Genomic DNA, 115343 nt, shown 5'->3' on the forward strand with positions numbered 1-115343 from the left:
GCCGACGTCTTCACCGACCTCGTCGAGCTGCAGTCCAAGCTCGGTCGCGACCCGTCCGAACGCCCCGCCCCGCGTGATCGTGAAGCGCGTGGACACATGCCAAAATTCTTGCAGGAGCCGAAGGGAAACGACCCACACGACTAGACCCTGAAGGCGGCGCCCGCATTCCGCAAGTGCGGATGGGCCGGTGGCATTTGTCGCTTTGAGATATCTTCGCAATGGCTCGATATCGCCTGCGTGAAAGGGGCGGCATCCGGCATCATATTTTGCTGGCAAAGCGAACCTGCTGTGGCTCTGAAGAACCCCGACGCAATTGCCGTCATCGTGACCGCCCTCCGGCTTACTCACGGCGACGAAGCTGCGCGAGCCATGCTGATCGGCGGCATGAGCTTGGCCGCCTGACAGAGGCGACATTCTCCGCACCGGTCGAGCGACGCGATGCCGTTCGATTTGCCACCTCGAACGTCCGCCAGCCGCTCGAATTCTAATCCTCCGGCGCGTTCCTTCAGCTCAGAATTTCAACTCTCAGGCAGGGCATGCACCTGTAGGCATAGGCGGCGGCGGGCAGGTTTGCAATTGCCGGCAGCGACGCGAGAAACTCCATTGGACGCTGACATCTGTTGCAAATGAGGGTTGGTGCCTTGTCCGTGCCACCGCCTTGCGCCATTGCTGGTCCGCCAAAAGGTGAGAACGGTAATTCCAATGGCCGGCGTTTACACCTCCGGACGACTACCGGGAGGCCTTATCGAAAATAGGCCCCGCCAGCGTGAGCCGCTATTGCTGCTGAACCGAGACTCAGTTTTGATTTCCATCGTTGCGGCCAAATTGCCTGCGGGAGGCGATCGTGAACGGCGAAGCCGGATGCACCGTTTGTAGCCAAGCTCGACTGCTCAAAGCTGTTTTCCCCGTCACCAAAGGCTACGAACTGAAGCGTTATGAATGCGCTAGTTGCGGCAGCGATCTGTGGCTAGTTACGAGAGTGTCCCGATCATCAACGCCTAAGCAGCAAAGCGGAAGATCCCGACGAAGTACGCGGCTCAAGACCATCGAAGCGGCCTTGAAAGGCGCCGCTCGTGCCGCAGCTAATCAAAAACCGAAAGCCCCGCCAGCGTGACTGGTCCCCGCAGCTTTTCCATTTCTGTACGATCAGCCGCGGCGTTCCGATTGCCACTGGAGAATGAGATTTCCCGCTCACCCGCGGAGCGGCCGCGACAGGGCACCATTATGATACCGATCGCTCAGACCTCCCTTGGCGGTGTCAATTAACTCGCCGCCATGCCGACCTGCACCGGGGAACCGACCCCGACCTCGCACGAAGCCATTTCCCGGCCCCGCGAAATCTTGCTGAAACAGAGGGGGTCGAAAGTGGCGGCATCGAACACGGGGATGCCACATGCTAGTCCTGATGAACCTGATCTGGCGTCGCCTTGCCTACACCATGCTGACTGGTATGCGGTCTAAGCTTGTGCGCCAATGACGAGAAGGGCGGCCGCGTAAGAAGGCATCCGTGCCGCGTCATGGACGGTCCGCCAGCCCGCCCCGGAGCCTCCCCCTGGGCGCCAGGATTCAAGGAGCCGGCGGGCTCCCTACCAAAGGGTATCCGTTAGGCTGGTAGCATCGAAGCCGCGACATTCGGGGCGATGCCACCCACTTCCACAGGCGCGCATTTCAGTGTGTGACTTAGCTTTCGGTCAGTTTTGCCAAAAAGCGGCCCCAGGACGGGAAAGACCTGAAGCCGAATACGTTCCCTGGCCGCGCCGGGCCGATTGACGCTCGCCGCCACGACACTTGGATACCGGCATGCGGCATGCAGAAGGCACCTTCAGTGTGATGCGCGAGATGGGCCTACGCGAATGTCCTGGTCCACTGCCATTGCGGCCATCACGTTGCTCTAAGGGCCGATCGTTGGGCGGGACGACGTTCGCTTCTCTGAGGTCGAGCCGCGGTTTGTGTGCGCCGGATACGGCAACCGAGGGGCTGGGGTCAGACCGATTTCAGCAGCCGCAAGCCGCAGCCCCAAGCGCTCGCTAGGTAACCCGTATTTTTCCCAAAAACAAGGCGCCGCCAGCTTGCGCAATGCGCGTTTACGCACTCGCGGCCCGACGCGTCCTTGTCCGGTAAGACGCGCCGGGCCTAACCATTCCCTGCTTTCCCCGTAAGGTTTGGCTGAGCCAGCATAGAGCGATTCTACAGGCGACTTATACGTCTACGTCTCTGTGCAGCGCTCCTCTCGCTTCGGAGCAAAAATCCCATGTCTCGGGCCACACGTTTGACGGACGCGATATACCTTCCAAGCTCGGTTGCGATTTCACCCGCGGTCGAGCCAACGTTGACCATTTTGATCAGCATCTGTACCTCGCCCTTGGTCCACTGCTTAGGTTTGTGGTTTCGCACGCGCCAAGCTCCAGTTCGCTCGGAGCGGAGATTAGCAGAATTGTTCCACTTCTGGAACGAAATGCCCACTGCGTGGATTTCGGTTCCACCGAATTTGTATTTGCAAACGAGACGAAGCTGGGGCAGAATTTTGGCTTCATATTTCACTTGGTTCTTTTAACCCGGCTGCATTGACCACGCGGGGCCGCAGCGATTTAACCTCCCGCTGCGGCCTTCGCCGTATGGCCGCCAGCGTGACCGGCGGTGGCCGGCGGTGGGTCGTCCGAAGATAGCCGCTCGAAGCGACTGCTTAGCTTTGCTTCCCGTGCATGCAGGCGATCACGAACTCCCGCTTTGCGCGACCTTGTCCCTTTCCTCTTCCGCCCGCACTCGAAAACCCACGTTCGGTGGCGAGCTGCTGGCATTTTTCCAATTTTTGCGGGTTGCGAGGCGCGCCCTGCTGAGCCTGTACAGCGCCTGCGACCAAAGCCAGAGCAAAGGAAGCAAATAAGATCGGCCTAATCATTCTGCGAACTCCCTACCTGCAGTTGATCAAATCGCTATAAGAAAATAGTGGCCTGCCTCGGCATCAATCAAGCGAGCAGAAGACCATAAATCGTCCCTTGGATTGTAGCATGGCAATGCTGGCATGAGCCGGCGGGCTTTGGGGTATATTTTAAAAGCGAACTGAACCTTCACACCGCGCGCCTATACTGACGAGTATCCGGGATTTTGCTAATCCCTTCCCGGGGCTGGACGGATATCAAGCCGCCGGGACAAGGTATTGTCTGCCCGGCGGCTCTATTCTGCCGGCTCAGGGGAGCACCTGCCTGAACCCACTACGATAAGCGGTAGCTCGCCCGCGTTCCGAGCTAACTAGGAATCGACAATTTGCGAGATTCCTAAGATGCCAGCTTTGCTGGCGGCATCCCGCTCGTCGATATAATGGTCTGGCCATTATCCGCCCCGCAGCCGTGCGGAATGGCTGGCCGACATGTGACCTGCAGCATCCAATGCCTAAACGGCCATTGCGATCGCAGGGTCGACGTGCGGCTCGACACACTACTGCAAGCTCAGCCGTGGTCGCGAGTCGGCTTGCGTCTCGTCTGCTCAGCATGCGGCGCCGCAGGATCTGTGCATATCTCCCAAACTGGCATGACAGTCGCGGGCAAGTCAGGCCAAGCATGGGCCGCTTGAGGTTTTGATTCCAGCGATGAAGCACGTCACCGAGCGCCGTTTTGCCAATCCGGAAGCCGCCGCGCGTCAGCTCGTTCAGCTGGCTTCGAGAATCGAGGCGGTACAGGACGGCAGAATCCATATCGAGAAGATCAACTACCCATTCCTATACACGCTTAAGGCAAGCGGGGCAGAGTTCGGCGCCGGCATCAGGTGCGCTGTCGAGAAGGGCTGGCTGGAGCTGCACGAGAGCGGTACCTACGTGCGGCTGCTTAGGCCGAGCGAGGATTTGCTGGCGAAGGAATGACGTGGTCCGTTTGACGAGTCGATCGCGCTGCCAGACGGCTTCCTGAGCTTGCATCAGCAGCCTGCCAAGAAGAGAACACGCCGCGCCTGAATAGCGAGCCGCGATGGTGGCGGTAATCCTCATGGCAGGCGGCGGCCCGACGATGTGCGCTCGTATTGGCGTCATGCGCGCTGCACAATCTGCTCCGCTATCAAAAGCCCCGCGCTTAACTTGCGTGAAGGCACCCTTGCGGCGCGCGTTGTATCCACCCGAATGCCGGGGGACCGAATCAATGCTGAAGCGAGTGGCCAGAGCCGAGCAGCATCCACGCTGCGAGAACTGCGACGTGCCAACAATCCTGAGAACCTTCGTTCTCGACACCCAATCCGGTCGCGAAGTCGGGGTGTACCAATGCCCCAACTGCGCCAAGCTGCACTGGAAAGAGTGACGCAAATCAGGACGAAGCGCGCGACCCTAATTAGCTGGTGAGGTGAGGCGCTGCGATCAGCTCGGCTTCGCTCCACGTTCGAATTCAACCGTCAGATTTTTTAGCGAGACCTTGACGGCGAACCCAGCATCGAGCCAAGCGCGTGCTTGACTGTGACCCGCGCGGACGTTCTCGTTGCTCCACCACGAGGTGAACTTTCGAGCCGACGCCGGGAGCTTGCGTCCTAGGACGTCCTCGATTTCGGCGAACGTTAGCCGAACGATCGGTCCACGCTCATTCGACAGCCGAACATGCAGCGGGTGGTAAATGGAATTTCTAGGGTTCATGGCCTCAACACCGCAAATGTAAAGCCCTCATCATAGAACATCCGCGCGGCGCTGCACTGATCGCAGACCGCCTGGACCTCGCAATAGCGGCAGTGCCTGCGGCTGAGCAGGCGCCCGCCCAATCAAGGCGGCCTTACTCGTTCTCGGTTTGGGAAATTGCGCGTTCCAGTTCGGCTGCCAAGATCGTGTAGTGCGCGACGACCCTCGCGAAGGCTTCGCGCTTGATGACGGACTTTGCGGCGTCTCTCAATTGCTCGCACTTCACGATCTGCTCGCGGAGTGTCGCAAGATGTTCGAGCATGTCTTTCATCGCGTTCCCCAACGGGAACGCTAATGGCAAAGTCGGAAACCTGCAATCGGCCTCAGTGCTCGGGCCGGCCGAGCTTTCGACGCGACTGTGCCAGCTGCTTGTCGAGCTGCTCCTCGACGAACAACAGGACGAGGCGTCGAGTGTCCCTGTCGGTGATGTTCTGAAAGGCTTTGATCAGGCGCAGCATCTGCAGATCTTCAACTGGTTGGGTCATGGCAAAGACCTCATCGGAAAAGCGGCACATTAAATTATGTTTAAATATGCCGCTATTATTGCCGAAAAGGAACATGGAACTTGATTGAAAGTTAAACACCGCCGGCTCGCCGCCCAGAGCTGGCGGAGCGGCCCCGGCCACCCTCAAGGAGCCCCCCTGAAGCCGGGGCCGTGTCTCTTTAGATGGAGGGAGTAGTTAGCTTTGCTCGATGTTTCGTGCGGCCAATTCCTGGTCCAGCTGCTTCAAGCGAACGAGTAGATTTTCAACGATCTCCATGCAGTCAGAATGCCTCAACGAATGCACGCCACGCGCCTCGAGCTCGCGCTCCAATATTGTAGCCACTATGCTTTGGATGCTCACTAATCCCCCGCAGGAAAACATTTGCGCCGCCAGATACGGCTCAACAAAGAATTGGGTTCACTCAGGGGAAAGGCCGCAGCCTGGTTCCAGCCCCACTGCGGCCATCCCGGGCAACTGCAAATAGCTTGGTACTCAAATCTCGCCGGTGTTCCGACAGTAGAACACCCCGTTCCGAAAATGGACTCCGTACAACTACCGGTGGCACCTTGTCACATTAGAGCGAACATGGCACGGCTTGGCTTCCAGCCCCCAATGCTCCCGGCTGCCGATTCAAATGCGGATCAGAGCGCCGGAGCCTCGAAAATGAAGGTCGCAGGAACGGCTAAAGGGCTGCTCCTGCGACCGACGCCGCGACGTTCCGCACGGCTCCGGCGTGCTAGCATAGCGACCGACCAGCGTGAACCGGTGGGACCCGATTTGAGGACCCGCCAGCTTCAGCCAGCCCCGGCGGGTCACCCCACACCTTGACTGTTAAGCCTGTGCCGATTGTGAAATAGATCATATTGCGAGCCAGATATGCTGCGATACGATCATCGCACCGGGGCTGGCTGATATTTCACTTAGTCCTTTTCACCCGGACCTTTCGACCGCGCTGGCCGCAGCAGCAGTCCCGTGCTGCGGCCTTCGTGTTCACGGCGCTTAGCGCGATCAATCTGGCCGCCGTACTTGTACCAATGACTTCGGCGTCCTGTGCCATTGGAGAAGATTGTGTCCAAACAAAAAAATTGCCTGATCGTTCGTGCTGCAGGAAGACAACTGGACCTATTACGCGGCGAAGCCTCCCGCATCGCGAAAGGCAGTAACGTCGATTGGTGGATCGATCAGGCGGAGGTCGGCACTCGCTTCTGCTTCGAGGATACAAAAGCAAAGGAGTCATTCGCTCTGGCTTGTGACAACTTCGGTATTCCCTGCCAAGACGGCTAGCCCGCAGTCGATGCTGTGAGCCGGCGGCGGGACCGCGCACCATCATAGAAGTCCAGCGCTAATGCGGCCCCGTGCCCGAAGGGCCGGACCTGACCCCAAGCTGTGTTTCGGCATGGATGCCGCCAGGGGGTCCCCAGTCGAACGCCGATTGACACGGTAAGCCAGACCTGTCGACGAAAGCAGAAGAAAGAACCCTTTGAGATTTGAGCCCTTCAGTCTCTCTGGCCATCGTGAACACTGATTAGGAACTCCCGTGCCTTGCGACGATTGCCTGTCCAAGTATGGAAGGAAAGAGCATGGTCCGGACGTCGATAATCGTTGCAGTAGCCTCGTTAGTACTTTCCGCAGGCGCATTCGCTCAAGGTGGCGGTGGGGGCGGAGGTGGTGGCGGCGGCGCCGGTGGTGGCGCAGGCGGTGGCGGCTCTTCGGCCAGTTCCGGGGCTTCCAACGGCGGATCGTCTTCGAGCGCGACCGGTCAGACCGGAGCTGGCAACCAATCCCCTACAACTGGCGGAGCCGGCCAGACCACGACCGGAAGCGGCGTCAACCAATCGTCTGCAGGCAACAGCGCCTCAAGCACGACGAAAAGCACGGACCCCAACGCGCCAGGAGGCTTGCCTGCAAACGCACAAGCTAGGCGTAACGCAGGTGCGGGCACCGCCCCGAACGGGTTGCCAATAGGCTCGCCCGGATCAGGGATAGGCTCGCCTGAACACCCTATCGGTTCACGCCGTTGAGCTCGCACCATCGGATCATGGTGAACGCAGCCATGGCGCCTTCACGCCGGCGAACATCATGAGCGCAACGCGTCAACCGCGTGCGCTACTACGATCAGCACGCTTATGGCGATGAGGAGGATTAGTAGCCAAGTGATCACGTTCGTCTCCAGGCTATGGAGTTGAACGCCCACACTCTGCACAGTCAAAGATAACCGGCCGAATCTCCTAATTCGGCCCAAGGGTGATGATTCTCAGCAACGGATGCGTCAACAGTCGGCCCTATCGGAATGCCACGAAGATAAGAACCGCAACAACGCACACCGAGAGTGAGAGTAAGTAAATACCCACGGCAATCCCTCGACTCGATGGAACCAAGATCGAATTCGGAGCCTGATCTCCCCTTCTCGCGACGCCCCGCCCCAAACTGACATTGCTCTAAAAACAAGCCGCAGCGTGTACCTGCGGGTCTCAACTCAGTTTGCGGCGTTGCTCGTCAAGGGTTGCGCGCTGCTGATCGATTTCCTCTTGGACCAGTCGCCAAGTTTCCTCAGCGCGCGACGGTCTGGGCTTCGGCTTGGGAGGTTCGCTCTCGCTCATGGGTAATCTGTCCGACGCTACGGCGCCTGGCTAGTAGCCCACAATGACTGCGGTTCAGCATGGTTCGGCTAAGGCTGCCAACCGATATTGAGAAGAAAGAGGCGGGCAACTTCGGCGGCCGGACGTGCTGCTAGGAGCAAGGGGCTCCGGACATTTTTTGACGGGGAGTGCACGATGTCATCATCCTTTTCTTCCCGGCCGTGCTCTTGACAGGTGGGTTCGCTGCTGCTGGCGATTTTGTAGCACCGCTAACTGTTTGCGCCTTTGCTGCTGGTGAAAAGGCAATAGCGAGCGCAGCAATAGCTATGATTGAAAGTAAACGGTTCATCTAACGCTCCTTTGGTTGCAATCACGACATACAACCACGAGCACGGTTAAAGGTCGAGAACGCGGTACTAAATTCTTTCGATGCACAGTAGCTCAGCATCGCTCAAGAGAAAGGGGGCGCAGACAGCGTGGGCTGCTCAAACCACCAGCCAACATTGCGTCAGAAAACCTGACCAGTATTGTTCGATACAGGCGTAATACCTGTGGTCGGATAAAGTCGGGAGGACTTCAGCTGCACCCCGAAAGCCGCGTTGTAGGGGCAGAAACTCCAAAGGGTTCAGTGAGGCCCTGAAGACGCTTATATCGACATCATCGGCATCCAAAGCACCGAGCCGTCAACTGCCGAGCAGCCGCGCCTTGGCTTGATCAATTGCTTCTCGCAGCTGGTCGAGACCCTCCATGAGCGCCGCCGCGATATCACAGGCCGCTTAGGCCTGCTTGGCTGGCGGAAGGCGTGCAATAGCAGCCTTGGCTGCATCGACAGTGCTGACGATCCGGCCGTCAAGGTGGGCAAAGAATTCTTCATGGGGCCCACCATCGCAGTCATTATGCATCTTCGATCTCTCTTGCAAAACCGCAGCTTTTCTCGCGAGTGCGCTCCCCAGCCTCTCCCGCTGATTGAACAATTCCTTCTCGACGCAGCGACGCCCGCGAGATTGTGCTCCGCCAATCTTGCGGCAGCGCGCTCAGCTCAGCTAGGACAAGTCCAGCAAAATTCTTCGAGAACAGCCCAACCTGTCTGCATGTCGATTAACCGCCCCTCATCGTCCGCGATCTTGATCATGAGGTGACCGCTTTTCAACTCTCGGTATCGACTTTCGGCTCGGTGCGCACGGATCGGCGGGCCGGAGCCCCCACCCAGGCCAAATATGCAGCGCGGGCAACGTTGGCGTCGATTGAGCTGCTGCCGGTTTGATGGACGCCGGCGCGCTTTTCGTCAGCCGCCAGTCCGCCGTCTTGCCGGCGCAGACGTTCGACGCCGTCCGCGTATGTTTCGCCCTTTTGAAGGAGATGCAACAACCGTGGTCACCATGCCGCGTGCACGAATACATCAGCGCCGATCACTGGCGGGACGAAGTTCGCTTGTCCGATATCGAGCCGAGGTTGGTGTGCGCCGGATGGGACAACCGGGGGCTCAGGCCAGATCGGATTCAGCAGCGGCGAGCCTCCGCAATTCGCAACCTCGAACTCTTCGTTAGACTCCAAAGCCTGTTTGCGGGTTGCCTTGCAGGCCAGCCATGCCTACTCTCTGCCTAGGAAAAAGTGGCAATGGTCAACAGGTCTGACTAGGGTGGCAAAGGCATGAGGAAGGATAACCCTCAGCCTTTGGGAGAAGTGCGCCCAAGGCCCCAGTCCCAGCCAGCCCCGGACTGGGGCCGCTCTGTGCCACTCAGGATTCAACATTGGCCACAAAGGAGGTGTCGCTCATCGCAGACACCCAAGTCCACCCGAAGCTCTAAGGTAAAGTGAGCGCACAATTCCGCTGCCGGGGCTGGCTCCTTTTATAATTGTGAATTTAAACCCGGCTTTTTTGCAGCGCGGGCCGCAGCGATTTAACCTCCCGCTGCGGCCTTTGCAGCATCCCACCAGCTTGAGCCGGCCTTTCTGACCCACGACGAAGCCATTATCGCCAATCGGCGAAATCTCCCTGAAACAGGGAAGGTCGAACCTCCGCTCATTAACGAGGGGAGTTCAAAATGATTACGCTCAAAGCAATTGCGCTTGTTGTTGGTGGCGGGTTTATCTTCGCGACGTATTCGGGGGAGCTGGGCGCTGACGTGGTTCTCGCTATTGTAGCCTGCCTCTCATAACGAGAAGGCCCACCGACGTGAACCGGCGGGTATTGAACCTTCCAACCTTCCGTCCAATCAAGGAGGAGGCTGGCCATGAGTGCGGTTCAGGTGGGCGACATTATCGCTTTAGACGTAGCGCTCGGCTACGCTTTAGCCCGGTGGGGATATGGATCTTTAGACGGGCCTGTGTAGCGATCTCGCCACAGCTTTTGGTTAAACGTGATGCTCAATTCTCCGACTAGGCACAGGAGGGCTTAATGTCCATCGATCGCTCACAAACAATAGAGTGGAACGGTGAGGTTCTAACCGGGTGGATTATCGTGGACGGTCTTTCGAGAAAGGTCGCTGCGGACCGCAAAACGATTCACAACCATGCCCCGGGTTTTAGCGACGCTCTCAGTTGGGAAATCGACCGATTTTGCGGTGAGATCTTCGAGAAGATGATGCCGTATTTCCGGGCAACCGCCCTTGGGCGCTAAGGCAAGCCCGCCCGCGTGTACCGGCGGGGCTTTGTATTTTTTTATCGAGGACCTGAACCTTCACACTCCCTCCCTACACCCATGAGTATCCGGGGTTTTTTGCTAATCCCAATCTCAGGGCTGGACTGAAACAAACGTCGCCGGGCCGAAGGTATTGTGTGCCCGGCGGCGCATTTGTTTGGACTAGGCTCAGGCCGATGCAGCCGCTGACCCAGTTCAGAAGCAACGGCGGGCGAGCCGTAGCTGTGCCCGCATGGGCAGAAGCTGAATCAGGCGCATTCCAATTTCTCGTTAATCAGATCCAGGCGTGCGCTGATCAAGCACTACCTAGTGCATCCCATCGATGACGGTGTCCGCATCGGGCCCGGCGAGGACAATAGCAAGCAAGCTGGTGAGGTTCTTCGGTTCTTCAGTTCTTCGCTTCCCTTAGGAGATCTAGGGGTGCCCTGGGTCATGCCGTCACCCCTTGCTGCCAGTGCTGCGCGCCGATCTGCTCCAGCGGCCCGTCATGGTTACAATCCCGCTCTCGGCATAGTCCTGCTCCAGATCGCGCCGGCCACCGGAGGCCCACCGGGTTTGATCGCCGCCGCCGGATCACAGCTGCCGAGTGATGGCCCGTCTTCGAGGTCATTCTCTGCCGGGTCGTCGTCTCCGCCCGAGGCGTCGTCCTCCAGGTCGGCCGAAATGTCCTCCTCCAGCTCAGTCATGACGTAAGGGTCGGACTGGTCGAGGAAGGCGATCAGCCGGTGATCTCCGCTGCAGCCTCTTTTCTAAGCCTGGCGAGGTCGCTGAGAGCCCTTGCGCGCTCCTGCTTTGGATACCGAGGGCGGATAAAATCGCGCCGGTAGAGTCCGCTGGCAGTTCGCTGACGTTTTCCATGGTGGTGGGGCCATGACCGGCAGCCGGGGCTAGAAACCTGCCAGTCAGACAGGCGCGGCGCCTCTAAGGGAGAAACTTTGGGGGCAACTCCCTCTGGACATCACGACGGCCCCCCGGCCAAAGGCCGGACAGCACATGGCACACTCGAATCTGCCGCTAGGATAGCGGTTAAATTCAGCATGTGACACGGGCAGCACTGGTTTGGGTTTCTAGACCACCCCGAATCATGCATTTGATGCGTGTGATTTTCAAGGACTGCTTTTGAGCGAGGCTTCACATGGGAAGGCCTGCCGTGGTTCGGACTATTACAATCACAATTGATGGTGTTGCGCATCACGGGACATATTTCCTCCAGAACTGCGCCGTCTACGTGCAATCCGTCCTTGGAAGCAAGGCAACCCACGTCGGCGGGTCGCCCCCGGAAGCGGTGGCCAAGTTGCTCCTCTGCGAAATAATTCGTAGCCGTACTGAGGCGATGCACTAAGCGCAGAATTGCGCTTAGGTAGGGCGCGCCTGAGTCGTGGGGGAGAGTGGCACAGAGCACGGGAGTCTACTTGAGCGCGTTGGCGCTCTTTTTGGCGCGCTCCATGTGCGCCACGAGGGACCGCGTGCAGTGGCTGCGAAAAGTTGTCATCAACGCTGAGCGCATGCGGCTCGGGATCAAAGAAGAGGAACTTGCAAGCCGAGGAAACTTTCTGATCTCTGCGTCGGCACTCCTCTGCTTCACTTAAACGGATCCTGGATCGAAGGCGCCGACTGCCTGATGCGGCGCACGCTCACCGGCGTGCCGTCGGAGACGAACAGCAGCTCGTATCGGCGGCCTTCATTGTCGGTCGCTGCGCAGGTGACATCAGTCACCTTCTTCGCAGCGAAATTGCCAGTCTGGCGGCAGGTACCGGTTGATGGCTGCTCGGCCGGCACCGGCAGTCCGTCAACCTTGGGCCGATCCTTAGAATTGAGCAGCATGAGATCGATCGCCAGCTCGTAGGAATTGTCGTCGGCTCGCTTGCCGTTCGCGCCGGAGAACGATACCACGTGGTTCTCATCGTCGGGATCGTCGACGGCGACCGCGAAATTGACCCGCCCCTTGTCGCCGTGGGCATAGACCAGCGTCTTGCAAGCGAAGCTGCGCCCGGCGACCTTCAGCGTCTTGCACTTCCCCGACATCAACGCCAGGAAGCTGACAAACGCATTCGGTCCGGCGCTGGATGGAGAGGTTAAGGATTGTTCCTGAGCAAAGCATGGCCCGAAGGAAACTAGGAAAACAAGTGCTGCGGTAGTCGAATGATTTGGCATTTGGTCACTTGGAAAAGTTAAGCACGAGCCAGACCACATCAGCATGGAAAGCGCAACGGTCGCAAAGTGAGCCCCTGGAGAAATCTAAACACCAGGGGTCGCGCGCCAGCCGCCGTTTGCTGCACCGCGCAGCAGTCAAAACGCGCGTCGACAACTAGGCAGCTCTAAAGATCCTGGCTAGAGCATGGGTGCATGCGGGCTCGCGCGAAGGTGTCGATCAGAACCGGGGCGTCGAATCTCACCGGATGCCCTGAAGCACCTCCGCACCGCGCAGAGATCCCGGGCCTCGCTCCCTGAGCCAATCTTACCGCGCTGCTCGATGGTATGGCGGTTGGTGGTGATGTGAACGATCATAGCGCATGCGGAAGCCCGGCGATCAATGTTGCGGTGCAGTTCCTCGGCGCGCGCTCTCGCCGGCTCGTCAAGCGAAGGCCAGACTTGGCATCGGCTCGGACCTGATCGCGGATGCTCTCGTACATGTGCGTGATGTAGTGGTCTGAAAGTTTTTCGAACGGCATCCGCGTCACCATCCTTGCAAAGAAGGGTGGGCCGCCAGACCTAGGGCGTATCGCTGGCGGCCCGTGCCGGACAATTGAAATTGTGGTCTTGAGGATTCGATTTGGGGATAAGACCAGCCCTGTCCGGCCTTGCCATGAATGCGCAAGCGCGCAGCGGTCTCAAGTCAATGTTCGGATTAACCTCACTTCTCAAGGTTAAGTGCGCTGACTTGGTGCACGGCTTCCCTGCAATGCCGCCCTGAGGCTTACGAGGGCTGCTTTCAATAGATAATTGGAAGAAACGGAAATCGCGGAAAGACACCTTAACGGGAGGAGCCCACCAGGTCCGTACTTTGCCCGCATTGTTCGCCTGACGGGCGGGCGTTGTGGCGATCAATCGCGGCCTGTTCATGGGCTCAGGCGGGTGAGGTCTTGGGAGCCGCCGCAGATGACCGACGTCGGCCTGAACGGGCGTATGGTTATCACGCGTCTGAAGGCTTTGCGCCGATACTGGAGCGCGCTGGGTGCAAAAACGCCGCCCGCTTGAATGAGTCGCGGGCAGCGACTTCCAGCCCCGAGGGGGATGATGCAAAACCCCGGTATCGATTAGTCTGGATAGACTACATGACGATTCAAATAAAATTGGGCACGATAGCAATCGTAAGCCATGCCGGTCTGGGCGCTGAAATCGTGCACGGCTTTCAAAGGCTCAGTCCCCGCCAGCCCCGGGATTGAGTGTTTCTGCAAAAACCGCCCGCTTGAATCTTAATTCTCATCGCGGGCGGCATTTTTATTCTGGCCGCTCGAAAGGCAAAGACCCCAGATCCGGGTTGAGATCGGATCTGGGGTCCAAGCGTACCAAAGGAAGCGTTCGGGTGTGCGACGACCGAACAGGCGCACGCTACGCTCCGTGCCCTAATTTAAAGTTACCATTGTCCAAATTCAGTCCGGCGCGGCTTGGTCGGACATGCCGCCAGTTCGTCTAGGAAGTTTGCGGCCGGCAATGATGAGACCGCTGCCAAGCGACCCCATCGGCTCAGCCATCCGCCCACCCACCCTGACGGCCGCCCGCTCAAGATCACCTTCGGCAAGATGCGGGAGAAGGGCGTTTGGGGCGTCGTGGTCTGGTGCGCCAACTACCGTTGCAGCCATCGGGGCGCGGTCAGTGCGGACCCGTGGCCGGACCATACGCGGCTGGCCGCTGCCAGTACAAGAGCAGCTATGGTCAAGCCCTTGATCATCGGGAGAACGGTAGCCTTGCCGAGTAAAGTCTCGCTCAATGGTAGTGCAGGCTCGACTCGCTTTGCCCGACCAGCCCTAAGTAAACGATTTCTCTATTTGGCCCGCAAATTGTGCCGCGACTTTCCGCGACAGCTTTATCGATCTGTAAGAAGAGCTGGCTTAAAACCCGTCCCCATGGAAAAGCGAACCGCTCGCCGTCGACGTGTATTCAAGTCGGCACTCATCGAGTTTCCCGGAGGCTCCTTCAGTTGCGTCGTCCGAAACTTCTCCGATCTGGGCGCCAACCTGGACGTGCCCAGCGCATCCGGCATTCCGCACGAGTTCACACTGATCATTCCGAGCGCGCAGTCCCAGCTTTCCTGCCGAGCGGTGTGGCGGTCGGAAGGACGCATCGGCGTTGCGTTTTCCTGATCATCGCTCTGGTGCCGGCACTGGCCCGCGCGGGTTAGAAGGCACAGCTAGGGACGCCCATGATCCCGGCTTCGCGGTGCCTAGAGATCGTCTTGCCGGCTGGAACCGCAGATGTCGTCGGTAACCGGTTGACTTATCGCAAGCGCTAAATCACGGTCCTGCTCGCCGGCACGTGGGGAGCTAAGTGATGACCGACCAGAAGAACTACAATGAGCGCTATTTCCTGCGCTTGCTCCAACATGGCCCGTTTCAGCGGCGGCCGCGTGGAGGCTGGCGCTTCGGTGTCAAGGTAATCAGCGACGGCGTCGTTGAGCGGCTCCTCGCCGGTGGTCACACCGAGATTGCCGGCTCGCAATTGAGGCTGAAGCCGCTGGCCTCTAACCCGCCGAGCGGATCGAGCCGAGCGACGACCTCGCCATCATACTGCTGGCGGACTACCTGACGCGCGAGCGTGACGCGGCTACGCACGATCGACTGGCTGATCCGCATACTTGATGACGACCGGCTCCGCGATGCTGTCCCGAGGTCTGGTTGACGCGCGGCTGCATTCCATTGCGCCGCCTGCGAAGATACTGGCTGGGTATGCGAAGCCCACCCCGGCCGCTCTTGGGACGGTCCACACGCCTGCGGCTGCGGCGCAGCCGGCGATGCTTGCCCACGCTGCAATGCTTCGGAAGCCGACCGACCGCGACCGCCAGCGGGCTTTCGGTTCAGCTTCGGCCTATTGGCGGATTTGGCCCGCTTCTTCCGGAAGAGATAGGCGCCCAGTCCCGAGGTCACTTACGCCGGCAAGGGTGTGGTGAGCGTCTAGCTTCGCTCGCTATTCCGCGCGGCTAATTCCTGGTCCAGCTCCTTCAAGCGGACGAGTAGGTTTTCCACTATCTCCATGCAATCGGAATGCCGCAATGACCGCACGCCCCGCGCGGCCAGCTCTTGCTCCAATATAGTCGCCACGATGCCTTGGATGCTCACAATCGTCCCCCGGAAAACATTGCTCCGGCCAGATACGGCTCAACAAAGAATTTGGGTTCGCTCAGCGAAAAGCCGCAGCGTGGTTCCAGCCCCACTGCGGCATTCCCGACAACTTAAAATTGGGTCGTGCTTAAATCGCGCCGGTGTTCTCACAGTAGAACACCCCGTTCCGAAAATGGACTCCGGATAACTACCGAACTCGGGTTTCTAAGCATTGTTGCTTTCGGGAAAACATGGCAACGCTCGCTTTCCAGCCCCATGCTCCCGGCTGCCAATCCAATTGCGGATCAGAGCGCCGGAGCTCGAAAGTGAAGGTCGCAGGAACGGCTGAGAGGCTGCTCCTGCGACCGACGCCGCGTCTGAATCTCTGACGCATCAACCGAACGGTTGAGACCCGCCGAATTTCGACAGTCTCCCGTAATAGACCGGAGATGCGCCAGGCATTCCATAACCCTACGCTGCCCGCTTTTGGTTATTTGGATGACGCGGGACAATCCACCGATCCTTATTTGCAATGTGTGCAGGCGGCCCATGGCGTACCTAGCGAGACTTCCAGAGATTGCAGGTCTGCCCGCTGTGTACGCCTATCGCTGCCTACCTTGCCTGAGGGTCGATACCATTGTGCTGGACCCGCTCTAGGAACGCCGCTCCTGCGAAAACGTTGAATGACCGGTCTGTGGCGCGACGGTTTCGCGCCATCCACCCGGAACGGTCTGTCGTCTACCGCGCGTATGCCGTGTGTAAAACCTTTGCTCGAAAAACTGCCGCTGGACGAATTGCTGCGTCGAACGTGCCGTACGCGCTCGTCTAGGCTGCCGGTTTGCCCGCCAACACTTGGACTTGGTCAATATCCATTCCTTGGCTCCCTCTTCAGTCTCAAAATCCCGATATGAGAGTCGGGTCCGCAACCTGTCTTGACGGCCACAAACCAACGTCCGCCTCTCACGTTGCGGTTCAATTTTGGCACTAGCTGAGCCATTCCTATGCGTCCAGTCCGTCCAACCGCAGGAATAAACTCCGGATTTAATTTAAATGGAACCAATTTAGTCGACGCTGTATTATCTGTGGATTACAGCGGAGTTTAACTCCATGCATGATGAAGATCTGGCCCTTCAAGCCGTCAGCGATGCGCAAATCATTTTGGAAGAGTATTTGAAGCCGCAGCCGCGCAACAACGAGCGCGCCATTCTCGACCAACTGGTGGAAATTCTAGAGCGCCCCGACCTCATTGTGGCGGTTAATCGGATGCACCACCGCTAGAATTGCGCGCGAGCTTCAGCCATTCGTCAGCGAGCGGCCATCTTCCTCGTCTGCAGCCCATCGTACGCAGGTCGATGCGCTGGAAATTGAGGCGCTGTCAGTTCTGCTCGCGCAACCACATGAAACACGCGCGCTTGCAACGCGGGCCTATTTTGTCCGGGGCTCCGTAAAGTCAACGCAACCGCAACGGCTACGTTGAAGCCGATCCATATTGCGAAGATCGAAATGGTGGTCGACATGGGCAAGTCTCATCAGCGTTTTGCCGTAACTCGGGATGGTAGCAAATCTTAGTTTTGAGATGAGGGATTGCATATCCGGGCGATTACCTGCGACGATCGGAATTCGGCAAGTGTCAACCGTTCGGTTGAGATCCATATGCCGAACAGGTTGTCCCAGCGTTCTCCCTCGCGTGTCGATTACTGTCAGGTCGAGGCTGGATCGTTTCTGCTTCCCGATGCGAGGCAAGAGAGCGATACGCTTGAACTTGACTTCCAGCGCGGCCTTCGTCTTCTCACCCTTGTGGTTGCGCACATCCATGTAATGCGAGCCTTTGACGCTGGTCTCTTCCATCTCGGTTGCAATCGTATGGCCGTAGAGGAATTGCAGTTGTTGAGGCTGGTCAGGGACTTTGCCAAAGATCAGAAGAAGCGACAGGATTTCGTCGAGCAGATCGAGGCGATGGCCGAGAAAGAACAGCAGCCGGAGTTTAAGCCCGCGAGCTAATTGGGCCGGACTGTTCTGCGAAGACAGAACGACCCCTTTGTCTCATGGTGTTGGCCTGGTCATCGCCCGCACAGGTTTTGAATATCGTCAATCTCATCATGCTGTTTTCCTGCCTATTGAAATTCAGCCAGCCGAAGACGTGAATGCGCCAATGAGACAGAGGGTTTCCCACTGCACCGAGCCCCAATCCTGGGTGCAAACGTTCATTTGCGCTCCAAAAAGTAACCGCCCAGGAAAAGTTGGCAGAACGAACCCAATTTCCACGCAAATGACCCGCAAGGCACTGATACTAAATAAAAAAGCTTCGGAAGCACGACAGTCACATTGACAGGGCTTTCAGCTTGATTTGAGCTCGCCATAGATACCGATCTAGTGCTGCGAGCTTCTTGAGCTGCAGGACGACGGCGGCAGATGAGCTGGAAGCGATCGCCTTGCTGATGGAGATTGACAACTTCGCGCGTTCGCTCTCAACGAGACCGATCCGAGCTCGAATGTCTTCGAAGGAGCACGATTCGAGTTGATCCCAAGTCTCGTCGGAACCCGGCAGTTTGACTGCAAGGCCATGGCGGAGCGCATTCATCCGTGACCGCGCTTTGCCCTGTTGTGAACGCGGCCCGGTACTTCGGGCCGCGTTTTTCCTATTCGCCGCGATCTGCTTGCGGGTTACCATCTTCAGCAGCCTTTTGCGCGCGTTCGAGTTCTTCCTCTCGTGCAAGCTGCTTGTCGCGCTTGACCTCGAGATAGAAACGTCGGTCCGCAGCCGCGCTCAGTGGCATCTGCTGATCGGGACTGCGCATGTCGTAGGCGAGGTCCAACTGCTTGAGGGCTTCATCACGCTCTTTCTTGGCCGATTTCTTCAAGCGTTCGATTTCCTTCAGGGGCGGCAATGCTCGCAGGAATGCTTCGGAGGTTACCGCGTTCGCGGTAAAGCCTGCATCCTCGAGCGTTTTCTGGAACTTCTTTTTGTAATCGGGATCGAGAAAATACTCCATCGCGGCTTCCTTCGCCGACCAATCCAGCTTTTTGGCTTCCTCTTTCGAGGACGTCACAACGGCAGCGGCCTTCTTGTACAAGACCTCCACCGCTGCGCGTCGCTCGTTGGCCACGATCGCCGCCAACATCTTATCAAACAAGATCAAGTTCACGTGGGCCATCGCCGCCTGCCAAACCCACTGAAACTCGATATCACGCTTCGGGCGGTGCGGCGGGCGATAGTCCTCAGCATACGAATTGAATATCTCGCGAAAGTCGCACTGGTCAACGCCGGGGGGAAGCGGCGGATCCTCAAGCATCTGCTCTATGGAAAGCGGCATGTAACTCCGCGTCTCTTCGTTCTCTTGGCAGGATTCGTAATCGAAGACGTCGTCGTCCTCTTCCTCTTCCTCTTCCTCTTCCTCTTCCTCTTCCTCTTCCTCTTCCTCTTCCTCTTCCTCTTCCTCCTGATTTCCCACCTCTTGTTCGTCCGCCTTGTCTTCCACCGCGACGGCCTCGCCGGCAACAAGCTTGGAAGCGGCTTCCGCAGCAGCTTCTTCGGCGGCGGGCGGCTCACCGGCAACTGGTGATGGATGCCCCTCCGCGTTAGCTGGCGGGCTGTCTGCGTGGAAGTCGGTCAGCCCCTGATCACGGGGCGAACCGGGCTCCGTGAGCGCGTCCGGCATGCGGCTATGTTCATCGTCTAACAATTTAGGTTCCCTTCCTGTGAGGGCTCATCACGTGATGGCCGTTCTCTTTAGGATAGGTGCGAAAAGATAGGGGCCTGGCCTTGTGGGAATAATCGGGGGTGGCCGGCGGACGGCTGCGGCTGTCTCGTGAGTGCGACATTGCGGTGCGCACGATGGCTGCAATGGTTACCGGCGGCAGGCGATTCTCACGTAGAAAATCCTGAAGCGGCGGCAGGACAAGCTCGAGAAAATCTGAAAATGGCCCGCCTTCCTGGTAAGTTTGAAACTCTTCGCCGTGTTCGCGGCGCACCACCTTTTCCCGGCGCCTGAAGATCTGCTCCTTGCCGGCCCGGAAGATCGGACCAAGGCGCTCAGCCAGCTCACGGTGCGCCGGGTGCTCGGGGTGACCGGGAGTGCGGGCCTCCTGATTGCGGTCGCGCGCCCGCGCAGCCGCGCTCGCTAGGATTTCCTCAGTCGGCCGACCGAAAGTATACGCAACGCGGGTGTTTTCCGTAGCCCAGACATCCATGCTGAACGTTCCGGGCGCCTCAAGGGCGCGCTGAGTGTCCTGGGCCAGCTCCCATTGCACGGCAGCCGCCAGTTCATGCGTGTAAAACAGGTCGGGCGTCCTAGCGACCTGCGCCAACGTGGCGACAAGCGTACCTGATCTCATCGCTTGGCTTAGCACCCCCGCAACCGTTAAGGCCGCGACGATCGGTTCGAGTTCGGCTTGCTCATCCGTTAAAAGCGGGACGCCATTGGCAAGCGGTTCGAGCTCTCGTTCGGCATAATATTCGAGTATCGTCAGGATCGATCGTGCAGCAGGCTGTAGCCCAAGGTACATACGGTCCCGGACCTGGAGCCACGGCACGGCAGTCTCGAGTAATTGCGACTTGTAATGTGTCGGCATAGATCTCACGTATATTGGTTTAGGCCTTTACAGCCGCTTCCTTGGCCCTCCCCCGCTAGAGCTATAGTTACGCCCGCGTCTGTCATCAAAGCGATGAAAGGCGTCAAGCAAGCGAAGCACTCAGTTTAAGTGCCAGTTTCGGATACTTTCGTCCTGTGGAGTCGGGACGTCCAGTCCGACGTTTAGAATGTTAACATCAAAGATGAGCGATCCGACCAGAATTTTTCGGCCCGCATACGCCACGGGGACGCTTGCTTTAATTGTGCTGGTAGTTTCCGCGAAGCGACTTCGGCGGAATCCGCCGAGATCGCGCCTCCCGAACTTAGATCGACCAGTTAATAACATGTTTGTATAGGCGCCATAAATTCGCCGGTCGGCTGTAGTTTAGATTGTAAGGATTGCATGAAGCCGGAGCAGTTTGGGATAGCGGCTCAGTGGCCAAATTTGAGCAACGCGCTGCCAGCTCGCATGCAGTCACTTTACTTACTACCATGTTGAACTTGACGATCATTCGTTGATCTTCGCGGAGGATACTTCGGCCGAGACCTTCGTCCACAACGTCGACCGTCTGCATTTTGATAACTGGGCGGAGCACGAGGCGCACTATCCCGACGGCAAGGCCGTGGCGGAAATGGAACTTCCTCGAGCGAAATCCCATCGTCAGGTAGCTCGCCGGATCCGCGAGCACTTATTGGCTAGAGCGGCGTTAATAGTAGGCGCGCACCCAGGATGTCGTTTAGTCAATTGTATCTGCATGGCGTGCTTGGCGCCGCGCGAAATCAGACGCTCGCAACCCGGCCGGGCTCTTCGCATCAGTCGCGACACCGTGCAACGGGCAACATCGAAGCCTTCGCGCTTGAGCTGCCGCCGGACCTTGCGCACGCCGTAGACGGAGAAATTTCCATCGAACACGCGGCCGAACCTCGATCTTCAACCTGACATCCTGCATCGCGCGCGCCTTCAGCTTGGCGGGATCGCGCCGCTTCGCCACATGGGCGTGGTAGGTCGAGGGGCGACCGGCAAGACCTTGCAGATCGGCTCGACCCCATGCGCCCCACGATGATCCTCGATAAAGGCGATCATGGCTTGGACCGACGGTCGAGCTCCGCCATCGCAAAATAGGCGCTTGCTTTGCGCAAAATCTCATTGGCCTGCCGAAGCTCGCGGTTCTCTCGTTCGAGCGCCTTCAGCCTCTCGGCCGTGTCGGTCGGAACGCCGGCCCGCTGCCCGCTATCGACCTCGGCCTTCTTGACCCAGTCATGCAGCATCTGCGGTGTGCAGCCGATCTTGGCCGCGATCGACATCACTGCCGCCCAGCGTGACGGGTGCTCGCTCGCATGATCCAGAACCATCCGAACCGCTCGGGTCCGGACCTCGGGTGAAAACTTGTTTGTCGTCTTGCTCGTCATGGCTCCATCCTCTCAGGAGTTGGAGCCTCCGGCAAACTCGGGGCGGTTCATTTTTCAGATCAACGTCCCTGCGAGCCCATTCTTTAGGACCAAGAACCGGTAAGGAGGGCTGTCCAAAGGACCTCGAAGTGGACTTCGGCATATGCGCAAAAGGAAGCCCGAAGTATTGATCCAATCACTGGACTTCCGTGGTTTGCAAACACCCAGTCCCGCTTCTAAATAGCTATAAGCTTTTGCTCGGCGTCCGTCTGCAAGCCGCCCGTCGTTTATTGCGAACTACTGCCTGAGTGAGCACAGGTGGTCACGAGCAGCATGGCCCGGCTGCATTGCCAATCGGTTCCTAACATTGGTTCATAGACTCCACGAGGAGTACCGATAGCGATCGTAGTACCAGCCGCCATCAAAACAACGGCGGCCAGTTTGAGCATTCGATAGGTTGTCAGTTTCCACTTCATTGCGCTTCCCTCTAGTGGAGGTGCGCACGGTATGCTCGGTGATACCTGCCGCTCGTGAAGTACTTCACACAATGCGTATCACACCTGCGTGCATCAGCAATCATGTTTGACGGAATGTCCCGCAGCCTGACTAGCCAGTATTGCTATTCTGTTCGCATTTCGTAGTAATCACCGGCTGTTTCACTCTGCCAACTGCGTGCGGACGCTTGGTGGAGTCATGCTTTCCGAACGCAAAACCCAAACGTTTGAATTGTGTCGGGGTGAACCAGCGAAATTCGACTCTCGATCTAGCAGCATGTTTTACGCCGCTTGCGCTCGCCCGCGCCACGCAGCTTGGCAACCGGCATGGCCCTGTCGAACTGCGCAACGGCGCCGAGATTTGCTGAATGAGCGCAGCCGTGGGCGCGTCATCGACAAACTATCGGGCGAACGTGAAGCTGGCCCAGCGCTCCAGGATATCGTTGAACGCCTTATGGCCGCTGGATAGTATGGCGAGCTGCTTTAGTGAGCCTTCCTGACATTTCGGAGATGTCCCCTCGCAGATAATTGAGGTGAGACGACAGGATTAAGTCTGAGGTAACAAACTGCGGCAATGACCGCTCGTTACTTTATGCAGAAGGCGGTCATCCTGCATCGATTGATTTATGTTAACGACAAGCGAAAGTATGGATGTTCATAGTTGAGCTAATCATCCGATAGAAAAGATCGCGGGCACACCGTGTCATGGTCGACAAGCTGGAGGCTGCAATGAATCTCCAGGGGATAGCCGGAAGATTTTCCGAAGGTGACATACATTACGTGCTTGGTCGATTCCGGACTGTCCGTTTAGCCTACGGTGCTGCAAGACGGCTATTCCGGCGCGGCATTTTGGCGGAACAGAATGGAATTCCGACGCTCTTTCCCGATCGGAACGTCTCCGAAATCGTTAAGACCATTTCCGAAGAAGCAGTGTTTGTGGGGTTAAATCTCCCGGCGTATATAGTGAGCGAAATTGACGCCTTTGCTCGCTCCGAGCCGCTTCACGCCAGCTACGACCCGAATGGCCCCACGTTCCGATATTCGGAAGTGACCCGAGGTAAAGCACCCGACGGTAGATCCGTGCCAGTCGCCGGTATTCACAAGCCAACCCGCTGTCCTGCCGTGCAAGCCATTGTCGATGATCCCGTATTGCAAGCCATCGTGCGGACTTACCTTGGGCACGAGCCTCGCAAGGTGATGACCATCATCAACTGGAGCTTTGCGGCGGACTTTACCCAGGAGGAGCGCCGACGGCTGAAGCATCAGAACGTGCTTGACTATCATTATGACGTGGAGGGATACAACTTCGTATACGCCAACTTCTATATAACCGATAGCGACCGCAATTCCGGAGCGCATGTAATGATGAAGCGCTCACACAATCGCAAGCCGCTTCGTATGCTTCTTGGCTCGGCGTCGGCAAGCGAAGCAAGTGTGCGCAAGCAGTTTGGATTAGAAAACGAAGTCATCATCGAAGGCAAAGCAGGCACCGGCTTCGTTCAGGATACGTCATGTTACCACCGCGCTACTCCGCCGACCCAGCGCGACCGACTTATGCTTGCTGTTCGATTTATCAATTGAAAGCCGCTCGGCGTCGGAGTAGCTGAGCCGACGCAACCTTTCTCCTCACGTTGCATTCGCCGTAACATTAACCTTGCCTCATTGCTGTCTGACGAATTCCGATCTACGGACCCGTCCAGCAACAGAACGGGCATCGGGTGTGCTAGTAAGACAACGCAGTGCGGATTGCAGAGCAGCTTACGGTCGCCGAATTTTGTTTTCAGTTTCGAGAAATTCGTATAGAATTGAGGAGCTGCTTACGATTTTAATCGACTTCTATTTTTTGTGAGGCGCCAATGGATCTTTCCAACGAGCGTTTGCGACGCATTTCCGAGGAAAAGCAAAGACTGATCGATATTTTGCTGGAGGTAAAGCGGCTGCGGAAACTTGTTGCGGTAGCAGAGGCCGAAGCCCGAAACAGAGCTCGGCACGTGCGCAGGAAGAACATCAGGCTGGTCGCAGACGCGAACGTCACCGCTTCTCTTTAACCTCTTTCCCACTTGGCGCTCGCCGCTTGTGCCGCTGTATCGAGCTGGCTTGCGATCGCCCAGGCGTTTTGGGATCAAACGGACGAGATCTTACAAGCGAAGTGATCTCGAAAATCGACGGCCTCAGGCGGTCGATATACAGGCGCTGTCAGCGCGTTCTGATGGCGAATACGGTATCTACGGCGATACTCAAATAGCGGAGCCGCATCAGCTGGCGAACTTGGGAGCATCTTGGAAGCAGCGCTTTAAACGGCGGTGATCCGGCCACCATCTAACATCGGCCCTCTCGGCTCCTTGTCGGGCTTAATAGCCAGGTCCATGGCCCGCCGAACGATGCCCGGGTCGCGCTTCTCGGTGCCCTTGATCTGGCGAGCTTCGTGGATTTCCTTTGCAAGCCAAGTTCTAAGATGGGTCCTGATTTGGCGAGCTGCTATGGGGGACGCGGCAAGAACATGAGAACGACTTGTGCGGTCGCTGCACCGACGATGCCGCTTAGGATTTTCTGGGCAGCGCTGAAGAGGGCGGGATAACGATCAGGGCGAAGGATTTGCGACAGTTCGATTGCGAAAGCTCGCCGACAACGCGGATTTGGAACAAGGCATATTCAAGCGTTACGACTAAAACCGTCAGAGTTTTTGAGGCTGCCGATGTCCGATGAGGCGCTCCAACGGGAACTACAACATTGGAGCGAGACGTTTGTCGAAGGCGAACGGCGGCTTGCTTAAACGCCACTTCCTCAACGTAGCGCAAAACCAAACGGCGCGCGTCGCCGTTCTTGATTTTCTGAAAGCCATGATCAGGCGTAACATCTGGAGGTCTTCAATACTGCTTGTCACGGAATGATCTTTCGAAGAAAGCGACATTCTAGTAGGCTTCGGATTGCCCAGGCACCTGACCGTTCGTCAAATGGCTTATCGCCGTCTGCACCAGCCCCACCGATCCTCGCCCCGGCATCGCCGGGCCGGCGTCTTCTGACGGCGCCGTCACACGTGGGACAGCCGTCGCCCGATAGGCGTGGCCGCTCTCGCATCGTACGGCCGACTAAGGTTGGATGCTCTACGGGATTATCGTGGGACGAGTTAGATGAACAGGCTTCAACAATTCGTTGAGCAAGGCGCATCTGGCGAACGCACCGGCCGCACCGCCTACGCATTCAACCCTCGATTCTGCCTGAAGCGACCAAGGATCTAGATTGGCAGCCAGTGGCCGAGTTCAGCGCCGCGGACGAGATTTTAGGAGACCCCGACTTGAGGAAGGTCTTTGAGGCCGCGTTGAAGCACGGTTAGTCACGGGCAGGAGGCAGAGGGTAAGCCTGCTGACAGACGCTGTCGCCGCTCGGCCGGAGGGTCGTCGTCCAACGCCCCACCGGCCGTGCGATCGCCTCAGGCGCGAGGATTGACGACCGTATAACCTCGTAGAGAGCGCGCGTGGATTCTCGTCGCGCCTCCTCCCGAGTTGGCATCGTATGCCATCCATACGTCGCCGCTAACATGCTGCTCTAGGACAAACACGTGACCATGCCGCGCGGCAACCATTCCCGGAGCTGGCGTTGCGCGAGGAAATCGTAGCCAATTGGACGCGAGATTTAAGTCCGGCACGATGCGACCAAACACCTTGATGGATGCACCGCATCCGCAGAAGGCGCGAGGGCAGCCTGCCGGCCGGCTACCAACGACTTGCCCTCGGTCTACCGTGGCTTCAGCAAACGACATCCGAGCGCGTGCTAACCGAAGCGTCTGCGATCGTCGTGAATTGCTGAATTGATATGGTTGCGAAAACGAAAAGTCGCAGGGCATCGTGACGTTGCACTCAGGCGCTTTATCAAAATTTGGACGGCGCGCTTCTGAAGCGGTGGCCCCGACAATGACCAAGACAAACGCGACAAAAACTCGTCTTAACATATGCAGGACTCCTACGGGTTAATCCTGCCCCGAAGCTAAAAATGGCTTCGAGTTTGGCGGAAATTGGGCCTCAGACATCTAGCGTCGAGCGTCGATTTAAAACGAATTAAATCCTCATAAATGGAGCCGTCGCGCGTCCTCCAGCGTGGGAAGCAATTTGCCCGCAGGGGCCGCGCTGCTCCCTCGGTGTGCGACTGCACAATCAACGCCTAGTGCCTTGAGTCAAAGCGTTTCCTTCGTTCGCGCGCAACTCGGGGCCGGGTGCTGTTGGATGGTGCTGGGTCCAGGCGGAGCGAACGCTGCCCAATCGGCTGGTTTAAAAACTGGGAGACGTGGTTTAAATTTAGAGGATTTGAAGACGCGGATAAGCTGCAGTGCCCGCCGCTTGCAGGAGCCAATTGACGTCATGCGCCGCGACGAGAAGCTGGAACCGACCCATTCACGGATCACGTCTGCGCTTTGGCCAAACCGCGAAGCCTCTTTTCTGCTTTGCAAGCACCGCCCGCTCGTAGCGCTCGAGGCAGCGCAAGCTCTTTGCATCGACCTGTTCGAGCAAGGTCAATAGCGCAGTCAGCATGTCAAAGCGAATGTGATGGATCTTGGCGAGGCAATATCCGCGGTCGCCTTGATACCAAGAGCGGCGATGATCGACAAGCAGATGCGCTCAATTGACGAACCTTTGCTCGTCTCCCGTCGTGACAGTCCATGGCGCAGCGCGTTGGCCTGGAGCGGGCCTTACCGGACACCGATTGGGACCTGTGCTCCGTTTGGCATTTCTACGATGGGCTTCGATTTGTAAATTTGTGGCCATCTGTGCCTCACGCCCGCTTCAGCAGCTTTGCGAACAGTGCACGCCGCTTTAAGCGGTACTCTTTGCCTCTAGAAGGCGGGGTGACTAGGCACGATCATATTCCGAACATCGCGCACACTACACGGGCGCTACCGAACTTGCCGCCCTCACCTCGCAGCTTCATACTCATCCCTGGTATCGCGATGGTCTCGCCGCTGAGGCTACGCTTTTGGCGACTTAAAAGGAATGTCGCAAATTCTGCAAATCAACAACGGTTGTAAACGCTGCTGGACAAACAATCCTGTACCATACGCGCGCCGCTCTAACGGGCGCCTTTGAGCCTGCATGATGTCGAAGACGGCGTCATGACACCGTTCTCGCACTTAATGCACGCGTTGACGCATTGATCGAATTTCTTCTGATCAAACGTTGAATACAACTTGGCTGCGCACGCATTTGTCGCGCCTGTGACGTCGTCATCACCCGCACAAGCGGCGAGCGCTGTGGCACCCGCCAAGATCGCTTTCCGCACAGGATCCGTCTGCTCACAGGCGCAAAGCTTAGATATCCGCGACCGGCTTAAGAACTTGCAGCGCACGCAAGGCGACGGGCTTGATTGACTTGGCGCTGTCCCGCAAGAGGTCGCGGTTTTCGGGATGGCAGCAAATGCAACCGCAATTACGCCGTCCGACAGTGAATGCAAAACACGCAGTACGAGGAAAAGTCATCATGAAGCCGCTCCTTGCCAAAGGAGGCCCCCGCGAATCGTTCTAGCCGGTTCAGGCTCCCAAGTCGATCTCCGGGTAGTGACGCTTTCGGCGATGCCCCCACCATCCGGCGGGGACCCTCGTCTGTATTGTGCTCGTGGCCAACAACCAGCGTGGGTACGGCGTTAACTTCGAGGCCGCTTCAAGCGCCAACGTGGTTTTTGGGTTAACCAGTGGTGGCACCCTGTCACTCGGAGATGCCTTTCATTTCAACGGTACGATTTCAGGGTTCAACGATCTGGATGTTATCGAGTTGAACAACTTCGACGCCAATTCAGCCTCTATCAGTTACGTCCAAAATGCGACGACTGGCGGCACGTTAACAATCGAAAACGGAGCAGTCGTCCACCTGGCGACTACACCGCCGATTCTTTCAACCTTGTCTCCGATTTGCCGGGCCACGCGTTGATCGCGTACGCGCATCAAGGGATCATCTCATAAGCATTTTCATTACAAGATCTTTTCTGCACCGGGGAGGTAGCGATGAGGGACTATCAATCCATGTCGTTGGACGACCTTTTGCTTCATCATCACGAAATTAGCGAGACGATCCAACAACGAACCAATCTAAAATCTCACCTGACCAAGCCGCGGAAGGCATATCCACCTGTCCGTCCAAAATACCGAAACCCCAACAATCCGTCACAGACGTGGTGTGGACGCGGGAGTCAACCGCGATGGGTACACGACTTACTTGCGGCGGGAACAACACTCGAAGATATAAAACTCACATAGCCCACGATCCTGTCGGGCGTCGGTCTTCGATGCTGCCTTCTTCGAAGCTGCTGTTTGAGGCGGCTCATGATCGCGACTTGACTTGAGCACCAGCAGGTTCGGAGAGCTTCACGACCGCTTGCTGCTCGTACCCCCCTTTTGCCGGATCAGCAGGAGTTAGCTTTGCCAACCATATGCTCGCTACGACCGATGACGATCGACGGCAGAAGCGCCCGGATCTTGACAAGCACCTGAACTATCCTAGCCGAATCAAACGATCGAGTTCACGGTGCATAGCCTGACTCCAACCTGGTATCGACACACCAAAAGCTTGCCGGAGCCTTGACGTGTCCAGCCGCGAGTTGGCAGGCCTGATTGCCTTTGTTCGCGTCGTAAGCATGCGGCGTAGGCCGCCGGCTGGCCGGTTACCGGGCTAAACCTCGTCGGGCTTTTTCGGCCTTCGGCTTAACGATCGCCGCGAGCAACCGACCTCGACACCGTCACCACTGACCTGATGTCAGGCGAGTACAGCAACCCGGTCAGGGTCATCGCCTTCACCGCCGGGCGTTGGTCGAGGATGTCTCGGAAGACATCCTCGCGCTCTGCGGCAAGGAGTTGCGGCCGGTGCCGCTGAGCCTGCGCAAGACCAATCTGGCGCGTCTGCTGCGCGGCCGGCCGGACGGCATGTTCGTCGCGCCGTTCGAGGGCGCGGAGCTCGGGCCGGAGCTGTTCGGCGCTGCCTGCCGCATGGGCCCGGAGGGCCTAATCTCAAAACGACGCGACCGGCGCTATGGTGCCGGACGTTCGAAGGACTGGATCAAGGTAAAGACTCGGACGCACCCTGCGATGACGCGCGTGATGGACGCGCACAAATAAAAGCCCGATCCACTATCTCTGTGAGCGACCACCGCCCTCAGCGGTCGTGAAATCGTGGTTGGCCTGTTTCTCCTCGTATACCCGCTAATAGGCCTTTCGCGGCCGCCTGGAAGTTTCTGGGCGAGCGTGCGAACAAATACATCATCGCTTGGATGCATCCAAACAGACCCGCCAGCAACACGTATCGGGGCCAGTGCATCCGAACGAACGTTAGATTATTGCGGCTTTCGAGGTAAACTGAAAGGTAGGATCTTTCTGCTCGACGGCGGGCTGATCCGATGGTCGTCCCCCCTTTGTGCGGTACGATCGAATCAGGTGCATAACCAAGGCCGTGCTTCTTTGCTCGCTCTGACCAATCGGCGTCCTCGTAGAAGAGGAAGAACCGTTCATCCATGGGGCCGATGTCAAGGCAACGCCTCGTGACATACATCGATGCACCGGCGATGCAATCGAGATCAGCCTCTATCGACTTTAGGTCTACAGGAGCGTAGACGGGCTCGCCATGGCCAATCAACGCAAGATCAGCGAGAATCCTCCGCCATCGATGACCGCCGCGGCAATACACAGTCGCGCAGTGAACATCAGGCACGATAGTGCTGCCCACCATCCCCTTGTTGCCAGCCGAAGAGCGCTCAACCAGAGCCTTCAAAGCGGTCGGTTCGGGCTCTGAGTCCGGGTTGAGCACCCATATCCCGTCCCATTCCGGATTTGGCAACACGCGATGAATCCAGACGTTGGCGCCGCCGGCATAACCCAAATTTTGCGCTGCGCAGCCAACCCACACTCGTGTGTTGCGTCCCTTTAGCGCCAACGGGGCGATTTCGATCTGTCCCGAAGAAACGGCCGCCGGAGCGTCCGGGGGCGCATCCGCGCCTCTGGTGCATGGCCCTCCCGGCCCGATCAGTGTTTCGCACAGCAGAGCAAATGCCCCGTCTCCGCCGTTCTCGCAAATGAAAACGTCAAAGCGCGGTTCAACCGCTGAACGCGATAGTGCGGCGAGGCAAGCCCGTACGTCTTCAGGATTGCGGAAGCCGACGATGATGATCCCGATGCGGCATCGATCCAGGGCCATTTACCCCCACTCAAAAACTTAAACCAGAATTAACTGATGCAGTATGGCCGAATCCAAGGGGTGCAAAAAGAGCGTCTTTGCGTCTAGCTTCAGCCCCACCACACCGCCCACCGTCATCGGCCAGACAAAATGGCCACGGTCTGGCGAAGTCGCCGTCGAGAGTCTGAAACGCGGCGACATGGTGCTCTGCAGCGACGGGCAGATCATGCCTATCAGCTGGATTGGACGGCAGGCTGTGTCCACAGTATTCGGCGACAAGGAACGCGCTCTTCCGATCCGCGTCAAGGCCGGCGCTCTCGGTCCAAATATGCCGTGGCGTGACCTGCTCGTCTCACCAGATCACGCGTTACTTGTTGACGATGTTCTTATCCAAGCAGGCGCACTTGTGAATGGCCGCGTAAGCTGCTGCTCTCAGTGATATCCCGCAATCCGATTCATGTAAGCGCCGTCCTCAGGCCACCGCTTTGAAGTCGGGACGGCAATAGGACCACGCAAGCAGCTGATCGATGTCGCTGTTGGATGGCCGTTGACGATCCTGGTGCGGGGGCGGTCAGGTAGGCAGGCAGGCGGATCGACCTCATCCAGCTTACAGGTTTCGCCCAGAGAGGCGATGGTGGCCCGGTGTTCAGCGCCACGGAACCAGATCTAGGTAGCCGGCGGGCGTCAGCGCCCGCGGATGGATAGGGAGCAGCGCTACAGCCACTCGTGTTCGGCAGGTTCCGAAAACCTAAACCGGCGGGCGTTTAGCGCCCACCCGGGCGCCCGGCTGCCGTTGAGGAGCCGCGCCGGGCGGTCTGGGGCGTGTGAAAAGTGCCGCCCGGCGGGGCGTCGTCGACCCGCCCGGAGCGGGACTTGCCTGGAAGTTATATGAGTCGTCGAACTGAAGCACCGCTGTTGTCGTTCCTGCGTCTTTGTCCCCAATGTCCCATCGATGGTTCCCGGTCGCACCTTTGGCTCGCTCCATGCGTTCTGAAGAATCAAACTCAGCTAAGACTCCTCTTCGTGGATCTCATGTTACGGTCTCGGCCGCGCTTGGTCGGCAGTCTTTTTCCGGGCCCACTCTTTCGCGCTGGTGCTCGGCTAAGGGCCAGGGACTGCGGCAACGTGTGTGTTGCCGTGTTGCTTCGCAGTCAGTCGCCTCAGATAAAAGCCCTTGCCTTTGATCGATAGTGCAATCTCGACACTAACTTTTTTGATGCGCTTGTGACCCAGCTGGTCCAAGAACGGCATCAGCCAGCGTTCGAGTTCGTCTTCCCATCCTGACATGGTCACCCAAGTATCTCATTGGCCGCAAACAAGCTCGCAGCCCCGTGATGGAGCGGCCCCGCCACCATCGCTGAAAATAAGCTTCATCGTCTCCCCCCACTCCCTAAAGCGCAGAGAATCTGATTCGTGCCGGACGGGGAAGACTCGGCAGATGATGGCCGCGGCGCCGATCCTGCCTGCGACTTCTCGTCATTCTAGGAGCCGATTTGATAACGTCCTGCGCATCTTGAACGACATCGGATCAGACGAGATGTCAGCTACCCCTTGCTTTTTCTGACGTAGAGGTCCTGCCAGATTCCTTTGCCGCGCTTACTCTCTGCAAGCCAGTTGCAGCTCTATGAGCGCTATCCTTTGCAAGGCGGCGGCTTCGCGTTCACCTCCACTTGCGGTACGCAGGATAGATTCTGCAAGAAGATTGACATGAAGCGATTGCACAGGCTCCGGCAAGGTCGCTACTGCCGCCTTCAGAGCGGAGGTCATCACCTCAATCACATCGGGCGAAAAGGCCGCATTGGCAAAGTTCTGCATAAAATTGCTCTGCTCGCTCCAACCCGCTCTCTACAACGCCGGGAAAACCTGGCAGTTCCCTATGGGGCGTCACGCGAGTTGAAAGCACGGCATCGAGTATGTCCTCGCTTACGACATCGCAGAGCGGTGCCAGTCGAAGGTATGTGTTAGACACCAACGCGCCTTAACGCTCGGCGTAACGATGTTATCTTGACTTCTCGGGAACTTTGCAGTGTCACCAATCAAGTTTCTTGCTCTCCCACTTATCCTTCTGACTGTTCAAGAAGCATCCGCCGGCGATTGGGAGGTGTTTGGTCTTAAGGCACGCATGTCGGTAATGGATGCTGTTCCTATCATGGCCGGCGCTTGTGCCAGCAATATCGAAACACTCCAACCTCTGGCTCCTGTCGAAAATCTGGACAGGCGCATTTGTACGCGAGCAGACGGCTCATCGCTCGAAGTTTGGTTCCGATGCGGAAAGTTATTCGCAGCGTTCGTTCGTAAGAAGATCGAGGGCGGCAATGCCGCTACTGGAACCGTCTTGCAGGACTGCGGTAGGGAAACCAACATCGAAACTTTGGGTGAGCGTCGGATTAGTCTGAGCTGCGATGGAAATGGCTCGGTGACGATCGAATTTCCTCAGGTCGGGGAACGATTATCGCTGACTCGGAACTATTACGCTTTGTCGGGTCCTACTTGCCCTTGATGCAAGACATGCTATCCCACACCGCGCGCGGGTGGCGCACACTGGGCAATCGCTTGGTAGCAACTGTCCAGCAAGAGGGGCACGCTTAGATGACACAATACACTGAGTTTCCTGGTCCGCCGGGTTACAACGTCTTTCAACCGAACGGCATTAACGATTCAGGCGTGATCGTTGGCGTGGCCGGCAATCAAGGTCCCAGTCAGGGGTTTGTGTATCGCGATGGCATCTACACGCTGTTCAATGATCCATCGGCAGGAACTGGGGCTAATCAGTATACAGACCCGACAGCAATCAATGATCTCGGCGATATCACGGGGATCTATTTCGGCGGCGACGGTATTGGTCACGCATTTCTCTACAGCGGAAGCACGTTCGAAACACTGCCCAATCCTTCCGGTTACAGCGCCTTCCAACCGAATGGCATCAACAACGCAGGCGTCATTGTCGGCGTTGCAGGAAATCAAGCACCCAGCCAAGGTTTCATCTATAGCAACGGCGTATACACTGCGTTCAATGATCCTTCGGCGGGATCTGAACCCGGGCAATACACGCTACCTACCGCTGTCAACGACTCCGGCGATATCACGGGAATCTACACAGACGACAACGGCGTTGCTCACGCGTTCATCTACAGTGGGGGTGTCTTCACCACACTTTCCAATCCTCCGGGATTCGATGTCTTTCAGCCCAAGGGCATCAGCGATTCTGGCTTGATTGTAGGGGTGGCGGGCAATCAAGGACCCAGCCAAGGGTTTATATATAGTGATGGTGTCTACACGCCGTACAACGATCCGGCATCCGGTAGCGGTCCCGGTCAGTACACACTTCCCACTTCGGTTAGTGGTCGAGGAGAAATCTTAGAGACCTACACCGACGGCAACGGCATTACTCACCAGTCCGTTGCAACGCTGGAGTCTGAAATTCCTTGTTTCTGGCACGGCACGCTGATTTTGACTTCCGAGGGTGAGGTGCCGATCCAAAATCTTAAGGTCGGCGATGTGGTAGTCACGGTCGATGGGCGCGAATGCACCGTCAGATGGCTTGGCCGACGCACAGTATCCAAGCTGTTCGCCGAACCACTGCGAGCATTTCCTGTTCGGATCAAGGCCGGCGCGATTTCCGACAATGTCCCTTCCCGTGACCTTTTACTTTCGCCCGATCATGCCATTTTTATCAATGATGTGCTGTTACAGGCGGGCGCTCTTGTGAATGAAACATCCGTTTTGCGCGAAACGGACGTGCCGCACACGTTCACCTACTATCATATTGAGCTTGACGATCATTCTTTGATCTATGCTGAGAATACGCCGGCTGAGACGTTCATCGATAATGTGGGACGTCTCAGTTTCGATAACTGGATCGAACATAAAAATCTGCACCAACGTGCTGAACCAATTCTCGAAATGAAATATCCGAGGGCGAAAGCTCACCGCCAGGTGCCGCGTTCAATCCGAGATCAGTTGACTGAGCGCACTGCTGACTTTTCGGAAGGGGATGCTTCTACGGCTTAACGCTGCCCTGGGACGGCTGGGCAGGTTGATGTAGAAGTTGCATCATAGCATCGATCGGGCGACCGACTGAAACAATCCCGTCTGCCCTAGATAACGGACATTCAGCGGCACCGCGTCAACGGAAGTAATGGTCCGAAGCGCTATTAGCGCTGTCGGCGACTTACTTCCCGACGTTTTCGAGCCTGTGAATGTCCAATGGTTGCTTAGCGTCTGACGGCATGCACCAAGCTACTATTTTCACAGCATTAACATTGCTGGCTTTGAAAGTGTCCCAAATGCCCACACCAGCACTTTCACACGCCAACTTGTTGTCAAACTCCATGCTCGACGTGCTTTGCAACAAGAACGTCTTTCCATCGGGTGACACGAAGAATGCGAGAAGCAAAATGAACTTCATAGCGGGACCTAACGATTGAATTGAAGATTTCGTATCGTCTGCTCATTTTGCTGCCGATCCAGTCTTTCCTTAGCCTCCGGCGATACCCCTTGCGGCGCTGCAGGCGCCCCGGACGGAGTACGTCGCACGCGAGCTGGTGGCCTTATGCGGGGCTGCCCGTCTTCTCGGAATCTAATGAAGTTCTTTTCGGGAGATGCTTCCGAGACCTTCTGCTTTGTGAACGCTGGGAACTGGACGATGTTCGGAGCTGGCTTCGGGTCCTGCGTGAAGGTTATAGACAGCGTTTCATCGACTTCGTACCAACCACCGGCGTTTACAAAGTTTGTGCCTAGCGGGAAGTTGTACGTGAAATTGCCCGAGCCATCCAGGCGGACGACGATCTGTGCTGCAAAGGTTGGTTTATCGAAACTAACCGCTCCGGCCAACTCCGGCTGGTTTGTAGAATCAATGAGACGCTGCAGCCACTCCTGAATTCCAAAATCTTGGGCAAGCGCATGCGGAGTGGTCCTGGCATTATCACAATCGTAGTGGATCTTCTCGTTCAGAAGATCTCTGCCAGCCACGTAGTACGTAACCGCGCCGTTCTTCCAGGTCTTGATATCGATGCCTGCGCCGGGACTTGCGCCAACAGCAAACGTGTTGAAGTGATTGACCGCCGTGCCAGGAAATTTGGTGGTGCCGGTGAGACCGATGCGAGCGTTTAAATCCGTATCGACCTTCGGAGTCAGCTGGATCGACATGCTCCAATGCTGCGGAAAATCGGGCGGAAGTCGTGTGCCAGGGGGGACATGTTCGAAGGAATGCAGAGCGTCTCTTAGCTCACACGTTGCATGCAGAGTGATTGCCTTGATCGGCAGCGTAAGGTCAGGCGCCATCGCCGGCGTCGCTACGCAGCCAAACCCAAAAAGGCAGCTACCTAGAACGAAAACAGGTTTACCCCGCACCGGTTTTGCTCCCAAGACCCGCTGCTACCTTAAGGAGAGCATGAAAGCAGGTAAAGCTTTTTGTATTCGGGCCGATGACCGATGCTCTCGCAATTCGGAGATCAGCCCGGCAGCATTTTGCTGAAGAGCAGTCGTCCGCTGCGGGTAGTTCAACGGCGACCACCGAGAGCGGGAAAGTCCGATTAGTCACCTGAGCTGACATTGCCGTGCTTCCATCGCGCGATCTTTCACCACGAGAAAGGTTCGGATATTTCAAGCTGATAGCCGGGCTTCGGGTATTCGCTCCGGTATCACCGTTGCCCAGAGTGCAAGTTTAGAGGACGGCCGCTCCATTTATCACAATAGGACTCCATCATGGCACGCGCATCGATTAGTCTCGTTAATGTCACCAAGCCGACGGCCAATACTCCGGTCCTTCAGCGCCGCAACAAGTTTACGTCCAGCATCGATCAGCAGATTACCAAGATTGGGCTGTTCCGTGGAGGAAAGCTCCTCATTCGGCGCATCTGCGCCCGATAGAATGTCGAACGACAACCAATCACAAGAATTAAATGTGATTCTTCGGAATCAATCTGCCCGAAATTCGACGTCTAACCCGCGCGGTAGATACAGCCTGCTGTCCGGCCTCCTACTACTCTCGATGCCAGCATCTGCTCTCATAGCCGATCTGATATTTCGCTATCAGAGCTACGGCTGGGTCAATGCGATTGGTATGTTGATTGTCCCGCTCGCTATATTCTGCTGGATCTTCTCAACTATCAGAGCGATCCACCTGCTTGGGCGTAGCCCTTGACCGCGCAGTCGCCCTTGGTGGTGGCCGACGACACAGGCAATGCAGTCTGGCGCAAGTGCTTCACCAGAATAATCGCCAGATGTTCCGTAGCAGGGAACAATAGGCGGGTCACGGCGGTTCTCGCTCAGGAGCCTTCCATGAGCTTGAGACGGTCGATCGAGCGACTCGGACCTTATCCCTCGCTGTTTCTGCTGGCGCTTCCGACGGCGACGGTCGAACCTCTGAAGCTTGTCGCGGTGGCCGTGGCGGGAAAGGGCCACTGGATCGCCGGCACGGCGATGATCGTCGTCTGCTATGCGCTCAGCCTTCTGCTGGTCGAGCGGCTTTTCCAAATCGTCAAGCCGAAGCTTTTGATGATGCCGTGGTTCGCGAAACTCTGGGAGGCCTTTATTTCTGTACGGACGCGCGTATGGATGGCCCTAAGAGGGTGCGTTGGACTTTCGCCATGACCACCGATGCTATGGAAAGCAGCCAGGCCTGTCGGTGGGGAAGACTTGCCCGACCGCTACTGTGCAAAGGCTGGCCCACTTTGATGTCTGTTTCGTCAATCGGCCGGTCGATAGCATTTACTCGCCTAATGTTTGCTTCGTCTGTTCCTTTGAGGTTGCTGTGGACTGGTATTTGCCTCGGCATTCGACGAAGAGAGAGCATCTACCCGACCGCTGATCGAACCGAGCTGATCGGAGAGAAGTTTGCGTTCTCCTTGTTCTGCGGCAATCCGGCGTTGAAGCTGGCTCACTTGGTCGGCCAACGTCGTTTGACCGTTCTTAATGTCGTTCAAACTTTGTTGGAGGGCCGCTAGGGTGTGCTGCGTCTCGTCACCGTGCAGCACCTGATGGGGCGCATTCGCGGCTTCGAGCGCCTCAATCCTGTTGTTCATCCAAATAACGCTTGCGACGCCCGCGAACACCACGAGAGCAACGATCACCCACGGAAGTGCCGATTGACGCACGCGGGCCGGAGCTTGGGAGTCTTCCATTCTGACCTCGATTAGGAACGAGCGAACCTAACGCTTGGATCGAAGGTTTGTTGCCAGTCCCCTTTTGCTGCCAGCATAGGAATGTGCATCTGCAAGATCTGGCGGACTAGCGAGGCAGCACCGAGGGAGAGACCTCAATGACGCGCCCCTGAACTGAGGAAAACTTTCGGTTTTAAGGAACAACAGGGCCCATCCAGCATCGCCAAGCCGTTCCGAGCCGCCCCCTGGTCGGAGCAACAATGCGGCCCTCGCCTTCCCCCAGAGCGGGGGCCGTGCCACTGCAATTTAGGCAAGGCCGTCCCTAGAAAATAAGAGGGGACCGACCATCTCTTATGCCAGCTCACTAGCCACAATTCCACAAGAGCTGTTTTCGATTCGAGCATAACGATGCCAGGTTCAGCTCTCGATACTGATGAGACAATACTCGACTGCGCGAGGCAATACGCGTGCTTGGTCGCGGCATTCCCTTTCGCGCATCGCGAGTGCAAGCAAGGCTTCCTCGATCAGATGGATCACTTCCTCGCACGCGGCAGCGAATTTCATCGGGTGGTTAGAAGAAGAAGGCAGTGGCGACTCTCTGGTGACATTCTGAGTTCGGTCGTCGGTCGAGCCGAAATCAAGCGGACAATCAGCACGTCTGAGGCCGAAGCCATACAACACTATTACGCGACGCCATCCGTCTCTCATTTGGCTACGCTTTCAGGCGAAGAACTATCCGGATTAGCTGACCTCATGGAGGGATGGGCTCAGGATAAACGCCTCGATTGCCGCTCAACGATTGAGCTACTCGGTTGGTCCGATGGCATGCGGAGTTTGGTCGACGTGGTCGGCGACAACTATATGCCTCCGCCATTGCCCGCGGGCACGAAGCCTTCGCTGTTCAAGTTTCTTGCGAGCAAGATGCATAGACGATGACTCGAGCAGGGCTTCTGATCTCTGGCGAACTTCCTGCTCACGTTCCAAACCTGCTAGACCGAAGGTCTGGTTCAACTCAATCAGATTGAGTAGCGCATCTTCAATCGATCGGAGATGCGGGGAAGAGAAGCCAGGAAGCGAAGCCTCGCCTAAAGTAGCGGTCGGACGAAAGGCTCGGCTCTTTAGCCGTGGGCGAGCCGCCATGGTTTGCAACGTAGGTCTAGCTCCGGGGAGCGATTTCCCACAGTCTCCGGATGCCTATTTAATCGGCTTGCGCAGTCTTACGCCTGGGCCACCTCCATTCTCGTGGATAAACTCGACCCCCGCCAAGCTTAGCGCGCTTAGAATCTTGGAAGAAGTATCGGCGCGCCCCCCGAGAAAATGGTCTGAAGCTTCCAATCTCTTGATCGTCGGAATCGAAACACGCGCTGACGCCGCCAAATCTTCTTGAGACCAACCGAGCAAGGCGCGCGCGGCTTTCACCTGCCGAATCGATACTTTTAGTATTGACATTCCACCTCGATTGACTAGATACTTTTAGTATCAATTACGAATTGAGCTTTCAGGAGGATACAGAGATGCAATTTTTTGCCAACCCGCGGGACGATCGGCGCACTTTCATCGGGGGGTCAGACGCCCGGACCATCATGGGAGAGGATCAGGACAAGCTCGTCAGGCTTTGGCGCGAAAAGCGGGGCGAGATCGAGCCGCAAGACCTCAGCCAGGAGCTCATCGTCCAACTGGGGACCATCACCGAAGACCTCAACCGCACCTGGTACGAGCGCAACTCACAGCAAACCGTGCGTGACGTCCAGCGCCACGTGCGGCATTCCGTTCATAAGTGGGTGGGAGCCACCCTGGACGGACGCGTCGAGCAAACGGGAGCGGTATTTGAGGCCAAATTCATGCTGCCGTGGAATTTCTCCGAAGAGGCGGCAGCCGAAAAGCATATGGCACAACTGCAGCACAACATGTGGGTCGTGGCGGCGCGCTCCGCGGTGCTCTCGATCATCACCGGCGGCGGGAAGTGGGTCGAAATCACAGTCAATGCCGATCCGCTCTACCAACACCTGCTGCTGACCGCTGAGAAGCGGTTCTGGCGCTGCGTGCAAACGGGCGAACCACCCGTCTTGTTCGGCATCGAGGCGCCCCGACCCCGCCTTGAGGCGGTGAAGGTTGTCGATATGTGCGGTTCAAACTCGTGGGCTGATCTGGCCGCAACTTACCTGCGAACCCGAACGGCCCATGACGAGCATGAACTTGCAAAGGGAGAGCTCAAAAAGCTTGTCCCGGAGGACGCCAAGGAGGCAATCGGGCACGGCATTAGAGCCAAACGGTCGAAGTCCGGCGCTATCAGCTTTGATGCCATGCAGACGGAGGTCGGCCATGCATCAGTCCAGTGAACGCATTGGCACCATCGCGGCAGCGTTGGCTCGCGCTCAGGCCCAGCTTACCAATCCAGAAAAAAGTCTCACCGCCGTCATTCAATCACCTTTCCCACGGGAATCGTATCGGACGTTCCGGTACGCCTCGCTCGCGAGCGGATTGGATATCGTCCGCAAGACCCTCAGCCAGCAGGAGATCGCAACAATTCAGACCACGCGCATCGAAGCTGATACTGGTCAGATCCGCCTGACGACCATGCTCGCGCATTCCTCCGGCGAGTGGATATCGTCGGACTGGCCAGTCTGCGCGGGCAAGGAGACGGACGCGCCCCACCGAATGGGCGCGGCGCTTACATATGCTCGACGATATGCCCTTTTTACCCTCGTCGGCATCGCTGGCGAGGACGATCTGGACGCGCCAGACCTGGTCGTTCCTGCTCCGACGGCTCCTCTGCCACAAGCTCCTCATGGATCAAAAGGTAAACCCACAAATACTAAGTTGAGCCGCGCGCCGACGCTGGATTCGCACCAATCAGCCGAGTTGCGGACGCGCATGCTCGGCGAACTTAAACGCCTAGTACTGAGCGAGGACCTGCTTGCTTGGGCCAAGATCAACTTACCGATCAAAAACACTCTTCAAGCGGCGGACGCAACTGCCGTCGAGGCCGCCTATCAGTCGCGGCTTGAGGCGTTGGCCTCTCCCGAAGCAAGCGCCAGCAACCAGGATTCGTCAGCAGCAGATCAACTTCGTCCGCTGCAGTTCATCGCAAAAGCGGACGTAGACAGCGAAGTGGCTGAAGTGGAGGCGCGGCACCCCGCTCCCACCCTCGCCTTCCCGAAAGAGCCCCCGCGCAAGCGGAGCAAAGCACACCTCTTATTTGTTCGAGGGCAACCCTGCTTGATCTGCAAGCAGTCACCATCGGATCCGCATCATCTGAGGTTCGCCCAGCCACGAGCCCTCGGGCGAAAGGTAAGTGACGAGTTTACTGTACCGCTCTGCCGGTCCCACCACCGCGAGCTGCACCGACATGGTAACGAGAGAACTTGGTGGACTGACGTGCAGATATCACCGCTTCCTGTCGCAAGGCAATTATGGGAATCTAGCTCCGTCCACGGATCGCACGAGTAAATTTTTGCGAGGAGGACAAGGTTCGGTGGACAGCAACCTCATCAAAGTGAGGCGGAGCATCCTGTCATCGTTCACGCCCTCGACATGGGCACGGCAGCCATGAACCGCGGCGATACCGGTCTGGTCTGGCTTCGACCGGCCCAGGTCTTCTGACCCGCGCATTTGCGCTGGAGTGGGCAAGTGGACGCCCTGGTGGAGTACTTCGGTGAACTCAGGTGCTCGATCTCGGCCATCTCCAGCGTGTGATCGGCATCCACTGCCGCGTGCGATACAAGTCGACTGACCGGCATTGGAGCCCTACCGCCTTCTAGCGTGACCGCCGAAAGAGCAAGTCGAGCTGATGATGCCGGCGCCGAACCGCTGTCGAGCAACCATCGGAGCGCGCTTGAGGACGGAAACCTCGCCCTCCCAAGCCCCTATCCTCAACGGTCCTGAACGAAATAAATTGGACACCGTCTCACAGCTTGCAGCACTGATTAGGCAGCGTAAGCGCACAAATCTTCTAGATCGGTTGAGCCGTTATCGATCCATTCTAAGCGCATTACTCCCTCATTGCTCTTGAGCCGATAGCGGGTCGCAAATCTCGGCCGCTCATGCGGTCCAGATTCTGGCGAATGGCGGAACTAGCAGAGTCGGGCTTCAGCGGCAGAGTCTGAGCCATTCAATCACGGTGACGCGTCCATGATCGTACAGTCCGCTACGCCTCGCGAGGTCTTCTAAATCCAAAAGTGCTTCGTCAATTCTTCGTTGACAATGATATCTCTGCTGTGAACAATTTTTTCCGAACCATAGAATGCTTTTATCGCTTCATAGTCGTCATCACCATTCAAAGCTTCCTTGACCGTATGGAAGTACATTGGCTCATCTTAAAGTTGGGATCGATTGCGATGCTGTCACACGGCATCATTGATAGCGAACGGCCACTTTGCGTGCCAATCTCAAGGTATCGTTGGGCGCCCAACTGAGTGGCCACGCTTTGCATGAATTCTTTGTATTCGCCCCCAGCGTGACGGACCAATTCCTCGCCCAATTTACACTATCGATATACATGATGGTTCAACGTCTCCTTCATTGAAGAAATTATGTGCCCCTTGGCTTACCATCAATCAATACTTGATCTCGGAAGCAACGCCAGCTACTCTTTCATAAGCCGGCATACGTCCAGCGATCGACGGCTTCGCAGCTAGCGTTGCCAGTTGGACAGAGCCTGATCGCGCGGTCGCGAATGCCGTATGTAGATACGAGCCGCGCCAGAAGGATTTAACTGGAGCGGCGAAACGACCCAATTGTAGAGCCGGAGGTCGTTACGACATCTATTTTATTCGCAGACGCGAAGATACTAGGATTTGGCCTGAATTCAAATCCATGATTGCCGCTGCCGATACTTCCGCGACTTCCAATATGCAGATCGGCCCTGTACGCATCGGCGACTACTTCGCCCACGGGTTCTCCATCAAACAATATCCGGACCATCACCCGCACTTCTGGATGCCGGATGTATTGCGCCCAGCCTCCGATGAGGACGGGACGGCAACTGTCGAGGGCGCCGTGAATTTTTTCGCCATCAAGAATTTCGTCGATGCCGCTATTGATGGCTGCGATGTCAGCTCTGCATTGATCGTGGACTAAGCCGAAATCAAAACCATCGACCTTCTTTTTGAGAATCTCAAGGCGATGCGCTCTCATCTCGGCCAGCGCCTCTATATTACTCAATTTGACGTAAGATCGCACAACGGATCGTATTCCAGCTTCGTCAGCCACGGCCCACCCCAGAGCGTTCCCTAGGGTCTTCTTATCTTGCCGCTCCTCCCTTTGGCAAATGCCTGAGCCTTCAGTGCTTGCTCGTTGGCTTGGCTCAATAATGGTGCGCCGGCGTCCAGACCGAAATGCATACCTTCAGATGGTAAAGCGACCGCGCCCGCCCAAATGCCTACTCTTAACGACTTGATGTACGCAGGACGCAAACTGATAGAATTAGGTCTAGGAACGCTCGAAAGGGGGCGAAATCCGCTGACGAACAGGGCATATACTAGAGCCCATACACAAACGAACAATCAATACAATGACCGAATATATCCGATATACAACCGATGCATCATTTCTAGCTGGAACGCTCTTTTCCCGGGCCAGCATAGATCAAATCCTGTTGGGGCGCTCTCCCCGGCAGGACGAAGTTTTTTGCCCCATTGCGGGCACCCCTGAGATGCCCCGTTGGTTCATTCCTCGGGAGCAGCACGCATGCAATCTCGTGTTTGATGCGATCGCCGCACGAGTACTAACGGTGCCAGACCCCTGGACTGGCGATCCAGTGCAAGCGACAGCGTGTCTTACGGCGCGAGTGCCGGACGGTCTCCCTTTCGAGACGCTACCGCTTTACTACAAATTTGTCACTGCCGACGGCCGCAGTTTCTGGCTGATCAATTTCTCAACCAAACCTCGCTTCACCCAAATTTACTTTCCAACCGAAGAGCTGACTATCTTTGACATCGATCACGGGCAAGCAGCCGCCCTCACCAAGCTTCTCAAAGATCTCTTAGCAGCCGCACCATCTCCACAGCACATCAATCAAAGAGTAATTGGCGTCGTCGATCAGCTCGACAACTTCGGCCATCAGATGATCAATCACCTAAGCGGGCTTCAACGCCTAATTGATGAAGGGTTGGTTCGACAGCTGGATGAGATTTGGCTGATTGGCCCGGAGTATTTCGGCCCTGTCGAGAGTATCTTTCCGGAGCTCGCTGGCAAGGTTATTCGACGGGCTCGCTGGGACGTCGCACCAATCCTGGACTCAAACAACGCATTGCTTTTAAGGTTAGGATCAAACGTTTTCACTACCAGGCTCAAAGATCGAATCTTGACCATCGCGCGCGCGCGCCATCGCTCATTCGTCCAACCATCCGCATCACCGATATTGGCCGTGACGGTTCGTGCCGGAGCCCGGTCATGTCTAAATCTAGGTAAAACGGTTTCAAGACTTGTCCAATCTCTACTGACAGAATTTCCAAATCTGGGAATTGTCCTAGACGGCTTCGTGCTTGCCGAAAGCTCAGTGATAGCCAATTCCGCAATAGCGACGATTATCGACGGCAGCTCAGAGAAATTGATTAGACGCGAGCAGGCGATCGCGAAGGAGATCGCGGCAACTATTCCGAAATCGGTTTTGGTAGCCAATTTGATTGGATGCACAATGATGGAATCGTTGAATGCGATTCAGATGATTGATGGGTATTTTTCCCATGTTGGGACGCTACAACACAAGCTCGGCTTCTTTACAGAGGCTGCAGGCGTGGTGCATGGACCGCGGCAGCAGCTGGAAGAACCAGACGGCGGGTCATTCCAGGTAAACTTTGGTCGCCCACCGACATTCTTGTCGAAGGACGCTATTGTCGATCAATTTGGTTCAATTGACCGAGCATCGAGACACGCCGATTATGAAATCTTTGACTTTGATGACGTTCTCAATACCGTAAGGAACGCTCTGAGGTCGGGGACCGGTCGCAGGAGCCACGGGGATAACAGCTACCACGACTCTCCGATACCGCCGCCGACTTTGACGACTTGACTGGCTCTGATATCAACGTAGCGAGGAATCTTCTATGTTGCGCGAAGACGGCGATGCGGATTTCGATTCAATCCGCAAAACTCTACTAAGTGTAGAAGGCCAAGTTGACCTCTTGCTCAAGGAGAGCACCCCGGAGAATCATGAGCGATTCTTTGAGGGTTTCTGCATCTCTAACGCGCACAGACGTAGTTTCGTTGAAGAGTCCCCGGCATCCGTAAAGGCTAACCTGTCCGGCGGACAAATAACCCCAAGCCGAGTACCCAAGATAATTCACAGAATCTGGCTCACGAATCCAGAAAGGCCAGCCTTCCCGCCGGAAGAGTATCTAAAGCGAATTGCCAACCAATGCAGCCGACTTGGAAATAGCTACCGCTATTTGTTTTGGCATAACTCAACCCCAGCAGCGTCCAAGCTAAGCGAATATTTCCAAAGCGCACCTTTAGTTTTCTGCGATATATCCTCACTAAGTGACAAACTACTTGTAGGCCGCATTGAATTAGCCATCGCACATCAGAAGTATGTACTTGCTGGAGATATCAGCAAATATTTGGTCTTACGTGAAATCGGAGGCATTTACGCCGATCTAGGTGTCGACTTCGGACGCGCCTTGCTCGACCTTGTCCAATTTAGCGACATTTCCCTTTTCTTAGACGCGGGCCTATTTTTTCAACCGGCATTTATGGCGACCGCCGCCAACGCTCATCCATTCCGCGCTTGGTGCTCCCTGTTGTCTCAACCAGAAGCGATAAGCGCAATTGGACTACGATCAGCCTCTCGATTTACGGCCGGCAATGAAATTTGGGTCCATGGAGGAGTTGGCTTTACCGCCGCGTTGATGCTATTTTATGATTTGTCTTACAGTTTATTAGCGGTGCCTCCAAATAGAGGTCTTCTGCACCATGAATCACAGGGCTCTTGGTATCGCCCCGGTAACCGATACGGAAACATCACACTTGCATCCGCGCCGATAACTCATCTGAATCTAGACCTTCATATGAAATACGTGCAAGAAAACCGCAACGACACACCGCAGCTGCTCGTTGGTCCGAGCAAAGTTAGATCGCATCTGTCGCAGCACCTAAATGGACTATACTGGCTAAGCTAGACCACTCATAGGGTGAAGATGGCCCCTCATGTCGGCGCGCGCTAGACGAACTCGTCTCATTGCCTTGTTGCTGGTGGTTGGATCAACTCCAACCCTAGCTACGGAAGTAATTCCCTGCGCTATCAGATGGGACGCCTGGTATAACCCCACGTCGAGCTCGTTAACGGCTCAAAGGCAACTGTCCCCGGTCGAATGGCAAGATCGGGCACCAAGACACTGTGTTGTCAGCTCGCCAAGCAGCATAAGTTGCAACGGCAGTCAAAAAGTAATCGATGACGAAGTTCGCAGCTCTGCAGATATTGGTGGCCTAAAGTGCTGGGCATTTGACAAATACGCTGAGCAAAGCAGCTTGACGAGCGCGTGGAAGCTCTTCCAAAGCAGCGCGATTAAAGACAAGGTGAATTGGACTTGGATAACTGGGCTCGCACTCTTCGGCTCTCAATCTCAGCGACAAAAGTCCATAGCGGCCCTCGCCGAGAACATGCGACAAACTAACTACCAGAAAGTGGATGTCAAAGAAACGAACCGACCGGTTCTTTTCATCTTATGGTTTGAGCCGGAGTTCAAAGCTACATTTGATGGCAACTTTGAGAACGTTAAGCAGATGCTCGATGACTTGGAGATCGAGCTTCGGTCAAGCAAGATTGGTCGTCCCTATATTGTAATATTGGGAGGAAGACCTGAAAGAGTAGCTGAGATTGCCAAAGGCGTCGGCGCAGATGCAATTGGAACCTACAATATTCCTCTCAGGCCGACCGAGCATGGCTCATTTGAGTCCCTCAGCCAGCAAACTCGATCGTTTTGGTTGCGTCTTGCTGCGATGCGAATGCCCATCGTTCCAACCATCATGAGTGGATTCGATCAGCGACCAGTTACGTCGGGCGCCACCGCGGCAGACGGTTCGCGGGTCATCTACAACGTCGCAACCGATGAGCAATTGTCTCAGGAAGTGAAGGATGCAGTCCAATTCATTGGGCGTGCCGATACTGCTCCATCAAAGCTGCTGCTCATCTACTCGTGGAATGAAAACTCGGAGGGTGGCGGGGCGCTAAATGAGACTCTTGGAGACCCGACCGGAAATCGACTACGAGCATTCAATCGGGGATTGCAAGCAGGTAACTAATTAGCACTCTAGGCTGGATCTGACCCGAACTGAGCGAGAAGAGAAAGAGCCCGATGGCGATCAAAGCGATCAGATTTCAGAAAGAAGCTCAATCGACGAGCCTTGGCTATCTCGTGGAAAAACTCCAACAGTACATGATAGTGTGGTCTATCACTAAAATCGTGTACTCCAATTATCGCACCCGGGACCGAGCGAAGAAGGCACTGGATTGCGCACGCAACTCGAAATCTTCCATCTATAAAGAAAAGATCAGACGTCTCAATTCGCGAACGGCTCCAAATCAGTTCATGATACGTCGGCCATCGATCTTTGAACTCGTCGTCTTTCGGAAAACCCCACTCTTTCGTCGGACCGATATCCGCAAAGACCAACTCAGGATGCGTTTCGCATCCGCGCGTTTCATGGGCGACGCGGTCCAGCCAGTCCTTGGATGAGTCTATGGAAACGATCCACTGCTTCTTGCTGGAAGCCGCGAGGAAAGTACTGCCACCTGTGCCAAACTCTACATACCTTTGAGAGCATCTTGCGAAGCTTTCAAATAGGATGCGCTCATCTCGCTCCATGGCGACATCCATGGTCAACTCCTAGAGGCCACGTCGGCCTTGATCCAACCGCTCGATCGAATAACTTCGCAAAGCTTCTAAATCAGAATGCCTCCTTAAACTCTGCAGGTATGCTCAGAAGCTCACGCCCGAATTTTACGGTATCGACCCAATGTGTGTTGCCATTTTCAAGTCGCTCGCTTGCTTTGAATTCTTGAAGATAAGCCCCGAGAATCCCGGCGCTTGCCGACCATGGATCACTGGATACAACTGGTAGTCTAGCCCATTGCTCTACCATTCCAACCATGTTCTGGTCCGGAACTCTTTGATGACTGCCAGCATTCTCTCTGGCCCACGGCATTTCGCGAGTTGTCTTCAATCGCTCCAGCGTCTGCGTCATGTCGGCGTAGCGCAGGTGGAAGAGGAACAAATCACCGAATTTGGCGGGCAGTTCTCTACTATGAAAGCCAGGCCACCAGGTCACTGGCTTAGACGTTAGGTTCGGTTTATTCATTGCAGAGCTGTAATGCACATAGCTTCGCTGCTGGAGGATCGGAAGGCTCGGATCGAGCGCGCCTTCTTCGGGAAGCTTGTGCAGCAAATCCAGTCCTATTGATGTAACGTAGTCTGGCCTGACCTTTTGGCAGTAGTCAGCGATGCCGTTGAACTTGCGCGGATCCGCAACAAGTATTTCGTCACAGTCCGTATAAAATACGTAGTCATAGTAACGCAGCAGATTGTTCACGAGGTCGCCAACAAAGAGAGTTCTCTTCTCGTTGTCTTGCGGCGACCTGGGGAGGCGGATCTGGTTGAACCCCTGCAGACTGTCTGTAGAACCATCGTTCGAACCGTGGTCGATGATATAGCACTGCCCGGGCCCGAGTTGCGATCCGTAGTATTTAGTCCAGATCGGCAACTTATACTTTTCGTTGAAGACCATTGTGACGGCTGCGACCTTCATGCAATCCTCTTAAAGCCTTCCTTGGGCTCAAACGACAACTAAAGACACGTCAACTCTTCCCTCTTCAACGCGCGACACGAAGGAAGATCGCGGGCTCGCCGAAGGAGGGCGGCTTTTCTTCATATTTCGAAAAATGTGGAACGTCGATCCTCTACAAGAATGACTACCAGTTGCACCCTCCTTCAGCGATCGAGGAGGACCTTCTTCCACTGATGCGCATTTTCCTCTTCAAGTGCATTCGGGCTTCGCCCCTCGCCTGCTCCCACCAGATTGAAATGCTGGTCAGCTGACGAGACGGCTCCCTTTTTGATCCCCCCTACGACGTCTGGATACTTCTTCAAGTACCAGTCCTCGTCCACGATCGCCATTCCACCCCGTCGCCCCTCGAAATATCCGAAGCCGATAAAGTGCATTAGCCCGCTCTCGACATCTCCCCTGTCGACTGCCTCCCTTACATCCGGGTTTGCAGCCAAATAACTATCCTCATTGAAATCCGCCTGCGCAAGCGCGATCTGGAGCAGGAGTTTCAGGAGGGAAAGAGGGACCTTGACCTCCTGAGCGGCCTCGGCCTGGTCCCGAGTGGAATTGAGGCTCTTGAGCAGCGGCTCGTAGGGAGGGACAAACATTCAGACTTCTCGCTAGTCGCGGGTCGCGGTTTTTTGGCTGACAAAGGTCGCAGATTTGCCTGATCGGCCTGACTTGGACACAGGCGGCGCTAGGCCACGCTTTTTCTGAGCGGAATCGGCCTTCTTAGACGGTTCAACCCTGGTCTTCGCGTTGACCTTCCCCGCTTTTTTGGCAGGCCCGCGTGAAGTCGCGCCAGGTTTGGCAGCTTTCGGCCTAGCCGCCTCACCGAGTTTGACTTCACCGGCGTGCTTGACAGATTCGTGTGTGCCGGTTGCAGCAGACACCTCCTGAGGCACCTCTGCTGGAGGGAGGAGCTGACGGGTGACCTCGTCGACATAGGCCGCTTGGGCGAGCGCCTGCTTCTTCGGCAGTTTGACCGCGCCGCGGATCGCCGCGTGCATTGCAGCAATTTCAGCGACGTGCTTTTCGGCCTTGAGGGAGTGGGTGACGCTTTCGGCGTGCCGGCGGTGGACGTTGAGGGGGTCGGCCACATAGGCGATTTTGGCGCCGGCCGGGATGAGCGCCTGTAGGTAGAGGCGCCAGTCGCCGGCCATGCGGAAGTCCTTGAGCTCGGAGCCGCAGGCCTCGAGCGCCGTGAGCAGCGCCTCGCGGCGCCAGACCACCGAGCTGACGTTCAGGATCGTGTTCTTGACCGCAAGATAGCGCGCGATGAAATCCGCCCCGCTGAACACCTCGCTGCGCGAGAGCGCCTCCGGCTCGATGCTCGCATAATAGGGCTTGTAGCTCGCATAGACCTCCCGCCCCTCCGCATCGATCGAGCGCGAATCGGAGAAGGCGAGCGCAATGTCGGGATCGGCCTTCATGAGGCCGACCAGGCGCGCGAGGAATTGTGGATCGGACTGATCGTCCGCTTCCGCGATCCAGAGGAATTCGCCGCTGGCCATCTCGGCTGCCTTGGTCCATTGCGCAAAGACCGATCCGGAGTTCTCCTCGTTGATGATGAGGGCGAGATCGCGCTGCCGGCTTTCTGCAAGCTCCATGATGACCTCGACGCTGCTGTCGGTCGAGGCATCGTCCAGTACGAGGATTTCGTCGACGGGATGGGTCTGATCAAAGATCGTATCGAGCCGCTCGCCGAGGCAATGGGCGTAGTTGTAGTTTGGCACCGCCACCGAAACGGCTGGTAGAGTGGGCGCAGCAAGCTCGAGCAGGCCCTTGACGTAATTGGGGAACGAGAAATCCTGCTCGATCAGATCCATCATGCGATCCCGCTCGGCCGGCGTGACCGGCGATCGGATGAGTTCGCCGATCGCTCGTGCCATGGCCGCTGTATCGCAATACTCGACGACCCGGCCAAGCTTGTTCTCCAGCAGGAATTCAGGGATTCCGCCGGAGTTTGCGAAAGCAACCACGGGAACGCCGATGCCGAGCGCTTCCAGAGCAACCGTTGGGAATGGATCTTCGCGCGAGGTGAGCGCAAGCACGGAGGCGGCCGAATAGAAGGTCTCCATGTCGCTACGGAAGCCGATCAGATGAAACGTCTTCGTAGCCTCTGCCGCCGCGACTTCGCCCGCGAGCCATTCCATCATGCCGGGATCGTGGTCGCCGACCCACACGAAATGGACGCTTGAATTGTTCAGATGCGCAAGCCGCCAGGCCTGCAGAAACAGGTCGAACCCTTTGCGTAAGTCAGCATAGCCGACGCCGAGCACGACTGGCGCGCCCGCCGGGATACCCAGTTCGTAGCGCAGCTGCCGCGCCTTGTCCGGTGCAGCCTCGATCTGCTTGTAGCTGCCTTGCGGGAAAATCACGAAGCGGTCGGATTTGTCCTCCTCAAGCTTAAGACCCGCCACGAGACTATCCTGGACAAAACGCGAAGCAAACACGACCTTGTGTGAGGCGGTGATGCTGCGCCGCGCCAGATCCTCGAGGTTCTTTTCCCGTAGTATCCGCGGCAGTTCGTGAATGAGACTGATCGTTCTGATGCCGCGGCCGGTGAGGAATGGTACGACGCTGCCGCTCGCTGACGTATTCACGATAGCAGCCGTTACCCCCTGGTCGCAGAGCTCAGCGAGCTTGCCCGGAAGCTCGTTGACGCCGCGGACGATGGTAACCGGCGCCACCTGCGCATATTCAGACTCAAGCTTGCCGCCTTCCATGAGCAGGAAGCGGACGTCGACGTTGAACCCGCTTCGCAGCGTCTTGCCGATGTGAAGCAGAAGGTGCTGCGCGCCGCTCGGAAACGCGTCATGCCCCACCAGCAGCAGTTTGGGCATGGTGGCATCGCGCTGGATCCCGGCAACCGCCCGCGCTGTCGCATTCAGATAGGCTGATCCGTAATAGAGGTCAGGCTCGAGATAGGCGCCCTCGCACCATTCATTCCAGGCATTGACGCAAATGATGCGCTCGCCGAAGAACGTTTCGGTCTGAGCGCGCTCGATCAAAGCTGACAGCCAGGCCTCGTATTTCGCCGGCGTGGAGCCCTGGATCACCAGACCAGATCCCTGACGCCGCGCGTCATTGTCCCAGCTAGGCACCACCGTCTTGATCAGCGGGAAATCCGCACGCGGCTCTTTCAGCGAATAGTCGACCACATCCTCATAACGGTAGACCTGACCGTTAAAGGTGTCATCGAACAGCTCGACCTCGTTGTTGATACGTGGCGTGAACTTGGTGATCTTGTGCGGCGGAAATTCAATCGCGCCGTCCAGTCCATAAATGCGGGGGTCGAAATCGTCGAAGCTCTGGCTCATCACGATGATTGGATGTTCGCCAAACTTCTCGGCGAAGATCTCGCGCCAGCGTTCAATGACCTCCTTGGCATTCGGGATGATGCCAGGCCGATACACCATAAGGAGCGGCCGGCCATCGATTCGAATATAGCGCGGATCGGAGAAATGCCGCGCATAGTCGGCGAGCAGCAGTTCGTCATCCTCGGCAAGATAATCCTGCGAGATCAGAACCTCGCCATCCATCCCGTCCCAGCGCCGGGTCCAATTTTCGTTCGCCCACATCAGGCAGAACGGCATGTCGACGTCACGGGTCTGAAGGAATTGTTCCAGCGGCCGCTCCAGCAGCCGCTTGCCGTTGAACCAGTAATAGTAGAACACGAAGCCATCGATGCCGCTGCGCCGCGCAAGCTCGACCTGCTTGCGCATCGTGTTGATGTCTTCGAGGCTATAAAAGCCGAGATCGCGCGGCACGCGCGGCTGATAGTGATCTTTGAAGCGCGGGACGCCGCGGGCAATATTGGTCCATTCCGTAAAGCCCTTGCCCCACCATTTGTCGTTCTCGGGGAAGGAGTGGAATTGGGTGAGATAATACGCCAGAACTTTGGCGCGTCGCTTGGCTCGCGGCGGCAGCGGTTGCAGCTCCTCGAACAGCGGTCCCGTCCGCGTGAATCTCCGGATTTCTGCAGGGATGGTCGCCTCGTTCAGCGGCGGCTTCGAGTAGACGCCCTTCTCCTCGCGATGCTCCAGGAAATGCACCAGCGGGTTCTGGTCGAATTTTCCCCCGAGATACCGTTGCGCGTAGAAGCGCACATCGAACTCATCCGAGGGATTACGCCCCTCCTTGAATCCGTAAGACATGAAATGCTCGAACGGATCGACGCCGGCTTCGCGAATATCAGGGTAGGCCGACAGATAATATTGCGCGTCGAATTCCGGGATCGGACTGAACTGCCCCTTGCGATTTGCCAGATAATGACCCAGCGGGCTTTCGCTTGGCGTCAGTCCGTAAGACGTCCGATACCAGGCCGGGTCGAAATGTGGATTGGGCCTCGTTCCGGCGGGTTCACCAATGCGTGCATAGTGCAGCAACGGATTGACGCCGGAGCTGGTCACGTCAGGATTGGTCGCGATGTACCAAGCCGTATCAAACAGGACGTTGGGACGCCGTCCCTCCAAAAAGCCGTGCAGGAAGAAATGCTCGAAAGGATCAACGCCGGATTTTGCAACGTCACCATAGGTGCTGACGTAGTAATCGGTGTCGAACAGCCCGTGTCGAACCAAATAGTCCTTTGCGATTTTCAGCTGCTCCGGCGTGACACCTGCCTCGTTAGCAGCCGTGGTCTGCCCCGATTTTTTGGGAGCGTTCGACTTGCTTCCGCCAGACTTCCGGTTGGCGGAGGTTCGGACGAGACCGCTGACAAAATCCGACATCTGAAGCGCCCCAAATCAAGAAGCAGGCCACGTCCTCCAAGCAAACCTGGTGCCACCGGACGCCGAAATTGAATCGAAGAGACTGCCCTTGCTGTTTCTAGATGCCAGCAGAACCTGGCGCAATGCAGCCAAGCAGAGTGTCGTATTTAATCTTAATTCATGGGCCCGTTTCGTCGAAAACAGTGTCGCAAAAGTCACTCACTACGTGCCCCCCTTATGTCTCGGGCCCGGTTCGCTGAGCTCTTGATTAATGTTGCTGCGCTGGCGTGCTTTAAAGCCTCACGGCGAACGGTTCGATGGTGCGGACGCGTAGACAACGCAACTGTCAAGCTGGCCCTTACCTGGTCGGGCCGCGGTTCAGGGCGGCAAGGCGCTGCCGCGCCATTTCATTGCCCTGCTGTGCGGCTTTCTCATACCACCTGACAGCCATGTCTGCATTTGTGGGAGCGCCGGAACCTGCAGCATAGGCGTCTGCGAGCGCAAGCTGGGCCGCGGGCATGCCTAGTTCGGCAGCTCGTTCGAACCATTCGACCGCCTTTTCCGCGTTCCGCTCGCAGCCCTGGCCCTTGGACAGCATCACCGCGAGATTGAATTGGCCGAGCGCATGGCCCTGCTTTGCCGCCGCCTCATACCAGCCGAGACCCCGTTGAAGATTGAGCTCGACCCCGTTGCCGGTGCAGAACATCACCCCGAGCTGAAACTGGGCCACCGCATGGCCTGCGCGCGCGGCTTTCTCAAGCCATAGGGCCGCCTGCTTGGGATCGGCACCAAGCTTGTTCTGACCGAGATTGAGGTTTGCCACCTCCATCATGGCTTCGACGGATCCGGCTTCGGCGGCGCCGCTGTACCATTTCACCGCGAGCGACGGGACAGGAGGCCCCCCCAGCCGCCCCGCATAGAGGTGCCCGAGCATAAGCTTCGCCGGCCCGTAGTTGGCCTCGGCGGCCTCCGTCAGGAGGTCCGTGGCGCGCTGGAGCGAGCGCTCCTTGTCGGTCTGTAGCAGGAACTGGGCATAGGCGACCTTGGCCTCGGGATCACCGGCGTTGGCGGCCTGCTCCAGCCATTGTTTTGCCTGCGCCTGGTCGGTGCCGCCTCCCCCGGCCGCATGGAGACGCCCAAGCTGAATCTTGGCCGCGCTTAGGCCGCCTTCGGCTGCGACCTCGAACCATTTGATCGCAGCAGGGATATCCTTCTCCAGGCCGGTGCCATTGGCCAAAAACGTCGCGATGTTGAAGGCCGCCGTGGGATGCTTGTTCTCGGCGGCGCGAAGGAACCATTTTGCCGCCTCCCGCAGATTGGGCGGCGCGCCGTCGCCCGTGGCAAAGAACCGGCCGGTAAAGAATTGAGCCTGCACATCGCCGCGCTCGGCCGCCCTTTGATACCAATACGCGGCCTCTCGCAGGTCGGGCTCCGCGCCCGCTCCGAGAGCATAGAATGCGCCAAGCGCCAGGATCGCCGGCAGATAATCCTTGCGCGCCGATTTCCGCAAGTGCGTTTCCGCGCGTTCGCGGTCTCGTTCGACGCCATCCCCGTTGAGACGCATGATCCCGATATGGTAGAGCGCAACGGCGTCGTCGTGCTCCGCCGCCTTTGCAAACAGCCGCGCGGCCTCAGCATGATCCTCAGGCAATCCCTTGCCCTTCAGATGCATGAACGCAAGCGCCACCGCCGCCCGGACGTAATCCTGATCCGCAGCCCTGCGGTACCATTCAGCGGCAAGCTCGAAATTCTCCGGCAGTCCGCGGCCCTGGAAGCAGACATCGCCGAGCGCAAACTGGCCGGCCGCAAAGTCCTGTTTCGCGGCCGCCATATAAGACTTCAGTGCTTCCTTGAGGTCCCGCTCGCAGCCCTCGCCATTTGTGTAGAGATCACCGAGCAAGACCTGCGCCTCGGGCTTGCCCGCATCTGCCGCAGATTTGGCCCATCGGAACGCAGCTTCAGAGTTTTTGGCAACGGCAATCCCATGTGGAAAGATCAGAGCATGAAGCGACGATGCCTTCTCACCGAGCCGCTCCTCGGACGACCGCCGCCAGGTCTCAGCTGATCCAGGCCCGAGTCCGGCCTGCACGCCATGGCGGTATATCAGCGCGAGTTTGTATTGCGCTTCGAGGTGACCCGCCTGGGCCGCGCGCTCGTGCCAGGCCACGGCTTCGGCAATGCTGCCACGAACGCCCTCGCCTTTTTCGTATAGGAGCGCGATCCGGTGATCGGCTTCCGCATGGCCAAGCTTGCTCGCGTCTCTCCAGGCGTGAAAAGCGTCGAGAAAGCGTGCAGCATCATAGGCAGCGACCCCCGCATCGAATGGGGACCTTCGGTGACGAAATGATTTCCCGCGCAAGACCTCCTTGGCTCGCCAAAGGAGAAATTGGGCTGCCATCATGGCTCGCGCATGGCCTCTTTCATGCCGCGAAGCATGCCGCCGAGCAAATACATCGCAACCGATCGCGTTCCGACGTTGACATCCCCGGTGAGGGTCATGCCGGGGATCAAGCGGAAGTTCTGGGGCACATCGATGAAGTTCGCGTGCTCGACCGAGCAACGCGCCTTGTAATAGGCGTCAACGGCCCGGCCATCGTCATCCAGCGTAAATGCGCCTTCGCTGATCCAGCGCACCTTGCCCTCGGCCGTGCCATGTTCGGTGGCGTTGAACGCGTCCACCTTGATGGTGCAGCGATCCCCCGAACGAATAAACCCGATGTCCCGGGATGCAAGCTTGATTTCCGCTTCTAGGCGCGTGCCGACCGGCATGAGGGTGATAAAGGGATCGCCCGGCTTTAGAACGGAGCCAATCGAAAGCTTTGCCATGGTCAGCACGACCGATGGCTCGCTTGCAGTCAAGCGCACCAGATCCTGGTGTTTATTGGCCTTTTCGTAGGACGATCGCGCGATATCCAGATTATTGCGAGTCTGGACCAGGTCCTGGCTGAGCTGCGCACGCCACTGCTGGATGAAGGCATTGCGATCGGCCATCAGCGACTGCAGCGTATGCTTGGATTCGAGCAGGCTGTTATGCGTGCTGTCGATCTGCCGCAACAATTCGATGCGCTGATCTTGCGAGACATAGAGATTGAGCTTCGAACCGCTGCCGCTCTCAGCGAGGCTCGAGCGCATGTCTTCAACCTTCTTTGCGATCTCTTCGCGCTGGCCGAACCGCTCGTCATCCTTTTCGAGCTTCTGGATAGTAGCCTTGGTCTGTTCGATCTTGGAATTGAAGCTCGATAGCTGCGCCCTGTACTGCGCATCGCGCTGGTCGTATAGCGCCCCCTGCACATCCGCATAGCTCTTGAACGCCTCGTCATCGCGATCGGGGAAGACCAGCACCTTTCCTTCGAGCTCGGCCTTGTCCCGCATCATTTGCGTCTCAAGGCTCGCGATCTGCAATTTGTACTGGTGCACATCCGCCGCGGTAAAGGTAGAATCAAGCGTAGCGACCAATTGCCCGGTCTTGACCTGATCCCCTTCCCTGACGTCGATGGTCTTGATGATCGAGGGGTCGAGCGCCTGCAACACCGTGATTTGGTCGACCGGAACGATCTTGCCGCCGACGCTCGAGACCACACGATCGATGCGCGTCAGACACATGATCCCAACGATCACGACAACGAAAGCCGTGAGCACCAACAGGGTGGCGCGGGCAACCCGGGGCTCTGCCTCCTCGCGGATCGCGTCCGTCTCGGACTGAAACTGTCGAACGGTCGTAAGCGACGCTTGCTGACTACGAGACAAGGCTGGGGCTCCGTCGAACCGGTGCAATCATATGATTATTCTGCTGATGCCAAAGCCCGCTATAGATGTCGTTGCGCTCCAGGAGCTCCTCGTGGCGACCGACATCGTCGATCACGCCGCGATTGAGGACCACAATCGCGTCGCACTTCACGAGCGAGGACAGACGGTGCGAGATAACGATCAAGGTGCGCCCATGAGCGATGCGTGCGATATTCGCATTGACGATGGCCTCGCTGTCGGCATCGAGCGCGCTCGTGGCCTCGTCCAGGATCAGGATCGGCGGGTCGACGATCAGCGCCCGCGCAATCGCCAGCCGCTGGCGCTGACCACCCGACAGGTTCGGTGATCCCTCATAAATGTAGGTCTCATAACCGCGCGGCAATTTGTCGATGAACTCCTCGGCGCCGGCAAGTCGCGCCGCGCGTACCACCTCATCGAACGTCGCATCAGGCTTGGCCGCCGCAATATTCTCTCGGATGGTGCCGCTGAACAGGAAGTTTTCCTGCAGCACAACACCGACATTGCGCCGAAGATGGTCGATATCGTATTCGCGCACGTCAATGCCGTCGACCTTGATGAGCCCGCCATAATCAGAGTGCAGGCGCTGCAACAGCCGGGTAATCGTGGTCTTGCCCGAGCCGCTCTTGCCCATGACACCAAGCGTCTGTCCTTGCGGGATCTCAAACGAGACGTCGTTGAGCGCAGGTGTCACCGTTCCCTTGTATTTGAAGGTCACACCGGAAAATTCGACGTGGCCCTTGAACGGCGTCCGCACGCCATGACCCGACCGGCCTTCTTCCGCGGGCTGATTGACAAGCTTTGCAACCATCGAAACCGCCGTGCGCGCTTCGTCGTATTGATTGATGAGCTGCGCCATTTGCATCAGCGGCGCGGACACACGTTGTGACAGCATCAGGAATGCGAACAGAGCACCGATGTAGATCGGATCATTCGTTGTGAGCGCCAGATAAACGCCGATGGCGTAGGAGCCGTTGACCGCGAGCCGCTCCAGGGGACGAACCACGGTTTGGATCATGGTGCCGGTCATGGCCTCGCCAACCCGCGCTTTGGCGACGCGGGCGACCAACACGTCCCACATATGCCGTTGACGTGCGTCGAGCGCGAGCGATTTGATGGTGCGAATGCCGTTGAGCGATTGGATCAGGAAGGCACCTTGTGCGCCTTCCGCAGCCATGACGACACCTGATTTTTTACGATAAGCCGGCAGCATGAGCACCAGCCAGGCCACGATCAGGCCGGCAAATCCGAGCACGATGAAGGTCATGACCGGGCTGAAGAAGAACATCACCGGCAGGAAGAACAGCAGCATCGTGGAGTCCAGGACGGTGCCGAACAATTGGCCAACCAGGAACGTTCTGACCCGGAAGACTTCGCGGATGTCGCGCGAGATCAGGCCGACCGCGTTTTGCTCGAAATAGTCGATCGGCAGGCTCAACACTTTTTCGAACACGTAGGTGGACAGCTTCACGTCAAGACGCGAGGTGAGCCGGTGTACCAGGAACTGTCGCAGGAACGAGAATGCGGCTTCGAATGCGATCACGACCAGCATGCCGACGCAGAGCACATAGAATGTGTTGTACGCCTTGTAGAAGATCACCTTGTCCGACATGAGACGCCAGAACATGATCGGCGCGAGCGATAGGAAGCCGAGCACGAGCGCGGCGATCGCGACATCGCGCACCATGCGCCGTTCGCGGAAGATCAGCGACGTGATGAGGCCGAAGCTGAAAGGTTGATCCTCATCCGAAATCTCGTAGTCACGCTTGACCAGCACGACATCCCCCGACCAGATGTCCTCGAACCGCGGTTGGTCGATCACCAGCAGGGCGTCGTCCGCCGCATTGGGATCACGCAGTGTGACGCGGATATTTTGTGGATCGCCGTCAACGGAGAGCAGCACCATGGCGGCGCCATTGCGAAGCCAGACGACCGCCGGCAGTGCCTTCTTCAGCTGCGCCAGATGGGCCCAATCGAGCTTGACCGCCTTGGCCTTCATGCCGGCATTCTCGGCACATTTGATCAGCTGCGGGATCGAGACGTTCTGATCGCGAAGCAAATTGTCCTGCACCAGCTGAGTCGGCGTCAAATGCATCCCATGCTGGCGGGCCACGATGACAAGACACTCAAGTGCCGAGGCGGGTGTGGGGTCGGTCGAGGCGCCTTCGCGAACGAGTTCGGAGCTCATTGGGGTCCTGTCTCTAACCTCTAGAAGAAACGTTATGGCCTACCGACGGAGCCGAAAAATCTAACGCTCTGACGCTTCGGGCCAAGCTATTAAATTCATATAATAAATCAGGTGATCTTGCTATGCGGAAAGCCCGCTTCCATGGGGTAAAAAGCCACCTCTTCTGCGATAAACCTTAACACTGCGGCTCTTCTGCGATAAACTTTAACACTGCGGCGGGGAAGCTTCCGGTCACAAGCTAGGCAAATTGCTCGTGAAAATCGAAGCCGCAGGCGGCAAGCTCCTTTTGAATGGCAACGCCATCGGCCTCGGGCATTAGCGCCAGCGCGCAGACCTCAAAATCCTGACTCCGCACCGATACCGTGGGGAAGCCTGCACTGAGCAGCAGGTTGCCAAGCCGCTCCGGGGTAAAACCTGTGCGGTGGGCCATATAGTGTTGCCCCTCTTCGATCGAGCGGGTATGGCCATAGAGCATATCGAGCGGGCGTATCGGCCCAACCGGCGACTCGTAGGCCACAGCGGCGATCCCATGCTCAACGATGAACTGAGCCACCGCCTCCAGATCCGGGCTCATGATGAGAGCGAAACCATCTGACTTGAGAACCCGGTGGAATTGCCGCAGCGCCGGATAGACCTCGTGCGCATAGAGATGCTCAAGCACGTGCGAGGACCAGACCGCATCAAAGCCTTGAGGGCCAAAGGACGCATCGAGCCGGGTGATCGAGCCGACGACGTCCGGCCGAACGCCCGGGTCGATGTCCAGCCGCACTTCTTCCCAATCCGCTTTCGCCGTCATTCGGGCGATCCGTCGGGCAGGACCTGGACCGGAGCCAGCGTTGAGCATGCGCTTGTGGGGCAACGACGTTCCTCCGGACAATCTCAATCAAACCTTGGCCCGAGATTACCAAGCCGACCGGACCCCTGCCAGCCGGTCACGACCCTCACCGAATTAACGGTAAACGATGAGAGCTCAATAGCTTAGTCGAGACGAAAAAGCCCCGCCGAAGCGGGGCTTTCCAATCCGCCGATCAGCGGAATTAAGTGAGCTTGACCACCTGGTCGGTGAAGTAAAGCTCCGTGATGCCGGTGACCTTGATTTCCTGACCATCGTTGAAGGTGATGGTGTAGCTGCCGGGCGCCGTCGGATCGAGCGACTTGACGTCGCCGAGCGAACGGTCATTAAAACCGACGATATCCGTACCACCGCCACCGATAATCGTATCGTTGCCAATCTTGGTTTCAACGTGGAAGGTATCGTCGCCCGCGCCGCCCTGCAGCGTCGAGGACGCTCCGGAGCTGCCATAAAGCCAGAATTCATTCTTCGATCCGGCCGCGCCCGTATCCTGGAAGTAATCGCCTTGCTGGCCAATGATAGTATCATTGCCTGCACCGCCGATGAGCGTGTCGGTGCCCGCACCAGCCGACCCATCGTACAATTTTGTGTTGCCGGTGGTTCCCTGCAGGAGCTGATGCTGGCCAGAGCCTGCGATCAGGAAGTTGTCGCCCGCACCGCCCGTGAGCGTATCGGCACCGCCACCACCATAGAGTGTATCGGCACCTCCGCCGCCCTGTAGCGAGTTGGCTTCACCCGCCTGCGTGCTGCCCGAACCAAGGGCTGAGGCATCGCTGGCCGTGCTGCCCGAAATGACGGTCGAATTGATGCCGCCATGTAGCTCGTCGCTGCCGGTGCCACCGTTGATCGTATCCGCACCGTAACCCCAGATGGTGTCGTTTCCGGCGCCGCCCAGAAGCGTGCTTGAACCGGATGAGAAGTCACGGATGTCATCGTTATTGTCGCCGCCGTCCAGCAACTGATGCCCGCCGGTGCCGGCCCGCAGCACGTCGTCGCCCGACCCGCCATAGATGCTGTCCTGGCCGCTGCCGCCGTAGATAGTATCGCTGCCGCCATCGCCCCACAGCTGGCTGTTGCCGCTGCCCCCGCCAATCACGTCGGCGCCAGAACCACCGCGCACCGTGTCGTTGCCGCTATCGAACAGGTTGACGCTGTCGTTGCCTTCGCCCATCGCGATGAAAACGTTGTTGGCGCCGCCCGCGACGTTGAGCTGGTTGCCCCCGGCATCATCCATGATGATGGCCTTGAGCGTCGAGGAGGTCTGAACGGTCGCCGAATTCGTGAGGTCCACAACCTGAACGATGCCGGGAACCGGTCCGCTGGTGTAGGTGCCCTGCTCAACCCAGGCCTTCTTGCCGTCCTCAGGACCTGGATCGTAGACGCCGCCGTTTTCAAGCGACGCGATCAGTGCCGCTTGAACCGTGGGATCGAGATGCCCCGCCGCAGTGAGGTCGGCATTCAAATCCGTCTTCGTCAAATAGCTGACAGCCATACAAGACCCCTGAAATTTCCTAACCCAGCCGGCTCATGGGGAAGCCAGATGGAAACGAATCAACCTCGAAAAAGGCATTTTAAAAGGCGCAAAGAGAGTCTGCCCCCTTCTCGCCTCCGTTAAGCTACTGTTAACGGAGCGCCGCGGTGCGTGCAAGATCAGAATTTAATTCCCGCCAACTTAAATCTCAGGCAACGTCATATTGTGGTTAACTGCGATTTGGCTGATCACCCCGAGCACGAAACGGCAATCTCGCGTAAGCCGAAGCCCGCATGGTCTCATTGAGGCGGCCGGCAGCGGTCTAAGCGTGCGGAGAACGTCGCGGGGCCGTGGTCGCGGGCTCGATTTTATTGATTTTGCTGACGCGACAGCCGGCATCCTGGTACGGCTCCCGGAGATCACTAGAAACGAGGCCCGCGGTCTTCGCTGTTCATGAGCACGATCATTACAGTCGCCCAACGCAAAGGTGGCGTCGGCAAAACCACGCTCGCTGTTTGTATCACCGCGGAACTCGCCAGGCGCGGTCACGGCATATCCTTGGTTGATGCAGATCCGCAGCGCTCCGCGTCCCTGTGGGCCGAGCCCGGCCAGCTCGAATTTCCCGTTCACGAGATAGGCTTGGGCTTGGATACCATCTCCGTATGGACGCGCGATGTCTTGAGCGTGCAATCCGAGTTGCTCGTCATCGATACCGCGCCAAACGAGCGCGAGATGGGGGCCTCCATCGCGCTGGCCAATCTGATCCTCATCCCCTGCACGGCGTCAGGGCTCGATCTCGAAGCCACTGCCGCAACACTCGCGATCATTGCAGCAGTGCGCGCCCGTCGCCGTTTGCCCGCACAGGTGATTTTGGTTCCCAATAGGCTTGACGCAAGAACCTTGGAAGGCCGCCAGCTGGTTCAGGAATTGCAGACTTTTGGCGAGATGGTGGCGCCCGCAATTTCAGCACGGTCGGCCTTCGTCCGCTCATTCGCGATGGGACAATCGGTCGCAAGTTTTGCACCCGATGAACCCGCAGATTTCGAGATTCGCGCGCTTGCCGACACCGTTGAGGATGCTCTCGCCCGCCCCTAAGGACGTCCTTGTGGAAAACACGCAGCAGATTTAATTCGGACGCCCGCTTTCAAAATTTCTCGCGAAACTCGAAGCGAAAATCCTTCTGCGAGGGCATCGTACCAAGGATGGCCTCTTTGCGGCCATAACCGGGAACCGCGGCCTGGGTGCACGCGGTGCTCTTGAAATAACAAACCTGGATCTGGATCGCTTTCGGACAATTGTTCTCGGCGCTGATGACATGGTCAAAAAGGTTGGGGCTGGTTGCAAACGGTCGCGCGAATCCCCCAACGCTGAGACACGGCTTCCCACTGAAATCACGGTGGCGGAGAATCTCGGTGTTGCCGCTGCTGCTGATCTTGGGCTGCGGCACCTCACGCGGCCGGTAGGTTCCGCCCACCTCGGGTCTCGTGCCAAGGCCCGTCAGCGGATCCGTTGTCCCTTGCGCCGCCGCCGGCGACACGACCAGCAAGGTAGCAATCGCAGCAGAAGCAACGAGCGACTGTTGCAACCGTTGAGGGGGATGCATGCAAGGGCCTATCTGCGCCATGGATTGACAAACTGTGAGATTGCGAACGGTAAATAAACAGTTAAAGTGGCTGAAACGTTAAGATACATCTTTGATCGGTCGAGATTTGATAATTATTTGTTAGGGGTGCGTAGCGGATGCGTCGCGAAGTTGGAATGGGCCGGCATGCGCCCGGTCGGCGAGCACCTCCGCTGCACCGCGAAGATCATCCGTCGCACAGCGGGCCCGATTCTCGGACCGATCAGGCAGCCGCCCCCTCCACCGAGACGTCCTCGCCGCTCCGGCCAACGCGCAAATCAGTTTGGCCGTTGGGGCTGGGGCTGCAACCAGGCGCGCGGGTCGCATTCCGACTGTTGAGCCTCGAGTTCTTGACGGTCACGGCGGCCGCCTATTTGGCAAGCAAGCTTTATCACCACGCTGTTGTCCCCGACGCCACCGCCGCCGCCCGTTATCTCCCGGCAGCTCTCCTGCTCGCAACACTCTATTGCGTGAGCACGCTTTGGCTCGGCGACCCAGCCCTTCTGCTAGCTTTCCGCCGCCGGCAATTGCTCTGGAATGCCGTCCGGGCCACCGTCCTGTCGTTCTGCTTTTTGTTGAGCGGAATGTTTCTCCTCAAGACGTCCTTGGAATATTCACGCGGCGCATTTTTCGCACAACTGGTGACCGTGTGCCTCGCCACGTTGGCGTTGCGTGGCATCCTGATTCGGCGTCAGGAGCGGGCGCTCGGCCAAGGACGACTGGCCCTGCGCCGCGCCTTTCTGATCGGCGATCCTGCAGCCTCCAGTGCATTGTCAAAGCGCCTTGACGCGAACGGGGTCGTCACCATTGCTCAATTCCCGCTCTCAAGCCTGGATGCCGATCAACCCGCCTCCATGACCCGAGAGCTGATTGAGGCCTGCCGCTCATTGGCCGTGGATGAGATTTTTGTTCTGCCCCAACCAAGCGAGCTTGAAAGCGTAAGGCCCGTGCTTGACCAGCTGTCGCAGCTGCCGGTCGCGGTCCACGTCATGGTGCCGGGACTTGATGGGCTGCTGTCGTCGTCAGAGATTTCCGCGTTCGGCGACGTCACAACCATGAAGGTGCAGGGTGAACCGCTATCCGCCGCTGACGAGCTTCTCAAGCGAGGTTTCGACATCGTTGTCAGCGCATTGCTGTTGGTGACGTTGGCCCCACTAATGTTGATGATTGGGGCCCTTGTTAAATTGACGAGCCCAGGTCCCGCCCTGTTTCGTCAGGTCCGTCACGGCTTCAACAATAAAGCCATCACTGTGTTGAAGTTTCGCACTATGCAGGTGCGCACGGATGACAAGTGTGAGGATTTCCGCCAGGCAGCGCGTAACGACGACCGAGTGACATGGGTCGGGGCAATGTTGAGAGCGACCAGCATTGATGAGTTGCCACAGCTCTTCAACGTGCTGCGCGGCGAGATGTCCCTGGTCGGTCCGAGGCCGCACGCCGTTGCCCATAATAAGATGTTCGAGGAGCGCATCCCGCCTCTATCGCGACGTCACAACGTCAAACCCGGCATTACCGGTTGGGCTCAGGTCAACAGGCTCAGAGGGGAAACCGACACGCTGGAAAAGATGCAAAGGCGCATCGACCACGATCTGTTCTATGTCGACAATTGGTCGTTTTACTTCGACCTCAAAATCATGTTCCTGACCGCCCTGTTGCTCTTGTCGAGGAAGAACTACCAAAACAGCTATTGATTACGGAGGAACTTGATTTGGGTCGGTCGGATCAGCCCCCGGTAGGGGCAGCGAATAACACGTTGCGCGCCCCTTCTCACAGCTTGCGAGCCACCGCCGTGAGGTTTTGGCTGTAGATTCCAGCTGCGGTTTCGCCCGTCTCGACTGCGATGAAGAAGCGCAACCCCAGGCGCAGCAGGTTCCAAAACATCCAGCGGACTGCGCTTTTCAGCCCATGCACGACCGGCTCATCTTCAAAGCACTCAACCTGCCCAAATCCGCCGGCGCGCAGCACAGCTCCGAGCGATTGCTGCGTGAACGCAAGCTCGTGAGTGAAATCGCCGTAGCGGATTCGCCCAAAAAACGGTGATTCGGCGTTCGGCGCATGGATGATCCAGCGCCCATTTGGCTTGAGCACCCGCCTCACCTCGGCGACCAGGCGAAGCAAATCCTGCTTCTTAAGGTGCTCAATCACATCGTAAGTCACGACCACATCCAGGACATCGGCCGCGGTCTGTTCGATTTCGGCAAACAGATCCCCTTGGCGGACTTCGCTAATCCCCAGACGATGCGCAATCGCGACTTGTTCCGCTGACCCATCGACGCCCAACAGCTGAACGTAGCCCTCGCGACGGGCGGCAAGCAGCAGCACTCCATATCCGCAGCCGAGATCAAGAATAAACGCGTTTCGATCAGCCGGGAAGAACCTGCGCACGAGATCACGCAAGATGACTAAGCGCGGCGCAAGATCGTTTTCGTTGACTGGCGCCCGCCCGAAACCTCCGGAGGAGACATATCGCTCATACATAAATTGGTTGGCGTCTTCATCATTTGGCAGACCTGACATCAAGATGCTCGTTCTATGTTGCCGGTGCAAAGGACAGCTCGGGGAGGCAGCTGCGTTCGGCGATGCCGCCTCAAATCATTACAAAATGAAAACCCATTATGTTTCACAACACCTCTTAAGCGATGAGATGCTTGGCCTGTTCGGGAGACTCATCGTGAACCGCCCCGGCCGCCCAGCGGGGCGCGCAGATGGTGCTGGATCCGTCTGACCAAACCCGAGACATTTGCAGCTTCGCGCGCGATTGCACTTAACGGAAGACCAAGCCAGCGGTTAAGGCAGATCCATAGCACGACCGCAATCGCAACCTCGCCGCAAATGGGGCCGATCAACATTCCGTAAATCTTGAAATTCGGAACCAGCGCCGAGCCGAGCACCAGCGATGCAAGCGAGACGGCCAGCACCAAAACCGACACGACGCGCATGGCATTCACGCTAATCAGGACCTGCGCTGCGATTCGACCCGGCAGACTAGCCGCGGACATGACAAGGAAAAGCGCCATCACCGGGTGGTGAAAGGCCACCCGTGAATGGGTCCACCAGTCGAAGATGACCGGGCCAAGCACCATTAGGAATGACGTAACCGCGATCAAGACGAGCGTAGATAGTTGTACGATCACCGCGGTGAGGCGAACGACCTGTTGCGGCTCGCCGCGTCCGGCCGAATGGCTGATTTCGACGCCGACCGGCGCCATCAACATGAAGAAGAGCTGATCGACAAGCCGCATTGCGGTCGCATACACGGCATACACCGCGACCGCCGGTCCTCCCATCAAGGTGCCAAGCACGAGCCGCGGTCCTTGAACCAGAACGCCTTGGGTCGCCAGGTTGAAACAGGCGAACCCCAGTGCGGGTTTGAGCTGATCGCGAAAGAAGCGTCCATCCATAACGCGGAAATCCAGGCGCGCCCAGGGTGCCGCTGAGCGGGCAAGACAAACGATGATGATGAGGTCAACTAGGGCGACAGCCGCCATGATGGCCGCAAGGTACACCGGACGGACGCCGAGGACGCCGACGGAGTAGATCGACGCGCCGAGTTCGACAAACTTTACACCTGCGGCAATGTTATAAGCAGCTCCATAGCGTCCCGCCGAAAAGAGCACCCCGGCCATGAAGCCGCGAAGCGTCTCGCAACAAAGTTGCAGCGCGCCGAGCGCCAGTATGAGCATGACCGCGCCTGACGAGAATTCCGCTAGATTGAACCAGTCGACGAGCGGCAGCGAAGCTGCCAGCGCCAGGATTGCGGCGAGCAGGATCGGAAACGGGCCAAGAGCTAGATTGCAGGACATCTGAAAGCAGCGTTGCGCGCGCACCTGATCGCCAGCGGCAACCAGCATGATGAGCTCGTTCGTCGCGGCGGCCACGAGGCCAAGATTGGCATAGGCTAGATAGGAGACGAGCGCGTTGATCGTCATCCACTGGCCGTAACCTTCAAGCCCCCATGTCGCAATGAGCACAGGGATCAGCGCCACGGTGTTGAGCACTACGGCAACACGCCAAGCCCCTTGCCCCAGGAGGCCAATCGCAAGCCGCTTGATCAGGGCCGGCATGGATAAAATCCGGCGCAAGCGCGACGAGTATAGTAACGGTCAATATTCATCTTGCCTTGCCTTGCGCTGCAGGTCCCGTCTTGCCCTTCAACATGCGCTTGACCACAGAACTGTCTCTCTAATGGAGAAATCGGGCCGGTTCGCCCTTGGTAGGTCTTTTACGTTAATTTTCGATCGCTCAGCGCAAGTGACCGCCGCCCACCTTTTCGGCCCGATTCGGGCTACAACACCGCCATTGACCTTCACGCCGAAAGCTCCGCAATCCTGCAATGAGCCATTCTGCACGCATTCTCCTGGTCGGAAATTACGCCCCGGATCGCCAGTTTTCGATGCTGCGCTATACATCCTGGCTCGCCGCGGCCTTGCGGCGCCAGGGGTTCGAGGTCGACCTTATCGCGCCCTCGGTTCGCCTCGCGAAACTAGCCTCCGGCCAAGGCCCAGCCCGCAAATGGCTGGGCTTCGTGGACAAGTTTCTGCTTTTCGCGGCCGAGCTCAAGGTGCGGGCTTCACGCTACGATTGGGTCCACATCGCAGACCACTCGAATGCGCCATACGTGCTGTTGCTTGGCTCGACGCCATCGAGCATCACTTGCCACGACCTCATCCCGATCAAGGTCCTGTCCGGCGAGGTCGAAGGCCAGCGCCTACCCTCAACAGGACGCTATCTCCAGCGGCTCATCCGCCTGTCCCTTCATCACGTCGCCAACATTGCCTTTGTCTCCGCGCCGACGCAGGCCGATTTCACGCGCCTGATTGGGCTCCCCTCAGGAACCAGTGATGTCATTCCCAACCCGGTCATAGGGTTCGGCGGTATGGATCAGAACCGCGCGCTCGAGCTCTTGCGGCAGGCGGACTTGCCCGTTGACCGTCCGTTTCTGCTCCATGTTGGAAGCAATATCTGGTACAAGAATCGAGGGGGCGCGGTCGAGTTGTTCGGTCTTTTGCGCGATCATCCCGAATGGGAGCCGTCGCTTCGCGACGCGTTGATGGTCTGCGTAGGACCGCCGCTTCCCGAAGACGCCACGCGAATAGCTTCGAATTGGCAGCGGAACTTGATTGTCTTGAGCGAGGCATCGAACGAATTGATCGAGGCTCTGTATATGCGGGCCGAGGCCTTGCTTTACCCATCATATGAAGAAGGGTTCGGCTGGCCGATCATCGAAGCTCAGGCCTGCGGCTGCCCGGTGATCACCACCGACAAGGAGCCCATGCGAAGCATCGCAGGACCAGCCGCCCTCTTGATCGATCCTCACCAACCGCAAAAATCAGCAGCCACGATTGCGAGAAACTGGGCCTGGCTGACCTCACAATCCGAAGCCGCGCGCAGTCACGCTGGATCCTTTTCGGAGGATGTTGCCGCAGCGCGCTACGCCACGTTCCTGGTCAAGGTGCTGGCTGAGCGCAAGGATCGCATGCCGTGAATTTGCTTTTGACAATCCCGCGTTTCGGAACGGCCTTGCTGCTCAGCGGCCTTGTCCTTCTGCTGTGGCCCAACCTGACGCTGTTTGTAGCTGTAGCCTTCTGCGGTTTGATGATTGGCCTCGCGACGCTTTATGCCGCGATCGACGATCGCAAGGCCCTGCGCATCTCCTGGATCCTCAGCACCTCGCTGCTGTTTGCCTATGACGGCGGTTCGGTGTCGACCTATCTCAGCGCGCCATCGGCTCCGGAGTTTGCCATCATGGTGAAGGATCGTCCGATCGAGCTGATTTCATCGACGCTGGCTTTGGTCAACATCATCTGCGGCCTGCTCCTGATCGTAGGACAGCTCGAGAGCCCCGTGACCAAGACAGCGGAAGCGACCGAAGACAGCTGGTTCTCCTTCGCTTTGGCGACCTTCGGGCTCATATTGATCGTCGCTGCTTATCTCGCTGGTGACCTCGGCTACATGGGTATTCAGATCGACGAAGCCGGTCGCATCACGGTCCTTGGTGCGGCGGCCGCTCTGTTTCAGGGGCCACTCGCCGGCATCGCTGGCTTCATGCTGGCGCGAAGCCGGCGGCGCACGATGACAGTATTTTATGCAGCGGTCGTCTTGATGGTCGTCCTCGCGGCTGTCCCGACCGGCCGCCGGCCCATCGTGTTGATCTTGATTGTTGCCACGTTGGGGTTTTCGTTGGCCGGCGGGTTACAACGGCTCTCTTTGTCTCGAAAACTGCTGGGCGTTGCCTGCGGTGGGGCCGTTGCCTATGTCATGAGTTCGTATTTCTTTGCTCTGCGGCTTGCAGGATGGGAGCTGGGCACCGATGCCACTCTGGCTGACCAGATGAGCCTGGGCCTGGAATTTTTGGTCTCCCCCTCGCTGCAGGATCGTTTTACAACGCTGTTCTACGAAAACGTTCGAGAGCGGACGTTTCTCCTGGGCTACCTTGCCGATTTGATGGAGGCCGTATCCAACTCCGCTCCGCTTTACGGGGAGGCGCTGCTCTACTACGTGCGACTGTGCATCCCTTCAGCACTCGACCCCGGCAAGGACCAAATCATCGCCTTGCAGATGGTCGAGGCCCTGGCGCATCCGAAGCTGGGATTGCCTGTGATCGATCAGGCCAACACGATTCTAACGGACGGGATGACTGATTTTGGAGTTATTGGTGCCGGGCTTTACGCGCTCGTGATGCTTGTCCTCCTGCGGGGTGCCATCTTTCTGATTCAGAAATTCCCGGCTCCGATCACCGTCATGTTCGGCACTTTTGCCATCATCCATCTGGCGCTCAAGCCAGAACTCACACTGGACGAATATCTTGTGCCCTTGCGCAATCTCGCAGTGATCGTCCCAGTGATGTGGCTCATTGAGGCGATGACAGGAATGGCCTTCTTACGACGCTTGGCGCATCGACAGGATGAACAGCGGCATCCAGTGATTTGACTGCGGATCGTGCACCGGGCGTCGTGGCACCTAGCGCGGTTGGTGCCGTGGTGATTCGGCGATAGGCCATACCGCTGATCTGCTGACGACGAAGCTTTCGAGGACCGTTGATCAGATAGTATTTGATGGCATCCGCAAGGTGGCCCCGTTGAGCCCTGCTGGTAAGCAACGCACGGAAGCCGCCATTGCTCGCCCGTTTGCCGTCAGCCCTGACCGCTGCAGCCGAGGTAAGGCATACCCGCATGCCCGCATTCCATGTTGCACGACCAAGCTCGACATCGGACATGAAGAGAAAATATCTCTCGTCCAGCCCGCCGATCCGATCCCAGAGCGTCCTGCGAACAACGACGCACGATGACTGCACCCAATCGACTTCGCTCGAAATCACCGAGCCGTCGGTCAGTGATTCATTCAGATAGAGTTCACTCCCGCTCTGCGGACTCAAGCGTCGCTTGACCTGTTCGGTCAGGGTCGGAAATGTTCTTGCGATCTCGACTGGGGCGCCATCATCACTGAATTGCAGAGGGGCCAGAACGCCGATCGAAGGGTCAGCGTCTGCCATTGCGATGAGGCGCTCAAGCGCATGGGGCTGATCCCACACCACGTCAGGATTGCACAGGACGACATAGCGTGAGGAGGGTAAAGCGGCAACGCCGAGGTTACAGCCCCTTGTATACCCGATATTTTCGCCAGGCTCGACAAGCAGAAATGCACCTTCCGGCGCGTCCCTGGACAAAGCGCGCCGCTCGCGCTCGTCCATCGAATTGTCTACCACCGCAACGGCAAGCGTCCTGGCAATCGTCTGACGGTGAAGCGAACTGATTCCCTCTAGCAAGCGCTGCGCCTTGAAGTGGTTGACGATGACCACGGCGGCGGCCGGCGTGACGTGATGCGAAGCGGCCGCCATTCTAACTCCCCCCGGTCCACATCGTCGGTCCAACTCCAAGCTCGCGTGCGAACTCGCGCGCCAAATGATCGTTCGTAATAATTGTCACCGGCCGCATGCGCCACTGGTTAGCCGCCGCGGAAAAGTCGGTCCAATCCTTCACTGCCACAGCAAACGCTGTGAGAATATCTGTCTTATTTCCATCCCCTAAATTTATAATGCACCGGCCGTCGGAAATAAATTCCAATGCGCCCAGTTTGTTAGTAACCATAACGGGCTTGCCATGCCATAGCGCCTCGAGCGGCGTAAGCCCGAAAGACTCAAAACGCGTTGGGCAAACGAAGTAATCGATGTCCTCGTAGAATTCTTCCCGATCGGTCACTCTCAGGGCCCCCCGGAAAAAAATACGCCCCGGCGCCGCGGCAACCTCCTGCGCGACCTTATTCTGATACCTTTCGGAGCCTGGGCGTGCCGCGCCCGCAACATGGAGCTCGGCGGGCGGAGCGTCATCTGTGGCCTGCCAGGCCACAAAAGCACGTGTGAGTTCCGCTAGGCCTTTTCGTGGGGCTATTTCGGCCAGGAAACCGAATCGAATGGGCCCGGGGCGGCGCGTTTGGGAACCGGCCAATGCGGGGCCAATGAATGGCTCCGGCAGGACAATCGACTTACTCCGAAATAAACCTGCCAGAAGCGAACTCTGAGCCTCCAACTGCGACGAGAAAATAATCCGTTGGCTCATCGCCAGTAAACTCAATTCAATCGACGCCAAGTAGGGGAATTTCTTGATATCCCGAGGGCGTTTAAATTCGGCGCGGGCGAGATTTCCCTTAGGGGTGTAGACAAGTCGCAGGCCCTTCCGGCGAGCCCGTGCTGCAATCCACCAGCCGATCGGGTTCCAGGCACCGGCAATGAACACGCAAGTGTAGCTACCAAGGTCGAGGCCCATCAGATCGCCGAGGGCGGGTCTCGACTTCAAAACATTTTGTGCGGGAAGCCGATCCAGGCATCCGGCGGCTTCGACCAGGCCATCCTTGCTCAAGATGTCCAATTGCACGCCGAGCTTTTCGAGCTCGCGTGCAAGCAGCAGCAGGCTCTCGGGGATCCCGCCGAACCCCAGGCAAAACCTGTGGGCTACTGTCAAAACCCGTGGCCGCGTAGGGCTGCTGACCGTCAACGCCTCCATGGACGATCGTCTTCCCGATCGATGCCCGGCACTGCGACCGAAGGCAGCAGCGCGCCTAGCGCCTTGGCAAAGCGTTCACGGCTCGGCTGTGGAACCGCGGCCAAACGGGCGAGAAGGCGGTCCCGCAAGATGGGGTTGGCAGCCGCAAAGATTGCAGCGGTTTCCTCATAAAGGCCGTTCTGCACCAGCATAGCGAATTCGTCCAAAACGGTTTGCGCCAGTGATGAATCAAGGCCCGGCAGCATCGCGAGGGCCACAGGATTGCGCTTGATCGCAATCCATCCCTCGTGTGGTCCCATCAAATATGACGTTCGCAGATAGGCGAGGTTGTCTGTCTTAAAGCCGCCGAACGCATTTTCGAACGAGAACAGCAACAGCCAAAGGTAAGCGTCTGCCGGCGCGCAGTGCAGCGCCGCCTTCACGCTGCCGAGGAGATTTCGCAGTCGCGAGTCGATGAGATCGGCCCGCCCTGCGGCAAACGCTTCCTCGTAGAGGTAGAGGTTCAGCACGGCCAATGAGCGCCTGGTGGAAGCCCTGCAGAAGCCAAAGACGTCGGCGCCTCTCGCATCGCCGATGTAGCTTGTAACGAGCTCGGTTGGAAAGCTTCGACCGGTCAGAATGGCCGCAGCGGTTCGATCGGCGCCTTCGGTTTGCCGAAACATTGGCAGGGTACCCGCAGCCCAACCGGCCAGCAGGCAGCCGCAGCAAGCGACCGCTGCGCGCAGCAGCCCGTTCGATTTGCTTCTAATCAGAATAGCCGTAGCGATTGTAATATTCGTTTCTGTAGTAGTCGTGGTGGCCATATCTCGACATCAGCTTTAGATCGGCCTTGTTCAGCACCACCCCAAGAATGTTCTCCCGCAGGCTGCGCGCGCCGTCCAGCGCATGCCGCACGATATCGATCTTGGTGCGTCCCCACTCGACGACGAAGACATAGGAATCGATGATGTCGGTTGTAGTCCTGACATCGACGACGGGCGCGAGCGGAGATAGATCGACCACTACGTAGTCATAGTTCTTCCGCAGGTCGTCGATCAGCGCCTTCATCGCCTGCGACGCCAGGATTTCGCTCGTATGCGCGGTGCGCGCAGCAACGACGGCGGGCAGGAAGTGCAGACCGGTATTGCCTTCCTGCCACACGACCTGCGAAAGTCCGTCGCGGCCGGCCATGACCTCGATCAAGCCACGGTTCGCATCGGGCGTAAGGCCGCGCGTCAGGGAAGGATTGCGCAGATCGCCATCGACCAGAATCGTTCGGGCTCCGCTCTGCGCCAGGAGCTCGGCGAATGCGGTGGCAACCGTCGACTTGCCCTCGTTCGGGAGCGAAGAGGTGAAGCCGATGACCTTGCCGGTCCCCGAACGTAGCGCAAGGTCAACTGCGACCTTGATTGAGCGGATGGATTCGGCGTAGCGGGAAAATGGCTCGTTGACCACATGCCAGTACAGGCTGCCGTTCAAAGCAATCGCACGGGGGCCGTTGAGCACCGCGGCAACCGGCAGACGTCCCTTTTGCTCTTCGATCTGCGGCAGAATTGCAATGCAATCTGTCTTCAGGACGGCCTTGACATCATCCGTAGTGCGGAAAACGTTCTCCGACAAATCACGGAAGCGTGCAATGGCGAGCCCGAGGAAAAGCCCTGCAAAGGCTGCGATCGGCATCACCAAGCTGAGCTTCGGCGCGCTCGCCTTCAGCGGGCGAGAAGCCTGCGTAATGACCCGCGCCTCGGTGATCGGAAATGACTGCTGCTGCACCGATTCCATGTAACGTTGCAGGAAGTTGTCGTACAGCGCTCGATAGGTCTGCGACGAACTCTCAAGGTCGCGCAACGAAACTTGAGCCTGATTGGTTGCCTGAGACTCCGTTACCGCGAGTGAAAGCTGCTTCTGAACACCAGCTTCACGCTGCGTTGCGATTTCGAGATCGCTTTTGTAGGACTCGGCCAGGCGACGCAGCTCATCCAGGATCGAACTGCGAATGCCTTGCATCTGATTGCGCAGATTGACCGCCGCAAGATGGCCACGGCCATACCGCGCCGACCAATCCGCCTCGCGCGTCGCCAGGTCGAGATATTGCGATCGGAGCTTGCTTACCACTTGATTGTTCAAAGTATCGGCGACCGTCCCATCGACCGTCGATTCCGGCGAGTCCATTTGGAGGACAGCCTGGATACGATCCAATCGCGCCTTGGCCTCCGAGGCCTGGGCTCTGGCGACAACGAGCTGGCTGTTGAGCTCGGCGAGCTGTTGCTCGTTCATCAGGCGACCGCCTGACTCCACGATATTGTTGTTGGCTTTGAACGCGACAACGGCGCGCTCGGCTGCAGACGCTTGATCGCGAAGCTCTTTGATGCGGTCCTGCAACCAGACACTGGCCCGCTTGGTCGCTTTATATTTGGAGTCGAGTTGGTCGACGACGTAAGCCTCCGCGACCGCATTTGCGATCTGCGCGGCGCGATCCGAGGAGAGGGACGTAAAGCTGATCTCGATGATGTAGGTGAGGCCCACGCGGCGTACGGTCAGATGCTTGGAGAACGCTTCAGCTGTCCGTCGCAGGGTTTCGAAGTCAGAGCGACTTGCGTCACCCGTAAACAGCCATGCGACGCCGCCGGAAATCATGCCAAGCAGCCCCGACCTGCCGCCGAACTCCGGATCCTCGGTCAGGTGAAGGTCTTTGATGACGGCGAGCGCAATCGTTTCCGATTTGAGAATTTGGACCTGGCTCTCGACGGCCGCGCTGTCGATGGGAATGTCTCCCAGAACCGACTGCTGCTGAAACAGCTGATTTTTGCGGGTATCGATGATCAAAGTGGCCGTCGCCGAATAGCTCGACGGCGTCGCGATCATATAGAGCAGCCCGAAACACAGGCTCGCTGCCACGATCGCCAGGATGAGTCGGTACTGGCGGTGCAAAAAACCGAGGAGACCCTTGACCGCTTCCGTCGAGGAGGCGACCTGATCCGTTGCGGCCCCGGCGTAGGCCACCGCCCGATCAAGACTGGGAAGTACGTTCATGGGTGTCCGCTATTCGAAAAAAGCCCAACCTGTCGATCGTGGCATGGAGCGGCAGCGATCGATCGGCCAAAATCGCGTCTATTGACTGGTACCCGTTGCAAGCAGAGTGGTCGTTCCCGATGTCGTGCCACCGCCGGAGACGCTGGACGTGTAGCTGAAGTTGGCAGTCGGCGTGCTGCCCCCATTGATAGCCTGAGGCGCGCCTGTGCTGCTTGGTGTGCCGGCAATCGCGTTCGTTTGGCCGCCAACACCACCACCACCGCCGCCGCCTGCGCCACCGCCGCCGCCCGTTGCAGCGGTTCCCTGGTCAGGCGCGACGCCCGAATAAGCCAGGAAGACATCCTGATCCTTGGTCTTGGCGATCGCCTGCAGAATATCGTTGGCATAGGCTTGGTCAGTCTTCACAACCACCTTTGCCGCCTGGCCCAGCGCGGAGCCGATTGCAGCCTTCTGATCCTTGCTGGCGTTGGGGATGAGCCCCATGATCGCGTCAAGGGATTTCGGATCAGCGATCGCAATCTCACGAAGCTGCGAGATCATGGCAGCGCCCCCGTTCGGGAATTGCTGCAGCACTTGCTGCGGATTGGCGTTGAACTGCTGAACCAGGCCCTGCTGCTGCCCCTGCTGAGCAAGCGCGCCCGCGGGCACAAGCAGGGTGCAAGATGCCGAAACCGCCAGCGCCGCAATCATGCGTCGCGAACAAAACCCACCGAAGGAGAACATAATCAACCCCTATTAAATATTATAATACCCATAACATGGCGGCTGGCAGCCCGCCAAGGCAAATGGCCCGTTTGCGCCTTTAGAAATAGCCCATCACCGGGTTAACCTTTACGCCGTCTCGCCCCTCACAACTTCCTTGCCCCGGCCCGAGAGGTCCGTTGAGCGAGCCCCATCCCGACAAGCGTCATGACGGTCACGGCCAGACCGGGCACCTGCAACGAGAAATCGACCATTGAATGCAAGACCGCCATGGCGCCGCAGACAAGGCCGGCAAGCGGAAAGATTGCCCCCTTTTGCCGCCGCAGTGAACCGAACAGCAATGCAAGCAGCGCCAGAATCCAGCCGAATCCCACCAGAGCCGCAAGCGGAATTCCGACCTCGGCGGCAAGTTCGAGGAGCGTGTTATGGGCGCGGTCCCAGATCCCCCAGATCGAAACATCGCCGCTCCGGAAACGCGGAAAGACCGATGCAAAAGTCCCCAAGCCCGTTCCAAAATAGGGATGTTGGGAGATGATTTGCCAGGTCGAAGCATACGCCTCCCATCGCCCTCCACCGCTCAAGCCATATTGACCGAGGCGCTCCCCGACCTGGCCGCCAAGCACAAGGAAAGACAGAGCGGCGCCCCCAAGGACCGGCAAACTCAACCATAATGCGGCCGCCCGGGATCGGATCTCTCGGTTAAAAAGGAACGCGATAGCGGCGCATATTCCGATGAGGGAAATCGAAATTCCGGCTCTCGAGCCCGTCAACATCATCGCGAGAAAACACAGCAGGAAACCTCCACAAGACGCGCTGAGGCTGAAATCCCAAGTCAGATTTGCAATCCGCCATCGGCTTTCCCAGAATACGTGTTGATTGAGCATCTCGCGAAACACGTGCAACGCCCAAAGAACCGAACAAACCCCGAAATAGATCGCCGCCGTATTGCGGTTTGGAAAGGTACTGCTCAACACCGACCGAAAAAGGACCTTCTCCCGCCACAGCACCATTTCTGGCGCGACGATATAGGCCGCGATACCGAAGAAGGCGTAGGCCACCCCTGCCCATGCAATGATCTTGAGCAGGCTTTCGGCATTTTGCCTGTCCATGCAAACCAGGTAGGAACACAACAGCGCGCCACTACAAGCCAAGGTGTTGCCGAGGGCAAAAAATGGCTGCCCCCTCACAGCTGAGAGCGGCGCGCTCGTTTCGCCAAGCAGGGAGGATAATTGGAGCCAAGCCATGTCGGGCAGGCTTTGCAACCACGGATTGGCGCTCAGTTGCTCGTGCAGCACCAAGGCATATCCCGCCCCAACGAGAGCGAGAAAGGCAATGACGCTCCAGTCCCGAGGCGTTCGCAACCGAGGGCGCACACACAGCAGGGCAATCCCCAGACCAGCAACCACGGCGCTGACTGCAATGGGATCGGTCGCGCCGTAGGGAAGAGGCGCAACGGCGATCGTCGCGCCAAGCAGACCGGTTGCAAGCCGGTTGTCTCGCGTACGTTGAACCTGGTTCTTGGCGTCAGACGAGATGCTCACGTCGCCAGCTCGCGATCAGCCACGGGCGGCCCGCCGAGAGCGCAACCTGCATCAAGGCGATGTCTTGATCGCCGTCCGAAGCAGAACAGCATTCTGAGCAGCCACGATCGGATCGTTGACAGTCGCTGTGACCAGTCGGATGAACTGCATCACCTTGGCTGCCTCGACCGACGACGCATTCGAGATAAAAACGACATCCTTCGCCCGCATCTGGAATTTTGTCGCAAGGAAGAAGCCGCTGGGATCGCGGAAATTCACGTTGTAGATGACCGGCACGATATCACCAGGAAACCGCTTGGTATCGACTCCGAGACGCTCTGCGACCTCGCGCATCTCACCGCGATAGAGAAACACTGACGCTGGATCGGCTGAACTATCGTTCAACCCGCCGGCCTTGGCGACACCCTCGGCGAGCGAAATTCGCCATGCGTCGAAATTGAACTGTCCCTGCGAGCCCGACGCGCCGAAGGCGACGAAATTTTGCGGCTCGCGATAGACGTAGATAGTATCGTTAGGTTGCACATTGATATTGTTGGTCGGTTCGTAGACCAATTGCCCGAACGGCACGGTGGTGCGCCGGCCGCCCCGTTCCAGCATGACCCAGGTATCAAATCCCTGTCCTTTCGGGCCGCCAGCTCGGGTAATCGCGTCAAGAATTCGCTCGCCAGCCGCATTGGCTGGAAAACGCGAAGGTGAATTGACCTCACCCAGAACGCTGATCAGCGAGGTGCGCTGATCAATTAGCGTCACCACGGCCTGCGGTTCAATGGCCCTGTTCTTGAGAGCTTCCACGACCGCCTGTTGGACCTCGACGGGCGTCCTTCCCTTCGCGCGGATGTTGCCTGCGTACGGCACAGAAATAAAGCCGTTGTGGTCCACATTCTGGTTCGGAATAGTGACAAAATTACCGGGTCGCACACCGGCTTCCAACGGAATGAACAGTCCGCCGGCCGCCGCCTCAAAGATGGTGACGCTGACGACGTCACCCACTCCGAAACGAATCTCGGTCGGATCGGAGCGGAACGCCCTGGTTGCCTGATTGGACAAGCGCGGCGAAAACGAAGCGAGGACCGCTTCAACGTCGGGGGTTACCTTGACGAGGGCGTAGGGCAGACTTTCCGGGCTTCCGGCTTCCGATGCACGAACCGCATCACCCTGGGGGCCGCTCGCAGGCATCATCGAGCAGCCAGCCGACAAAAATGTCGCCAGTGCAATTAAGCTCAGGCGCGCGATATTCCGGAACTGCATCTAACCTCCAGCCACGATCCTGCCGTATCACGACGGGAGGGGGGAGGGTAGCACCGCAATCGCTAACTATTATTGGTCGCGGAACGTTGATGGCGAGTGTTGCAACCACGCAACATTTAGTCAACTTGCTCAAATCACTTCCGTAATTCAGCAATCAGGCCGGCGTGGATGCTCGAGGGGCGCAAGGATTGCGGTTTTATCCTTAGCGGTCGGTTAACGAAGATCCGGTTCGCCTTCACGCTGCCTCTCTGTCCTAGGGCGGCGGGCCTCTATCGCTCGGCACGCTGGACGGTATTCGTACGATTGAGGCACCTGGCGCGCCACCAACACGAACCGCTCGGCGGACTCAAGTGCCAATTTTTTTTGCAGTAAGGCGCGTCGCTGTTTGAACCCGGCCCCTTCAAACGCCCGAAGCGCGCACACTCCAAGGAGGTGCGCAAACGAGGCTTAAGCCGCAACCTTTGACCAAAATTGCGGGTTTTGCGGCGACTGCATCCTGACCCACTGATAATTGGTCTTTGACCACGGCCGGACATTCGCGTTGAGATTGTCGACAACGACGTCACCCGAGCGCGTCCTGACCACGAGAATAAGATGATGCTCACCCGAGCCGGTCACGACTTCCGCCAACAGCAAGGCACGCGCCGGCCATCCTCGTTCGAGCAGCGCGTGGCGCTTGGTGACGGCGTAGTCGTTGCAGTCCCCCTGCGAAGGCGCCACGATCCATTCTTCGCCAACAACGCCACGTTCGTTGCGCACAGGGGCAATTGATCGATTGACGTCCGAGTTGATCTTGACGAGATCGGCATAGCGTTCTGCCGTCAGTTTCACACCGCCGCCCCGGAACAAGAGTTGCTTGCCCGTCTTGCAATCCGAGGGATAGCGAAGGCAGAAATTGATATGCGCCATCGGCGGCAGGACAGCGCCGGCGAGTTTAATCCGCTCAAACTGATATTTGAGATTGATCGGTGCACCGATCATTGCTGCTCGCGTATCCTGAACGGACAAAACAGAGGCAAAAAGCAACGCGAAGCAGATCCAGAATTTGCGCAACATCCCGTACTCCCCAAGCATCGTGATCCTTGAGGCAGCAATAACAGCGACAATTTAGAAACGCGTTTGGCTGGACGGTCGGACTTGCCTCAAATTATGCAAGTCTGGACCAGGAGCTCTTAACCAAAGCCGAGAGGCGGAGGCCGATCAGCTGTCGCGCTCGTCCTTATGAGCGATCCCCGGGGAGGACGCCGCTTCCAGCTGCAACTTCTCAAGCAATAGATCGGTAACGATCTTGCGGAGCCGTCCGTTCTCGAGGGTTAGCTCTTCAACCAGGCGATGCACATGCGCCGCACTTGGCTGTCCTTCCGGTCCCAAAGCCTCCATTTGGACAGCGCCCTCGCCGCTTCGGAACTCCCCGGGCCGGCGCGGAAGCCTGCGCCAACGATGCAGGGTCATCACACTGACACCGAGCGCCTTGCTGATTTGGACCTGGGAATTGCCTGCCTGAGCCAGCGCATCCGCCTGGTTAAGCTTGACGAATATTTCCTGTCTCGAATGCTTCTTCATCGATTTCGAAGGTCATCGAGCCTGCAGCTTCGAGATGGTGCAGCACCAGCGCTGCGGCGATCAACCCTCAGGGCCAATGCGCTAACCGTAAGGGTATAAAGTTAACATATTGGAACCCAAAAAGAAGCGCCCACAAGTTGCAGGAGACAGCTCCTCTTACGCGACAAGTGGCAGTGGTGTGATGGATAGACAGGCCGCTCCTAGCTTGATTTGTCGAAACGCATTTGACAGTTTCGCGTGGTCGGCCGCAGTCCGCGGGCGGCTAAAACCAGGGACATCGGACATCAAATGCGGCGGCGAGATTTACTGGCCGGTGGCCCGGCTTCGCTATTGGCCGCCTCCGATGCAATCGCTCAATCGCCACCGCGCGCATCGGGCACGAGCCCGACACATCAGGTCGATGTCCGACGCGATTTCGGTGCGGTCGGGAACGGTCTGGCTAACGATTGGGCAGCCATCGAGACGGCCGGGCTCTATTTGGAGCGCCTTGGCGGCGGCCGACTTTATTTCCCGACCGGCCGATATCGCCTCCCCGAAATCGCTAAAAACATCACAGTTCGCAGCAATGTCGAATACTACGGAGACGGGCACAGCTCAGTCATCATTGGATCGAACGCCGCCTTCATCAGCCCAGAAGATGCTGCCTTCGGACGGACGGCGTACGACTCCTACAAATACATGCCGATCAGTGACATTGTGGCCGGCGATCAATTCATTGATCTGCGGGATGCTCGCGATGCGGTGAGCTTCAAGCCAGGCGATATCGTCATTGCACGCTCGGTCAATGCGATCGTCACACCCGGCGACATCCTACCCTATTACGTGGAGATGAACCGTGTCGTCGGCGTCGACGGACGACGCCTCTTGCTCGAGGATCCGGTCGATGACGGCTGGAGGGGCTTGATCGTGGCGAACGTCACGAAGCACATCGCGCAAGGTTACAGCATCCATGATTTGCGGATCGAGTGTGACAATGGATATCCGTTCTTCATCCAGGGAAGCTACAAGAGCGTCATTCGAAACTGCTGGACCCGTGGCTATGCCGTCGCTTGCTTCAATGCTTTCACGCGAAGCGCCGCACACGATATTAACGCCACGGTTCTGTGGAATGCAGCTGGAACGTCAGCCTCTTTGTTCGAGGTCGAAACCGGCTCCGTACGCGCCAATTTTCACGACATCGACGTTTACATGGCAGGCTCTTCGAAGCCTGGAACGCAGTTTCCTCTGTTCTACTGCCAGGAATTCTCACGACGAACGTTGATACGAAACATTCGGGTGGCCGCCGCCGGTCTCGACGTTGGCATGGTGTTGCAGATCATGAGCGGAGGCCACCGGCTGGAGAACATCGAGGTCACGGCAAAATCAATCGACAAAGTCCTCGACTATTTCGTACCCGATCCGGGCGAATATCAGCTCGGCCATCTGGGGTTAACGCTTGCCAATACCTCGATCGAAACACTCGATCCTGCGAACGGATTTCACCACGGCTTTGTTCTGCATAACGATCACAACGATGGAGAAGTTCAAAACGTAACGATAAGTCATTGCTCGCTGCGTGGCGCGACAGACCGGAGCGAGCACAATTTGATATGGTTCTACAAGGGCGTTCAAAGGAATGTTATGCTCGACGGCGTCAGTGGGCCCGGATGCGTAACGATGGATCCACCTCCAGACAAGCCCTATCAGTTTCATGGCGTCGTTCTACGGAATTGCGATTATACTCACATAGCGTCGCAAGCCCTGCTGGACCAAAGTCGGTTTGTTGCCTGCGCGCGAACTTTTGGCCGATTGCCCACAATAAGGCGGTTGTCCGAGTCGCCTTGGTCGAGCCCTGTAGCAACACCGGAGCTCGTGATGACCATTCCGCCCGATCCCTCGATCTGTAGAGGCGATGCGATCCTAATCGAGTTGTCCGGCTGGTACGCCCCCCTGCCGTTCCCGGCGTATGTCCAGGTTAAGGCAATGGGAACCGTCGTCGCCACGCTCGCCCTAACACCTCACGAATATCAGGACATCCGGTTGATGCTCAAACTTGAGTTCGTTGGCACGAGGTTTCTCAAGCCAGACAGGTACGTCATCCGTGGACCTATTATGATCAACAACAGAATGCTTTCCAACTGGAGTTACGTCGCGGGTTCGCTCGCTACACAGGAGCCGAACGCAATCGAACTTCTCGCTTGGATTGAAAAGCCGACGCGGTCAGGGGCCGCACTCAACGTGGGACACGCCAACATCACGTTTCGAGCGATTGAAGCAGCGGTCTGAGCCGCACCGGGTCGCCGCCCTAACCATGAATTTCATTGGCGACGGTTTGTGCCGAGAGAACAGGGCGATCGCACGCAGCACCCCCATCGGTGCGCGGTCCAAGGCGAAGATTCCGTTGGTCGGCCCCATTGGCGCCGACAGTGCGCAAGATGATCGGAAGGGCATTGCCGGACCTCACCTTCGTGAGCTTGCAGTCGATTTAGGAGGCGATCAGCCGCGCTACTTGTTAGCAATCAGCAGTCGTCTTCAAACTGGACCTCGACCAGCCTGGGGCTGCGGCCGATCGCCTCTACAATCGCGTTGGGCGGGGGTGATTGAGCAGCCTAAGCGCCTCTCAGCCGGTGTCCCCTTCCGGCATTGTAGGGACCTTAGTAGGCAAGGAATCGCCGGGGCCCCCCGTTACTTCCCCTAAACTGTCACGCGTTAATCTCGAAAAGTAACGCGTTAATCCGGTTCGATGGACCTCGAAAAAGTTCTCCGTCGGATCGCCAAGGCCGGTCGCTCGCTACAAATTCGAGACAGTGGCCATGGGCACATCCGCGGCTCCCCCCTGGTCTTGCGTCGTAGTGTAACGCCATAATCGAATTATTCAATTTCAGGGGCGCGCCTAAAGTCATGGACTCGAGGAGTTTTTGCCAGAAACCTGTTCCTTCACTGTAACACCATAATCTTCATTAGTAACGCTATACTCTTATTTTATCCCACGAACGAATAGAAGTGAATCGCGAAACTCCGGTGCTGTAACTACTTAATCCGCAATTGTAACGCGAAAATCGCGAGAATCACACGGTCACTCACGGCCAACCTACCGGCAAGCGACGGACACGATTCACCAGGCCATCAGTGGCGGCTGTCGAGGCCGCATTCCCGCGCAAGTGCGGAGCTTCGGAAAGCGGAAGCGCCGTTCAGCCGTACTCGACCGAAAGGAAGCCATAGTCGAAGTGCGGCGAAGAGATAGGGATCGGCCGCTACGGGTTGACGGCGACTGCCACTCATCGTCAACCGACAGTAGCGGATCCTGACCGCGCCGCTTTCGCTGATCCTATCACCGGACGGCCGGCCCCCACGGTTTCAAATCTACGACCAGGTGGTCCTATTTCGGCTCGAACCCTAGTCCACACAGCAAATCTCGGCCGTGATGCCGGCGCACTCCATTTGGCGCAGACGGCTCAGTTGATTGCGGCGCATAGCGTCCGCTTTCGCCTTTGACCTCGAAAGGACACCTTGCCGTCGCGAACGTGTAACAGATCGGAGACGCCGTCCCGGATGAAGTCTTCGCACATCGCCCGAACAATCTCGGCCAAGCCGTCCGCGCCAGTGCCTTTGAGCAAGGCACCCGAGTTCGCAAGTATCCGGGTCCTTCCTGTCGCCGAACAACAGCGGATAGTATCTGGTCGCGCGGCAGCTTTCTTCCGATGTGCGGCCCACACGTGGGGAAGCCCTCAATATCTCTTAGTGATCAGCGAGGTCCGCCAGAGCACGCAACAACCATCCAGTTGCGGCCCTGGAGATTCGACGCGGCATTCCAGCGCCGACTGCTCGGACGCCAGATCCGACGGTTCGTCGTCAAGACCCATCGCAATTCAGCTGGATCGCGACGGGCCACCACAGATGATTCCGCGCTCTAGTTGATTTTGCGAAGCGAGCCCTTGTCGAGCAGCTTTGAGCGCAACTCCGTCTCGGCGTTCTCGACACGCTCTCTCAATTTCAACAATTCTCGATATTGTATTTCGAGAGAATCTTGCGCGGATTGAGTTTCTGGCGCGCGATAGTTCGTTACACAGCTCGAAGAATATCTGATCATGAACTTGTTGCCTGCCCAATTGACGCAAGTAGTTGAGTTGCGGAAGGTCGCTAAAGACGTTTGCCAATAGTTGATAGATGGCCGGAATTGCATAAGGCGGCAAGCCATCCCGCTTATTAAGATTGACGCCTACGCAAAAGCTTAAATCTGGAACCTCGCGTACTCCAGGGCCGTCACGGGCGATGGGACTTGTCGGTCTCCGGGCGTTTCCGACGCGCGCCGCTACGGCTTATCGCTGTAGCGGATGAGGCGAGAGCCTCCCTTTTCCATGCGCTTCACTTGCTTAGAAGTCGAACAACTCCCGCCGTCGCGGCTCCTGCGGATTTCGTACGGCTGATTGCATAGAAACTTCCCTGAGTACCGCTCAGGCGCTGCGGCGCACATAGTAAATACCTGTGGGTAGAGCGATATATTCCCTCGCCGCGCGACTTCTTATCCCATGATTTGCGAATCACCGGATTAAGGGGTTCGCCATGGAGGTATGTGACTTTCAATCGATGTCCGTCGATGAGCTATGGATTATTCATCAGGAGTTGACGAAGAAGCTTGCTCGGATGATCGAGGCGGAAAAGTTCAAGCTTGAGCAAAGGCTTCGCGCGATTGAAGAAACCAACGAGGCCTGGCGACCCGATCGCGAGCGCCGCCCATATCCCGCCGTGCTGCCCAAATATCGAAACCCGAATAATCCGAACGAGGTATGGTCAGGACGGGGGAGGCAACCGCGCTGGATAGCTGCCAAGCTCCAGGCTGGGGCGCATCTCGAGGAATTTTTGATTTCGGAGGCTCGCGGAACGGACTCCTCCAAAAATATTTGATGTCGACCATTTGATCTCGTCGCTAAGGAGCGATGTCGCAATGCCGTACGTCCTTGATGGTTCGACCGAGTTTTTCGAGGCAATTGCGGCGCCCGCCGACCTAGGCTGCCTGGGCCAGCCAATGGCGACTTTCCCACGATAGGAAAGATCGCAGGACCGGACATTTCCCCCACGCGACGTTTGCGACGATTGGTCCCGGTCCAAACTTCCGTTCCTGTGAGCCGATTAAATCACGGTTAGGATTGGCGTGCTCATTCTGGCCGAGTGCATTTTTTTCGGCGCGAGGCCATGACGTATTTAATCGCCACTTATCCAATCGCTTTCCTGTGGTCCGCCTTCGTCGCTGGCGTGTTTGTCGGCTACGCCATTCGTGCACTTATTTCCATGCAGCGGCGAAGAATTGCCCGCACGAGAAGGTACGATCTCTCCGAAGATTGATCAAGATTCCAAGCAATCGTCGTATGCGCGGTGAGAGGAACCCGGTCGCGCAGCCCCTGCCCTGGTGCATTGCGGTCCCAAGTTTGCCGACAAAACCTTCAGAACGCTCGTAAGCAGCCGCAGGATCGATTAAGCCGCTCCACGCGAAAGGCGCAGCCGCCCTCAAGCGAGAATAACTTGCGAGTGCACGGCATCACCGGTTGATGGTGCCGCCTTTCACGACGCGTTTGGTCGACCGAGTCCGCGGGCGCTCGGCCTTCGCAGAGCTCAGTGGACCAAACACGGTGACGGCCACCCGGGGAGCGCTCCCCGACGGCCTTCCTCTATTCACTGGCTGCTGGAGTGCAAGAGATCCGGCTCGGATGGCGTTATCTCGGTCGAAGCCCGCGCGTCAGCGCGGACTGAGTGGAACGAATTCGTTCCACTCTCCCTCAGGACCCGTTCGCCGTTTAAAGACGAGAAATCCTTTGCTCGTCGACACGATGTCGCCCGGCTCCAGCGTCGTGTCGTTCATGGCTCGCTCCAGGGCGCGCTCTGCGGCTATTTTCGCCAGATCCTGTTCGGCGGGAGCTCGTAACCCGAGGCGTCGCTCGCGACGTTCGGCGGCAATCCGTCTACGAGCTTCCTCGATCTGTATCTTCCATTCTTCACGCGACATTTCAGTCGACGTCTCGCCCACTGGCTCCTCCGTCGCCGACCCGGCCGGTTGTTCTGCAAGACACGCCGTCGCGCTCACCGCAAACGACAGAGTTGTCGTCCCAACTTGCACCCAGTGGCGAAAAAACATGTCGTCGGCCCGAGCTTGGCTCCGCGCGCAGAGGCGGTCATCACCGGTTTCAGCCACCAGTCGGACAAACGCCTAGGATCAGCAATCGCAAGAGCGGGAGGCCTGCAATTTACACTGCTGCCCGAAAGCGAGCAATGAAAACGACGCTTTGATCAGGACGACGAGCGGTCAACTGCCCGACTGGCTGAAATAGCCGGGAAAACGCGTCAGCATTGCGGATCTGACGAATTTCAAATGCGAGACGGACGCGTCAAGTTCCTTGAGCCGCCTCTGACCATTGGAGATTTCGGCGCCAAAAAGGTCCTGATGATGATTGTCCAGCGCTTCCCGCTCTAGATATTCATCGTCGCCATTGCCGAAGGTCACGGCCGCACGCGCGAGCGCATCTTCCACGCGACTGCTCAGCCCCGCTTGCTCGTTTTCGGCAGCCTGCAGAGCGACGTCAATCGCCGTCATGATCGAAGCAACACGCTCGCGATCGGTCTGCGCATCACGTTCGGCCGAACGCGCTTGGAAGCGCTTGTTCTGCGCGAGCGGATTGTTCGTTCGGGCTTTCAGAAGACGATGGAACATCTGGCATATCCTGTTTGTGCCCTTGGGCCCAAGGATCGACCCGCCATGGTTAAAAAAGGGCTAAACTGGAAACCGCTTCAGTGCGGCTTCGCGCGATCCAGATGCGCCAGGCATCTTCATGCTTGGTATAGAGTTCCGACCATCGATCGACGTTCACGCAGGTCGAACCGCTGCCACCTATCGCGCTCCCTTCCTCCGCCCGCGACGGAGGATCGTCGAGCATTTCGAATTCTGCGGTTTCCGCGCGCGAGAGGCCGATGAGGACGCGATGTCCATCAGCATTGACAAAATACCGTCGCGGTCCAGCGTTCCAATGAACCAGCATTTTGGCTCCTCAAGGCACCGGCTTCCAAAAACTCGGGCCCAGAATTCGCCTTGACGAACCACACGACCCAACGTGACCAGCACTTCAAATGATCGAAGCCGTACTAAACTGACAATATGCAGAATTATTAGGCGTCCGGCGAAGCTGCTGCAAGCGTGGTGATCACTCAAGGTAACTTGGAAGCCGTACCGCCAGAGCCAAGCGTTAACAGAAAGAGTTGACGGGCCCGGCGGCCACAACGAGGGACACCGGCGCTCCTGCATGCGTCGGTAACGTCAGAGCTCGTTCACTCACGATCCTGCGCATCGACGCGCCTCACATTTCCGCCTGTCTCGCGTTCCCTTCGATCGCGCGCTCTCATTCCACTCGATTGGCCGGGTCGATGACGCGGAATGAACGCCGCCGTTTGCCCTGGAGCCGCAGAAAAGGCGGCGGCCAATTACTGCCGTTGCGGGAAGCACTACCTAGCGCGGCTTTCCTCGCGCTTCCAGCGCCGATTGTCGCAGACCATGCAACTGCTCCGACGGCTCCGTACCACGCGGCTCGTCCATGGAGATTGCATCGAGGCCCGCGGCATAAACGCGCCAGCCGTTTGGCTCCGTCGAAGTCAGATGCAGGACGCTCGACGAACCTCGACTTTTGTCGTCATTCGCTTCGGGATCCACATCCGTATATCCACGGACGAACGCGACGCGCACGCTGCAGGTAAGGTTGAGCGGTTAGCTTAATACACGGTGTTGCTTGCGAGATTTCGCCGATCGCATATTCATTTTCGCACCGGGCTTCCCCAAGGCCTGGCCCCACCCAAGCAAAGCCGTCGAGCGAATCTGGGTCGCTTGGCGGCTTTTTCGTCTTATTTTGTGAATGAGGATTCTTTGAGTATGGCGCGCAAGCCCTGGTCGTTCAAGGAAGACCGCAAGTTGATGGAACTGGCCAAGTCTTCAGTCTCTTTGGAAGAAGCCGCGAAACAGCTCGGCCGGACACCTGATGCAATCAAGCGCATGGCATTGCGCCTGGGTCTTTCGCTTGGGTCGAAGAAGCCGAAGCAGGGCTGAGCAACAAAAGCCCGAAGGGCCCGATCATCTGCCGGGATGATGCAGCCCGCTTCCGACAGCGCGCTCAAAGTCCGCGATTGGAGCATTGCGGATCACAAAGCGGAAGCAAGAGCGTCTTATCGAGGCGCAGTCGAATGACCGAGCGATCGTGGCTTCTCGACGGACGATTCAGGACTCACTTCGGGGCCTTTCGCCGTCCACCCTTGTGAGGAATTATCTTGTCGGCCGCCTTGTGCGTGAGATGGTCCGGCACAGGCGGACGCTGCTCCTGCCGGTGGCCATGACCGCGCGCGTCACGCCCAAAATCGTCAAAAGACGGCTCTGCGGCACCGTAGGCGGTCGGGGCGTCCTCCCCAAGCACATCATGCTTCATGGCGTGCCAGCGACGCCACTGCGCACCGAAACTCGCGAGCGAGCCCGGTGGTGCTGGCCCGGTCGGCATGGTATCGACCTTGCGGCCAATGTGGTTGAGCTGAATCCTGGGATCCTGATTCACAAACGAAATGAGGACCCGTTCCACAAAGAGTGATCTGGAAAGACCACTTTCGTCAGCGAGCAGATCCAGCACATCCGCCAAATCCGGGTTCATGCGCATCACGAACCGATAGGAGCGTCTGGCGTCGGGATCGCCGAAAGGACGCCCCCGAGCTCTTTTTTTTGCAGCGTCCTTCAAGTTTCGGCTCACCCTCTATCTGCCGCCATTTAATGCTATAACATTAAACGAGGCGACTGCCGGAGACTACGCTAATTTCAGCGATTCGAAAGCGGGTTTCGAGGCAACCAGAAATGCCGCAGCGTCGTGCAGCATAGCTGCGGGATCGGGTGGCGAGGCGAACGCGCAACTCTCATCGGCGCCGATGGCTCGAACAATGCCTTCCGAACGGCCACCACCACGTCCCGCCAGACCCCGGCGCTCATTCGCGGACGCAGTCGGTCCGCCCCCCTTCGCCCCGAACAAGACCCATCCGCGGCGATCCCGGCTCCGACGGCGCATCAGATCTTCATCGTTGGGGCCAAGCGCGACTCCAGCTCGAGGACGAGGTCGGCATTGAAGTCGGGGTTCTCGCGCACGCCCGGCCGCAAAGGATAACCACGCGGATTAGCGACCACGCGCACGGGTCCGACCTGATAATCGCGATTGGTGTGAACATGACCATGCAGCCAGAGCGCCGGCGCTCCATCGCCTTGCATCAGGGCTTCCAGGTCGGATCCGTAGCACCAGTCGAGATCATTGAACAGGAGCGGACGATCGGGCCCCCAGCCCAGCAACGAACGATAAGAAGGGGCATGATGCGTCACCACCACGGTCTCTCCATCGAAGGGCTGGGCCAAAGTTTCCTGCAGGAATTTCCGAGTGGCCTTGTGAGCGTCGATCGTGTCGCGCGCTCGCAACCTGTCACGCGAACGGCCGGGCAACCTCTTGATCAATCGATAGTCGTTCATTGCCTTCGACGCCGCGCGAACCGCCTCGTCGAAGGAGACGTAGCCCGGCCGCGCGCAAAAGTCGGTCCAAAGCGTGCCGCCGATGAACCGGACGCCGTCGATCTCGACAGCCGCGTCATCCAGCAAGATGACGTCATTCTCTTCGGCGGCACGCGGCATAAGCTCGTAGCGCTGGGCTTCGTAGGTCGTCCGTAGTTCGGGGTGGTGCCTATCCGCGTGCGAGTAAAAATCATGGTTGCCGGGCACGTAGACCAGATTTCGCGCGTCGGGCAGCAATTCGCGCAGCCGGCGGATTGCAAGGTGCCCAGGGGCCATGACGTCGCCGGCGATGACCGTGACATCCGCATCGACGACCGCGAGGCGATCCATGCCGTTACCTGCGAGATCGTCGTGGAAGTCGGAGCCGAGGCGGATACGCATGCTTCGTCCTTTGGATCGATTGTTAAGAACTGTCGACGGCGATGAAACGAGATTGTAATACTTAGGATATAATGATGCAACATCTAATTTGTTACCAAACGGAGGACAGAAGATGAGCACTCGCGACCCACTTACCGGCTTTGACGCCCGCGCCTTCACCGTGGGAGCGGTCGGCGGCGCGGCGACCATCGCGGCGGCGTTCGCCGCCGCGATCCAAAACGCCCGCGCGGCAAACTTTGCGCGCTGGGACCGACAGGCCCTGGTCGACGGCATCGAGTTCAGCGAGCAGAAGCGGGCCCGCCTCTACAGAGAGGTGCAGGTCTCGAACCGCCGGATGCTGGAAATGCAGTCGGAAATGATCGCCCTCACGGCCGAGTTGAAGGCGATGCGGGCTCGGGAGATTCTTCGTCGGCGATGAGGTCGGCCGCGGGGCCCGTGTTGGGCCCCGCCGTCCATTGCTGCGGCATCAAGGGCCGGACGTCCCTGACGCCGGGAAGCCGGTGACGTCCAATCAAATGACTTTCGATATTGGACTTTTTGGAATGGACGATAATCGAGCATTCCTGGCGGGTCAGGCCACGCAGCCATCGAGAAATTTCCATCGGCGCGTCGAGCGGCAGTAAGGCCGGCCGGCCATCGATGATGCTCTGCGCGCACCATCCGAGTACAACAGCCGCCGCCAAATGATCGGGGCCCGAAGCACTAACCTCTGCTTCCGCGACCTTCTCCAGATCTTCGGCCGGAGCGATCGGCGGAATCTCGTCATGGTCCGGCGCGACGCCGAAGAGCACGCCCAGAAGGCGGCCAGGCAGCAGCACGAGCGCCCAAAGCGCCGCAACGACTGCCCGGAAGGCTGCGAACACCGACGTGAAGAACCGCATCATGACACTTTCTGTTGATCATCCTCCTGCTGCCGGACCTCGACAGTCAGCCGGGGTATTTTACCTCCCAACACATATATAACGATATATTTTTGCTTTAGCAACATGAGTTACCATTTGTTGCCTATTATATCATTCACTTTCGACGAACGGCTATTTCGAGCGCCCTGCGCCCGGTCCCGCCCCGAGAGACGGACCTCGTCCCCGAAAGCCATGGGCATATTGACCGACAGGACGGCGTCGACGATCGCCCGGCGGCCACGCCGCCCAACACCTGCCCAGATGACATTTGGCGGCGCTCTGACGGACGCTTCGCCAGGATGTCCAACCGGGCCGAGCCGCAGATTCCGTACGCAATGGCGCTCGGCTCTTCCGGAAAGAGCCCCCATTCACGCGTTCACCCGTCTTTGGGTCTGGCCCGGAGGCGATATCGATGGTCTTGATCGTGACGGCTTCGAGCATCGCGAATCCGGCGCCAAAGGGGCCCCGACATGCGCCCGTCGTCAGAGGTCAGACCGCGGCCTGCTCATTCTCAATGCGAAGCGGCCGGTTGCCCTCGCGACATTGGCGTCGGCCGGCTTGGCGCACGCGGCGGCGCATCATTCAGCTCAACTCCAGCTTCAGACGCGCGATGATCGCGCCGGCCGTGGAGGGCCATCGTCGCTCCGTCCGTTGGTGCGACCGGCGTCATGTTTGAGCTTCTGGCCTGAATTCTTGCCGGCAGTAACGTCGATCGCAGCCGCCAGGCGGTTCGCGCAGCCGGCGAACGGCGCACATCGATGCCTTGGCCGTCGCCTCGGTCTCTGTCATGCACCCATGCTGCCGCTTCGCAATCGCTTCAACCGGTTTAGCGAGCTGCGCCCTCCAAAAGGAGCCCGGCAATCGAGCGGCTTTCAAGATGACACGGTATCTCGCGGCAACTTACCGTGCGATACGACTCTATTGAGAAAATAAACGACTCTTAGACAAAATTTCTCTTCCCGAATTCACTAAAGAGGCGTTATATTATGACTCATTTCCGTTTTTTTCTGAACGGGTTGCCCATCGGATTGGAGGAAAGGACGAGCTCATGCGCGCACGCCCTAAGACCGGAAAAGTCGTCAGCCGCGGCTTCTACGCCGACACATGCGGCGGGTAAAACAATGACAGATCGAGACGATAAACGGCCCAGGGCCGTCGCCCCGCTTCGACGGAAGCTTGGATTTCGCCAGGCGAAGGCCCGCAGCGAAACCAAGACGCATAATGGTTCGACAGCCGGAGACCCAGACATCGGAGCCAGCTACCCGGCCTCGATCAGGGCGGCTAAGGCTGACAACCCGGCTCCGCAGGCTCAACAGGCCCCTCACAGAATAGACGCGGAAGCCTCCTTGGGCATTCAATTGCCTGATGGCGACCCGCAGGTTGGCCGCCCGGGAGAGCAATTCGACGATGGTCAATCTTGGACCGCAGAGATCGCAGCTTCGCTCGATGGGCCAAGGGGACCGGACTACGCCTCCTTTGACCCTGTCTTGTCCGGGCTCGTCGGGCAAGCCGAAGGATATCGCACTCAATGGCGCAACAAGCACCAGAAGGACCCGGACGCCCCTCTGGCCGTCGCGAGCCAGGAAACAAAAGAGCTTTACGAGAGGTGTGGGCGCAGGCTGGCAGCCAAGTACGTCCGTACTGAAGCGTCCGGGATGGCATTCGAGGACGTGGATCCGCGTGACTTCGCAAATTGGCTTTTGGCCAGGAAGCCCTTCTGGGACGACAGCACGTGGAGAATGAATCGTGCAGGTGCGATCGCTGTCATCCACACCATCCCCTCTTCACATATAACTGAAGCACTCGCCTGGTTGTATTCTGATCTTCAGCCTGGATCCGGATCGCGCGAGCGCGAGAGCGCGAACCAAATCGAACAGCACCAGATCGAAAAGCTCAAGACTGCACTCGGGGACCAAAACAGCAAACCGGCACGCTGGCTCGAAATCTGGCTCGATGCCGGCATTAGTACCGGTCTGCATCCGACCGAATGGCCTTTGGCCACACTGGAAATACGCCACGACGCCAGCGCGCCTCACGGCAGGCGGGTTTGGCTTCACGTGATAATGGGCCATGTGGAGGAGGAGTGGCTTACCCACCGCACCCTCGAGATTTCGAAGTTCAGCGAAGCCGCTGTGACAAACATCCAGCACATGATCTATAACGCAAGCGAATGGGCAGTCGAGGGAAAATTCGCCGAGCGTCAAGGTCAAATCGCGCGCCTGCTCCGCGTGACTTCAAAGAAATGCGGGTTCAAGCTGCAATATGACCTGCACAGCCTGCGCCAGCAATTCATTGAAAACATGAGAAGCGAGTATGGCGATGCCGGGGTGGCGGCCCTTGTAGGCCACCTGTGCATCAACAACGAGAGGAAGCACTATACTAAACGACGCGCGGCGTGGAAGGAAATCGGTGTCGTCGTCCCGTGGCCATCACGGCCGTTGGTTGCGCGAATGCAAAAGCGGCTTGAGATGTATCGCAGAATGCAGACGTTGGTTGCCGATAAGGCGGCCTACAGGCTTGCCGTGCTGGAACGGCTGGGTGAGCCATTAGCTGAATAAAAATTGCAGGCGGCGATAGTACTCAATCGAGCACCATCGTGGAACGCGCATTATTCAAGCAGCAGCGACAGGTGGCGAACGCCTTGGATTGACGTTTGGTTCGCCTGAGCTTGTCGCCCCGGCGGCGTTCCTTTTGATGTTCCCATATCAGATCAATGATCAGCGCCCACCGCTCGCGCAACTGTCGCTGAGCTCAATCGCATCGTAAGGCGCCCCACTCATCGAACTGATGTCATCGATGACTGTGGGGCACGTCCGAGCTTACTTGGCCGCAACGGTGCGCCGCCTCCGCCGAGCCTAGATCCAGATGCCTGCATCGTTATCGGTCATCGAGGGATGCGGTAAGGCGGATGCTGGCGCCTTCGGGCTCGGACAGCAGTTGGCTCCAACGTTTTCATGCCTGCCGCGGCTCTATTGAACCACAGCATCTTCAGCGCGCATTCTAAGATTTCGCTTGCGCCGGTGGCCGTAACCGTCGAGCCAATCAACCGACGCGGCGTAGCACATGGATAGCCGGTAGAAGGTCTAGAATTGGGGCAATCGTTCAACGCTGCCTACCACCCGGGCTTGGCATCGCAGCTTGGCCACGCTGGACGAAGTGTATGTTGGGTCGCGCCCGGATAATGGCAGAGGGGATGCGGACTGATCCCGAGTTGTGCCTTTTGCCGTGTCTTTCCGATCTTCGAGCACGATTGGCCATCAACATTGTCGCCATCGCACGGTAACACGCAGCGAGTTACCGTGCGATACGACTCATCTAGAAAAATAAACGATTCTTTGATGGCGTGTTTCGCTCTCCCACAGGACACGAAGAGTTCGACAAAGAATCGCTTTAAATTATCAAAAATCCGTTTTTGTTCTGGGTCGGTAACGGGGGGTGTCGCGAAATTGGAATGGGACGAGCTCCTACCCTGGACGCGTGAAAAGCGATCATTCGGCGACACCGCTGATACATGCTGAGGGGGGAACAGCGGCAAACAGGGACGACTGGCGACGCATGCCCAAATCGGGCTGAAATGGAACGTCAAGCCTAAACCTGGCCCCGATGACCTGATGGCAACCCCACTTTGAGGCCGACCATCCCGGTGCCGCCGGCTTCAACGCCGGTATGACCACCGCGGGGATTTCGCCACCAAGGCTCCTGTGTCTCGGGGCGCATTGATCACGGCTGAAGCGCCGCCGATGGGTTACAGCGGAATCTAAATCGCGCTGGTCAACGAAAATAGACAGCCCGACGATCAGGCAGAATTAGGCCTGTCGACAAGGACAGCGCAAAATGGCGCGTTACCGCAACGCAAGGGCTTGCTGCGTAGCAGCTTCGGCTTCGCCCAAAATTGCGGTGTGTCCTCTTCGGCTCGAACTACCGGAAGCTTTTGACCACAACCTTGTCGTAGCCCTCTTAGACCGTCGGTGCCAAACCAATCTGAGTTACGGCATCGTCAGCGATGCGGGGACCCGTCCATCTATCTGGGAAGGCGGGCGTTGCAGGCCGAGCCGGTGGATTGTCCGCAGGGAAAAGGCTTAAGCCGAGTCGGCTCCATGTCGAGACGTTCAATGGGGCGCAACGGGTTGTCGAACGGATATCACCTGAGCACCGGAAATTTGCGACGCAAACCACAGGGACGGCTCGCCGGCCGGCGTACGTCTACTGCGGCTTTTGCTTCGCTTTTGCCTGTAGCTTCTCGAGTTGCTCTTCCGCATACAGGATGATCAAGCGCCTTACGTCCTGGTCGGATATTTTCTGAAAAGCCTTGATCAGACGTAGCATCTGCAGATCGTCGACGTTCGGCATGGCAAAGAGCTCATCGGATAAAGCGGCGGCTGAAATAACAGAAACTATGCGATTGTTCTCGACGAATAGAAAAGCCAACTTCAGCCAGAGTAAACTCGTTGCCTTGCCACGGAACCGGAGAGGTTACTCTTATGCCCACCTGCTTAAGCGTGAGTGTGGTCCTTTAGAGATCGCGCCTTGAAACGCCCCTGAATCATGGATGCCTCGTTAGCGCCAGCAGGAACTTAACGATATCTGGGCTTTTTGATCCCGATCGGTAGCCAACCGGCTACCCTGGCGGCATGCGCCGAAACCACTTGATTGCAGCCATGTGCATCTGCCTGGCGCTCATTGTCTACGCCACCTTTGCAAAGTTGGCAGGACGCCCTGCGCTAATGGGGCATCACGAAGCCTATTGGGTCGTCGTGATCGAGCGCTTCAGCGCTTATGGGCTGCTCGGATTTCTCCTGTCGTTCCTGCTGCCGGGACGGTTCGCTTTAACCTGCTCTCTCGTTATCGCGGTCGCCATAGGGCTGGAGATCATGCAAATGCTCACACCCGACCGGGATCCGGGCCTGCTTGACGCCCTCCAGAAAGTCGCCGGAGGTCTCGTGGGTGTCATGCTCGCCCAGACGATCTTGGCCTTCTTGCCCAGACCTCCGACCTGAGGCAACAGGCCCGAGCCATCCCGATCGGTGGGTAGAACAAGGCAACTTTGGCTCATCCTCGGGCTACGCGGTTCGCCACCCTGGCTTGTGATGCCGAAGAGCGCACCGCTCTGCCCCAAACCGGGCTACCCACGCCTCCCGCCCCCGCTGCCCGCCAAATGGGCAAGACCCGTTGGGTTCCGCGCCGCGTTTGGGTGTCCCAATTAGACCCTATCTTAGCCCGTCCTGACTAGGATCTGCAGGAGCGTCCTTCGATCTCCGCGCGGGCAGGATGAGACTACAGCGACCGACCTTTGTGTTTGCGGCGCTCGTGCTTGCGAGCACAATGGCGTTCGGGCTGGGCGGGCATTTCGCAGCCGAAAGCATCATCCGGCGTCAGCAAGCCCATCAGCTCGACGAATTGACTGAGGTTGTTCTGCGTCGCGCCGAATTTGCAATCGATTTTGCCGGCGCGAGCCTGGGCGAACTTGCGCGGCGCGACCTTGCCGATTGCGGGCCCGCGACGCTGCAGGCGATCCGCCTCCACGTCTACCAGCGTTCCGCAATCAAGGATGTGCGCCTCGTTAACCCTGATGGCCCGGTGATCTGTTCGGCCTATTCCGAAACGCTGGAATTCGACAAGGGATGATCGACCGCCGCGATATGCTTCCCGCGCGCGACAAGAGCCTTTCGCTCTTCCGTGTCGAGCAATTCGGCGGCGATGCTCTGGGCGTGCTCAAAGACATCAATGGCAACGCCGCATTGGTCGCCATTCTTGGCGTCAACGCCAGCCTGTTCGACATCATGCCCGCCGAGTTGCGCGTCCATAGCGAAGTGATCCTCGCCTTGAGCAACGGCGAGAAACTTGGCGAATTCCTGCTCTATCCCGACAAAGCCTTGCAGGTCCCGATCGATCTCGACAAAAACTCCACTCGATTCCCACTCCATGCGACCATCCGCCTCGAACGCGGCATCCTCTCGACGCGAGGCCTACTGGCCGACGCTGGCCGTAGCGTTCGCAATTGGCGCGCTTTTCGGCAGGCTTTCGTAGGTCGCCTCGGCCTTGCCTGTTCCAGGCGAGTTGTTCGGAGGCACTTCATTGCCGCCTTTGAGATCGGCCTGCAACTTCACAAGTTCTGCGCTCGCCGTTGCGGCTGTCATGATGATCAGCCCCCCAGCATCGCCGCTCCCACCAGTGTCGCGTAGCCTCGATCGCTGTCGTTCCTCATGGCATCCTCCTGCAAGCTCTGCGGCCCGCTGCGATTAAACCCGGCCCGCAATGGAAATTCCGGATGGAGATTTACGCCTGATTCGGAACAACTATCGCGAGATCTCGGCTCCTTATACCCGGAGCTTGAGAAATCACGTGCGGGGGCTAAGCCGAGCGGCGCTGGCCCAGGAACTGGTTCGGCGTCAGGAGTTCTGCCATCTGATGATGGGTGGCCTGGAGCGCCTCGATGGCGCCGTCCAGATCAAAATCGGCGTCCCGGACAGATGCGAAAAATTTAGCCGTCAGCGCCAGATCGAGCTTGACGCGGGTTGCGCCATCGCGGCTTTTGCGGCGGTCAAGTGACAAATGGATGGCTAGCATTCTGGCCTCGGCAGGCGTGCAGCCACTCAGCCCGGCGAGTTCGTCATAAGTCATCCAGATCTGTGCCATGTTCAGTCACTCCTTTACTCGGCCTCAGCTTATTTTTCGTACTTAAAGCTTCGGTTGCCGCCGCGCGCGCGCCGACCATTTCGCAGCCATAGGGTCAATGCGAGCTAAACGAAGAAGGACTATCGTGCCGAGCCCCCGGTGGGTTGCATACAGCGAAGATCGATCTATGCTCACCCGATCGATCAACTGTTGAACTGAGGCAATCACATTGGGACAGATCACTTCGGAAGCCCTCTCCTTGAGTGATGTCGTGTCCCGTGGCGCCACCCTGCATGTTCCCGCGTTGGGCACCGCTTTGGGCCGACATATGGTCGGCTTCTCCGCAAACGTCCCGCATCGCTGACGCTCGCTCGTGCTGTCTGCCGATTTGGTGCTGGCGGCGGTTGCCTGGATAATCGTTGATTTCGCTTTGAGGTAAGCACACATGACGGACCGACCGACTGTCCTCGTTACCGGAGGCGCGGGCTATATCGGCTCGCATGCCTGCCGCGCCCTGACCGCCGCCGGCTATCAGCCCGTCGTTTATGACAATCTGTCGACAGGTCATCGCGGCTTCGTCGCCGGTCCGCTGGTAACAGGCGATCTGCTCGACGGCGCCACGCTGGCGCACGCCTTCGCCGAGCACAAAATCACGGCGGTCATGCATTTCGCGGCGGCAAGCCTCGTCGGCGAGTCCATGACCGACCCGCAAAAGTACTACATCAACAATGTGCAGGGCACGCTGTCGCTATTGCAGGCGATGCGCAATGCGGGCTGCCATCGTATCGTGTTCTCCTCGACCGGCGCCGTCTACGGCAATGCCGATTCCAAGGAACTGCCGGAAGATTTCCCCTGCGCGCCGATCAACCCCTATGGCGCATCGAAGTGGATGATCGAGCGCATGCTGGCCGATTACCGCGCCGCTTACGGCTTCGGCGCGTTCTGCCTGCGCTATTTCAACGCCAGCGGCGCCGATCCTGCCGGCGGCATCGGCGAATTGCGTGACAATGAAACCCATCTCATTCCGCGCGCCATGATGGCGTTACAGGGCCATGTCGATTTTGCCGTGTTCGGCGAGGACTACGACACGCCCGATGGCACCGCGATCCGCGACTATATCCATGTCACCGACCTCGCCGCGGCGCATGTCGCGGCGCTGAAGCTGCTGGAACAAGGGCATGCCGGCGGCAGCTTCAATCTGGGCACCGGCTCCGGCTTTTCGGTGCGGGAAATCCTGACCGCCATCAGGCAGGAGACCGGGCGCGAGGTGCCCCACACCGTCAAACCGCGCCGCGCCGGCGATCCCACCTATCTCGTCGCCGATCCCTCCGCAGCGCGAAAAGTGCTGAATTTCGTGCCGCGACATTCGGATCTACCGACTGTGATCCGCACCGCCTGGGCCTGGCACCAGCGGGCTCATCCGCTTAAGTCCTGACAACATCGTCGAAGTCGATCTGGCCTTATGGTCTATTCCGTTCTGAGCCAAGCGATCCCGGCGCAAATGGATGGCGCGATCGCGAACGGCCGTCGAGCCCCTTGGGCAGCTTGTCGGCATTGAGCTTCACGACCGCACCTCTGGTGTCGGGGGCCGGCACCTCGTCCTGGCTGTAGATCAGCGTCGCCTCGAAGGTCAAATCGGGGGCCTGCTCGGCCGTTCCGGAACAGGTCGCCATCGCACCGCTGCACACGCCCGAGAGCTTGACCTCGACCTCGTCGAGCCCAAACACGGTCGGCGGCCCCTCGGCATGTCGCCGCGTGGTCAGAATCGCCGTGAAGCGCTGCTCGTCGATTCGGTAAGAGCCGCCATAGGTGAAGAAGCTGTCGCTGCCGGAGATTCGTCCCTCCGCCAGATGCACTACGCCCGTGCCCTGACCGCGCGGGGTCCTGAACCAGGCAGCATATTTGCCGTCTCTCAGCATGAAAATATCCGCCGTACAACTCAAACCCATTTGCAACCAATACTAGGGCGCGACAATGATCCGCGCGGAGAGCATTCCGCCACGGTTAACACCCTGCAAAGCGAGCCAGTCAAATTGCTACCGACGCGCAGCGACGCGGGCAGCGCAGGCTCCTCCGCGCAGCGGGCACGAAAGCTGGACCTCGTTGCATACCGCGCTAAAGACGATCGGCGTGCCGACCTCGTTTGGCAGCTTGCATATAACCGCTATCAACTCAGCCTTCGTGACAACAAGCCTTCCTGTCGCGCAGGGAGGAAGTGGTCGAGATCGCCGCCGGTCAGCAGGCGACGCCGTATCAGAAGACCGAGGCCACGCTCGCGCCCATTATAGGTATAGAGAGTGCAGCGGAGGGCCACCCGGTCGAGGCCGTCCCAGCCGAATGAAATTATCCATCCGGCCAACAGCTTGCCGGCGCACTGTTTTCTCCGGTCGCCGGTTTGAACCTCTTCCTGATAGAGTGCACCAATATCTGAGAGTGATTCCGGTCACACTTGCCTTGGCGTTTCGCTGCTAAGCATCGCCCCTGGACGGGGACCGGGCAAATATCGGTCGAATTGGATGAGATTTCCCATGAAAAGCCTGATCGGCGCTGTTGTCGGCGCGTGCTGTCTTGCTGCCCCCGCTTTGGCGGAGACTCCGGCCGCCATCGTGGAGGACGTGCAAGGCAAGGTCGACGGCATCGCGTTCATGGATTACGTGGCGCCGGGCAAGATCATCAAGCTCGGGCCGAAGGCGAGCATTACGCTCAGCTATCTCAAATCCTGCCAGCGCGAGATCATCAGCGAAGGCGTCGTCCTGATCGGCGCCGAGCAGAGCACCGTGCAGCTCGGCGAGGTCAAGCGGGAAAAGGTGCCCTGCGATACCAATGCGGCCAAACTGTCTGAGCGCGAGGCGAACCAGAGTGCCGCGACGACCTTCCGCACCATGCGGTCGGATGCCAAGGGTAGCGCTCCGGCCAAGCTGCCGACGCTCTACGGCGTCGCGCCGCTGGTGCAGGCCAAGAGCGGCAGCACCCTGGTGATCGAACGCACCGATGGCAAGGAGCCCACGATCAGCGTGCCGCTCAGGGGCGACACGATGGTCGGAGGCAAGTTCTATGACTTCGCCAAGGTCGGGAAGTCGCTGACGCCGGGCGGCAGCTATCTCGCCATTCTCGGCGCCAAGCGCTACGCCTTCCAGGTCGATGCCAGCGCCACGTCATCGCCGACGCCGATCGTCGGACGCCTGCTGCGGCTCGAGTAGGCGGCCTGCGTCGGGGCGATGCGGCGGATCGGCAGACGGGACATCGTTGCAGCGATCCTGATTGCGCTTCTTGCAGGCGCCGTCGTCACGTCTCCGCCGTTCCAGACGTTGCAGGGCCTGTCGCTCGACATCCTCACGGCACTGCGCGGCATGCTCGTCGGCGACCACCGCGATCCCGCGACATCACCCGTCGTCGTCGTGGCCATCGACGGCGAGACCTACGACACTCCGCCGTTCAAGGGATCGCCAACGCAGACCTGGACGCGCGAGATCGGCCGCGTGCTCGGGAGTATCGACGATGGCGGTGCCAAGGTCATCGGCTTCGACGTCATCTTCCCGAGCTCGATCGAGCAGTCGGAGATTCCCTTCGGCGACGCGCCGCTGGGCAGCCGCATGAAAGGCTTCGATCGGGACTATCTCATCTCCCTGCGGAAGCTTTCCGACAGCGGCAAGCTGGTCCTCGGCGAGATCCTGAGCAACGATCATCCCGACGCGCCTTACCCCGCACAGCGATTTGCGGTGAAGAACGCTGTCCGTTCCCTCAACGTCCATACCGACACCGACGACGTGATCCGGCGGATGCCGCTGAGCTTCTCGATCGACGGTAAGCCGGTCCCCACGATGGCGGTCGAGCTCGCCGCGCGCGCGCTGGGTGGAAAGCCCGAGATCGCACCGTCCGGCGCGTCCGAATTGTCCGGTTATGCAATTCCGAGCGCGGTACCGAATACACTGGCGCTCAATTTTCGAGGACTGGGCCGTGACATTCCGACTTTCTCCTTCGCCGATCTGCGAGCCTGCGTCGAAAAAGGCGACCGCGATTTCTTCCGCCGCGCCTTCGGCGGCAAAGTCGTGCTGCTCGGCACCGCTCTGAATTTCGAGGATCGCAAGCTCACCTCGATGCGGCTGTCCGGCGGATATGACGGAACGCCGGGGCCGCGATGCGCCCTACCCGTCTCGGCGAACACCGCGCAAAAGGCCCGCAGCGACATCGCCGGGGTCTTCGTGCATGCCACCGCGGTCCGGAACTTGATCGAGCGCGATGCCGTGAGCGAACTCGGCTTTCCGGCACGGACCATTGTCACGATCGCGCTCGCGGCAATCATCGCCTGCGCGGCCTGCATGTTCGCGCCCGGCGGCGCGATGATCGCCTGGTTCGTCCTGACCGCCGTTTACGCCGCCGTGGCCGTCGGTGCATTCGTCTATGCCTTGGCGCTGCCGCTGACGGAGCCGGCACTCGCAAGCCTTGCCGCGCTCGCGATGATGATCGGCTACCGTTTCGTGCTGGCCGATCGTGACGAGCGTTTCCTGCGCAAGAGCTTTGCGTTCTATCTCGCCCCCGAAGTCATCGACACCATGGTTGCCTCCGGAAAGATGCCGGCGCTCGGCGGCGAAATGCGCAACGTCACCATGTTCTTCTCCGACCTGAGCGGCTTCTCCTCCATCGCCGAGACGATGACGCCGGGCGAGCTGGTGACGCTGATGAACGAATATCTGTCGGCCATGACCGACATCATCGAGAGCCATGGCGGCTATGTCGACAAATATATCGGCGATTCCATCGTCGCCATGTTCGGTGCGCCCGCCGACGATCCCGCGCATGCGCGCCACGCGGTCCATGCCGCGCTGAAGTGTCACGCAAAGCTGGCAGAGCTCAACGCCGGCAGCGCCGCTTTCGCCGGCCGCGGCCTGTCGCATCGCATCGGGCTCAACAGCGGCGAGGCCGTGGTCGGCAATATCGGCTCCCGCCGCCGCTTCAACTACACCGTGATGAGCGACACCGTGAACGTCGCTTCGCGGCTCGAAGGCGCCAACAAATACTACGGCACCGCAATCATGGCCTCGGAATCGACGATGGCGCAAACCGGCGACGGCTTCGCCTGGCGGGAACTCGATGCGATCCGGGTGCTGGGGCGCGGCGAGGCGATCAGGGTATTCGAGCCGCTCGCGGACAAAGGCGCGGAGAGCGCCGGGCAGAAACAGGTGGCCACGGCTTACGCGGAAGGGCTGGCCTGCTGGCGGGCAAGGGAGTTTGCGAAGGCCGCTGATGCGTTCGGGCGAACGGCGGAAATGGATCCGGCGTCAGCGCTTTTTGGCAAGCGCGCGACTGCGCTCGCTACAAATCCACCGGGGTCGGATTGGACTCCGGTGAACATCCTAGAAGGAAAGTAGTGCAGCGTAGCACCGCTTTTCGGGTTCACTCCACGCTAGAACGGCAGCCCCACATAATTTTCCGCGAGCAGGCGCTGCGCCGTCTCGGACGAAAGGAGATATTCCAGCTCAGTCTGCTGGAGCCGGTCCTCGTATTCGAGCCGGTCGGGGAAGCGATGCAGCAGCATCGTCATCCACCACGAGAAGCGTTGCGCCTTCCAGATCCGCGCCAGCGCCTTGGCGGAGTAGCCCTGGAGCCCGGAATCATCGTCGTTCTGATAGTGCGCGAGCATGGCGTGGTAGAGATAATAGATGTCTGAGCCGGCGCTGTTCAGCCCGCGCGCGCCGGTCGGCGGCACGATGTGGGCGGCATCGCCGGCGAGAAACAGGCGGCCGTAGCTCATCGGCTCGGCGACGAAGCTGCGCAAGGGCGCGATGCTCTTCTCGATGGACGGTCCCGTGATCAGGCGGCCGCCGACCTCGTCCGGCAAACGACGCTTCAGCTCGGCCCAGAACGCATCGTCGCTCCAGTCCTCCACCTTGTCGGTGAGCGGCACCTGGACGTAGTAGCGGCTCAGCACTTGCGACCGCAAGGAACACAGCGCGAAGCCGCGCTCGTGCTTCACGTAAATCAGCTCCGGCGACACCGGTTTCGTGCGCGACAGCACGCCGAGCCAGCCGAACGGATAGATCTTCTCGTATTCCCGCAGCACGTCCTTCGGGATCGACTTGCGGCTGACGCCGTGAAAGCCGTCGGCGCCGACGATATAATCGCAATCGACTCGAACGGTCTCGCCATTCGAACGATAGGTCACGTAAGGCCGGTCGGAGGTCAGGTCATGCGGCGTCACATCCTCGGCGTTGTGCACGACGTTGCCGCCGAGGCGGTCGCGCGCCTCGTAGAGGTCGCGCGTCAGCTCGGTCTGGCCGTAGACCAGCACCGAATTGCCGCCGGAATGCTTGTAAAGGTCGATCTGTGAGAGCACGCCGTCATGGGCGATCTCGAATCCCTTGTGGATCTCACCCTCGCGGTCCATCCGCTCGCCGCACTGAGCCTCGCGCATTAGCCTGGCGAAGCCGTGCTCGAGCACGCCGGCACGGATCCGGGCAAGCACGTGGTCGCGGCTGTATTTTTCCAGCACGACCGTGTCGATGCCCTTGAGGTGCAGGAGCTGGGACAACAGCAGCCCGGACGGCCCGCCGCCGATGATACAGACCTGAACTTTCATTTTTGCATCCTCCTCTGCACTTTCTTGCAGATTCAGCGCCGCTGACCGATGGAGACTTTCGTCTTTGTCTTGTACTATTCGAACATGAGAAGCGCAGCCCCCGCCCCGGCGATCCGGGTCTACAATCTGTTCGGCGAGTCCGGCGATCTGCCCGATGTCGTGCATTGCGAGACGATTGCCTCGCGCTCGGTGCTGCACGACTGGACGTTGGCCGTGCACCGCCATGCCCGGCTGCACCAGGTGCTGCTGATCGAGCGCGGCGGCGGCGAAGCCACGCTTGACGGGCGCGTGATGCAGCTGAAGCCGATGCAAATCGTCAACGTGCCTGTCGGCCACGTCCACGGCTTCCGTTTCGTGCCTGATACCCAGGGCTGGGTGCTGACCATCGCCGCGGAAATATTGGACGAAGCGCTGCTCGCCTCCGAAGGACTGCGGGGTGCCTTGTCGCGCTCGGCCGTGATACGCGGCACGCCGCAGATCCGGATCACCATGAAGCAGATCTTTGCCGAACACGCCGCGCGCGATTTCGGCCGAGCGCATGTGCTGCGTGCACTGTCGGCGGCCATGATTGGGCTGGTGGCTCGTGCGCTCACCGGCGAGGGCGGTGGCAACGGCACGGCTGAAAGCGGACTATTCCGTCGCTTCGAGGCGCTGCTGGAACAGCATCATCTGGAACGCTGGAGCGTTGCGGACTATGCGGGTGCGCTGTCGATCACGCCGACCCATCTCAACCGGGTGACGCGGTCAGCAACCGGCGACACCGCCTCGCACCTGATCCTCAACCGGCTGATCCGCGAGGCGCGGCGCAACCTCGTCTACACCAATTTGCCGGTCTCGACGATCGCCTATGCGCTTGGCTTCGAGGACCCCGCCTATTTCAGCCGGGTCTACGCCGCCGCCACGGGCGTGTCACCGCGCGCCTTTCGCGCGCAGCTCCACGGCGAGGAGACCTGAGACGATCACACATCGAAGAACACCGTCTCTTCCGGCCCCTGCAAATTGATCGTGAAGGAATACACGATCTTGCCGGCGCGTTCGCTGCGCTTTGCGATCAGCGTCGAGCGCCGGACCGGCTGCTCGATGAGGTTGAGCACGGGGTCGGCGGCGTTGGCGGCCTCTTCGTCCGAGAAATAGAGGCGCGTGTTCAGACCGATGTTGATGCCGCGCGCGACGATCCAGACATTGATGTGCGGAGCGCCCTTGCGGCCGGTCTTGTCGATGATCGCGCCCGGCTTGATGGTCTCGAAGGTGACGAGACCACTCTCGAAGTCGGAGCCGCCGCGGCCCCAGCCACGAAATTCATCGTCCAGCGAGCCGATTGACCGATCAGCCGGATGGTTGTAGCGGCCCGTCGCGTTGGCCTGCCAGATCTCCAGCAGCACGTCACGCAGCGGCGTGCCGCTGCCGTCGATCACCTTGCCCTCCAGCGTGATGCGTTCGCCTTGCGTGTTCGTCGTCACCAGCACGTTGGAGAAGTTCTTCTCGAAAATGTCGAAGCCGGCCATGGCCGGGATCAACCCGATATGGACGTACGGCCCGGCCGTCTGCGAGGCGGTTTCCTTGAGGTAGTTGAGCGGCTGCGGCATGGACCTAGTTCCCTGCGGTGCGATTTTCAAAGTAAGTGGAGCGCTGGCCGCGCAAGACGATGTCGAAGCGGTAGGCGAGCGAGTCGAACGGAGCCGATGCGTTGAGGTCGAGCGGCGCGACCAGACGCTCCAGCGCGTCCTTGTCCGGGATCGTCGTCAGGATCGGACAGACCGGGATCAGGGGATCGCCCTCAAAGTACATCTGGGTGATCAGACGTTGTGCGAAGCCCGAGCCGAACACCGAGAAATGGATGTGAGCGGGACGCCAGCTGTTGACGTAGTTGCGCCAGGGATAGGGTCCCGGCTTCACGGTGCGAAAATAATAGTAGCCGGTGTCGTCGGTCAGCGCGCGGCCGCAACCGCCGAAATTCGGATCGATCGGCGCCAGATACGTGTCCTTCTTGTGCCGGTAGCGGCCGCCGGCATTGGCCTGCCAGAACTCGACCAGGGTGTTCGGTACGCCGCGGCCGGTCTCGTCCAGCACCCGGCCGTGGACGATGATGCGCTCGCCGACGGGATCGCCGTCCTTGGCATAGTTGCGGATCAAATCATTGTCGAGCGCGCCGAGGTCGTTGTGACCGAACACTGGCCCCGTAATCTCCGAGACCGAGTTCTCAAGCGACAGCAGCGCCTGGCGCGGCGAACGTAGCACCGACGATTTGTAGCCCGGCGCGTACGCGGGCGGATGCATGGAACGGTCGCGCTGGAAGAAGCCGCCGTCACCGAGCGGCGGCGTGAACGGCTCGGGGTGGTTGAGGCGGGGATCCCGCAAGGCTGGCGCCTGGGCATGCATCGGCGTTGTCTCTCCCTATCGCGCCCCGTTTGGGCGCACGGTTTATCGGGAGATGATGGCGCGGGCTATTCTCAAGATAAATAGATCGATTATAATGAATTCCATGAACAAAATCGATCATTTGGCGCTTGATGGCCACGCGCTGGAGCTGTTCCTGGCGGTGCTGGAAGAAGGCTCGGTGACGGCCGCCGCAACGCGGCTCGGCCTGACGCAATCCGCGGTCAGCCACGCCCTCAACAAGCTGCGGCGGATCGTCGGCGATCCGCTGTTTGCCAAATCCGGCCGCGGCATTGTGGCCACGGCGCACGCCCAGGCGCTCGCGGCAAAGGCGCGGGCGCTGATCGACGAGATGCGGAGCTTTGCCGGCGGCGTCACGTTCGAGCCGGCGAGCGCGCAGCTTTCGCTGACAATCGCCGCGAACGACTTCCAGCGCGACCTGCTGCTGCCGCGGTTCTTCGATCATGTCGCCGCGCAAGTGACGAGCTTGAACCTGCGCGTGATCCCCTCGCAGTCGCCCTCGCCCGCGATGCTGCGCGAAAACCGCTGCGATCTGCTGATCACGCCGCTGCCGCCATCCGGCGTGGACATCGTGCAGAAGCGCCTGCTGCAAGACCATTACGTTTGTTACTACGACCCCAAAGCGCGTGCCGCGCCGGCTACCCGCGGCGCCTATCTCGCGGCGCGTCACATCACGGTGGTCTACACTGACAATGAGCGGCTCGACTTCGATCGCCGGCTTGCAGCCAACGGCTTCCACCGCGACATCGCGATCTCGGTGCCGAGCTTCTCCGGCGTGCCGTCCTTCCTGCGTGGCTCGCAAATGCTGGCGAGCATGCCGAGCCTGCTGGCGCCCGGCGTGATGCACGGCTTCGCGCAGGTGCGGATTCCACTGGCCTCGCGCACGCGAACCCTGGCCGAGCTGCCGATGTACGTGGTCTGGCACCAGCGCTATCAGAAGGACCCGGCGCATCGCTGGATCAGAGGCCAGCTCGAGACCATGGCGGCGACGGCCTCGCACCCCGCCTCCACGAAAACCTGATCCCCGTCAAACCCACTGGTTGCGCCGGGGCCGCCACGCTAGAATTCCCCCATGACAGTGACCGACATTGCGAGCCGGACCTACAATCACAGCTGGCGGCTGGATCCCATCATCCGCAGCCTGCTTGATACCGACTTCTACAAGCTATTGATGTTGCAAATGATTCGGGAATCTTACCCGAATCAGCAGGTGACATTCTCGGTCATCAACCGATCGCGCCATGTCCGGCTCGCCGAGATCATCGACGAGGGCGAACTGCGCGCCCAGCTCGACCACGCCCGCACCATCCGCTTCACCAAGAAAGAGCTGATCTGGCTTGCCGGCAACACATTCTACGGCAAGACCCACATGTTCTCGGCGGACTTCATCCGCTGGCTCGCCGAATTCCGGCTGCCCGAATACGAGCTGCGCAAGGTCGAAGGCCAGTACGAGCTGCACTTCCACGGGCCGTGGAGCCATACCACGATGTGGGAGATTCCTGCGCTGGCCATCCTCAACGAATTGCGCTCGCGCGCAGCGATGAAGGGCCGCGGCCGCTTCGAGCTCGACGTGCTCTATGCCCGCGCCAAGGCCAAGCTGTGGACCAAGGTGGAACGCCTGCGCAAGCTGGATGGCTTGCGGCTCTCCGATTTCGGCACCCGTCGCCGCCATGGCTTCCTCTGGCAGCGCTGGTGCGTGGAGGCCGTGAAGGAAGGCCTGGGCCCGTCCTTCATCGGCACTTCCAACGTGCTGCTCGCGATGGACAATGATCTCGAAGCCATCGGCACCAACGCCCATGAGCTGCCGATGGTCGCGGCCGCGCTCGCCAGCGACGACGAGGAGTTGCGGTGGGCGCCCTATCGCATCCTTGACCAGTGGCGCCAGACCTATGGCGGCAACCTCCTGATCGCGCTGCCCGACGCTTTCGGCACCAAGGCTTTCCTGCGCGATGCGCCGGAATGGGTCGCCGACTGGACCGGCTTCCGTCCCGACAGCGCGCCGCCGATCCAGGCCGGTGAGGAGATCATGAAATGGTGGGAGCAGAAGGGCCGCAATCCCAGGGACAAGCTGCTGGTGTTCTCCGACGCGATGGACGTGGGCTCGATCGAGGAGACCTACCACCACTTCGCCGGCCGGGTGCGGCTCTCCTTCGGCTGGGGCACCAATCTCACCAATGATTTCGTCGGCTGCACACCCGACGGCTCGTTCAATCTCGATCCGATTTCGCTGGTCTGCAAGGTGTCGTCGGTCGACGGACATCCGGCCGTCAAGCTCTCCGACAATCCCGAGAAGGCGACCGGCCTGCCCTCGGAGATCGAGCGCTATTTGCGCGTCTTCGGCGACGCCGGGCGCGTGCGCAAGCCCGTGCTGGTCTAGCGCCAGAGCAATCTCTCTCCATCGGGTAAACCATCTGGGGCGAATGCGAGACATCGGCGCGCCGATGCCGCGTCAGTTCCGGTTCGACGGCATTTGCAACGATCTGCCATCATCCGCTTCACAACGTCTTCACCCTGCGACGCAGTCTCCTGGCATTTTCAAGTCGAGTTAAGCACCTTTCGCGCGTAATCCGCGTTATGAGCGGATCGCTCCGCTGGGGTCGTCGAGCGACTTGGGGAAACGCAAAGTGTTTCGCAGAACAGCGCCGTCAACGAAGGGACGCAGCTTCCTTCACGTCATCAAGCTCGTCTCGCCTTTCGTCACGGTCGTTCTGCTGCAGGCCGCGATTGCCGGATTCAGCCTGGAGGTGATGTCCTCGGTCCGCGCCTATGTCGCGGGCGAAGCGTTGTGGTCGCGCTCGCAGAAGAACGCCGTCTATTTCCTCAATCTCTATCTGCATTCGGGCGACGCCAGCCAGTTTGCGCAATATCAGACCTCGCTGGCCGTTCCCATCGGCGACGAGTTCGCGCGCTGGGCGCTCGAGCGCGATCCGGTCGACGTCGAGGCCGCCCGCATCGGCTTCCTGCAAGGCGGCAACCACCCCGATGACGTGCCGGGACTGATTTGGCTGTTTCGCTACTTCAAACAGGTCAGCTTTCTCAAGGAAGCGATCCGCGAGTGGGCTGCCACCGACCCCATGCTGCTGGAGCTCAGCGTGTTCGGCGAGGTCATACGGTCAGAGTTGAAGAATGGGCCGGTTCAGGACAGCAAGCGCCTGCAATTGTTGTCGTCGCGGCTCTCGGAGCTCAACACCCAATTCACGGTGCACGCCAAGCGGTTCTCCACCGTTCTCGGCGAAGGCTCCCGCGCCATCAAGATGACGCTGACTGGCGTCAATATCGTCACAGCCATGACGCTGATCCTGCTCCTGATCTGGCACACGCGGCGATTGGTGCTGCAACGACAGGCGTTCGAGGATGCCCTGCATGCCGAGAAGGGGCGCCTGGCCTGGCAGGCGTCGCACGATTGGCTGACCGGCTTGTCCAACCGTCGCGCCTTCGAGGCGCGCCTGCAAAGCGAGCTGGATGACACCGCGGCGGGTTCGCTGGGCCTGATCCTGCTCGATCTCGACCAGTTCAAGGACGTCAACGACAGCTGCGGTCACCTCGCCGGCGACCGCCTGCTCCGCCAGATTTCGCGCCTCCTGCAGCAGGAGCGGCGGCCGCATGACCTGGTGGCCCGGCTCGGCGGTGACGAATTCGGCTTGATCCTGCCGCGGTGCCCACCGTACGACGCCGTCGATATCGCCGAACGGCTGCGCCGGGCGCTCGAGCTATCCGTCTTCGCCTGGGACGATCGTTGCTTTGCCGTGACCGCCAGCATCGGCGTTGCCTGCATCACCGACGGCAACGCCACGCTCGAGGACGCGATGCGGCGCGCGGATGCCGCCTGCTATCGCGCCAAGGAGAACGGACGCAACCGTGTTCAGGTCGACAACGGGACGACGGACGTCATCGTCGTCACCTCTCGGCAACGCAAGTCCGCCAGCGCATAGCAGCGCTCAGCACTTTATCGTATGGGCAGAATCCCGAGCCCCGCGAGATGCGCATCCAGAAATTGTTCAACCTGCTGGCGCAGCATTTGCGACGGTACGGCCACCATGCGCTCTTCGAGGCCGAGCGAGATGATCCCGTGCACGGCGGAAAACAGGGTGCGTGACAGCAGCGCGATCTGCACGTCGTCTGCATTCGGAAGCAGCCGCACCAGGGGCGCATGCATCAGCGCGAAGGCGTCCATCACCATCTGAAGGATGTCATCGGGGTAAGGGCGGTCGTCCTCCATCCGATGTTCGAACAGCGAGCGCAGCAGATTGGCGTGCTCCGCGAAGAATTCGAGATAGGTCGCGGCCAGCCCGTAGAGCTGGCGAACCGGATCCTCGGCTGGAACCTGGCCCAGCCGCACCGTTAGCGCATTAACAGTCTCCCGATTCACAGTCAGGATCACGCCGTCGAAGTCACCGAACTCGTTATAGACGCTGCCAACCGAGCAGCCGGCGGCGTCCGCAACGTCCCGGACTTTCAACGATTTCAATCCCTTAGTTGCAATAATGCCGCGAGCGATCTCCACGATCTGCTGCCGCCGGCGAGACTTTTTTCGATCTCGCAACGATTCGTCTTGAACATTGTTCATTTTCAGGATACTCACTTGAACAATGTTCAAGTTAACCCGGAGACCTGCAAAATGCAAACCCTCGCTGTTGATATCGCCTCCACCTTCGTCGATGACGCCATAGCTCTCGTGACCGGAGTTGGCCGCGCCCTCCTGCGGTTCGCGACGGGGCCGATCGATCGCATCGCAAATGCCTGCGACATCGCCGGCGTCCTGACCGAGCGCCGGGCGACCTTCCGGATGTGGCGGGCTAACCGCGGCCGTGCCCGTCATGAGGGCCGCCGCATTAGCCTGCTCGGCCGCCTCTCGCCCTTTCGCCGCCTAGCCCATCTCACCTGAGGCGAGCACGCCGCCTTGCCGGAGCGTGACAGAGCCGCGACCAACCATTTGCGAACCAAACCACGCCACGCGGAGACCAACAGGATCGGAAGGCAAAGGCGCAGAGCAGGCCGGGACGATCGCCGTCAACCCGCAAATGCCCGTCGCATCTCCTCCGGTCCCGACGCCCATCCGACAATGAAACAACCTCAGACAGCGTTTCCAAAACAGGACTAGTCATGATCAGGGATTTGATGTCGTCACGCCGCTTCGCGCCGCTGTTCTGGGCGCAATTCTTCTCGGCGCTGAACGACAACGTGCTCAAGAACGCACTCGTCATCATCCTGCTTTACAGTGCCGCGACCGGCCACGGCGATGCGCTGGTGACGGTCGCAGGCGCCGTCTTCATCTTCCCCTATTTCATTCTGTCCGGGCTCGGCGGCCAGCTCGCCGACAAATACGTCAAATCCGTCGTCGCAAGGCGGCTCAAATTCGCCGAGATCTTTGCCGCGGGCTTTGCCGCGGCCGGCTTCTTCCTGCACTCGGTGCCGCTGCTGTTCGCAGCACTTGCACTGTTCGGCGTCATCGCCGCGCTGTTCGGTCCCGTGAAATATTCGATGCTGCCGGACCAGCTCGAGCTCGGCGAACTCGCGACCGGCAACGCGCTGGTCGAAGGCGCGACCTTCATGGCCATCCTGCTCGGCACCGTTGCCGGCGGCCAGTTCGTGGCCGGCTCCGCGCATATGGGCTGGGTCGCATCGGCCGTGGTCGTGCTGGCCTTGCTGTCCTGGGCCTTCGCCTCCCGCATTCCCGCGACGACGCCGTCTGCACCCGATCTTCCGGTCAACGCCAATCCCTGGACCTCGACGCTCGGCCTGCTGAAGACGCTGCACGCCGATCACCGGCTGTGGGACGGCACCGTGATCGTCTCCTGGTTCTGGCTGGTGGGCGCCATCGTGCTCTCACTGCTGCCGGCACTGGTCAAGGACGTCATCGGCGGCACCGAGGGCGTGGTGACGTTGTGTCTCGCGATCTTCGCAATCGGCATCGCCATCGGCTCGCTGTTCGCCGCGAATCTGAGCCACGTTCGCCCAAACCTCGCGCTGGTGCCGATCGGCGCCATCATGATGGGGTTTGCCGGCCTCGACCTCGCCTGGGCGATCGGCGTGACCGCCAAGGGCCAGGACATCACCGCGGGCGACTTCGCGACCTCGTTCGCGGGCCTGCGCATGCTGCTCGATTTCGTCGCCTTCGCATTCGGCGGCGGGCTGTTCGTGGTTCCGTCCTTCGCCGCCGTCCAGGCCTGGTCTGCTCCCTCGGAGCGCGCCCGCATCATCGCCGCCGGCAACGTGCTGCAGGCCGCCTTCATGGTGGCCGGCTCGCTGTTCGTCGCGCTGCTGCAGGCCGGCGGATTGCACATCGGCTGGATCTTCTTTGGCCTCGGAATCGCCAGCTTCGGCGCGGTCTGGTTCGTGCTGACGAAGTGGGGCAAGGAAGGCGTGCGCGACTTTGGCGGGCTGCTGTTCCGCGCGCTGTTCCGCACCGAGGTCCGCGGGCTGGAGAACCTGCCGCCTGCTGGCACGCGCATGCTGATCGCGCCCAATCATGTCAGCCTGATCGACGGCCCGCTGCTGCACGCCGTGCTGCCGATCGACGCGAGCTTCGCTGTTGATACCGGCATCGCCAAGGCCTGGTGGGCCAAGCCGTTCCTGCGCGTGGTCAAGCACTACACCATGGACCCCAGCAAGCCGCTGGCCGCGCGCGACCTCATCAAGCTCGTCGCCGCCGGAGAGCCGGTGGTGATCTTCCCGGAAGGACGCATCACCGTCTCCGGCTCGCTGATGAAAGTCTATGACGGCACCGCGATGATCGCGGACAAGGCCGACGCGGTCGTCGTCCCGATCCGCATCGAAGGCGCCCAACGCTCGCATCTCAGCTATCTCAACGGCAGCCAGATCAAGCGCACGTGGTTTCCGCGGGTGACCGTCACCATCCTGCCGCCCGTCAAGCTTCCGGTCGATCCGTCGCTCAAGGGCAAGTCGCGCCGCAATGCCGCGGGCGCGGCACTTCAGGACGTGATGATCGACGCCATGGTGAAGAACGCCATGCTCGATCACACCCTGTTCGAGGCGCTCGGACACGCTTACCGCGACCGCGACACCGGCAAGGTCATCATCGAGGACGCGCTCGGCACCAAGCTGACCTATCGCAAGCTCATCCTGGGCGCGCAGGTCTTGAGCCGGAAGCTGGAGAACGGCACCGCTATCGGTGAGAATGTCGGCGTGCTGCTGCCGAATTCCGCAGGCGTCGCCGTCGTCTTCATGGCGTTGCAAAACATCGGCCGGGTGCCGGCGATGCTCAACTTCTCGGCCGGCCCGGTCAACGTCCTCGCCGCCATGAAGGCCGCACAGGTGAAGACCGTGCTGACGTCCAAGGCCTTCATCGAGAAGGGCAAGCTCGACAAGCTGATGGCCGCGATCTCCGCGGAAGTTCGCGTCGTCTATCTCGAGGATGTCCGCGCCTCGATCGGCACGGCCGACAAGATCAAGGGTCTGCTCGCCGGGACTACGCCGCGCGTCGTCCGCCAGGCGAGCGATCCGGCCGTCGTGCTGTTCACGTCGGGCTCGGAAGGCACGCCCAAGGGCGTTGTGCTGTCCCACCGCAACATCCTTGCGAACGCCGCACAGGCGCTGGCGCGGGTCGATGCCAACGCCAATGACAAGGTGTTCAACGTGCTGCCGGTGTTCCACTCCTTCGGGCTGACCGGGGGAATGATGATGCCACTGCTCGCGGGCATTCCGATCTACATGTACCCCTCGCCGCTGCACTATCGGATCGTGCCCGAGCTGATCTACCAGACCGGCGCCACGATCCTGTTCGGCACCGACACGTTTCTCACCGGCTACGCCCGCTCGGCGCATGCCTATGACTTCCGCACCCTGCGCCTGGTGATCGCCGGCGCCGAAGCGGTCAAGGATCGCACCCGGCAGGTCTTCATGGAACGCTACGGCATCCGCATCCTCGAGGGCTACGGCGTGACCGAGACCGCGCCGGTGCTGGCGATGAACACGCCGATGGCCAACCGCCCCGGCACGGTCGGCCGCCTGTCGCCGCTGATGGAAAGCCGCCTCGACCCGGTCCCCGGCATTGAGGAAGGCGGCCGCCTGTCGGTGCGCGGACCGAACGTGATGCTCGGATACTTGCGGGCCGAAAATCCCGGCGTGCTCGAACCGCTCGCCGAGGGCTGGCACGACACCGGCGACATCGTGGCGATCGACGCCGCCGGCTTCATCACCATCAAGGGCCGCGCCAAACGCTTTGCCAAGATCGCCGGCGAAATGGTCTCGCTGTCCGCGGTCGAGAACATCGCGACGACCCTGTGGCCGCAGGCCGCATCGGTCGCGGTGTCGATCCCGGATCCGCGCAAGGGCGAGCGTATCGTGCTGCTGACAACGGAAAAGAACGCCGAGCGCAGTGCGATGCAGGGCCAGGCCAAGGCGATCGGCGCATCCGAGCTGACCGTTCCCGCGGCGATCATGGTGGTGGACAAGGTGCCACTGCTCGGCACCGGCAAGACCGACTACGTCACCGCAACCACGATGGCCCGGGAGCAGGCCTCAAGCGCGGAGCGCGAGGTTGCCTAAGAGAGATGTCCAAGGCGCCTGACATGGGCAGCGCGCGATGCCCGGGAGTGGTACTGCTCCATGGCATCGCCCGCACCTCCGCACCCTGAAACGTCTTGAGCGGGCACTCCAGGCGACCGGGTTCGCGACACTCAACATCGACTATGCGAGCCGCAGGAAGCCGATTGCAGCGCTCGCGAGATCCACCCGGCGATCACCGATTTCGCAGAACGTGATGCGCCCGCCCCCCGTCAGGTGGTCACGGTCCAGGGATCGATTATAGTCAGACCGGCAGCCTTGAACGCACTCGTGTCGCGCGATGCCACTGCGAACCCGTGCGCGGCGGCGATCGCGGCGATATAGCCATCGGGCGTGGGGAAGCCTTTCCCGGCCGCGCGCGCCTTGACGGCGAGATCGGCATAGCGCCGCGCCGCGGCGGTATCGAAGGGCAGAATGCGGGCCGCGAACAGGTCCAGCACGCCGTCAAGCGCAGCTGCCAGCCTGTCCCTACGCTTGCCGCGCGGCAACGCGCTGATCCCGAACAACAGTTCGGCAATGGTGACGCTGGAGAGAAACAGCGTCTCGGCCGCCTGGGCGTCGAGCCAGTCGCGGACCGATGGATGCGGTTCGGGCTTCATAGCCTCGGAGACCACATTGGTATCGAGCAGGATCATTCGAAGCGCACCGGC

At 58.8% G+C, this 115343-nt stretch carries 91 protein-coding genes, 3 pseudogenes and 1 other annotated feature (1 of these 95 running past the window's edge); of the genes and pseudogenes, 44 read left to right on the forward strand and 50 right to left on the reverse strand.

The window, feature by feature from the left end; translation table 11 throughout:
- A pseudogene (locus AC0L3U_RS28750) lies at window positions 1-144 on the forward strand (LabA-like NYN domain-containing protein); the annotation flags it as partial.
- 3442 nt (window positions 145-3586) lie between these two features.
- Window positions 3587-3856 carry a hypothetical protein gene (locus AC0L3U_RS28755; RefSeq protein ID WP_456765781.1) on the forward strand — a complete coding sequence of 90 codons (270 nt, stop codon included), beginning with the start codon at window positions 3587-3589 and terminating at the stop codon, window positions 3854-3856.
- Window positions 3857-4339: 483 nt separating this feature from the next.
- On the opposite strand, the gene AC0L3U_RS28760 is transcribed toward AC0L3U_RS28755, so the two are convergent.
- From AC0L3U_RS28760 to AC0L3U_RS28770, 3 genes are all read right to left on the reverse strand, one after another.
- On the reverse strand, window positions 4340-4609 hold the full coding sequence (locus tag AC0L3U_RS28760; protein ID WP_456765782.1) for a DUF7662 domain-containing protein: 270 nt from the start codon (window positions 4607-4609) through the stop codon (window positions 4340-4342).
- 133 nt (window positions 4610-4742) lie between these two features.
- Window positions 4743-4919 (reverse strand): hypothetical protein, encoded by a 177-nt coding sequence (locus AC0L3U_RS28765; protein WP_456765783.1) that lies wholly within the window; start codon window positions 4917-4919, stop codon window positions 4743-4745.
- 52 nt (window positions 4920-4971) lie between these two features.
- Window positions 4972-5280: a hypothetical protein gene (locus AC0L3U_RS28770; RefSeq protein ID WP_473364086.1), complete on the reverse strand. Its 309-nt coding sequence runs from the start codon at window positions 5278-5280 to the stop codon at window positions 4972-4974.
- Window positions 5281-6201: 921 nt separating this feature from the next.
- Between AC0L3U_RS28770 and AC0L3U_RS28775 the strand changes: the two genes are divergently transcribed.
- Together AC0L3U_RS28775 and AC0L3U_RS28780 are read left to right on the forward strand one after the other, a co-directional pair.
- Window positions 6202-6417: a hypothetical protein gene (locus AC0L3U_RS28775; protein ID WP_456765785.1), complete on the forward strand. Its 216-nt coding sequence runs from the start codon at window positions 6202-6204 to the stop codon at window positions 6415-6417.
- Window positions 6418-10110: 3693 nt separating this feature from the next.
- Window positions 10111-10332 carry a hypothetical protein gene (locus AC0L3U_RS28780; protein WP_456765786.1) on the forward strand — a complete coding sequence of 74 codons (222 nt, stop codon included), beginning with the start codon at window positions 10111-10113 and terminating at the stop codon, window positions 10330-10332.
- Between the two features lie 1602 nt (window positions 10333-11934).
- Here AC0L3U_RS28780 and AC0L3U_RS28785 read toward each other — a convergent pair.
- A complete protein-coding gene (locus tag AC0L3U_RS28785) occupies window positions 11935-12507 on the reverse strand; it encodes a hypothetical protein (RefSeq protein ID WP_473364127.1) in 573 nt (190 codons plus the stop codon).
- Between the two features lie 1718 nt (window positions 12508-14225).
- On the opposite strand from AC0L3U_RS28785, the gene AC0L3U_RS28790 reads away from it, so the two are divergent.
- From AC0L3U_RS28790 to AC0L3U_RS28805, 4 genes are all read left to right on the forward strand, one after another.
- Window positions 14226-14657, forward strand: a complete 432-nt coding sequence (locus AC0L3U_RS28790; RefSeq protein WP_473364087.1) for a PilZ domain-containing protein — start codon at window positions 14226-14228, stop codon at window positions 14655-14657.
- Window positions 14658-14844: 187 nt separating this feature from the next.
- The gene (locus AC0L3U_RS28795) at window positions 14845-15099 is read left to right on the forward strand and encodes a hypothetical protein (RefSeq protein WP_007606680.1); all 255 of its coding nucleotides are present in this window, start codon (window positions 14845-14847) and stop codon (window positions 15097-15099) included.
- 1619 nt (window positions 15100-16718) lie between these two features.
- Complete coding sequence (locus AC0L3U_RS28800) at window positions 16719-16889, forward strand: hypothetical protein (protein ID WP_007606679.1); 171 nt, start codon at window positions 16719-16721, stop codon at window positions 16887-16889.
- Window positions 16890-17264: 375 nt separating this feature from the next.
- Window positions 17265-17612 carry a hypothetical protein gene (locus AC0L3U_RS28805; protein ID WP_473364088.1) on the forward strand — a complete coding sequence of 116 codons (348 nt, stop codon included), beginning with the start codon at window positions 17265-17267 and terminating at the stop codon, window positions 17610-17612.
- A gap of 319 nt (window positions 17613-17931) precedes the next feature.
- Here AC0L3U_RS28805 and AC0L3U_RS28810 read toward each other — a convergent pair whose 3' ends face one another.
- The 4 genes and pseudogenes from AC0L3U_RS28810 to AC0L3U_RS28825 form a co-directional block, all read right to left on the reverse strand.
- Window positions 17932-18192 carry a hypothetical protein gene (locus AC0L3U_RS28810; protein WP_473291801.1) on the reverse strand — a complete coding sequence of 87 codons (261 nt, stop codon included), beginning with the start codon at window positions 18190-18192 and terminating at the stop codon, window positions 17932-17934.
- Between the two features lie 58 nt (window positions 18193-18250).
- Window positions 18251-19270, reverse strand: a complete 1020-nt coding sequence (locus AC0L3U_RS28815) for a hypothetical protein (protein WP_473364089.1) — start codon at window positions 19268-19270, stop codon at window positions 18251-18253.
- A 25-nt stretch (window positions 19271-19295) separates the two neighbouring features.
- Window positions 19296-20183: a hypothetical protein gene (locus AC0L3U_RS28820; protein WP_473291797.1), complete on the reverse strand. Its 888-nt coding sequence runs from the start codon at window positions 20181-20183 to the stop codon at window positions 19296-19298.
- A gap of 807 nt (window positions 20184-20990) precedes the next feature.
- Window positions 20991-21592 (reverse strand): annotated as a pseudogene (locus tag AC0L3U_RS28825) (IS3 family transposase); the annotation flags it as partial.
- Window positions 21192-21308: a sequence feature (AL1L pseudoknot), on the reverse strand. It overlaps the preceding pseudogene by 117 nt.
- Window positions 21593-22770: 1178 nt before the next feature.
- Between AC0L3U_RS28825 and AC0L3U_RS28830 the strand changes: the two are divergent.
- The 5 genes from AC0L3U_RS28830 (at window position 22771) to AC0L3U_RS28850 (ending at window position 29161) form a co-directional block, all read left to right on the forward strand.
- Entirely contained in the window at window positions 22771-23646 is an 876-nt protein-coding gene (locus AC0L3U_RS28830; protein ID WP_473291795.1) for a phytanoyl-CoA dioxygenase family protein, read from the forward strand.
- A gap of 275 nt (window positions 23647-23921) precedes the next feature.
- Entirely contained in the window at window positions 23922-24113 is a 192-nt protein-coding gene (locus AC0L3U_RS28835; protein ID WP_456765805.1) for a hypothetical protein, read from the forward strand.
- A gap of 3555 nt (window positions 24114-27668) precedes the next feature.
- Entirely contained in the window at window positions 27669-27980 is a 312-nt protein-coding gene (locus tag AC0L3U_RS28840) for a hypothetical protein (RefSeq protein ID WP_157234047.1), read from the forward strand.
- Window positions 27981-28072: 92 nt separating this feature from the next.
- On the forward strand, window positions 28073-28306 hold the full coding sequence (locus AC0L3U_RS28845; protein ID WP_231171147.1) for an H-NS histone family protein: 234 nt from the start codon (window positions 28073-28075) through the stop codon (window positions 28304-28306).
- A 546-nt stretch (window positions 28307-28852) separates the two neighbouring features.
- Window positions 28853-29161: a DNA ligase-like domain-containing protein gene (locus AC0L3U_RS28850; RefSeq protein ID WP_231171074.1), complete on the forward strand. Its 309-nt coding sequence runs from the start codon at window positions 28853-28855 to the stop codon at window positions 29159-29161.
- 37 nt (window positions 29162-29198) lie between these two features.
- On the opposite strand, the gene AC0L3U_RS28855 is transcribed toward AC0L3U_RS28850, so the two are convergent.
- Window positions 29199-30233, reverse strand: coding sequence for a glycosyltransferase family 2 protein (locus AC0L3U_RS28855; RefSeq protein WP_473364090.1), 1035 nt, complete (start codon window positions 30231-30233; stop codon window positions 29199-29201).
- 43 nt (window positions 30234-30276) lie between these two features.
- On the opposite strand from AC0L3U_RS28855, the gene AC0L3U_RS28860 reads away from it, so the two are divergent.
- Window positions 30277-30651 (forward strand): Hint domain-containing protein, encoded by a 375-nt coding sequence (locus tag AC0L3U_RS28860; RefSeq protein WP_473364091.1) that lies wholly within the window; start codon window positions 30277-30279, stop codon window positions 30649-30651.
- A gap of 1157 nt (window positions 30652-31808) precedes the next feature.
- On the opposite strand, the gene AC0L3U_RS28865 is transcribed toward AC0L3U_RS28860, so the two are convergent.
- Window positions 31809-32027, reverse strand: coding sequence for a hypothetical protein (locus tag AC0L3U_RS28865; RefSeq protein WP_473364092.1), 219 nt, complete (start codon window positions 32025-32027; stop codon window positions 31809-31811).
- Between the two features lie 211 nt (window positions 32028-32238).
- On the opposite strand from AC0L3U_RS28865, the gene AC0L3U_RS28870 reads away from it, so the two are divergent.
- Both AC0L3U_RS28870 and AC0L3U_RS28875 read left to right on the forward strand, forming a co-directional pair.
- Window positions 32239-32712, forward strand: a complete 474-nt coding sequence (locus tag AC0L3U_RS28870) for a hypothetical protein (RefSeq protein WP_157234046.1) — start codon at window positions 32239-32241, stop codon at window positions 32710-32712.
- Between the two features lie 89 nt (window positions 32713-32801).
- Window positions 32802-34223: a Hint domain-containing protein gene (locus AC0L3U_RS28875; RefSeq protein ID WP_473364093.1), complete on the forward strand. Its 1422-nt coding sequence runs from the start codon at window positions 32802-32804 to the stop codon at window positions 34221-34223.
- A gap of 405 nt (window positions 34224-34628) precedes the next feature.
- On the opposite strand, the gene AC0L3U_RS28880 is transcribed toward AC0L3U_RS28875, so the two are convergent.
- Complete coding sequence (locus AC0L3U_RS28880) at window positions 34629-35360, reverse strand: hypothetical protein (RefSeq protein ID WP_007606652.1); 732 nt, start codon at window positions 35358-35360, stop codon at window positions 34629-34631.
- A 993-nt stretch (window positions 35361-36353) separates the two neighbouring features.
- Between AC0L3U_RS28880 and AC0L3U_RS28885 the strand changes: the two genes are divergently transcribed.
- Window positions 36354-36806 (forward strand): hypothetical protein, encoded by a 453-nt coding sequence (locus AC0L3U_RS28885; protein ID WP_473364094.1) that lies wholly within the window; start codon window positions 36354-36356, stop codon window positions 36804-36806.
- 125 nt (window positions 36807-36931) lie between these two features.
- Here AC0L3U_RS28885 and AC0L3U_RS28890 read toward each other — a convergent pair whose 3' ends face one another.
- Window positions 36932-37336, reverse strand: a complete 405-nt coding sequence (locus AC0L3U_RS28890) for a hypothetical protein (protein ID WP_473364095.1) — start codon at window positions 37334-37336, stop codon at window positions 36932-36934.
- Window positions 37337-37786: 450 nt separating this feature from the next.
- Here AC0L3U_RS28890 and AC0L3U_RS28895 point away from each other — a divergent pair, with 450 nt between their 5' ends.
- A complete protein-coding gene (locus tag AC0L3U_RS28895) occupies window positions 37787-38251 on the forward strand; it encodes a hypothetical protein (RefSeq protein ID WP_473364096.1) in 465 nt (154 codons plus the stop codon).
- 258 nt (window positions 38252-38509) lie between these two features.
- On the opposite strand, the gene AC0L3U_RS28900 is transcribed toward AC0L3U_RS28895, so the two are convergent.
- Window positions 38510-38764 carry a helix-turn-helix domain-containing protein gene (locus AC0L3U_RS28900; RefSeq protein ID WP_473364097.1) on the reverse strand — a complete coding sequence of 85 codons (255 nt, stop codon included), beginning with the start codon at window positions 38762-38764 and terminating at the stop codon, window positions 38510-38512.
- A gap of 65 nt (window positions 38765-38829) precedes the next feature.
- On the opposite strand from AC0L3U_RS28900, the gene AC0L3U_RS28905 reads away from it, so the two are divergent.
- Window positions 38830-39654: a YqaJ viral recombinase family protein gene (locus tag AC0L3U_RS28905; RefSeq protein WP_473364098.1), complete on the forward strand. Its 825-nt coding sequence runs from the start codon at window positions 38830-38832 to the stop codon at window positions 39652-39654.
- Window positions 39638-40765, forward strand: coding sequence for an ERF family protein (locus AC0L3U_RS28910; protein ID WP_473364099.1), 1128 nt, complete (start codon window positions 39638-39640; stop codon window positions 40763-40765). The genes AC0L3U_RS28905 and AC0L3U_RS28910 overlap by 17 nt, the downstream gene beginning before the upstream one ends.
- A 1260-nt stretch (window positions 40766-42025) precedes the next feature.
- Here AC0L3U_RS28910 and AC0L3U_RS28915 read toward each other — a convergent pair.
- Window positions 42026-42526, reverse strand: coding sequence for a hypothetical protein (locus tag AC0L3U_RS28915; RefSeq protein ID WP_473364100.1), 501 nt, complete (start codon window positions 42524-42526; stop codon window positions 42026-42028).
- A gap of 301 nt (window positions 42527-42827) precedes the next feature.
- Here AC0L3U_RS28915 and AC0L3U_RS28920 point away from each other — a divergent pair, with 301 nt between their 5' ends.
- The 3 genes from AC0L3U_RS28920 (at window position 42828) to AC0L3U_RS28930 (ending at window position 46555) form a co-directional block, all read left to right on the forward strand.
- Entirely contained in the window at window positions 42828-44327 is a 1500-nt protein-coding gene (locus AC0L3U_RS28920) for a hypothetical protein (protein ID WP_473364101.1), read from the forward strand.
- Between the two features lie 34 nt (window positions 44328-44361).
- Window positions 44362-45432 carry a glycosyltransferase gene (locus tag AC0L3U_RS28925; RefSeq protein WP_473364102.1) on the forward strand — a complete coding sequence of 357 codons (1071 nt, stop codon included), beginning with the start codon at window positions 44362-44364 and terminating at the stop codon, window positions 45430-45432.
- A 349-nt stretch (window positions 45433-45781) separates the two neighbouring features.
- Window positions 45782-46555 carry a glycoside hydrolase family 71/99 protein gene (locus tag AC0L3U_RS28930; RefSeq protein WP_473364103.1) on the forward strand — a complete coding sequence of 258 codons (774 nt, stop codon included), beginning with the start codon at window positions 45782-45784 and terminating at the stop codon, window positions 46553-46555.
- An 8-nt stretch (window positions 46556-46563) separates the two neighbouring features.
- Here the strand turns inward: AC0L3U_RS28930 and AC0L3U_RS28935 are convergent, their stop codons facing one another.
- From AC0L3U_RS28935 to AC0L3U_RS28975, 9 genes are all read right to left on the reverse strand, one after another.
- Entirely contained in the window at window positions 46564-47130 is a 567-nt protein-coding gene (locus AC0L3U_RS28935; RefSeq protein ID WP_473364104.1) for a hypothetical protein, read from the reverse strand.
- 70 nt (window positions 47131-47200) lie between these two features.
- On the reverse strand, window positions 47201-48058 hold the full coding sequence (locus AC0L3U_RS28940; protein WP_473364105.1) for a glycosyltransferase family 2 protein: 858 nt from the start codon (window positions 48056-48058) through the stop codon (window positions 47201-47203).
- Between the two features lie 182 nt (window positions 48059-48240).
- The gene (locus AC0L3U_RS28945) at window positions 48241-48684 is read right to left on the reverse strand and encodes a hypothetical protein (RefSeq protein ID WP_473364106.1); all 444 of its coding nucleotides are present in this window, start codon (window positions 48682-48684) and stop codon (window positions 48241-48243) included.
- 12 nt (window positions 48685-48696) lie between these two features.
- Window positions 48697-52809 (reverse strand): glycoside hydrolase family 99-like domain-containing protein, encoded by a 4113-nt coding sequence (locus AC0L3U_RS28950; RefSeq protein WP_473364107.1) that lies wholly within the window; start codon window positions 52807-52809, stop codon window positions 48697-48699.
- 337 nt (window positions 52810-53146) lie between these two features.
- Window positions 53147-55147: a tetratricopeptide repeat protein gene (locus AC0L3U_RS28955; RefSeq protein ID WP_473364108.1), complete on the reverse strand. Its 2001-nt coding sequence runs from the start codon at window positions 55145-55147 to the stop codon at window positions 53147-53149.
- Between the two features lie 38 nt (window positions 55148-55185).
- Window positions 55186-56535: an HlyD family type I secretion periplasmic adaptor subunit gene (locus AC0L3U_RS28960; RefSeq protein ID WP_473364109.1), complete on the reverse strand. Its 1350-nt coding sequence runs from the start codon at window positions 56533-56535 to the stop codon at window positions 55186-55188.
- A complete protein-coding gene (locus tag AC0L3U_RS28965; RefSeq protein ID WP_473364110.1) occupies window positions 56525-58741 on the reverse strand; it encodes a peptidase domain-containing ABC transporter in 2217 nt (738 codons plus the stop codon). Before AC0L3U_RS28965 ends, AC0L3U_RS28960 begins: the two co-directional genes overlap by 11 nt.
- A gap of 238 nt (window positions 58742-58979) precedes the next feature.
- A complete protein-coding gene (locus tag AC0L3U_RS28970) occupies window positions 58980-59585 on the reverse strand; it encodes a class I SAM-dependent methyltransferase (protein WP_473364128.1) in 606 nt (201 codons plus the stop codon).
- A gap of 193 nt (window positions 59586-59778) precedes the next feature.
- Window positions 59779-61086 (reverse strand): calcium-binding protein, encoded by a 1308-nt coding sequence (locus AC0L3U_RS28975; RefSeq protein WP_473364111.1) that lies wholly within the window; start codon window positions 61084-61086, stop codon window positions 59779-59781.
- A gap of 432 nt (window positions 61087-61518) precedes the next feature.
- Between AC0L3U_RS28975 and AC0L3U_RS28980 the strand changes: the two genes are divergently transcribed.
- Entirely contained in the window at window positions 61519-62160 is a 642-nt protein-coding gene (locus AC0L3U_RS28980) for a ParA family protein (protein WP_007606608.1), read from the forward strand.
- Window positions 62161-62209: 49 nt separating this feature from the next.
- Here AC0L3U_RS28980 and AC0L3U_RS28985 read toward each other — a convergent pair whose 3' ends face one another.
- Window positions 62210-62602 (reverse strand): hypothetical protein, encoded by a 393-nt coding sequence (locus AC0L3U_RS28985; RefSeq protein ID WP_231171146.1) that lies wholly within the window; start codon window positions 62600-62602, stop codon window positions 62210-62212.
- A gap of 419 nt (window positions 62603-63021) precedes the next feature.
- Here AC0L3U_RS28985 and AC0L3U_RS28990 point away from each other — a divergent pair, with 419 nt between their 5' ends.
- On the forward strand, window positions 63022-64377 hold the full coding sequence (locus tag AC0L3U_RS28990; RefSeq protein WP_473364112.1) for an exopolysaccharide biosynthesis polyprenyl glycosylphosphotransferase: 1356 nt from the start codon (window positions 63022-63024) through the stop codon (window positions 64375-64377).
- A 76-nt stretch (window positions 64378-64453) separates the two neighbouring features.
- Here AC0L3U_RS28990 and AC0L3U_RS28995 read toward each other — a convergent pair whose 3' ends face one another.
- Both AC0L3U_RS28995 and AC0L3U_RS29000 read right to left on the reverse strand, forming a co-directional pair.
- Window positions 64454-65203, reverse strand: coding sequence for a class I SAM-dependent methyltransferase (locus tag AC0L3U_RS28995; protein ID WP_007606603.1), 750 nt, complete (start codon window positions 65201-65203; stop codon window positions 64454-64456).
- 149 nt (window positions 65204-65352) lie between these two features.
- Complete coding sequence (locus AC0L3U_RS29000; RefSeq protein ID WP_473364113.1) at window positions 65353-66750, reverse strand: lipopolysaccharide biosynthesis protein; 1398 nt, start codon at window positions 66748-66750, stop codon at window positions 65353-65355.
- Between the two features lie 269 nt (window positions 66751-67019).
- Between AC0L3U_RS29000 and AC0L3U_RS29005 the strand changes: the two genes are divergently transcribed.
- Together AC0L3U_RS29005 and AC0L3U_RS29010 are read left to right on the forward strand one after the other, a co-directional pair.
- Entirely contained in the window at window positions 67020-68171 is a 1152-nt protein-coding gene (locus AC0L3U_RS29005) for a glycosyltransferase (RefSeq protein WP_473364114.1), read from the forward strand.
- The gene (locus AC0L3U_RS29010) at window positions 68168-69616 is read left to right on the forward strand and encodes a hypothetical protein (RefSeq protein ID WP_473364115.1); all 1449 of its coding nucleotides are present in this window, start codon (window positions 68168-68170) and stop codon (window positions 69614-69616) included. The genes AC0L3U_RS29005 and AC0L3U_RS29010 overlap by 4 nt, the downstream gene beginning before the upstream one ends.
- Here the strand turns inward: AC0L3U_RS29010 and AC0L3U_RS29015 are convergent.
- From AC0L3U_RS29015 to AC0L3U_RS29055, 9 genes are all read right to left on the reverse strand, one after another.
- Complete coding sequence (locus AC0L3U_RS29015; protein WP_473364116.1) at window positions 69537-70523, reverse strand: glycosyltransferase; 987 nt, start codon at window positions 70521-70523, stop codon at window positions 69537-69539. The genes AC0L3U_RS29010 and AC0L3U_RS29015 overlap by 80 nt on opposite strands.
- Window position 70524: 1 nt before the next feature.
- The gene (locus AC0L3U_RS29020; RefSeq protein ID WP_473364117.1) at window positions 70525-71685 is read right to left on the reverse strand and encodes a glycosyltransferase family 4 protein; all 1161 of its coding nucleotides are present in this window, start codon (window positions 71683-71685) and stop codon (window positions 70525-70527) included.
- On the reverse strand, window positions 71673-72488 hold the full coding sequence (locus tag AC0L3U_RS29025; RefSeq protein ID WP_473364118.1) for a hypothetical protein: 816 nt from the start codon (window positions 72486-72488) through the stop codon (window positions 71673-71675). The genes AC0L3U_RS29020 and AC0L3U_RS29025 overlap by 13 nt, the downstream gene beginning before the upstream one ends.
- Window positions 72430-74697: a polysaccharide biosynthesis tyrosine autokinase gene (locus AC0L3U_RS29030; RefSeq protein WP_473364119.1), complete on the reverse strand. Its 2268-nt coding sequence runs from the start codon at window positions 74695-74697 to the stop codon at window positions 72430-72432. The genes AC0L3U_RS29025 and AC0L3U_RS29030 overlap by 59 nt, the downstream gene beginning before the upstream one ends.
- A 78-nt stretch (window positions 74698-74775) precedes the next feature.
- Window positions 74776-75420, reverse strand: a complete 645-nt coding sequence (locus tag AC0L3U_RS29035) for a hypothetical protein (protein ID WP_473364120.1) — start codon at window positions 75418-75420, stop codon at window positions 74776-74778.
- A 125-nt stretch (window positions 75421-75545) separates the two neighbouring features.
- A complete protein-coding gene (locus AC0L3U_RS29040) occupies window positions 75546-76940 on the reverse strand; it encodes an O-antigen ligase family protein (protein WP_473291707.1) in 1395 nt (464 codons plus the stop codon).
- A gap of 51 nt (window positions 76941-76991) precedes the next feature.
- Entirely contained in the window at window positions 76992-78188 is a 1197-nt protein-coding gene (locus AC0L3U_RS29045) for a polysaccharide biosynthesis/export family protein (protein ID WP_473291705.1), read from the reverse strand.
- Window positions 78189-78635: 447 nt separating this feature from the next.
- Window positions 78636-79244 carry a transglutaminase-like cysteine peptidase gene (locus tag AC0L3U_RS29050; RefSeq protein ID WP_456765847.1) on the reverse strand — a complete coding sequence of 203 codons (609 nt, stop codon included), beginning with the start codon at window positions 79242-79244 and terminating at the stop codon, window positions 78636-78638.
- 144 nt (window positions 79245-79388) lie between these two features.
- Window positions 79389-79751, reverse strand: a complete 363-nt coding sequence (locus tag AC0L3U_RS29055; RefSeq protein ID WP_456765848.1) for a helix-turn-helix domain-containing protein — start codon at window positions 79749-79751, stop codon at window positions 79389-79391.
- Between the two features lie 288 nt (window positions 79752-80039).
- Between AC0L3U_RS29055 and AC0L3U_RS29060 the strand changes: the two genes are divergently transcribed.
- Together AC0L3U_RS29060 and AC0L3U_RS29065 are read left to right on the forward strand one after the other, a co-directional pair.
- Entirely contained in the window at window positions 80040-82016 is a 1977-nt protein-coding gene (locus AC0L3U_RS29060; protein ID WP_473291697.1) for a glycosyl hydrolase family 28-related protein, read from the forward strand.
- Window positions 82017-84293: 2277 nt separating this feature from the next.
- Entirely contained in the window at window positions 84294-84635 is a 342-nt protein-coding gene (locus AC0L3U_RS29065; RefSeq protein ID WP_007606573.1) for an H-NS histone family protein, read from the forward strand.
- Window positions 84636-85464: 829 nt separating this feature from the next.
- Here the strand turns inward: AC0L3U_RS29065 and AC0L3U_RS29070 are convergent.
- From AC0L3U_RS29070 to AC0L3U_RS29080, 3 genes are all read right to left on the reverse strand, one after another.
- A complete protein-coding gene (locus AC0L3U_RS29070; RefSeq protein WP_198287875.1) occupies window positions 85465-85752 on the reverse strand; it encodes a hypothetical protein in 288 nt (95 codons plus the stop codon).
- 276 nt (window positions 85753-86028) lie between these two features.
- Window positions 86029-86433 (reverse strand): hypothetical protein, encoded by a 405-nt coding sequence (locus AC0L3U_RS29075; RefSeq protein ID WP_456765850.1) that lies wholly within the window; start codon window positions 86431-86433, stop codon window positions 86029-86031.
- 49 nt (window positions 86434-86482) lie between these two features.
- Window positions 86483-86758 carry a hypothetical protein gene (locus AC0L3U_RS29080; protein ID WP_007606566.1) on the reverse strand — a complete coding sequence of 92 codons (276 nt, stop codon included), beginning with the start codon at window positions 86756-86758 and terminating at the stop codon, window positions 86483-86485.
- Between the two features lie 881 nt (window positions 86759-87639).
- Between AC0L3U_RS29080 and AC0L3U_RS29085 the strand changes: the two genes are divergently transcribed.
- A complete protein-coding gene (locus tag AC0L3U_RS29085; protein WP_456765851.1) occupies window positions 87640-87813 on the forward strand; it encodes a hypothetical protein in 174 nt (57 codons plus the stop codon).
- A gap of 175 nt (window positions 87814-87988) precedes the next feature.
- Here AC0L3U_RS29085 and AC0L3U_RS29090 read toward each other — a convergent pair whose 3' ends face one another.
- Together AC0L3U_RS29090 and AC0L3U_RS29095 are read right to left on the reverse strand one after the other, a co-directional pair.
- Window positions 87989-88486 (reverse strand): hypothetical protein, encoded by a 498-nt coding sequence (locus AC0L3U_RS29090; protein WP_456765852.1) that lies wholly within the window; start codon window positions 88484-88486, stop codon window positions 87989-87991.
- A 320-nt stretch (window positions 88487-88806) separates the two neighbouring features.
- Window positions 88807-89676: a metallophosphoesterase gene (locus tag AC0L3U_RS29095; RefSeq protein WP_456765853.1), complete on the reverse strand. Its 870-nt coding sequence runs from the start codon at window positions 89674-89676 to the stop codon at window positions 88807-88809.
- Window positions 89677-89788: 112 nt separating this feature from the next.
- On the opposite strand from AC0L3U_RS29095, the gene AC0L3U_RS29100 reads away from it, so the two are divergent.
- Entirely contained in the window at window positions 89789-90094 is a 306-nt protein-coding gene (locus AC0L3U_RS29100) for a hypothetical protein (RefSeq protein WP_456765854.1), read from the forward strand.
- Here AC0L3U_RS29100 and AC0L3U_RS29105 read toward each other — a convergent pair.
- Entirely contained in the window at window positions 90042-90560 is a 519-nt protein-coding gene (locus tag AC0L3U_RS29105) for a hypothetical protein (RefSeq protein WP_456765855.1), read from the reverse strand. The two genes, AC0L3U_RS29100 and AC0L3U_RS29105, sit on opposite strands and share 53 nt — an antisense overlap.
- A gap of 1364 nt (window positions 90561-91924) precedes the next feature.
- On the opposite strand from AC0L3U_RS29105, the gene AC0L3U_RS29110 reads away from it, so the two are divergent.
- On the forward strand, window positions 91925-93136 hold the full coding sequence (locus AC0L3U_RS29110; protein WP_456765856.1) for a hypothetical protein: 1212 nt from the start codon (window positions 91925-91927) through the stop codon (window positions 93134-93136).
- Between the two features lie 1645 nt (window positions 93137-94781).
- Here the strand turns inward: AC0L3U_RS29110 and AC0L3U_RS29115 are convergent.
- Window positions 94782-94928: a hypothetical protein gene (locus AC0L3U_RS29115; RefSeq protein ID WP_456765857.1), complete on the reverse strand. Its 147-nt coding sequence runs from the start codon at window positions 94926-94928 to the stop codon at window positions 94782-94784.
- 281 nt (window positions 94929-95209) lie between these two features.
- Between AC0L3U_RS29115 and AC0L3U_RS29120 the strand changes: the two genes are divergently transcribed.
- The 3 genes from AC0L3U_RS29120 to AC0L3U_RS29130 all read left to right on the forward strand — a co-directional run bounded on the left by AC0L3U_RS29120 (window position 95210) and on the right by AC0L3U_RS29130 (window position 96760).
- Window positions 95210-95575, forward strand: coding sequence for a VanZ family protein (locus tag AC0L3U_RS29120; RefSeq protein WP_456765858.1), 366 nt, complete (start codon window positions 95210-95212; stop codon window positions 95573-95575).
- Window positions 95576-95900: 325 nt separating this feature from the next.
- A complete protein-coding gene (locus AC0L3U_RS29125; RefSeq protein WP_456765859.1) occupies window positions 95901-96203 on the forward strand; it encodes a CSS-motif domain-containing protein in 303 nt (100 codons plus the stop codon).
- The gene (locus AC0L3U_RS29130; protein ID WP_473364121.1) at window positions 96200-96760 is read left to right on the forward strand and encodes a hypothetical protein; all 561 of its coding nucleotides are present in this window, start codon (window positions 96200-96202) and stop codon (window positions 96758-96760) included. Before AC0L3U_RS29125 ends, AC0L3U_RS29130 begins: the two co-directional genes overlap by 4 nt.
- A 169-nt stretch (window positions 96761-96929) precedes the next feature.
- On the opposite strand, the gene AC0L3U_RS29135 is transcribed toward AC0L3U_RS29130, so the two are convergent.
- Entirely contained in the window at window positions 96930-97214 is a 285-nt protein-coding gene (locus tag AC0L3U_RS29135) for a hypothetical protein (protein ID WP_473364122.1), read from the reverse strand.
- A gap of 424 nt (window positions 97215-97638) precedes the next feature.
- Here AC0L3U_RS29135 and galE point away from each other — a divergent pair, with 424 nt between their 5' ends.
- Window positions 97639-98628, forward strand: a complete 990-nt coding sequence (gene galE / locus AC0L3U_RS29140; RefSeq protein WP_456765861.1) for a UDP-glucose 4-epimerase GalE — start codon at window positions 97639-97641, stop codon at window positions 98626-98628.
- A gap of 25 nt (window positions 98629-98653) precedes the next feature.
- Here galE and AC0L3U_RS29145 read toward each other — a convergent pair whose 3' ends face one another.
- Complete coding sequence (locus AC0L3U_RS29145; protein WP_456765862.1) at window positions 98654-99112, reverse strand: hypothetical protein; 459 nt, start codon at window positions 99110-99112, stop codon at window positions 98654-98656.
- Window positions 99113-99721: 609 nt separating this feature from the next.
- On the opposite strand from AC0L3U_RS29145, the gene AC0L3U_RS29150 reads away from it, so the two are divergent.
- Window positions 99722-100393, forward strand: coding sequence for a hypothetical protein (locus tag AC0L3U_RS29150; protein WP_456765863.1), 672 nt, complete (start codon window positions 99722-99724; stop codon window positions 100391-100393).
- 18 nt (window positions 100394-100411) lie between these two features.
- Entirely contained in the window at window positions 100412-102562 is a 2151-nt protein-coding gene (locus AC0L3U_RS29155) for a CHASE2 domain-containing protein (protein WP_473291669.1), read from the forward strand.
- Between the two features lie 35 nt (window positions 102563-102597).
- Here the strand turns inward: AC0L3U_RS29155 and pobA are convergent, their stop codons facing one another.
- A complete protein-coding gene (gene pobA, locus AC0L3U_RS29160; protein ID WP_456765865.1) occupies window positions 102598-103770 on the reverse strand; it encodes a 4-hydroxybenzoate 3-monooxygenase in 1173 nt (390 codons plus the stop codon).
- 48 nt (window positions 103771-103818) lie between these two features.
- Here pobA and AC0L3U_RS29165 point away from each other — a divergent pair, with 48 nt between their 5' ends.
- Complete coding sequence (locus AC0L3U_RS29165) at window positions 103819-104724, forward strand: helix-turn-helix domain-containing protein (RefSeq protein WP_456765866.1); 906 nt, start codon at window positions 103819-103821, stop codon at window positions 104722-104724.
- Between the two features lie 5 nt (window positions 104725-104729).
- On the opposite strand, the gene pcaG is transcribed toward AC0L3U_RS29165, so the two are convergent.
- Together pcaG and pcaH are read right to left on the reverse strand one after the other, a co-directional pair.
- Window positions 104730-105356 carry a protocatechuate 3,4-dioxygenase subunit alpha gene (pcaG, locus tag AC0L3U_RS29170; protein ID WP_473291663.1) on the reverse strand — a complete coding sequence of 209 codons (627 nt, stop codon included), beginning with the start codon at window positions 105354-105356 and terminating at the stop codon, window positions 104730-104732.
- 4 nt (window positions 105357-105360) lie between these two features.
- Window positions 105361-106149, reverse strand: coding sequence for a protocatechuate 3,4-dioxygenase subunit beta (pcaH, locus tag AC0L3U_RS29175; protein ID WP_456765867.1), 789 nt, complete (start codon window positions 106147-106149; stop codon window positions 105361-105363).
- A 94-nt stretch (window positions 106150-106243) separates the two neighbouring features.
- On the opposite strand from pcaH, the gene AC0L3U_RS29180 reads away from it, so the two are divergent.
- The 3 genes from AC0L3U_RS29180 (at window position 106244) to AC0L3U_RS29190 (ending at window position 110099) form a co-directional block, all read left to right on the forward strand.
- A complete protein-coding gene (locus AC0L3U_RS29180) occupies window positions 106244-107188 on the forward strand; it encodes a LysR family transcriptional regulator (protein WP_456765868.1) in 945 nt (314 codons plus the stop codon).
- Window positions 107189-107239: 51 nt separating this feature from the next.
- On the forward strand, window positions 107240-108544 hold the full coding sequence (gene pncB / locus AC0L3U_RS29185) for a nicotinate phosphoribosyltransferase (protein WP_456765869.1): 1305 nt from the start codon (window positions 107240-107242) through the stop codon (window positions 108542-108544).
- A 247-nt stretch (window positions 108545-108791) separates the two neighbouring features.
- The gene (locus AC0L3U_RS29190) at window positions 108792-110099 is read left to right on the forward strand and encodes a GGDEF domain-containing protein (protein WP_473364123.1); all 1308 of its coding nucleotides are present in this window, start codon (window positions 108792-108794) and stop codon (window positions 110097-110099) included.
- Window positions 110100-110113: 14 nt separating this feature from the next.
- On the opposite strand, the gene AC0L3U_RS29195 is transcribed toward AC0L3U_RS29190, so the two are convergent.
- Window positions 110114-110734, reverse strand: a complete 621-nt coding sequence (locus tag AC0L3U_RS29195) for a TetR/AcrR family transcriptional regulator (RefSeq protein ID WP_456769706.1) — start codon at window positions 110732-110734, stop codon at window positions 110114-110116.
- Between the two features lie 536 nt (window positions 110735-111270).
- On the opposite strand from AC0L3U_RS29195, the gene AC0L3U_RS29200 reads away from it, so the two are divergent.
- Together AC0L3U_RS29200 and AC0L3U_RS29205 are read left to right on the forward strand one after the other, a co-directional pair.
- Window positions 111271-114675, forward strand: coding sequence for an acyl-[ACP]--phospholipid O-acyltransferase (locus AC0L3U_RS29200; RefSeq protein ID WP_456765871.1), 3405 nt, complete (start codon window positions 111271-111273; stop codon window positions 114673-114675).
- A 5-nt stretch (window positions 114676-114680) separates the two neighbouring features.
- Window positions 114681-114897, forward strand: a pseudogene (locus AC0L3U_RS29205) (lipase family protein); the annotation flags it as partial.
- Window positions 114898-114905: 8 nt separating this feature from the next.
- On the opposite strand, the gene AC0L3U_RS29210 reads toward AC0L3U_RS29205, so the two are convergent.
- Both AC0L3U_RS29210 and AC0L3U_RS29215 read right to left on the reverse strand, forming a co-directional pair.
- Window positions 114906-115328 carry a type II toxin-antitoxin system VapC family toxin gene (locus AC0L3U_RS29210; RefSeq protein WP_456765872.1) on the reverse strand — a complete coding sequence of 141 codons (423 nt, stop codon included), beginning with the start codon at window positions 115326-115328 and terminating at the stop codon, window positions 114906-114908.
- Window positions 115325-115343 carry the end of a FitA-like ribbon-helix-helix domain-containing protein gene (locus AC0L3U_RS29215; protein WP_456765873.1) on the reverse strand. The gene runs 236 nt beyond the window's last position, so only the last 19 of its 255 coding nucleotides appear in the window; its start codon lies off the right edge, out of view; its stop codon occupies window positions 115325-115327. The genes AC0L3U_RS29210 and AC0L3U_RS29215 overlap by 4 nt, the downstream gene beginning before the upstream one ends.

The organism is Bradyrhizobium sp. Kon69 (assembly GCF_055807515.1).

Bases quoted from the DNA above. Each gene is read 5' to 3' on its own strand.
- AC0L3U_RS28755 (WP_456765781.1), top strand. From the start codon at position 3,587: ATGAAGCACGTCACCGAGCGCCGTTTTGCCAATCCGGAAGCCGCCGCG.
- AC0L3U_RS28760 (WP_456765782.1), bottom strand. From the start codon at position 4,609: ATGAACCCTAGAAATTCCATTTACCACCCGCTGCATGTTCGGCTGTCG.
- AC0L3U_RS28765 (WP_456765783.1), bottom strand. From the start codon at position 4,919: ATGAAAGACATGCTCGAACATCTTGCGACACTCCGCGAGCAGATCGTG.
- AC0L3U_RS28780 (WP_456765786.1), top strand. From the start codon at position 10,111: ATGTCCATCGATCGCTCACAAACAATAGAGTGGAACGGTGAGGTTCTA.
- AC0L3U_RS28785 (WP_473364127.1), bottom strand. From the start codon at position 12,507: ATGCCAAATCATTCGACTACCGCAGCACTTGTTTTCCTAGTTTCCTTC.
- AC0L3U_RS28790 (WP_473364087.1), top strand. From the start codon at position 14,226: ATGGTCAAGCCCTTGATCATCGGGAGAACGGTAGCCTTGCCGAGTAAA.
- AC0L3U_RS28795 (WP_007606680.1), top strand. From the start codon at position 14,845: ATGACCGACCAGAAGAACTACAATGAGCGCTATTTCCTGCGCTTGCTC.
- AC0L3U_RS28800 (WP_007606679.1), top strand. From the start codon at position 16,719: ATGCATGATGAAGATCTGGCCCTTCAAGCCGTCAGCGATGCGCAAATC.
- AC0L3U_RS28805 (WP_473364088.1), top strand. From the start codon at position 17,265: ATGCCGAACAGGTTGTCCCAGCGTTCTCCCTCGCGTGTCGATTACTGT.
- AC0L3U_RS28810 (WP_473291801.1), bottom strand. From the start codon at position 18,192: ATGAATGCGCTCCGCCATGGCCTTGCAGTCAAACTGCCGGGTTCCGAC.
- AC0L3U_RS28815 (WP_473364089.1), bottom strand. From the start codon at position 19,270: ATGCCGGACGCGCTCACGGAGCCCGGTTCGCCCCGTGATCAGGGGCTG.
- AC0L3U_RS28820 (WP_473291797.1), bottom strand. From the start codon at position 20,183: ATGCCGACACATTACAAGTCGCAATTACTCGAGACTGCCGTGCCGTGG.
- AC0L3U_RS28830 (WP_473291795.1), top strand. From the start codon at position 22,771: ATGGTCGACAAGCTGGAGGCTGCAATGAATCTCCAGGGGATAGCCGGA.
- AC0L3U_RS28835 (WP_456765805.1), top strand. From the start codon at position 23,922: ATGGATCTTTCCAACGAGCGTTTGCGACGCATTTCCGAGGAAAAGCAA.
- AC0L3U_RS28845 (WP_231171147.1), top strand. From the start codon at position 28,073: ATGTCGTTGGACGACCTTTTGCTTCATCATCACGAAATTAGCGAGACG.
- AC0L3U_RS28855 (WP_473364090.1), bottom strand. From the start codon at position 30,233: ATGGCCCTGGATCGATGCCGCATCGGGATCATCATCGTCGGCTTCCGC.
- AC0L3U_RS28860 (WP_473364091.1), top strand. From the start codon at position 30,277: ATGGCCGAATCCAAGGGGTGCAAAAAGAGCGTCTTTGCGTCTAGCTTC.
- AC0L3U_RS28865 (WP_473364092.1), bottom strand. From the start codon at position 32,027: ATGCAGAACTTTGCCAATGCGGCCTTTTCGCCCGATGTGATTGAGGTG.
- AC0L3U_RS28875 (WP_473364093.1), top strand. From the start codon at position 32,802: ATGACACAATACACTGAGTTTCCTGGTCCGCCGGGTTACAACGTCTTT.
- AC0L3U_RS28880 (WP_007606652.1), bottom strand. From the start codon at position 35,360: ATGTCGATCCAGCTGACTCCGAAGGTCGATACGGATTTAAACGCTCGC.
- AC0L3U_RS28890 (WP_473364095.1), bottom strand. From the start codon at position 37,336: ATGGAAGACTCCCAAGCTCCGGCCCGCGTGCGTCAATCGGCACTTCCG.
- AC0L3U_RS28900 (WP_473364097.1), bottom strand. From the start codon at position 38,764: ATGTCAATACTAAAAGTATCGATTCGGCAGGTGAAAGCCGCGCGCGCC.
- AC0L3U_RS28905 (WP_473364098.1), top strand. From the start codon at position 38,830: ATGCAATTTTTTGCCAACCCGCGGGACGATCGGCGCACTTTCATCGGG.
- AC0L3U_RS28910 (WP_473364099.1), top strand. From the start codon at position 39,638: ATGCATCAGTCCAGTGAACGCATTGGCACCATCGCGGCAGCGTTGGCT.
- AC0L3U_RS28920 (WP_473364101.1), top strand. From the start codon at position 42,828: ATGACCGAATATATCCGATATACAACCGATGCATCATTTCTAGCTGGA.
- AC0L3U_RS28925 (WP_473364102.1), top strand. From the start codon at position 44,362: ATGTTGCGCGAAGACGGCGATGCGGATTTCGATTCAATCCGCAAAACT.
- AC0L3U_RS28935 (WP_473364104.1), bottom strand. From the start codon at position 47,130: ATGGATGTCGCCATGGAGCGAGATGAGCGCATCCTATTTGAAAGCTTC.
- AC0L3U_RS28940 (WP_473364105.1), bottom strand. From the start codon at position 48,058: ATGAAGGTCGCAGCCGTCACAATGGTCTTCAACGAAAAGTATAAGTTG.
- AC0L3U_RS28945 (WP_473364106.1), bottom strand. From the start codon at position 48,684: ATGTTTGTCCCTCCCTACGAGCCGCTGCTCAAGAGCCTCAATTCCACT.
- AC0L3U_RS28950 (WP_473364107.1), bottom strand. From the start codon at position 52,809: ATGTCGGATTTTGTCAGCGGTCTCGTCCGAACCTCCGCCAACCGGAAG.
- AC0L3U_RS28965 (WP_473364110.1), bottom strand. From the start codon at position 58,741: ATGAGCTCCGAACTCGTTCGCGAAGGCGCCTCGACCGACCCCACACCC.
- AC0L3U_RS28970 (WP_473364128.1), bottom strand. From the start codon at position 59,585: ATGCTCAACGCTGGCTCCGGTCCAGGTCCTGCCCGACGGATCGCCCGA.
- AC0L3U_RS28975 (WP_473364111.1), bottom strand. From the start codon at position 61,086: ATGGCTGTCAGCTATTTGACGAAGACGGATTTGAATGCCGACCTCACT.
- AC0L3U_RS28980 (WP_007606608.1), top strand. From the start codon at position 61,519: ATGAGCACGATCATTACAGTCGCCCAACGCAAAGGTGGCGTCGGCAAA.
- AC0L3U_RS28995 (WP_007606603.1), bottom strand. From the start codon at position 65,203: ATGTCAGGTCTGCCAAATGATGAAGACGCCAACCAATTTATGTATGAG.
- AC0L3U_RS29000 (WP_473364113.1), bottom strand. From the start codon at position 66,750: ATGCCGGCCCTGATCAAGCGGCTTGCGATTGGCCTCCTGGGGCAAGGG.
- AC0L3U_RS29005 (WP_473364114.1), top strand. From the start codon at position 67,020: ATGAGCCATTCTGCACGCATTCTCCTGGTCGGAAATTACGCCCCGGAT.
- AC0L3U_RS29015 (WP_473364116.1), bottom strand. From the start codon at position 70,523: ATGGCGGCCGCTTCGCATCACGTCACGCCGGCCGCCGCCGTGGTCATC.
- AC0L3U_RS29020 (WP_473364117.1), bottom strand. From the start codon at position 71,685: ATGGAGGCGTTGACGGTCAGCAGCCCTACGCGGCCACGGGTTTTGACA.
- AC0L3U_RS29025 (WP_473364118.1), bottom strand. From the start codon at position 72,488: ATGGCCACCACGACTACTACAGAAACGAATATTACAATCGCTACGGCT.
- AC0L3U_RS29030 (WP_473364119.1), bottom strand. From the start codon at position 74,697: ATGAACGTACTTCCCAGTCTTGATCGGGCGGTGGCCTACGCCGGGGCC.
- AC0L3U_RS29035 (WP_473364120.1), bottom strand. From the start codon at position 75,420: ATGTTCTCCTTCGGTGGGTTTTGTTCGCGACGCATGATTGCGGCGCTG.
- AC0L3U_RS29045 (WP_473291705.1), bottom strand. From the start codon at position 78,188: ATGCAGTTCCGGAATATCGCGCGCCTGAGCTTAATTGCACTGGCGACA.
- AC0L3U_RS29050 (WP_456765847.1), bottom strand. From the start codon at position 79,244: ATGTTGCGCAAATTCTGGATCTGCTTCGCGTTGCTTTTTGCCTCTGTT.
- AC0L3U_RS29055 (WP_456765848.1), bottom strand. From the start codon at position 79,751: ATGAAGAAGCATTCGAGACAGGAAATATTCGTCAAGCTTAACCAGGCG.
- AC0L3U_RS29060 (WP_473291697.1), top strand. From the start codon at position 80,040: ATGCGGCGGCGAGATTTACTGGCCGGTGGCCCGGCTTCGCTATTGGCC.
- AC0L3U_RS29065 (WP_007606573.1), top strand. From the start codon at position 84,294: ATGGAGGTATGTGACTTTCAATCGATGTCCGTCGATGAGCTATGGATT.
- AC0L3U_RS29075 (WP_456765850.1), bottom strand. From the start codon at position 86,433: ATGTTCCATCGTCTTCTGAAAGCCCGAACGAACAATCCGCTCGCGCAG.
- AC0L3U_RS29080 (WP_007606566.1), bottom strand. From the start codon at position 86,758: ATGCTGGTTCATTGGAACGCTGGACCGCGACGGTATTTTGTCAATGCT.
- AC0L3U_RS29085 (WP_456765851.1), top strand. From the start codon at position 87,640: ATGGCGCGCAAGCCCTGGTCGTTCAAGGAAGACCGCAAGTTGATGGAA.
- AC0L3U_RS29095 (WP_456765853.1), bottom strand. From the start codon at position 89,676: ATGCGTATCCGCCTCGGCTCCGACTTCCACGACGATCTCGCAGGTAAC.
- AC0L3U_RS29100 (WP_456765854.1), top strand. From the start codon at position 89,789: ATGAGCACTCGCGACCCACTTACCGGCTTTGACGCCCGCGCCTTCACC.
- AC0L3U_RS29105 (WP_456765855.1), bottom strand. From the start codon at position 90,560: ATGATGCGGTTCTTCACGTCGGTGTTCGCAGCCTTCCGGGCAGTCGTT.
- AC0L3U_RS29115 (WP_456765857.1), bottom strand. From the start codon at position 94,928: ATGCCGAACGTCGACGATCTGCAGATGCTACGTCTGATCAAGGCTTTT.
- AC0L3U_RS29120 (WP_456765858.1), top strand. From the start codon at position 95,210: ATGCGCCGAAACCACTTGATTGCAGCCATGTGCATCTGCCTGGCGCTC.
- AC0L3U_RS29125 (WP_456765859.1), top strand. From the start codon at position 95,901: ATGGCGTTCGGGCTGGGCGGGCATTTCGCAGCCGAAAGCATCATCCGG.
- AC0L3U_RS29130 (WP_473364121.1), top strand. From the start codon at position 96,200: ATGATCGACCGCCGCGATATGCTTCCCGCGCGCGACAAGAGCCTTTCG.
- AC0L3U_RS29135 (WP_473364122.1), bottom strand. From the start codon at position 97,214: ATGGCACAGATCTGGATGACTTATGACGAACTCGCCGGGCTGAGTGGC.
- galE (WP_456765861.1), top strand. From the start codon at position 97,639: ATGACGGACCGACCGACTGTCCTCGTTACCGGAGGCGCGGGCTATATC.
- AC0L3U_RS29145 (WP_456765862.1), bottom strand. From the start codon at position 99,112: ATGCTGAGAGACGGCAAATATGCTGCCTGGTTCAGGACCCCGCGCGGT.
- AC0L3U_RS29150 (WP_456765863.1), top strand. From the start codon at position 99,722: ATGAAAAGCCTGATCGGCGCTGTTGTCGGCGCGTGCTGTCTTGCTGCC.
- AC0L3U_RS29155 (WP_473291669.1), top strand. From the start codon at position 100,412: ATGCGGCGGATCGGCAGACGGGACATCGTTGCAGCGATCCTGATTGCG.
- pobA (WP_456765865.1), bottom strand. From the start codon at position 103,770: ATGAAAGTTCAGGTCTGTATCATCGGCGGCGGGCCGTCCGGGCTGCTG.
- AC0L3U_RS29165 (WP_456765866.1), top strand. From the start codon at position 103,819: ATGGAGACTTTCGTCTTTGTCTTGTACTATTCGAACATGAGAAGCGCA.
- pcaG (WP_473291663.1), bottom strand. From the start codon at position 105,356: ATGCCGCAGCCGCTCAACTACCTCAAGGAAACCGCCTCGCAGACGGCC.
- pcaH (WP_456765867.1), bottom strand. From the start codon at position 106,149: ATGCATGCCCAGGCGCCAGCCTTGCGGGATCCCCGCCTCAACCACCCC.
- AC0L3U_RS29180 (WP_456765868.1), top strand. From the start codon at position 106,244: ATGAATTCCATGAACAAAATCGATCATTTGGCGCTTGATGGCCACGCG.
- pncB (WP_456765869.1), top strand. From the start codon at position 107,240: ATGACAGTGACCGACATTGCGAGCCGGACCTACAATCACAGCTGGCGG.
- AC0L3U_RS29195 (WP_456769706.1), bottom strand. From the start codon at position 110,734: ATGAACAATGTTCAAGACGAATCGTTGCGAGATCGAAAAAAGTCTCGC.
- AC0L3U_RS29200 (WP_456765871.1), top strand. From the start codon at position 111,271: ATGATCAGGGATTTGATGTCGTCACGCCGCTTCGCGCCGCTGTTCTGG.
- AC0L3U_RS29210 (WP_456765872.1), bottom strand. From the start codon at position 115,328: ATGATCCTGCTCGATACCAATGTGGTCTCCGAGGCTATGAAGCCCGAA.